This window comes from Janthinobacterium kochi, from assembly GCF_051380715.1.
Taxonomy (GTDB): domain Bacteria; phylum Pseudomonadota; class Gammaproteobacteria; order Burkholderiales; family Burkholderiaceae_D; genus Janthinobacterium.
Map to the genome: position 1 here is coordinate 1 of NZ_JBNYXO010000005.1, position 111526 is coordinate 111526.

107 protein-coding genes and 4 pseudogenes (1 of these 111 cut by a window edge) are annotated in these 111526 nt (G+C 61.8%); 56 read left to right on the top strand and 55 right to left on the bottom strand.

From position 1 onward, the window contains the following. Positions 1-294, top strand: a pseudogene (locus tag ACQ4WL_RS12645) (integrase core domain-containing protein); the annotation flags it as partial. A 28-nt stretch (positions 295-322) separates the two neighbouring features. On the opposite strand, the gene ACQ4WL_RS12650 reads toward ACQ4WL_RS12645, so the two are convergent. The 3 genes and pseudogenes from ACQ4WL_RS12650 to ACQ4WL_RS12660 form a co-directional block, all read right to left on the bottom strand. Next, the gene (locus tag ACQ4WL_RS12650; protein ID WP_436510084.1) at positions 323-1114 is read right to left on the bottom strand and encodes an alpha/beta fold hydrolase; all 792 of its coding nucleotides are present in this window, start codon (positions 1112-1114) and stop codon (positions 323-325) included. 412 nt (positions 1115-1526) lie between these two features. Then, positions 1527-1782, bottom strand: a pseudogene (locus ACQ4WL_RS12655) (cytochrome c); the annotation flags it as partial. A gap of 730 nt (positions 1783-2512) precedes the next feature. Next, on the bottom strand, positions 2513-3259 hold the full coding sequence (locus ACQ4WL_RS12660) for a hypothetical protein (protein ID WP_436510085.1): 747 nt from the start codon (positions 3257-3259) through the stop codon (positions 2513-2515). Positions 3260-3610: 351 nt separating this feature from the next. Between ACQ4WL_RS12660 and ACQ4WL_RS12665 the strand changes: the two genes are divergently transcribed. The 6 genes and pseudogenes from ACQ4WL_RS12665 to ACQ4WL_RS12685 all read left to right on the top strand — a co-directional run bounded on the left by ACQ4WL_RS12665 (position 3611) and on the right by ACQ4WL_RS12685 (position 6069). Beyond that, entirely contained in the window at positions 3611-4018 is a 408-nt protein-coding gene (locus tag ACQ4WL_RS12665) for a GNAT family N-acetyltransferase (RefSeq protein WP_436510087.1), read from the top strand. Between the two features lie 30 nt (positions 4019-4048). Next, positions 4049-4126 (top strand): annotated as a pseudogene (locus ACQ4WL_RS27620) (hypothetical protein); the annotation flags it as partial. Beyond that, a complete protein-coding gene (locus ACQ4WL_RS12670) occupies positions 4114-4494 on the top strand; it encodes an immunity protein RhsI2 family protein (protein WP_495542729.1) in 381 nt (126 codons plus the stop codon). The pseudogene ACQ4WL_RS27620 and the gene ACQ4WL_RS12670, both read left to right, overlap by 13 nt. A gap of 348 nt (positions 4495-4842) precedes the next feature. After that, positions 4843-5148 (top strand): hypothetical protein, encoded by a 306-nt coding sequence (locus ACQ4WL_RS12675; RefSeq protein ID WP_436510089.1) that lies wholly within the window; start codon positions 4843-4845, stop codon positions 5146-5148. Positions 5149-5307: 159 nt separating this feature from the next. Further along, positions 5308-5505, top strand: coding sequence for a DUF3079 domain-containing protein (locus ACQ4WL_RS12680; protein WP_096234537.1), 198 nt, complete (start codon positions 5308-5310; stop codon positions 5503-5505). 69 nt (positions 5506-5574) lie between these two features. Continuing rightward, a complete protein-coding gene (locus ACQ4WL_RS12685; RefSeq protein ID WP_436510090.1) occupies positions 5575-6069 on the top strand; it encodes a prolyl-tRNA synthetase associated domain-containing protein in 495 nt (164 codons plus the stop codon). Between the two features lie 7 nt (positions 6070-6076). On the opposite strand, the gene ACQ4WL_RS12690 is transcribed toward ACQ4WL_RS12685, so the two are convergent. Then, a complete protein-coding gene (locus ACQ4WL_RS12690; RefSeq protein WP_436510405.1) occupies positions 6077-7222 on the bottom strand; it encodes an MFS transporter in 1146 nt (381 codons plus the stop codon). Positions 7223-7468: 246 nt separating this feature from the next. On the opposite strand from ACQ4WL_RS12690, the gene ACQ4WL_RS12695 reads away from it, so the two are divergent. Further along, positions 7469-8086: a TetR/AcrR family transcriptional regulator gene (locus ACQ4WL_RS12695; protein ID WP_436510091.1), complete on the top strand. Its 618-nt coding sequence runs from the start codon at positions 7469-7471 to the stop codon at positions 8084-8086. On the opposite strand, the gene ACQ4WL_RS12700 is transcribed toward ACQ4WL_RS12695, so the two are convergent. Next, positions 8083-8553, bottom strand: a complete 471-nt coding sequence (locus tag ACQ4WL_RS12700) for a GNAT family N-acetyltransferase (protein WP_436510092.1) — start codon at positions 8551-8553, stop codon at positions 8083-8085. The two genes, ACQ4WL_RS12695 and ACQ4WL_RS12700, sit on opposite strands and share 4 nt — an antisense overlap. Before the next feature lie 41 nt (positions 8554-8594). Then, a complete protein-coding gene (locus ACQ4WL_RS12705; protein WP_436510094.1) occupies positions 8595-9254 on the bottom strand; it encodes an XAC2610-related protein in 660 nt (219 codons plus the stop codon). 163 nt (positions 9255-9417) lie between these two features. On the opposite strand from ACQ4WL_RS12705, the gene ACQ4WL_RS12710 reads away from it, so the two are divergent. After that, positions 9418-10074, top strand: coding sequence for a tetratricopeptide repeat protein (locus ACQ4WL_RS12710; RefSeq protein WP_436510095.1), 657 nt, complete (start codon positions 9418-9420; stop codon positions 10072-10074). On the opposite strand, the gene ACQ4WL_RS12715 is transcribed toward ACQ4WL_RS12710, so the two are convergent. Together ACQ4WL_RS12715 and ACQ4WL_RS12720 are read right to left on the bottom strand one after the other, a co-directional pair. After that, positions 10061-11050 carry a ribonuclease Z gene (locus ACQ4WL_RS12715; RefSeq protein WP_436510096.1) on the bottom strand — a complete coding sequence of 330 codons (990 nt, stop codon included), beginning with the start codon at positions 11048-11050 and terminating at the stop codon, positions 10061-10063. The two genes, ACQ4WL_RS12710 and ACQ4WL_RS12715, sit on opposite strands and share 14 nt — an antisense overlap. A gap of 46 nt (positions 11051-11096) precedes the next feature. After that, the gene (locus ACQ4WL_RS12720; RefSeq protein ID WP_436510097.1) at positions 11097-12173 is read right to left on the bottom strand and encodes a metal-dependent hydrolase family protein; all 1077 of its coding nucleotides are present in this window, start codon (positions 12171-12173) and stop codon (positions 11097-11099) included. 201 nt (positions 12174-12374) lie between these two features. Here ACQ4WL_RS12720 and ACQ4WL_RS12725 point away from each other — a divergent pair, with 201 nt between their 5' ends. The 6 genes from ACQ4WL_RS12725 (at position 12375) to ACQ4WL_RS12750 (ending at position 18567) form a co-directional block, all read left to right on the top strand. Continuing rightward, complete coding sequence (locus tag ACQ4WL_RS12725) at positions 12375-12758, top strand: hypothetical protein (RefSeq protein WP_436510098.1); 384 nt, start codon at positions 12375-12377, stop codon at positions 12756-12758. Between the two features lie 108 nt (positions 12759-12866). Then, positions 12867-14702: a lipid A export permease/ATP-binding protein MsbA gene (msbA, locus tag ACQ4WL_RS12730; RefSeq protein WP_436510099.1), complete on the top strand. Its 1836-nt coding sequence runs from the start codon at positions 12867-12869 to the stop codon at positions 14700-14702. A gap of 147 nt (positions 14703-14849) precedes the next feature. Then, positions 14850-15965 carry a toxin-antitoxin system YwqK family antitoxin gene (locus tag ACQ4WL_RS12735; RefSeq protein ID WP_436510100.1) on the top strand — a complete coding sequence of 372 codons (1116 nt, stop codon included), beginning with the start codon at positions 14850-14852 and terminating at the stop codon, positions 15963-15965. An 11-nt stretch (positions 15966-15976) separates the two neighbouring features. Next, complete coding sequence (locus tag ACQ4WL_RS12740; protein ID WP_436510101.1) at positions 15977-16789, top strand: toxin-antitoxin system YwqK family antitoxin; 813 nt, start codon at positions 15977-15979, stop codon at positions 16787-16789. Positions 16790-16876: 87 nt separating this feature from the next. Next, positions 16877-17371 (top strand): MarR family winged helix-turn-helix transcriptional regulator, encoded by a 495-nt coding sequence (locus tag ACQ4WL_RS12745; protein ID WP_436510102.1) that lies wholly within the window; start codon positions 16877-16879, stop codon positions 17369-17371. Between the two features lie 80 nt (positions 17372-17451). Next, positions 17452-18567, top strand: a complete 1116-nt coding sequence (locus tag ACQ4WL_RS12750) for a toxin-antitoxin system YwqK family antitoxin (protein ID WP_436510103.1) — start codon at positions 17452-17454, stop codon at positions 18565-18567. Here ACQ4WL_RS12750 and ACQ4WL_RS12755 read toward each other — a convergent pair. Continuing rightward, positions 18564-19886, bottom strand: a complete 1323-nt coding sequence (locus tag ACQ4WL_RS12755; protein WP_436510105.1) for a chloride channel protein — start codon at positions 19884-19886, stop codon at positions 18564-18566. The genes ACQ4WL_RS12750 and ACQ4WL_RS12755 overlap by 4 nt on opposite strands. A gap of 83 nt (positions 19887-19969) precedes the next feature. Further along, positions 19970-20896, bottom strand: coding sequence for a LysR family transcriptional regulator (locus tag ACQ4WL_RS12760; RefSeq protein WP_436510106.1), 927 nt, complete (start codon positions 20894-20896; stop codon positions 19970-19972). A 97-nt stretch (positions 20897-20993) separates the two neighbouring features. Here ACQ4WL_RS12760 and ACQ4WL_RS12765 point away from each other — a divergent pair, with 97 nt between their 5' ends. Then, positions 20994-22007, top strand: a complete 1014-nt coding sequence (locus ACQ4WL_RS12765; protein WP_436510108.1) for a zinc-binding alcohol dehydrogenase family protein — start codon at positions 20994-20996, stop codon at positions 22005-22007. A gap of 3 nt (positions 22008-22010) precedes the next feature. Here the strand turns inward: ACQ4WL_RS12765 and nhaR are convergent, their stop codons facing one another. Beyond that, positions 22011-22910 (bottom strand): transcriptional activator NhaR, encoded by a 900-nt coding sequence (nhaR, locus tag ACQ4WL_RS12770; protein ID WP_436510109.1) that lies wholly within the window; start codon positions 22908-22910, stop codon positions 22011-22013. Positions 22911-23068: 158 nt separating this feature from the next. Here nhaR and ACQ4WL_RS12775 point away from each other — a divergent pair, with 158 nt between their 5' ends. Then, positions 23069-24031, top strand: coding sequence for a TerC family protein (locus ACQ4WL_RS12775; protein ID WP_436510110.1), 963 nt, complete (start codon positions 23069-23071; stop codon positions 24029-24031). A gap of 70 nt (positions 24032-24101) precedes the next feature. Further along, entirely contained in the window at positions 24102-24503 is a 402-nt protein-coding gene (locus tag ACQ4WL_RS12780) for a tellurite resistance TerB family protein (protein ID WP_071078666.1), read from the top strand. Positions 24504-24509: 6 nt separating this feature from the next. Here the strand turns inward: ACQ4WL_RS12780 and ACQ4WL_RS12785 are convergent, their stop codons facing one another. Further along, positions 24510-24863, bottom strand: coding sequence for a YnfA family protein (locus tag ACQ4WL_RS12785; RefSeq protein ID WP_436510112.1), 354 nt, complete (start codon positions 24861-24863; stop codon positions 24510-24512). Positions 24864-24950: 87 nt separating this feature from the next. Between ACQ4WL_RS12785 and ACQ4WL_RS12790 the strand changes: the two genes are divergently transcribed. Continuing rightward, entirely contained in the window at positions 24951-26219 is a 1269-nt protein-coding gene (locus ACQ4WL_RS12790) for a glycerate kinase type-2 family protein (protein ID WP_436510113.1), read from the top strand. On the opposite strand, the gene ACQ4WL_RS12795 is transcribed toward ACQ4WL_RS12790, so the two are convergent. After that, positions 26220-27236: a zinc-binding alcohol dehydrogenase family protein gene (locus ACQ4WL_RS12795; RefSeq protein ID WP_436510115.1), complete on the bottom strand. Its 1017-nt coding sequence runs from the start codon at positions 27234-27236 to the stop codon at positions 26220-26222. A 95-nt stretch (positions 27237-27331) separates the two neighbouring features. Here ACQ4WL_RS12795 and ACQ4WL_RS12800 point away from each other — a divergent pair, with 95 nt between their 5' ends. After that, positions 27332-28246: a LysR family transcriptional regulator gene (locus tag ACQ4WL_RS12800; RefSeq protein ID WP_436510116.1), complete on the top strand. Its 915-nt coding sequence runs from the start codon at positions 27332-27334 to the stop codon at positions 28244-28246. A gap of 44 nt (positions 28247-28290) precedes the next feature. Here ACQ4WL_RS12800 and ACQ4WL_RS12805 read toward each other — a convergent pair whose 3' ends face one another. Beyond that, positions 28291-28668 carry a c-type cytochrome gene (locus tag ACQ4WL_RS12805; RefSeq protein ID WP_436510118.1) on the bottom strand — a complete coding sequence of 126 codons (378 nt, stop codon included), beginning with the start codon at positions 28666-28668 and terminating at the stop codon, positions 28291-28293. Positions 28669-28918: 250 nt separating this feature from the next. Between ACQ4WL_RS12805 and ACQ4WL_RS12810 the strand changes: the two genes are divergently transcribed. The 3 genes from ACQ4WL_RS12810 (at position 28919) to ACQ4WL_RS12820 (ending at position 32882) form a co-directional block, all read left to right on the top strand. Then, positions 28919-30478: a DUF1800 domain-containing protein gene (locus ACQ4WL_RS12810; RefSeq protein WP_436510120.1), complete on the top strand. Its 1560-nt coding sequence runs from the start codon at positions 28919-28921 to the stop codon at positions 30476-30478. Between the two features lie 21 nt (positions 30479-30499). Continuing rightward, complete coding sequence (locus ACQ4WL_RS12815; protein WP_436510122.1) at positions 30500-31690, top strand: DUF1501 domain-containing protein; 1191 nt, start codon at positions 30500-30502, stop codon at positions 31688-31690. A gap of 91 nt (positions 31691-31781) precedes the next feature. After that, a complete protein-coding gene (locus tag ACQ4WL_RS12820; RefSeq protein ID WP_436510123.1) occupies positions 31782-32882 on the top strand; it encodes an AI-2E family transporter in 1101 nt (366 codons plus the stop codon). 106 nt (positions 32883-32988) lie between these two features. On the opposite strand, the gene ACQ4WL_RS12825 is transcribed toward ACQ4WL_RS12820, so the two are convergent. Then, entirely contained in the window at positions 32989-33213 is a 225-nt protein-coding gene (locus ACQ4WL_RS12825; protein ID WP_010396348.1) for a hypothetical protein, read from the bottom strand. A gap of 141 nt (positions 33214-33354) precedes the next feature. Between ACQ4WL_RS12825 and ACQ4WL_RS12830 the strand changes: the two genes are divergently transcribed. The 3 genes from ACQ4WL_RS12830 to ACQ4WL_RS12840 are packed head-to-tail and all read left to right on the top strand — an operon-like array spanning position 33355 to position 35856. Beyond that, a complete protein-coding gene (locus ACQ4WL_RS12830; RefSeq protein WP_436510125.1) occupies positions 33355-34113 on the top strand; it encodes a phosphatase PAP2 family protein in 759 nt (252 codons plus the stop codon). Between the two features lie 5 nt (positions 34114-34118). Continuing rightward, complete coding sequence (locus ACQ4WL_RS12835) at positions 34119-35033, top strand: diacylglycerol/lipid kinase family protein (protein ID WP_436510127.1); 915 nt, start codon at positions 34119-34121, stop codon at positions 35031-35033. A gap of 4 nt (positions 35034-35037) precedes the next feature. After that, positions 35038-35856, top strand: coding sequence for a metallophosphoesterase family protein (locus ACQ4WL_RS12840; RefSeq protein ID WP_436510129.1), 819 nt, complete (start codon positions 35038-35040; stop codon positions 35854-35856). A gap of 243 nt (positions 35857-36099) precedes the next feature. On the opposite strand, the gene cls is transcribed toward ACQ4WL_RS12840, so the two are convergent. After that, entirely contained in the window at positions 36100-37476 is a 1377-nt protein-coding gene (gene cls, locus ACQ4WL_RS12845; RefSeq protein WP_436510130.1) for a cardiolipin synthase, read from the bottom strand. Positions 37477-37487: 11 nt separating this feature from the next. Next, positions 37488-39599 (bottom strand): site-specific recombinase, encoded by a 2112-nt coding sequence (locus tag ACQ4WL_RS12850; RefSeq protein ID WP_436510132.1) that lies wholly within the window; start codon positions 39597-39599, stop codon positions 37488-37490. Between the two features lie 316 nt (positions 39600-39915). Between ACQ4WL_RS12850 and ACQ4WL_RS12855 the strand changes: the two genes are divergently transcribed. Beyond that, entirely contained in the window at positions 39916-41025 is a 1110-nt protein-coding gene (locus ACQ4WL_RS12855) for a porin (RefSeq protein ID WP_436510133.1), read from the top strand. Here ACQ4WL_RS12855 and ACQ4WL_RS12860 read toward each other — a convergent pair. From ACQ4WL_RS12860 to ACQ4WL_RS12870, 3 genes are all read right to left on the bottom strand, one after another. Continuing rightward, positions 41013-41591 (bottom strand): DUF3617 domain-containing protein, encoded by a 579-nt coding sequence (locus ACQ4WL_RS12860; RefSeq protein ID WP_436510135.1) that lies wholly within the window; start codon positions 41589-41591, stop codon positions 41013-41015. The genes ACQ4WL_RS12855 and ACQ4WL_RS12860 overlap by 13 nt on opposite strands. Before the next feature lie 67 nt (positions 41592-41658). Further along, positions 41659-43206 (bottom strand): TerC family protein, encoded by a 1548-nt coding sequence (locus ACQ4WL_RS12865; protein WP_436510136.1) that lies wholly within the window; start codon positions 43204-43206, stop codon positions 41659-41661. An 84-nt stretch (positions 43207-43290) separates the two neighbouring features. Beyond that, complete coding sequence (locus ACQ4WL_RS12870) at positions 43291-43566, bottom strand: hypothetical protein (protein ID WP_436510137.1); 276 nt, start codon at positions 43564-43566, stop codon at positions 43291-43293. A gap of 281 nt (positions 43567-43847) precedes the next feature. On the opposite strand from ACQ4WL_RS12870, the gene ACQ4WL_RS12875 reads away from it, so the two are divergent. Continuing rightward, on the top strand, positions 43848-46694 hold the full coding sequence (locus tag ACQ4WL_RS12875; protein WP_436510139.1) for a M16 family metallopeptidase: 2847 nt from the start codon (positions 43848-43850) through the stop codon (positions 46692-46694). Positions 46695-46763: 69 nt separating this feature from the next. Here the strand turns inward: ACQ4WL_RS12875 and ACQ4WL_RS12880 are convergent, their stop codons facing one another. From ACQ4WL_RS12880 to ACQ4WL_RS12895, 4 genes are all read right to left on the bottom strand, one after another. Then, positions 46764-47399 (bottom strand): YiaD family glycine zipper/OmpA-like lipoprotein, encoded by a 636-nt coding sequence (locus tag ACQ4WL_RS12880; RefSeq protein ID WP_436510406.1) that lies wholly within the window; start codon positions 47397-47399, stop codon positions 46764-46766. 205 nt (positions 47400-47604) lie between these two features. Then, the gene (locus tag ACQ4WL_RS12885) at positions 47605-47751 is read right to left on the bottom strand and encodes a lmo0937 family membrane protein (RefSeq protein ID WP_121670992.1); all 147 of its coding nucleotides are present in this window, start codon (positions 47749-47751) and stop codon (positions 47605-47607) included. Positions 47752-47936: 185 nt separating this feature from the next. Further along, positions 47937-48182 carry a hypothetical protein gene (locus tag ACQ4WL_RS12890; protein ID WP_436510141.1) on the bottom strand — a complete coding sequence of 82 codons (246 nt, stop codon included), beginning with the start codon at positions 48180-48182 and terminating at the stop codon, positions 47937-47939. Positions 48183-48350: 168 nt separating this feature from the next. Further along, positions 48351-49001 carry an outer membrane lipoprotein gene (locus tag ACQ4WL_RS12895; protein WP_436510143.1) on the bottom strand — a complete coding sequence of 217 codons (651 nt, stop codon included), beginning with the start codon at positions 48999-49001 and terminating at the stop codon, positions 48351-48353. A gap of 177 nt (positions 49002-49178) precedes the next feature. On the opposite strand from ACQ4WL_RS12895, the gene ACQ4WL_RS12900 reads away from it, so the two are divergent. Next, complete coding sequence (locus ACQ4WL_RS12900) at positions 49179-49955, top strand: Crp/Fnr family transcriptional regulator (RefSeq protein WP_436510145.1); 777 nt, start codon at positions 49179-49181, stop codon at positions 49953-49955. Positions 49956-50033: 78 nt separating this feature from the next. On the opposite strand, the gene ACQ4WL_RS12905 is transcribed toward ACQ4WL_RS12900, so the two are convergent. Next, the gene (locus ACQ4WL_RS12905) at positions 50034-50252 is read right to left on the bottom strand and encodes a YMGG-like glycine zipper-containing protein (RefSeq protein WP_077401543.1); all 219 of its coding nucleotides are present in this window, start codon (positions 50250-50252) and stop codon (positions 50034-50036) included. 184 nt (positions 50253-50436) lie between these two features. Beyond that, the gene (locus ACQ4WL_RS12910; RefSeq protein WP_436510146.1) at positions 50437-52485 is read right to left on the bottom strand and encodes an AsmA family protein; all 2049 of its coding nucleotides are present in this window, start codon (positions 52483-52485) and stop codon (positions 50437-50439) included. Between the two features lie 269 nt (positions 52486-52754). Here ACQ4WL_RS12910 and ACQ4WL_RS12915 point away from each other — a divergent pair, with 269 nt between their 5' ends. From ACQ4WL_RS12915 to ACQ4WL_RS12945, 7 genes are all read left to right on the top strand, one after another. After that, positions 52755-53159, top strand: coding sequence for a DUF4398 domain-containing protein (locus tag ACQ4WL_RS12915; protein ID WP_436510147.1), 405 nt, complete (start codon positions 52755-52757; stop codon positions 53157-53159). A 30-nt stretch (positions 53160-53189) separates the two neighbouring features. Further along, positions 53190-54089, top strand: a complete 900-nt coding sequence (locus tag ACQ4WL_RS12920; protein WP_436510148.1) for an OmpA family protein — start codon at positions 53190-53192, stop codon at positions 54087-54089. A gap of 87 nt (positions 54090-54176) precedes the next feature. Continuing rightward, positions 54177-54713: a ferritin-like domain-containing protein gene (locus ACQ4WL_RS12925; protein ID WP_131688032.1), complete on the top strand. Its 537-nt coding sequence runs from the start codon at positions 54177-54179 to the stop codon at positions 54711-54713. A gap of 58 nt (positions 54714-54771) precedes the next feature. Continuing rightward, positions 54772-55074 carry an ElaB/YgaM/YqjD family protein gene (locus ACQ4WL_RS12930; RefSeq protein ID WP_035826246.1) on the top strand — a complete coding sequence of 101 codons (303 nt, stop codon included), beginning with the start codon at positions 54772-54774 and terminating at the stop codon, positions 55072-55074. Positions 55075-55092: 18 nt separating this feature from the next. Further along, a complete protein-coding gene (locus tag ACQ4WL_RS12935; protein ID WP_436510149.1) occupies positions 55093-55479 on the top strand; it encodes a phage holin family protein in 387 nt (128 codons plus the stop codon). A gap of 21 nt (positions 55480-55500) precedes the next feature. Continuing rightward, entirely contained in the window at positions 55501-55839 is a 339-nt protein-coding gene (locus ACQ4WL_RS12940; RefSeq protein ID WP_436510150.1) for a hypothetical protein, read from the top strand. Positions 55840-55974: 135 nt separating this feature from the next. Continuing rightward, positions 55975-57129 carry a patatin-like phospholipase family protein gene (locus ACQ4WL_RS12945; protein ID WP_436510407.1) on the top strand — a complete coding sequence of 385 codons (1155 nt, stop codon included), beginning with the start codon at positions 55975-55977 and terminating at the stop codon, positions 57127-57129. Between the two features lie 54 nt (positions 57130-57183). On the opposite strand, the gene ACQ4WL_RS12950 is transcribed toward ACQ4WL_RS12945, so the two are convergent. The 3 genes from ACQ4WL_RS12950 to ACQ4WL_RS12960 form a co-directional block, all read right to left on the bottom strand. Next, positions 57184-57495 carry a hypothetical protein gene (locus tag ACQ4WL_RS12950; RefSeq protein WP_436510151.1) on the bottom strand — a complete coding sequence of 104 codons (312 nt, stop codon included), beginning with the start codon at positions 57493-57495 and terminating at the stop codon, positions 57184-57186. A 44-nt stretch (positions 57496-57539) separates the two neighbouring features. Further along, positions 57540-57692, bottom strand: coding sequence for a DUF3309 family protein (locus ACQ4WL_RS12955; RefSeq protein ID WP_010396415.1), 153 nt, complete (start codon positions 57690-57692; stop codon positions 57540-57542). A gap of 67 nt (positions 57693-57759) precedes the next feature. Further along, positions 57760-58206, bottom strand: a complete 447-nt coding sequence (locus ACQ4WL_RS12960; protein ID WP_070278587.1) for an outer membrane lipoprotein — start codon at positions 58204-58206, stop codon at positions 57760-57762. Between the two features lie 265 nt (positions 58207-58471). Between ACQ4WL_RS12960 and ACQ4WL_RS12965 the strand changes: the two genes are divergently transcribed. The 3 genes from ACQ4WL_RS12965 (at position 58472) to ACQ4WL_RS12975 (ending at position 60692) form a co-directional block, all read left to right on the top strand. Beyond that, a complete protein-coding gene (locus ACQ4WL_RS12965) occupies positions 58472-59026 on the top strand; it encodes a hypothetical protein (protein WP_436510152.1) in 555 nt (184 codons plus the stop codon). 82 nt (positions 59027-59108) lie between these two features. Further along, positions 59109-59420 (top strand): BON domain-containing protein, encoded by a 312-nt coding sequence (locus ACQ4WL_RS12970; protein WP_071078641.1) that lies wholly within the window; start codon positions 59109-59111, stop codon positions 59418-59420. Between the two features lie 150 nt (positions 59421-59570). Further along, positions 59571-60692, top strand: a complete 1122-nt coding sequence (locus tag ACQ4WL_RS12975; protein ID WP_436510408.1) for an AI-2E family transporter — start codon at positions 59571-59573, stop codon at positions 60690-60692. Positions 60693-60750: 58 nt separating this feature from the next. Here the strand turns inward: ACQ4WL_RS12975 and ACQ4WL_RS12980 are convergent, their stop codons facing one another. Then, positions 60751-61698 carry a YihY/virulence factor BrkB family protein gene (locus tag ACQ4WL_RS12980; RefSeq protein WP_436510153.1) on the bottom strand — a complete coding sequence of 316 codons (948 nt, stop codon included), beginning with the start codon at positions 61696-61698 and terminating at the stop codon, positions 60751-60753. 70 nt (positions 61699-61768) lie between these two features. Further along, entirely contained in the window at positions 61769-62794 is a 1026-nt protein-coding gene (locus ACQ4WL_RS12985; protein ID WP_436510154.1) for an OmpA family protein, read from the bottom strand. A 471-nt stretch (positions 62795-63265) separates the two neighbouring features. Here ACQ4WL_RS12985 and ACQ4WL_RS12990 point away from each other — a divergent pair, with 471 nt between their 5' ends. Together ACQ4WL_RS12990 and pbpC are read left to right on the top strand one after the other, a co-directional pair. After that, positions 63266-69016 (top strand): alpha-2-macroglobulin family protein, encoded by a 5751-nt coding sequence (locus ACQ4WL_RS12990; protein WP_436510155.1) that lies wholly within the window; start codon positions 63266-63268, stop codon positions 69014-69016. 17 nt (positions 69017-69033) lie between these two features. Next, positions 69034-71130, top strand: a complete 2097-nt coding sequence (gene pbpC / locus ACQ4WL_RS12995; protein WP_436510409.1) for a penicillin-binding protein 1C — start codon at positions 69034-69036, stop codon at positions 71128-71130. Here the strand turns inward: pbpC and ACQ4WL_RS13000 are convergent, their stop codons facing one another. The 10 genes from ACQ4WL_RS13000 to ACQ4WL_RS13045 all read right to left on the bottom strand — a co-directional run bounded on the left by ACQ4WL_RS13000 (position 71131) and on the right by ACQ4WL_RS13045 (position 83001). After that, a complete protein-coding gene (locus tag ACQ4WL_RS13000) occupies positions 71131-72753 on the bottom strand; it encodes a type VI lipase adapter Tla3 domain-containing protein (RefSeq protein WP_436510156.1) in 1623 nt (540 codons plus the stop codon). A gap of 107 nt (positions 72754-72860) precedes the next feature. After that, positions 72861-75176: a T6SS effector phospholipase Tle3 domain-containing protein gene (locus ACQ4WL_RS13005; RefSeq protein WP_436510157.1), complete on the bottom strand. Its 2316-nt coding sequence runs from the start codon at positions 75174-75176 to the stop codon at positions 72861-72863. 99 nt (positions 75177-75275) lie between these two features. Further along, positions 75276-75935: a hypothetical protein gene (locus tag ACQ4WL_RS13010; protein WP_436510158.1), complete on the bottom strand. Its 660-nt coding sequence runs from the start codon at positions 75933-75935 to the stop codon at positions 75276-75278. A gap of 105 nt (positions 75936-76040) precedes the next feature. Beyond that, entirely contained in the window at positions 76041-76349 is a 309-nt protein-coding gene (locus ACQ4WL_RS13015) for a hypothetical protein (RefSeq protein WP_436510159.1), read from the bottom strand. Between the two features lie 105 nt (positions 76350-76454). Continuing rightward, a complete protein-coding gene (locus ACQ4WL_RS13020; protein WP_436510160.1) occupies positions 76455-77801 on the bottom strand; it encodes a sigma-54-dependent transcriptional regulator in 1347 nt (448 codons plus the stop codon). Next, positions 77801-79699: a sensor histidine kinase gene (locus ACQ4WL_RS13025; protein WP_436510161.1), complete on the bottom strand. Its 1899-nt coding sequence runs from the start codon at positions 79697-79699 to the stop codon at positions 77801-77803. Before ACQ4WL_RS13025 ends, ACQ4WL_RS13020 begins: the two co-directional genes overlap by 1 nt. 30 nt (positions 79700-79729) lie before the next feature. Continuing rightward, on the bottom strand, positions 79730-80521 hold the full coding sequence (locus ACQ4WL_RS13030; protein WP_426056983.1) for an ABC transporter ATP-binding protein: 792 nt from the start codon (positions 80519-80521) through the stop codon (positions 79730-79732). Between the two features lie 11 nt (positions 80522-80532). After that, positions 80533-81342 carry an ABC transporter permease gene (locus ACQ4WL_RS13035; protein WP_436510162.1) on the bottom strand — a complete coding sequence of 270 codons (810 nt, stop codon included), beginning with the start codon at positions 81340-81342 and terminating at the stop codon, positions 80533-80535. Positions 81343-81369: 27 nt separating this feature from the next. After that, entirely contained in the window at positions 81370-82371 is a 1002-nt protein-coding gene (locus tag ACQ4WL_RS13040) for an ABC transporter substrate-binding protein (protein ID WP_436510163.1), read from the bottom strand. A gap of 393 nt (positions 82372-82764) precedes the next feature. After that, entirely contained in the window at positions 82765-83001 is a 237-nt protein-coding gene (locus tag ACQ4WL_RS13045; protein ID WP_436510164.1) for a hypothetical protein, read from the bottom strand. 489 nt (positions 83002-83490) lie between these two features. On the opposite strand from ACQ4WL_RS13045, the gene ACQ4WL_RS13050 reads away from it, so the two are divergent. Together ACQ4WL_RS13050 and ACQ4WL_RS13055 are read left to right on the top strand one after the other, a co-directional pair. Beyond that, complete coding sequence (locus ACQ4WL_RS13050) at positions 83491-83991, top strand: winged helix-turn-helix domain-containing protein (RefSeq protein WP_010396453.1); 501 nt, start codon at positions 83491-83493, stop codon at positions 83989-83991. Positions 83992-84263: 272 nt separating this feature from the next. Continuing rightward, positions 84264-85136, top strand: coding sequence for a M90 family metallopeptidase (locus ACQ4WL_RS13055; RefSeq protein ID WP_436510165.1), 873 nt, complete (start codon positions 84264-84266; stop codon positions 85134-85136). 9 nt (positions 85137-85145) lie between these two features. On the opposite strand, the gene ACQ4WL_RS13060 is transcribed toward ACQ4WL_RS13055, so the two are convergent. Next, positions 85146-85835, bottom strand: coding sequence for a LytR/AlgR family response regulator transcription factor (locus ACQ4WL_RS13060; protein WP_436510166.1), 690 nt, complete (start codon positions 85833-85835; stop codon positions 85146-85148). Then, entirely contained in the window at positions 85832-87502 is a 1671-nt protein-coding gene (locus ACQ4WL_RS13065; protein ID WP_436510167.1) for a histidine kinase, read from the bottom strand. The genes ACQ4WL_RS13060 and ACQ4WL_RS13065 overlap by 4 nt, the downstream gene beginning before the upstream one ends. Positions 87503-87666: 164 nt before the next feature. Here ACQ4WL_RS13065 and ACQ4WL_RS13070 point away from each other — a divergent pair, with 164 nt between their 5' ends. From ACQ4WL_RS13070 to ACQ4WL_RS13080, 3 genes are all read left to right on the top strand, one after another. Next, a complete protein-coding gene (locus ACQ4WL_RS13070; protein WP_436510168.1) occupies positions 87667-89787 on the top strand; it encodes a serine hydrolase domain-containing protein in 2121 nt (706 codons plus the stop codon). Positions 89788-89956: 169 nt separating this feature from the next. Next, positions 89957-90523, top strand: a complete 567-nt coding sequence (locus ACQ4WL_RS13075) for a hypothetical protein (RefSeq protein WP_436510169.1) — start codon at positions 89957-89959, stop codon at positions 90521-90523. Positions 90524-90719: 196 nt separating this feature from the next. Beyond that, positions 90720-91079, top strand: a complete 360-nt coding sequence (locus tag ACQ4WL_RS13080; protein ID WP_436510170.1) for a hypothetical protein — start codon at positions 90720-90722, stop codon at positions 91077-91079. Positions 91080-91099: 20 nt separating this feature from the next. Here the strand turns inward: ACQ4WL_RS13080 and ACQ4WL_RS13085 are convergent, their stop codons facing one another. Further along, complete coding sequence (locus ACQ4WL_RS13085; RefSeq protein ID WP_436510171.1) at positions 91100-91966, bottom strand: universal stress protein; 867 nt, start codon at positions 91964-91966, stop codon at positions 91100-91102. A gap of 168 nt (positions 91967-92134) precedes the next feature. On the opposite strand from ACQ4WL_RS13085, the gene phbB reads away from it, so the two are divergent. Next, positions 92135-92881: an acetoacetyl-CoA reductase gene (gene phbB / locus ACQ4WL_RS13090; protein WP_436510172.1), complete on the top strand. Its 747-nt coding sequence runs from the start codon at positions 92135-92137 to the stop codon at positions 92879-92881. A 144-nt stretch (positions 92882-93025) separates the two neighbouring features. Here phbB and ACQ4WL_RS13095 read toward each other — a convergent pair whose 3' ends face one another. The 6 genes from ACQ4WL_RS13095 to ACQ4WL_RS13120 form a co-directional block, all read right to left on the bottom strand. Further along, a complete protein-coding gene (locus ACQ4WL_RS13095; RefSeq protein WP_436510173.1) occupies positions 93026-93406 on the bottom strand; it encodes a TraR/DksA family transcriptional regulator in 381 nt (126 codons plus the stop codon). A gap of 110 nt (positions 93407-93516) precedes the next feature. Beyond that, positions 93517-93936 (bottom strand): VOC family protein, encoded by a 420-nt coding sequence (locus tag ACQ4WL_RS13100; RefSeq protein ID WP_436510174.1) that lies wholly within the window; start codon positions 93934-93936, stop codon positions 93517-93519. An 83-nt stretch (positions 93937-94019) separates the two neighbouring features. Continuing rightward, entirely contained in the window at positions 94020-94493 is a 474-nt protein-coding gene (locus ACQ4WL_RS13105; protein ID WP_436510175.1) for a hypothetical protein, read from the bottom strand. Beyond that, positions 94478-95290 carry a hypothetical protein gene (locus tag ACQ4WL_RS13110; RefSeq protein ID WP_436510176.1) on the bottom strand — a complete coding sequence of 271 codons (813 nt, stop codon included), beginning with the start codon at positions 95288-95290 and terminating at the stop codon, positions 94478-94480. Before ACQ4WL_RS13110 ends, ACQ4WL_RS13105 begins: the two co-directional genes overlap by 16 nt. A gap of 88 nt (positions 95291-95378) precedes the next feature. Further along, on the bottom strand, positions 95379-96170 hold the full coding sequence (gene otnI / locus ACQ4WL_RS13115; protein ID WP_436510177.1) for a 2-oxo-tetronate isomerase: 792 nt from the start codon (positions 96168-96170) through the stop codon (positions 95379-95381). Positions 96171-96304: 134 nt separating this feature from the next. Continuing rightward, positions 96305-97675, bottom strand: coding sequence for a DEAD/DEAH box helicase (locus ACQ4WL_RS13120; protein WP_426072434.1), 1371 nt, complete (start codon positions 97673-97675; stop codon positions 96305-96307). A 289-nt stretch (positions 97676-97964) separates the two neighbouring features. On the opposite strand from ACQ4WL_RS13120, the gene ACQ4WL_RS13125 reads away from it, so the two are divergent. From ACQ4WL_RS13125 to ACQ4WL_RS13140, 4 genes are all read left to right on the top strand, one after another. Next, a complete protein-coding gene (locus tag ACQ4WL_RS13125) occupies positions 97965-99686 on the top strand; it encodes a methyl-accepting chemotaxis protein (RefSeq protein WP_436510178.1) in 1722 nt (573 codons plus the stop codon). Positions 99687-99780: 94 nt separating this feature from the next. Continuing rightward, positions 99781-100158: a BlaI/MecI/CopY family transcriptional regulator gene (locus tag ACQ4WL_RS13130; protein ID WP_230541739.1), complete on the top strand. Its 378-nt coding sequence runs from the start codon at positions 99781-99783 to the stop codon at positions 100156-100158. A gap of 3 nt (positions 100159-100161) precedes the next feature. Next, complete coding sequence (locus ACQ4WL_RS13135; protein ID WP_436510179.1) at positions 100162-101589, top strand: M56 family metallopeptidase; 1428 nt, start codon at positions 100162-100164, stop codon at positions 101587-101589. An 85-nt stretch (positions 101590-101674) separates the two neighbouring features. Then, complete coding sequence (locus ACQ4WL_RS13140) at positions 101675-103810, top strand: TonB-dependent receptor plug domain-containing protein (RefSeq protein ID WP_436510180.1); 2136 nt, start codon at positions 101675-101677, stop codon at positions 103808-103810. Positions 103811-103817: 7 nt separating this feature from the next. On the opposite strand, the gene ACQ4WL_RS13145 is transcribed toward ACQ4WL_RS13140, so the two are convergent. Beyond that, entirely contained in the window at positions 103818-104072 is a 255-nt protein-coding gene (locus tag ACQ4WL_RS13145) for a hypothetical protein (protein WP_436510181.1), read from the bottom strand. A gap of 218 nt (positions 104073-104290) precedes the next feature. Between ACQ4WL_RS13145 and ACQ4WL_RS13150 the strand changes: the two genes are divergently transcribed. Both ACQ4WL_RS13150 and ACQ4WL_RS13155 read left to right on the top strand, forming a co-directional pair. After that, positions 104291-104944 (top strand): hydrolase, encoded by a 654-nt coding sequence (locus tag ACQ4WL_RS13150; protein ID WP_436510182.1) that lies wholly within the window; start codon positions 104291-104293, stop codon positions 104942-104944. Between the two features lie 168 nt (positions 104945-105112). Continuing rightward, positions 105113-105559: a Na+/H+ antiporter NhaA gene (locus ACQ4WL_RS13155; protein WP_436510410.1), complete on the top strand. Its 447-nt coding sequence runs from the start codon at positions 105113-105115 to the stop codon at positions 105557-105559. A gap of 137 nt (positions 105560-105696) precedes the next feature. Here the strand turns inward: ACQ4WL_RS13155 and ACQ4WL_RS13160 are convergent, their stop codons facing one another. Next, complete coding sequence (locus ACQ4WL_RS13160; protein ID WP_436510183.1) at positions 105697-107658, bottom strand: acyltransferase family protein; 1962 nt, start codon at positions 107656-107658, stop codon at positions 105697-105699. A gap of 371 nt (positions 107659-108029) precedes the next feature. Between ACQ4WL_RS13160 and ACQ4WL_RS13165 the strand changes: the two are divergent. Further along, positions 108030-108113 (top strand): annotated as a pseudogene (locus tag ACQ4WL_RS13165) (hypothetical protein); the annotation flags it as partial. Positions 108114-108162: 49 nt separating this feature from the next. Next, positions 108163-108324 carry a hypothetical protein gene (locus ACQ4WL_RS13170; protein WP_436510423.1) on the top strand — a complete coding sequence of 54 codons (162 nt, stop codon included), beginning with the start codon at positions 108163-108165 and terminating at the stop codon, positions 108322-108324. A gap of 14 nt (positions 108325-108338) precedes the next feature. Here ACQ4WL_RS13170 and ACQ4WL_RS13175 read toward each other — a convergent pair whose 3' ends face one another. From ACQ4WL_RS13175 to ACQ4WL_RS13185, 3 genes are read right to left on the bottom strand one after another with little or no spacing between them, the layout of a single operon-like run. Next, entirely contained in the window at positions 108339-109709 is a 1371-nt protein-coding gene (locus tag ACQ4WL_RS13175) for a vWA domain-containing protein (RefSeq protein ID WP_436510184.1), read from the bottom strand. Continuing rightward, positions 109709-110329, bottom strand: coding sequence for a TadE/TadG family type IV pilus assembly protein (locus ACQ4WL_RS13180; RefSeq protein ID WP_436510185.1), 621 nt, complete (start codon positions 110327-110329; stop codon positions 109709-109711). Before ACQ4WL_RS13180 ends, ACQ4WL_RS13175 begins: the two co-directional genes overlap by 1 nt. Further along, positions 110329-110817 (bottom strand): TadE/TadG family type IV pilus assembly protein, encoded by a 489-nt coding sequence (locus ACQ4WL_RS13185; protein WP_436510186.1) that lies wholly within the window; start codon positions 110815-110817, stop codon positions 110329-110331. The genes ACQ4WL_RS13180 and ACQ4WL_RS13185 overlap by 1 nt, the downstream gene beginning before the upstream one ends. A 558-nt stretch (positions 110818-111375) precedes the next feature. Here ACQ4WL_RS13185 and ACQ4WL_RS13190 point away from each other — a divergent pair. After that, positions 111376-111526 carry the start of a LuxR C-terminal-related transcriptional regulator gene (locus ACQ4WL_RS13190; protein ID WP_436510187.1) on the top strand. Its footprint extends 539 nt past the window's final position, so only the first 151 of its 690 coding nucleotides appear in the window; it begins with the start codon at positions 111376-111378; the stop codon falls past the right edge of the window.

Sequence of the window (111526 nt, forward strand, 5' to 3'; positions counted from 1 at the left end):
AGTGGCCACCATGTCTTTGATCGCCTCTGCAAGCAGTGTGGCATTGAGCATCGGCTGATTCCGCCACGCCATCCACAAACGAACGGCATGGTTGAACGCTTCAACGGGCGCAGCAGCTAGATCGTCGGCCAGACGCGATTCGGGTCTGCGGCAGAACTCGCATCGACGCTGCAAAGCTATTTGAAACTCTACAACCACAACATTCCGCAGCGCGCCTTAAACCATCAAAATCCCATCCAGGCGCTCAAAGAATGGCAGGCTAAGAAGCCGGATTTATTTGTAAAGCGTGTTTAAAACCAGATGGGTCTTGATAATTAGATAACTAGCATTTCTTGGTAATCCGATTGATAAGGAAATCGTGCACCGCCTCCATGAATAAAATAGGAGAATCTTTGTATACCTCGTGCCCTGCATATGGGATGTTCAAGAAGGCAGAACCTTCTATTTGATCTCGTAGTTCAGCGCTGCACTTTAAAGAACAAATATGATCTTCGTCACCACGCACCAGCAACGTTTGTGCCGTGATCTGTTTGATCAGATTGCCAGGATAAGCACTGTGGTTGATATTTGTCCAGAGCGATACAACTGATTTGATCAACGCATCAAAGTCTGGCTCTGGATTGTTCTCTCTATAGTAGGAGACTGCGTCGGGGAACATTGTCTCCCAGAAATCAGCTGTCACGCCACTTAACATGGGAAGTGCCGGGTCGTCTGCCTCCATTTGACTTTGAGCCGCCACCGCCACAAGACCCTTAATCCGCGAAGGGGTTTCAGCTGCCATGCGCAAGGCAGTGATGCCACCGTCACTAAAGCCGAGTATGGAAAAACAATCGATGCTCAAGTGCGCGACAATAGCTTCGACATCTGCTTGATATTGTTGATAGGTCAGTCGAGATTTCCCTAGCGTCGACTTGCCATGCCCACGAAAATCAATGCCAATCAATCTAAATTCACTTGCAAGTTGACCGACAATGCCATTGAAGTCTGTGAGTTTGCCTAAGCCGCCATGCAGTAACAGCAAGGGACTCCCTATCGGGTTGCCTATGATTTCAAAGTATATTTCGGCATCATCAACTGATAAGTACTGACCTGAAGAATGAGTAAAAACAGCCATGGTGAATTTATCCTTGTAATATTTTAGTTTTTGATTCACCGATCATATATGAGTTGACTGTCAGTTTTTGTCAGTATCTAATTCATTTTCACTATTTGACCATCAGCAGCTTAAACGGCATTGCCGCCGTCGGGCGGCTTTTTATTGCCTGGTGGAAGCGAGCAGGGCGGCGCCCTGCGTGTGAGATTCGAAGGGCTGGGCCTACCGGCCCAGCTCGCTCCGAATTCTTACCCTGCTGCCGCTAGGCGGCAGCTTCGCGCACCGAGGGCGCGCGTTCGTGGTTCTAATCAGCTTTCCGACTGAGGCAGCTTTCACGGCACCCAACGCATCAGTCTGCGTGCAAAATGGCAGACCTGAACCTCGCACCCTGAATGTGACTCTTAGATTTCTGTGTCCCACTCTTATCTTAAAATCATCGATGATTTGAAATCACTCCAATCATGTATTGATTTAAATCGCGAAAATACTTAATTCCCCAAGAGTGAGGCGATAGCTTAACGCCATTCTCTCGCAAAGTTTTTTTGGATCAAGTCGCCATTTGGACGAAGTATGATTGATGATGCAATAACGCCCGGATAATATTTTAGTCGTTTTTTGAAAGAGGATATTGTAAGCTCAGGTGTGGAAGGATCGCTTTTATTAGCCAGTGGTCCTTTTCCTTTGATATCTATTCGCCCTCGCGGGGCATGGGTAATTGTATCGAGCATGACCCGGATGTGATCATTTATGCGTCATCGGACCCTTATCGATTGGTACGAACACTTCCCATTTCTTGTGTATCGTGGGCTTTACGGTCTTGTCGCAACTTACAGCAACATTCGGTCCAGACAGGCCATGGCTTTTCGGAACCCATTTCACATGCAAAGATATCGCGCATTTTGCGACCAGAATCTTCCGGTTCGGCTCCATGGCCTGCCACCTTGTTCCATTTTTTAGATTCTCTGCTGCAATAAACTTTACAGCTGCATCCCTTATCTCAAACAATCCATGTATGTCACCTCGTGTCCGATCTTCGTCAAGAGTGGTAGCGAGTGCCGATGAGACGCCCGCAACAAGAAAAAAGGAGCTAACGAGGGCGGCGTACACGCGTTTTTTCAATCGTAACGGTAACAACATATTTATAATCCTTGCCAAGTTTTCTCTTTATTAGATAAAGACACAGAGGGTTCCACATTTCCAGTTTGAGATTGTCACACAACCGTCTGACAGGACTGGTGGCGTTCGTTTGCTGGCAGGTTTACCCCTTTGTTTGACCTTTCCGCCATATCCGTGCATGCGCCGCGATCCTGTCGTAAGACTTTTGCGGAATCCGTCCTCGTGGACAGCCCGCATGACGGAACCGCTTATTGCGCCATTACCTGGCATGCGCGAGTTGTCGGGTTCCCCGCGATGACAAGGTCAAGCTTCTTCATCCCGTTTAAATACGAATTGTTGACGGCTAATACCTTGCGTGACAAAGTCTGCATCCGGCGGTATCGTTTCCCAGAAAAAATCATGTTTAAAAATTGGAATTTTGTTGAACTTTCGCGAACGAAATATCCATCTGTTTTTTGTGAAATCGCTGTAGCGGTCCCCTTTGAACTGCTGGTGTACAGCCGTGAAAGGAAGCAATCGTTCCGCAATATCAGGAAATGAAAAACTTGGATTGTCGTTTTTGAATTTTTCAAAAATTCCAAATTGATCTCTGCATATGACTTGAATGGCCGTCTCTGGAAAACGATGGCGTGGAGACCATAGAACGTTCCAGCCTGATTCTATTTCATTGATGAAATTCACCAGGCGAGGCGTCAAAATATAGGCATCCGATTCGATATGGATGATTTTATCAACACCTAATTCATTTGCCACATGAATGGAGTGGAGGAAACTCCGCCACCAACCGGGGTAGTCAACTCCGCTTTGTCGTCCCAGATTGTTGTCGAAGTGAATGATGAGATTTTTGTCGGTATTTGAAGCCAGTGGGGCTTTATGGGAAATTGTATTGATAATTTCGACAGGTGGAAGATATGGCGACCCATCATCAATCATTATTTTTTTTATTGCATTGATTGGTATGTTTTCGTAATAGTCGAGCCATCGTTGGTAGCGACTTTCCCATGACGGGGCATCTTTTATATAGCTGGTGCAGAATATAATGGCTTTCATTGGCTAAGCACATTCCTTGTATTTGAAAAATCCAGGTTATTCATGGTCTGATCATTAAAATTTCAACTATTTTAACAGATTGGAGGCGGTCTAATAACTGAACGGCCATGCCTGCGATGTGGCCGTTGGCATCATCGAGCCTCTGGCAGCGTCACGCGATGACTGCCGACATGCAGGTACTTGGCGGCGCCTCCTGCCCGCGACACAGGCGTCCAAGCATCGGCGCAAAGGCGAGACGGGGATCCGCATTTTTCACTGATGTCGTATCGTCTACATGCCTGGATCATCGCTGGTTATACTATGTGCATAGAAGAGGTTTCCCATGCGCGATCTCCTTACACCCGTGAACCAATGAAAAACATCACTGTCGAATATCGTCATCATTTTCCTCTTGATCCGTTGGATGTTGTTCGTGTCTTCGATCAATCTGGCATCAAGCGGCCGACTGATAATCTTCCGAGAATCGCGCGCATGTTTGCCGCGCCTTGCCTGTTGCTGTCGGCATGGGTGGATGGTGAGCTTGTGGGGCTGGCCCGGTCGCTGACCGACTATGCGTATTGCTGTTATCTCTCGGACCTGGCGGTCAACAGGCAATACCAGGGCCTGGGTATCGGCAAAGAGCTGGTCAAGCGTACCCAGGCCATCATCGGCGATGAAGTGTCCCTGATATTGCTCTCCGCTTCCGATGCCATGTCCTACTATCCCACGCTCGGTTTTGAACTCGCCGGCAATGCATACGTCATTCGGCGCAAACATTGAGTGAGCGCTTACAAGAACTCTTGCACCCTTATGATACCTGTCTACACCCTCACCGAAGCCCTGGCACAAGACCCCGCTCGCGTCACCAGGACGCAATCGCTCACCCTCGACAGCGCCAAGCCCCACATGGGACTGAAAGGCAGGCAGGCCTGTTTGCCTCCGACGCATGGTGGGACAGCATCAAAGCCGGCCGCATCCAGACGCAAACGGTGACGGGCAGCATCGAACGCACATATTTCGCGGGCCAGGACAGCCGCCGTGGCGATCAGGTCAACAGCGTCATCCTGCGCCTGGCTGACGGTGCGACAGTCGACGAAAGCATCAACACGCACCGCAAGCAGGATATCGCGCTGTTCGTGCCCGGCGCCATGGTGACGATGGTGTATGCGCTGGACGAACTCAAGGCACAGCCGGCTGCGGATGGCAGTGTCAATGTCGCGCGTATCGTGCTGGAAATGTCCATTTCTACGCGGTAAAGCGATTAAATGCAGTTGATACCGCTCCCCCATACCTCTTGTCTCGTGTCAAAACCATTCCCGCTAGCATGCATTAAATTGAGGATATATCATGATGGAGGCGCGAGGGACGACGAACTCAGTGGTGAAAAATGGGGGCGAAAATTTCCTGGCAGCACCAAAACCAAGGATTTATCGGGAAATTTTCGTTTGGCAGTGGAAGACTTTCTGTCTGCAATGAAAGAGGCTGGGATTACAGGCATGAACAGACAACTTATTGCAATTGCTGCAACATATGGGGTAAAGAAATACAGCGGACCTGGAAGCGACCGGCCACATTGGTCGAATAACGGCTATTAAAGGAAAATCATGCGTTTTTTTATGATGGTACCTGTTTACTTTGTTTTTCCTTTGGCCTTTTCAGCCGAGCCACTCCCCAAGGATGTCAACAGGTTTATCTATAACGCAGAAGCATGTGAGCACTTGGCGGGAGAATTTGATGGAGAGCTACCTAAACGGCAGCAGGATGAGATTCTCAAGAACATACATAAATACTGCAAGGCGGCGAAAAATCAGCTGAGAATTCTTGAGATGAAATACCAAGGCAACACCAAGATGATGAAGGTCATCAAGAGTAATGCTAATGATGCGGTGACCAGTTATGAGAGGGAATGACATTCGCTGGTCTCCTGGGTGAACGTAGGGTGCAAGCTGCCGCGACAGCAATCTTCGCAAACTTGACTTGAGCAAATTTCCAACTGAAATTCGTTTGACCGCCCCCCGCGCCAGGTCTAGAGTCGTCGAAGAGACCTCAACCGACTGCATTCCCGCGCCATGGCCAAGCCTTTTCCCTTGAACCCCAAGAACCCCGAACGCATCTGCTGGGGTTGCGACAAGTATTGCCCGCCGGACGCCATGCGCTGCGGCAATGGTTCCGAGCGCACGCAGCATCCTATCGAGCTGTTTGGGGAAGGCTGGAATGACTGGGGGCTGGCGGCCGCGGACAAGAAAGAGGACGAAAGCAAGCCTTAAGGCAAGCGCACCATGCTGCGCGCCGCTACAATTCCTCATCGCACACGCGCCCGCGCTGAGAAAATCACCATGCAAGAAACCCTATCCCGCTGGCTGGCAAGCAGTGCCGGTGATTACACCTTGGTCGAACACCCGGCCGTGCACACCATCGATGAAGCACTAAACCACGTGCCGGCCATGTCCGGCCTGATGGTGAAAAACCTGTTCGTGCGCGACGAGAAGGGCCGGCGCCATTTTCTCGTCATCGTGCCGTTCGACAAGCGCATTGACCTGGCTGCACTGGGGCGCTTGCTGACGGCCAGCAAGTTGAGCATGGCCTCGCCCGAGCGCCTGATGCAGCACCTGGGCATCAAACCCGGCTCCGTCAGCCTGTTTGCGCTGATCCACGACGGCGCACAGGCGGTGGAACTGGTGCTGGACCAGGCCGTGTGGGAAGCTGATTCTATGCAAGCCCATCCGCTGCGCAACACGGCCACCGTGGCGCTGTCGCATGCCACCTTGGCCAGTTTCCTTGCGCACACGGGGCACGTACCCCGTATCGTGACGGTGCCGGCGATTCAATAGGGTAATCTCAATGCCCGGCCACGGGCACGCTGCCGCTGCGCCGGCCCGGCCGGAAACCGTGCGCGCTGGCCGACCAGGCGACCGCGAAAGCCAGCACGAGCAAAGCCACCATGGCCCAGGGAAAGGCGCCCGCGCCCCAGGTTTCCAGCAAGGCGCCACCGACCACGCCCGCGGCTGCAATCGCCCCATTCCACGCCACCACATTCATCGACAAGGCGACGTCGGCGCCGCTGCCTGCCGTGTCGGCCAGCGCCGTCTGTAACAGCGTTGCCGCGCCGCCGAAGGACAGGCCCCAGACGGCCATGCCCAGGTAGACGACGGCTGGGAGGTGCGACGCGACGCCCAGCACCAGGGCCGTCGCGGCGAACACGGTCAGGCTGGCCAGCACGGTGGCGCGCAAATGGCGCTCGACCAACTTGCCCGTGATCCAGATGCCGGCCATGGCGGCGGCGCCGAAGACGAGCAGGACCAGGTCGATGCGCTCCGTCAATCCGGCCGGCGCCATAAACGGGGCGATGTAGGTGTAGAGAATATTGTGCGCCAGCATCCATGCGATGACGACGGCCAGTACGGGGCGCACACCCGGTGTCGTGAAGACGCGGCGCAGGGGCAGGCGCGCATGGACGGACTGGCCCGGGAAATCGGGCACCTTCGCCAGCACCCAGGCGATGAGCACCAGGGTCAGGGCGGAAATGATCCAGAACGCGGCGCGCCAACCTACGAGCGAACCGAGCAAGGTGCCCAGCGGCACGCCAAGGGACAGGGCGACGGGCGCACCCACCATGGCCAGCGCCAGGGCTCGGCCTTGCTGCTGCGGCGCCACCATGCGCCGTGCGTAGCCGGCCAGCAAACTCCACGCCAGCCCGGCCGCCATGCCGGCAAAGAAGCGGGCCGCCAGGGTCAGCCAGTAGTGCGACGACAGGGCCGTGACGGTATTGAACACGAGAAAGCCAATGATGGTCAGCAGCAGAACGTTGCGGCGGCGCCAGCCGCGCGTGGCGATGGTCAGGGGAATGGCTGCCAGCAAGGAACCGAGCGCATAGGCCGTGACCATTTGCCCGGCCAGCACGGCGCTGATGCCGAGTCCGGCGCTGATCCGCGGCAGCAAGCCAGCCGGCAAGGTTTCCGTGACGATGCAGATAAAGCCCGTCATGGCTAGGGCCAGCAGGCCGGCAACGGGGAGGCGGTCGGCCAGCGCGGGGCTGGCTCCGGTGGTGAGAGTGGCATGATTCACAGCAAACATCCTTGTAAAGAGATCAGGCGCAGGAGTGCCCCTGACCGTCGTGGCGGCACATATATATCGATCGGTATAAATATAGGCGATGGCGCGCCGCGTTGTCAATGACTTCTGTATCGAGTAGTATGTAAGTGGCAGTGAGTTGATGAGAAGGAGCGATAGATGGCGCAAATGGGACGGCCGCGCACGTTCGACCGGCAGGCAGCGGTCGAGCAGGCCATGTTTTTATTCTGGCAGCAGGGGTATGAATCGACATCCTTGAGCCAGCTCAAGGCGAGCCTGGGCGGTGGTATTTCCGCGCCCAGCTTTTATGCGGCGTTCGGGTCGAAGGAGGCGTTGTTCCGCGAGGCGGCGCAATGCTACCTGGCTACCTTTGCGTGCGTGACGGAGTGTTTGTGGGACGATGGCCTGGCGCCGCGCGCGGCCGTCGAGCTGGCCTTGCGCCAGTCGGCCAGCATGCAGTCCGAGCCGGGGCATCCGCCCGGCTGCATGGTGGCGCTCGGCTGCATGAGCGCACCGACAGCCGAGCATGCGGCCGTGGCAGCCCCGCTGACCGCTTCGCGCGCGCGCACCCGCGCCGGCTTCGTGCGCTGCGTCGAGCGGGGCATGGCCAGCGGAGAATTGCCAGCGGGTACGGACGCGAGCGCGCTGGCGTTCGTCTTCGACGGCTTTTTATCGGGCGTGGCGATCCAGGCGCGCGATGGCGTCGGTTACGCCGTGTTTGATGTGGCGATCAGTCAGTTGATGCGTGTGTGGGATGCCAACCGTTTGACCGCTTAGGCCGTAAAGCGAAACTCCAGCACATCGTCGCCATACTTGTCGGTCTTGCCCGTTGCGCTCCAGCCCAGGTAGCGGTAAAAGCCGTAGGAGCGCGAGGCGGGATCGCTGGAGCAGCCGAGGAACAGCCGTTGGTGGCCCTGCGCGCGCAGTTCCGTCATCACCAATTCCAGCAAGGTCTTGCCGATCCCCAGGCCTTCGAATTCCGGCAGCAGCGCCAGGACGATGATTTCGCCCGTGTCGCGCTCGCCAAAGCAGTAGCCGACCAGCTGGCCATCGTGATGGCAGACCTGGCCAGGCAGGCTGCCCGAGCGCATCATTTCGGCCCAGGACTCGGCCGTGATGCCCACTTCCGCCAGGCGCTCCTTGGGTATGGCGTTTTGCCGCGTCTTGCCGCGCAAGTCAATGAAGGCGGCCGTATCGTCCGCCCTGGCGGCATGGAAAGTAATCGATGCTGGATGTGTCGTCATGTGTTTTATTTATTCGATGGTGTCGGATGGCGGGATAAATATCATTCCCAGGGTTTGCGCATGATGTGCGCATGGCGCTGCCAGTCAACTACTTTGGTATTCTCGATTGCTTGCTGGCCGGGATTACCGCTATCGATGATTTCATCCTTGACGATGATCAAGTCATTTTTGTCATTCAAGCGATATTCCCGGTAGCGCTCGCAATCCTGTTCGCGCCGGGCGGTGGCGATTAATTTGTCAGCCCGCCAGGCATAGCTGTCTTCATAAAAACATTGCGCCGCGCAGCCGCAATTGGCGATGCCGCCTGCGATTGCTTGATCGGCCATGCTGATTTCCAGATTCGGAATCGCCGATAAGGGCTTGTTGAAACTGTATTGCCGCGCTGGCGCATCCCACAGCCACACATCGGAACAGCGGATGCGCCCCTGGCTATCCGTGTAGCCGGTCACCCACAGGTCGGCATGGCCGTCGAAATTCATGTCCAGCAGCAGCGCATGCAAATTGCCCGTGCCGCTGCTGCTGCAACTGCCAGGTATCCACTGCTTGCCGATTTTCAGTTGGTACGTCTGTTTTTCATCGTGAGTCGCATAACGGATATCGGCCGCTTGCCGCACTTTGCCTGTCGCCGCTTTGTCCAGGTGCAGCGTCCCGCCATAGGCCGAGGTGGAAATCAGGGATAAAAGCAAAGCAATCAGTTTCATGAAGATATTCTTGGGCATGCATATTTTCGCAACGTCCAGATTGAATCGTGCGGTGAATGATCATAACGCAGGATTTGGGCAATGCGCCACACCGTTCCTATCGTGCATTCGGCGCGGAACAGTGCTGTGTACAATGCCCAAAATCCCCGGACAAGGAATCTTCATGAGCGTATCGACAGCATCTTTGAATGAAGCGGGCATTCTCGCTTATAACGACGGCAATTACGCCGAGGCCTTTAAACAATTCGACGCGGCTGCGCGCACCGGCGATCCGGCCGGCCAGCATTTATTGGCCAGCCTGTATTACCAGGGCCATGGCGTGACGCAAGACGTGCCGAAAGCGGTGGAACTGTTCACGGCGGCGGCGCAAGCGGGCTTTCCACCGTCGCTGGCCAATCTGGCCCTGATGTATGCGAGCGGCGATGGCGTCGCGCAAGACATGGCGCAATCGCTCGCATATGGGCGCCAGGCGGCCGAGGCGGGCGATGGTCAGTCGCAATTCAACCTGGCGCAGGCGTACCGCAAGGGCGATGGCGTACCGCAAGACTATGCCGAAGCGGCGTTCTGGTACAAGCAGGCGGCCGAAGCCGGTTCCCTGTCGGCGCAGAACGAGTACGGCTTGCTGTACGCGCAAGGGCAGGGCGTGGAGCTCGACTATGTGCAGGCGTATGCGTGGATCGCCATGCCGGCAGAGGCCGGCAGCGCGCAATCGGTCAAGAACCGCGACCAGTTGCTGGAAATCCTCACGCCGTCACAGCAGCAAGCGGCGCGCGCGCTGGCGGCCGAGTATGCGGCGCAGTACGGCGTCAATCCCCACTGACGGGTTGTTGGTGGGATTTCGCCGGCAGCTTGCTGAGCACGCCGGCCGCATCGAGTTCATAGCTGTCGAAATCGCGCGCCAGGAACAGTTCACCCGAGTAATGCAGCCGCGCTTCCGCTTCCAGCTCGGCCATGCCGTCCGCATGGTGATAGCGGGCGCTGAAGTGGGTGAGGATCAGGTTCGGCAAGCGGACCACTTCGGCGAACTGCGCCACGCGCTGCACGGAACTGTGCGTGGGGCCGGGGCCCACTTTCTGCAACATCGCTTCCGTGTAGGTGGCTTCATGCACGAGCAGCTGCGCATCCGTGCAAGCGTCCGCCAGCAACGCTGGCGTGTCGTTGTCGCCGCCGATCACCACCGTGGCGCGCTGCGTTTCCACCTGGCGGAAAGCGGCGGCGGCCAGTACCGTACCATCGTCGAGCAGCGCATCCTGGCCAGCTTGCAACAGTCCCCAGGCGGGGCCGGGTAGCGCGCCGGCCGCCTGCAGGGCCGCCTTGTCCAGCTTCCACCTGCTTGTTTCCAGCGCAAAACGATAAGCGACGCTCGGTGCGCGGTGCGACAGCGCATGGCGCGAGATGGTCAAGCCCGCCTCCTCATGCACGACTTGTGCGCTGTCCACGTCGATATGGATCAGCGGATACGTCAAGAACAGTTCCGTGTGCAGCAGGGTGGCGTCGATCCAGGCCTTGATGGCGGCCGGGGCGATCAGCAGCAAGGGCTTCTTGCGCCCCGTCATGGAGGCGCTGGCGAGCAAGCCCGGCAGCCCATAGCTGTGGTCGCCATGCACGTGGGTGATGCAGATGCCCACCAGGTCGTGCACGGACAAGGGCAGCCGCTGCAGCCGGTGCTGCGTGGCTTCGCCGCAATCGATCATCCACCAGTCACGGTTGTGCGTGGTTTGCAGGGCCAGCGACGTGACGTTGCGGTGGCGCGTGGGCACGCCGGAAGACGTGCCGAGAAAAGTCAGTTTGAACATGGGCGCATTATGCGGCAAGCCATCGCCGTTGCCAACGCGCCCGCCTTCAGCCTGCCAATGGCGCGCTCAATTTGTCCTTGTAGATGCGGCCGTTCTTCATGATCAGGAACAGGCTTTCCTCCGGATGCGCGAGGAAATCGAGATTCTTCGTGGGGTCGCCCTCGGCCACCAGCAAGTCGGCCAGCGCGCCCACGGCCAGACGGCCCAAGGTGCCCTGGTATGGCGAGCGCTGTCCGGACAGGGCCAGCAGTTCGCCATTCTGTCCCGTCGCCTGCGCCAGCAAGGTCAAGGGATTGTAAAAGCGCGTGAGCTTGGCCAGCTGGCGGCCCTGCGTGGGCGTGTTTTTCGCGTTGAACAGGATATCCGTGCCCCAGCCCGTCCTGATGCCGTACTTTTGCGCCAGCGCATACGCCTTCATCGTGCCTTCCGAGACGATGGCCTGGCTGGCCTTGCGCGGCGCATCGGGATACACATTCGCATCCGCATCTTGCAGGACAGGCTGCAAGCTCCACCACGTGCCCGTGTCGCGCATCATGCGCGCCGATTCGTCGTCCGCCAGCTGGCCATGCTCGATGCTGCGCACGCCCGCGCGGATGGCCCGCTGTATGCCTTTCGGCGTGTAGACGTGGGTCATCACATAGGTGCCCCAGTCGGCGGCCGCTTCCACGCCGGCGCGCAGTTCGCGCTCCGAATACTGCGTGCTGTCGAGCGGGTCGTACATCGACGCCACGCCGCCGCCGGCCATCATCTTGATCTGTGTCGCGCCCAGCATCAGCTGCTCGCGTACGCGGCGCAGCACTTCCGCCTCGCCATCGGCGATCATGGCCATGCCCGCCGTTTCCGCCATGCTCAACGGCGCATTTGCCGCGCGCGGCACGTCCGAGCGCAAACGGAAGTCGCCGTGGCCCGAGGTTTGTGAAATCATGGCGCCCGATGGGAATATGCGCGGACCGTCGACGATGCCTTCATCGATGGCGCGTTTTAATGCAAAGGCGGGGCCGCCCGCGTCGCGCACGGAGGTAAAGCCCCGCAGCAGGGTGCGCCGCGCTTCTTGCGCCGCCACCAGGTACAGGAAAATTTTGCCATTGAAAGCCAGCGGCCGTGGCAAGTCAAGCGTGCACATGCTTTACAGAAAAAAATGAACGGCGTAGGCTATGCTGGCGTCAGCAAGACGGACAGGCTGCTGGATTTTTCCACGGCGCAGTCGTCGCCGATCTATTTTGTGCCCGGCATCGATACCTTGCTGGCCAGGGATACTCGCCGGCGTATCCCGGCCAAGGGGCGTCCCGGCAGTTCCCGCTTATTTCTTTATAAGGAGTTACCCATGCGTATACGTCCCGCCACACTGCTATCCACCCTGATACTCGGCAGCGTCGTCTTCAGCGCTTCCGCTTCCGCCGTCGGCCTGGGTTTCCTGGCCGATACGCCGATGGCCTACCTGAACAAGAACGACAAGCCCGTCTTCGTCAAGGCCGTCACCGATGTGCTCAATGATAAGAAGGATGGCGAAACCGTGCAATGGAGCAATGAAGGCTTGCGCAATTCCGTGCGCATCGCCGCCGAAATCAGGGCCAGCGACACGCAAAAGATGGATGCGCAAACCTGCCGCAAGGTGCTGGTGGGCTTAAGCGCCAAGGGCCAGGAACAGACCCTGAAGCTGAAAGTGTGCAAGGCTGGCACGGCTGCGTGGAAAGTGGCAAAGAGCTGATAGTCCGTGCTTGTCCTTGCCGGTTCTGCGCCGGCAAGGCGACGGCTTTCTCATAAGTAAGTGTTGCAGCGGTTAGAATCACGCTTTACCCTCACTTTTACCATTTGCATGCAGCAAAGTCGCCTCTTGTTTTTCCGCCTGGTCGGCCAGTTTCGCCGCTATGGCGCCATCGTTGCCGCCACCTTGCTGGCCGTGGGCGTGGCGTCCGCCACCGATGTGTTGTTAATCCGCCAGCTGCAAAACGTCGTCGACGCCATGCGCACGACGGTCAGTGCACAGGTCGCGCCCGCGTCCGGCGTGATGGGCGTGCTGCAGGGCTGGGTCGACCGTTTCCTGCCGGCACAGGCAGGACAGGTGGACTTGTGGGTGATTCCCGCCACCATCCTGGGACTGGCCGTGCTGCGCATGGTCTCCAGTTTTGCCGGCGATTACGGTTCCGTATGGTTATCGAGCCGGGTGCAGGCGGACCTGCGCGAAAAGATGTTCGCCACCATCATGCGCCTGCCCAGCCGCTTTTTCGACACCACCACCACCAGTCTGACGCAGTCGCGCGTGGCCTTCGACGCCAGCCAGGTGTCGCAGGCGGGCTTGAACGTGCTCAACGTGATGGTGCGCGATTCCGTCGCCACCATCGGCTATCTGATCTTGCTGTTCAGCATAGACGTGAAACTGGCCCTGTTCTGCATGGCCTCGATGCCCATCGTGGCCATTGTCGTGACCCTGGCGGGACGCCGCATGCGCCACTTGAGCAAGAGTTCGCAGCAAGCCGTGGGCGAGCTGACGTCCGTGCTGGACGAGAGCATAGCCGGCCAGCGCGTGGTGAAAATTTTCGGCGGGCAAGATTATGAGCAGGCGCGCTTCGTCGATGTGGTCAAGCGTAACCGCCAGCTGGCCGTCAAGCATGCGGCCACCTCGGCCATGAATTCCGGCTTCATCATGATGCTCGTCGGCATTACCCTGTCGTCCGTGATTTACTTTGCCATGCTGCGCGCGCAAAGCGGCGCCATCACGCCGGGCGCCTTCGTCGCCTTCATGGGCGCGCTGATGGCCATGCAGTCGCCGATCAAGAATTTGACCAAGATCAATGAGCCGCTGCAGCGGGGCCTGGCGGCGGCCGAGTCCGTTTTTGGTTTGATCGACACGCCGCTGGAACCGGATCCGGGCAGCATCGCCTTGGCGGCCGTGCAGGGCAATCTGTCGCTGCAAAACGTGCACTTCCGCTACAACAGCGACGACCCCGATGCGCCTACGGCCTTGAGCGATATCACGCTCGATATCCGCGCCGGAGAAACGGTGGCCCTGGTGGGTGGCTCGGGCGGCGGCAAGACCACCTTGCTGGGCCTGCTGCCGCGCTTCTACGACGTCAGCGGCGGCCAGATTTTGCTCGACGGCGTCGACCTGCGCGATTACACGCTGCTGGCCCTGCGGCGCCAGTTCGCCCTCGTCAGCCAGGATGTGATTTTGTTCAACGACACCATGGCGGCGAATATCGCGTATGGCGATCCGGCCCCGGACCAGGACCGCATCGAAGCGTCGGCGCGCGCCGCCTACGCGCACGATTTCATCATGCAGTTGCCGCAAGGCTACGCAACGCAGGCGGGGCAGAACGGTTCGCGCCTGTCGGGCGGGCAACGCCAGCGCCTGGCGATTGCGCGCGCCCTGTACAAGGACGCGCCGATTCTCTTGCTCGATGAAGCGACCAGCGCGCTGGACACGGAATCGGAGCGACAGGTGCAGGCGGCGCTGGAAGTGCTGATGCGCAACCGCACCACCATCGTCATCGCCCACCGCCTGTCGACCATCGAAAGCGCCGACCGCATCGTCGTCATGCAGGGTGGGCGCCTGGTGGAATCGGGCAGCCATGCTGCCTTGCTGCAGCAGGGCGGCGCGTATGCACGACTGCATGCGAGCCAGTTGTCTCCCGTCAAGGATGGCGTGGACTGATGCTTGGTGCGCCAGCGCACCCACCAGGCCGGAGCCGGACCATCAGGTCCGTCCCGGCCTTTTTCATGGGGGCGGCAATCGTGCCCATGGCGAACGGCGCTTGCCTTTATGATGGTGGCCGCAAAGCAACATGATCAATGGAGCAACATGAAGAATCAACAAACGATGGGCTGGCTGCTGGCCGCCGCGCTGGGTGCGGCCTTGCCGCTGGCAGCGCAGGAACAGTCGGCGGCGCCAACGCCAACCTTGCAGGAGGAAGACCACACCATGTATTTGGATATAAATTTTATGCCCAGCAACCAACGTCGCGCCGCGTATGCGCTGCGCACGCCGCCCGAGCGCGACGAGGCGCTGGGCGCCTGGCATGTGAAACTCGAGTTTCCCGACACACCGGGCGTGCTGGCCTTTGAAACCTACACCACCGACCTGGACCTGAGTCAGGTCAGGTTCGTGCGTTTTCGCAAGCATTACTACGAGAATGGCCAGTTGCTGCGCGAAACCTACTTCAATGCCCAGGGCGAGGAGCTGCTCGGCGGCTGCGTGTACTTCGAGAATGGCCAGGTCCAGCAGCGGGTGACCGCCTTGCCGAACGGGCGCGACAGCATCTCGGAAACGTATCACGAGAATGGCCAGCTGGCGCACAAGACGCTGTATCACGATGATGAGATGGCCGATGGCGAGTATGTGTCGTATGCCGCGAACGGCGCCGTCAGCCACCGCTCGTATCGACGCAATGGCAAGATGGATGGCGTGCAGGAATCGTTTTATGACGATGGCAAGCTGTTCCAACGGGGACAGTTTGTGAATGGCAAGCGCGAGGGCGAGTTTGTCACGGTTGCCCAGGATGGCAGCGTGCTGGCCAGGACCATGTGGGTGCACGACCAGCCCGACGGCTGGTCGTTTGAAAGCCATGGCAATGGCGTCGTGTCGAGTAAAACGCTGTACCGGAAAGGTGCCGTGCTCAGCTTGCAAACGTGGGAGCCGAGTGGCCGGCCCAATTTTGCGTGGCAAAAAGACGCGCAGGGGCGCGATCATGGCGACACGACTGACTGGCATGCCAACGGCGTGCGCGCCAGCGTGACCCCATTCGTCAAAGGCCAGCGCCACGGCTTGCTGCAGACCTGGTACAGCGATGGCAGCCTGCGCCAGATCGTGCCGTATGACCACGGCAAGAAGCACGGCATCGAGCGCCAGTGGGACAAGGCTGGCAAGCTGGTGCTGGAGCAGGCGTGGCAGGATGGCCAGCCGGTGGCGGCGAAGTAGGGGGGAGCAGCATGCGATATGGACATGGGGTGTGCCTGGCGCTGCTGGCAGCGCTCATGACGGCCGTGCCGCTGGCGGCGCATGGCGCTACGGCTAGGTCTTTCTATGAAAATGGCCAGCTCAAGCAGAAGGTGACCCTGCTGCCGAACGGGCGCGACAGCATCTCGGAAACGTATCACGAGAATGGCCAGCTGATGAACCGCATCCGCTACCACGGCAAGCTGATGGCCGATGGCGAGTATGTGTCGTACGGGCCGAATGGCAAGATGAGCAGCCACGCCTTCTTGAAAGGCGGCAAGATGCATGGGCTGCAGGAAGTGTTTTACGCCGATGGCAAGTTGTTCCAGCGCAGTCACTTTATCAACGACAAGCAGGATGGCGAGTTCCTCACCTATGCGCAGGATGGCAAGGTGCTCGCGCGCAAGGTCTGGGTGGATGGCGAAGCCGATGGCTGGTCGTTTGACAGCCATGACAATGGTCAACTGGCGCAAAAGGCCCTGTACCGCAAGGGCAAGCTGCTCAGCATGCAGAAGTGGGGCAGCAATGGCCTGCCGTCGATCGCCTGGCAGCAGGATGCGCAAGGGCGCGAGCAGGGCGATGTCACGGAATGGTATGACAATGGCGTGCGCGCCAAGGTCATCCCCATGCGAGATGGCCAGCGCCATGGCTTGCTGCAAGTCTGGGCCAGCGACGGCAGCCTGCTGCAGCTTGTGCCGTATGAGCACGGCAAGAAGCAGGGCATCGAGCGCCGCTGGGACAAGCGGGGCAAGCAGGTGTGGGAGAAGGCTTGGCAGGCAGGAGCGCCAGTGTCTGCCGGGCTATAGGCTATAGGGACGCGCCCGCCTTTGCAGGTATCATGTACGGATTCCGGCCCGCCAGCAGGCGCGAAGCCGGCAGGATAACTGGAGGCAATGGTGGTGGAAGCGGAAGTTTCGGCGTTGGCCAGGGCGCAAGGGATGGCCTTGCAAAACATGCGCGTCGTCATGCGCGCGGCGCAGCGCCACTCGGCGCAGATCGAGAAACAATGCGGCGTATCGGGCGCGCAATTGTGGGTGATGCAGGAATTGCTGGAGCGGCCAGGCTTGCGCATGGGCGAGCTGGCCAGCAAGATGTCCATCCACCAGACGACGGCCAGCAACCTGGTCGATGCGCTGGTGAAAAAAGCCTATGTGCGCAAGGCGCGCGACCAGCCCGACCAGCGCGTGGTCACCCTGACCCTGACGGTGGAAGGGCAGGCCGTGATCGCCGGCGCGCCGCAGCCGGCACGCGGTTTGCTGCCCAGTGCGCTGAGCCAGCTCGATGCCGACAGCCTGGCGCACCTGAACCAGGGCTTGAGCGCCTTGCTGACCGTGGTCGCCCCCGATGACAGTCAGGCGGGCATGCAACCGTTTCCGTTCACCATGTAGTCACGGGCATGCGTGCGGCTGGACCGCCGCCCCGCTTGCCATTATCATCGGCGCTGTCGCACCGTTGATGAAAGCACGCTTTGAAGATCGTCATTTCCGTTTTGCTGGCCACCGTCCTGGCCGGTTCTTCCGCCATTTGCATGGCCAATGAGTTGGCCACCCCGGCCTTGCCTTCCGGACAATTGCCGGCCACCCTCTATTTCGACGCGGATTACCAGCCCGCGGCGCCCGCTGCGGCCCTCTACGAGCAGCGCGCGCCGCTGCGCCACGACGCGGCCCGCCAGGCCTGGCATTGGCAGCTGCATTTCGCGCAGCCGCCAGGCAAGCTGCACATGGATGCCTGGCTGCGCAACACGGACCTGGAGTCGCCCAGCTACGTCTACCAGCGCAGCGTGTATTTTGCCGATGGCCAGCTGGGCTTGCTGGAAGAGCGCAATGGGGAGGGCGACTTCGATGGCGTGAACGTCGCCTACCATGCGGACGGCACGGTGAAAAGCCGCAAGGCTTACCGCGACGGCGAGTACGAGGGCTTGCATAGCCACTACCATGCGAATGGCCAGCTGAGTCGTGAAATGCGGTACCACGCGGGCCAGCCTGCCGATGGCGAATACCTGAGCTTTGACGAGCATGGCCAGGTCAGCAACCGCGCGCATTTTGCCGACGGCGTGCTGTCGGGCGAGGCGCAGGCATTTCATCCGAATGGCAAGCTGGCCGAGCGGGGACCGTATCTGGAAGGCCAGCGCAACGGCCTGCACCAGGCCTGGTGGCCGGACGGCCGTGAAATGTCGCGCCTCAATTTCCTGCATGGCAAGCCGCAGGGCTGGTCGCTGCTGTATTTCGCGAATGGCCAGCTGGAGCAGAAAAACCTGTTCGAGGATGGCGTCATGCTGAGTACGCAAAGCTGGCGCGACGATGGCACGCCGCTGCGCCAGCGCCAGCAGGATGAGCAGGGGCGCGCCCAGGGCGAGGACAGGCAATGGCATGCAAACGGCAAGCTGGCCCGGCTCGCCTCCTACCGCGACGACGTGCCGCATGGCGCCTGGCGGGAGTGGCATGTGGACGGCTCGCTCCGCCATGCCGTGGACTATGTGCATGGGCGCAAGCAGGGCCTGGAGCGGGCCTGGGCCGGCGACGGCACGCGCACCATCTGCGAGTGGCAGGATGGCCGCTTGCTGCGCGCTTGCCGCAATTTTTAGTTCGGTGGCGCCGGCAGCCGTTGCAGCTGCAGCTGCGCCAGTGCTCCGTACAGCGGTTCGCTGAGCACGCGCGACACGGTACTGGCCACCACGGCGCAGGCCATCAGGCTCAGCACCATGCCGTGGCCGTCGACCATTTCCATGACAATAATGAAGGCTGTCAGCGGCGCCTGCGTGGCGGCGGCCAGGAAGCCCACCATGCCCAGTGCGATCAGGGCGGGCGCGTGCGGGTAGTGCAGCAGTTGCGCAATGTCATGCCCGATGCCGGCACCGATGGCCAGGGACGGTGCGAAGATGCCGGCCGGCACGCCTGACCAGACGGTCAGCCACGTCGCCACATATTTGAAGGCAACAAAGGCGGGGGCCGCCTCGGACGAGCCTTCCAGCATGGCGCGCGTGGCCACCGTGCCGCTGCCAAACGTGGCGCCGTGGCTGGCGATGCCGATGGCGGCCACCAGCAAACCGCAGACGGCGGCGAACAGCACGGGCCGGCCTTTTCTCCACGCGGACAATTTTCCCAGCGGATTGCCCCGGGCGGACGCCAATAGCAGCCGCGCAAACAGGCCACCGGCCACGCCGGCCACCAGCGTTACCAGCAAGCCGGGCAAGGCCAGCGCCAGGCCGATGGGGCCGGGGTGGATGATGCCGAAGTGGGTGGCGTTGCCGTGGATCGAGACAGCCATCATGCCGGCCAGCACGATGCCTGCCACGATCAAGCCGCTGTTGCGCTGCTCGGGCGAGCGCGAGAGTTCTTCGATGGCGAACATGACGCCGGCCAGCGGCGTGTTGAAGGCGGCCGCGATGCCGGCTGCGCCACCGGCCACCAGCAGGGAATGGGCGCTCACCTGCGAGTGCCGCGGCAACCAGCGGTGCGCGGCCAGCATCACGCCGGCGGCGATCTGCACGGACGGGCCTTCGCGCCCCAGCGAGAGTCCCCCCAGCAAGCCGCCCGCCGTCAGACCGATCTTCGCGGCACTGAGTTTCAGGGAGACAAACAAGGAGCGCTGTTCTGGCGCCACGGCTGGGTCCAGCGCCGCCATCACTTGCGGGATGCCGGAACCGGCCGCCCCCATCGCGTAGCGGCGCGTCAGCCAGACCAGCAGGGCGGCGCAGGCGGGCGTCCACAGCAGGGCGAACCACCAGGCCTTGCCGTTAAAAAAGAGAAACAGGTCGAGCGCTTCCTCGGCCAGCCAGGTAAAGCCGACGACGACGAGGCCCGCGATGGCGGCCATGCCGACGACGACGGCGCGCGACCACCACAGGCGCGGGTTGGCAAATTCATGCTTGAAGGCAGAGGGGATGTCGTGCAAGTGCTTCATTGCGGCAAGTCCAGGAAGGGGCGCGCAGGGCGTCGGGGAGGAGTGCCATTATATAGATGTATTTGTTCAAATGTATTTCAATCTCATCTTCCGTGGGCTGCTGGCAACAGTATGTCTGTTTCTGCCAGGAAATCGACGAGCGCCCGCACTTTCGGCGCCAGATGCGGCCCGGACGGCCATAGCAGCCAGCAACTGTGGGCCGGATGGTCTGCGATCGCGTAGTCCATCAGCACCTCGACCAGGCGGCCGTCAGCGATGGCGCTGCGCACATGAAAGTCGGGCAGCCAGGCGATGCCCAGGCCTTGCCCGGCGAAGTGCAGGCGCGCTTCGACGTTGTTGCAGATCATGGACTGCGGCAAGTCCGGCGCCGCCTCGCCATCGTCCTGGCGCAGCTGCCACTGTTCGATCTTGCCGCTGTGGCGGAAGCGGTAGTGCAGGCAAGCATGGTGTTGCAGATCCAGAGGACGGCTGGGCGTGCCGTGGCGCGCCAGATAGACGGGCGAGGCCACCAGGCAGGAGCGGAACTGGCCCAGTTTGCGGGCGGCCAGGCGCGAATCGCGGGGCGCACCGATGCGGATGACGGCGTCGAAGCCGTCGCCGACGACATCGGCCAGCGCGTCGGAAAAGTCCAGGTCCAGCGCGATGGCGGGGTGCTTCCGGGAAAATGCGGCCAGCGCAGGCAGGAACAGGCCGCCCAATTCAGGCAAGCTCAGGCGCAGACGGCCGTGCGGCGCCAGATGGCCCGCCAGTTCCTCCTGTGCCGCCTGCATTTGCTCCAGGATTGTTTCGCTGCGCGCGAGGAAGAGCTTGCCCTCGGCCGTCAAGCTCAGCTGTCGGGTGCTGCGCTGGAACAGGCGCACGCCCAGCCGTTGCTCGAGCCGGGCCAGGCTCTTGCTGACGGCCGATGGCGAAATGCCGGCCTGGCGCGCGGCGGCGACAAAGCTGCCCGCCTGCGCCAGTTGCACGAACAGAGCCACGCCGGAAAGGTTATCGACATCTTGGTTTTGCATGATTCATGACAGTTTGGTCAGGTGTGAAACGCATTGAAGCATATTTTTCTTTATCGCGTGGCTGCTTACCATGGGCTTTTATCTGCAGGGGTAGGCAATGAAGATGATCGGTTTCAACAAGGGCAGCAGCGTGGACGAGCAAGATGGCTTGTTCGACACGACGGGAGAGATGCCCGTGCCTGGTCCGCGCGAGGTGCTGGTGCAGGTGCGCGCCGTGGGTGTCAACCCGCTCGACACCAAGGTGCGCGCAGGGCTAGTGAAGGTGCCGGAGCGTGTCGTGACCCTGGGCTGGGATGCGGCCGGCATTGTGCATGCGGCGGGTAGCGAAGTGACTCTACTGGCGCCAGGGCAAGCCGTGTATTACGCGGGCTCGTTCGACCGCACGGGCGCGAATGCCGAATACCACCTCGTCGATGAGCGCATCGCCGCGCGCATGCCGGCGACGCTGGATTTTGCGCAGGCGGCCAGCGTGCCGCTGGCGGCGCTGACGGCGTGGCAATTGCTGTTCGAGCGTTTTGCCATCACGCCCGGCGACACGCAGCTGCGGGGCAGCCTGCTGGTGCTGGGCGGCGCGGGCGGCGTCGGTTCGCTGCTGATCCAGCTGGCGCGCCAGTTGACGGGGTTGACGGTGATCGCCACGGCCTCGCGCGGCGACAGTAGGGACTGGTGCCGCGCCATGGGGGCGCATCACGTGATCGACCATACGCTGCCCATGCCGGAACAGGTGGCAGCATTGAAAGTGGCGCCCGTGCGCCACATCGCCGCCCTGTCGCAGACGGCACGCCACGTCGCGGCATTGACGCAGATCATCGCGCCGCATGGCAAGCTGGCCGTCATCGACGACCACGATGCTTTCGATGCGGCGCCGCTGAAAGGCAAGAGCGTGTCGCTGCACTGGGAAATGGTGTTTACGCGGCCTTTGTACGCCACCGACGACATGCAGGAACAGCAGCGCATCCTGGCCCGCGTGACGCGCCTGCTGGATGACGGCGTGCTGCGCCACACGCTGCGGCAGCGTTTGTCGCCGATGGACGCGGCCACCTTGTTGCGCGCGCATGCGCTGCTGGAGCGGGGCGGGCAGCCGGGCAAAATCGTCGTCAGCGCGGTGTAGCGCTTACACGAACAGCTCGTGCCGCGCGCTCTGGCTGATGGCGATGGTGGCGGGGTGGCTCAAACGGCGTTCCGTGGTGATCGCATAGACTTGCTCGACCAGGCTGTCGACCCGCCCCAGCGCCACCACGGCGTACTGTTCGCAGACCTGGGGCGCGATCACGGTGGGCGCAAAGAACAGGCCCGCGCCGGATTGGCCGAAGGCCTTCATCATGGCGCTGTCGTCGAACTCGCCCACGATGCGCGGGTGCAGATGGTTGTCGCCGAGCCACTGCAGCAAGCGCCCGTAGATGGCGAAGTCTTCGCCTGGCAGCAGCAGCGGCGCACCGTCCAGGCATTGCGGGAAGTCTCCTGCCAGCGTGGCGGCCAGGGTAGGCGTGCCAAACAGGGTCATGCCGCTTTCGCCCAGCAAATGGTTAAAGCCGCGCACGCTCAAATGGGCCGGCATGGGGCGGTCCGCCATGATCAGGTCAAGCCGGTGCACGGCCAGGTCCGCCAGCAGGCTGGCCAGCCGGCCTTCGCGGCAAATGATGCGCAGCGGTTCGGCCAGGCCCAGCGCGGGCGCGACCAGGCGGCAGGCGATCAGTTTCGAGACGGAATCGGCGCAGCCCACGCGAAAGGTCGTTGTCGAAGTGCGCGACTGGTCGCGCACGATTTCCAGCAATGCATCGCCCGTGTTGAAAATGCTTTCGGCATGGCTGAGGATGCGCCGGCCCGTGTCCGTCAATTTCAGCTGGCGCCCGCTGCGGCGGAACAATTCCACGCCCAGGGTCTCGGCAAACTCGCTGAGCTGACCGGAAATCGATTGCGGCGTCAGGTGCAGCTGCTCGGCCGCGCGCGCGATGCTGCCCGTCTTGGCCACCATCCAGAAATAGCGCAAGTGCTTGAAGTTGAGTGTTGACATGATTTTCCCGAAAAATAAATACATCGAATTTTTCGATGTATTCGTAAATTATATTCGATTTGTTCGATGTTTATATTGAGACTATGATGGCTGCTCAATTCATGCAAGGAGAGTGTCATGGGCATCAGGATACAGACAGACAGTTGCGGAGGCCACCGATGAACGGCCTGGAAAGTATTGCGACGGCACCCATGTGGGCCGGCTTCATCGTATTCGTCCTGTTCATGCTGGCGCTGGACCTATTCGTCTTCGGCGGCAACAAGGCGCACAAGGTCAGCGTCAAGGAAGCGGCGACGTGGTCGCTGGTGTGGGTCAGCCTGGCCCTCTTGTTCAACGGCGGCCTGTGGTGGTATCTGAACGGCACGGCCGGTCCCGAGATCGCCAACCAGAAGGCGCTGGAATTTTTTTCCGGCTACCTGATCGAGAAAGCCCTGTCGGTCGATAACGTGTTCGTGTTCCTGCTGATCTTCAGCGCCTTCCAGGTGCCGATCCAGTACCAGCGCCGTGTGTTGATTTATGGCGTGCTGGGCGCGATCGTCATGCGTGCCGTGATGATACTGGCCGGCGCATGGGTGGTAAGCGAATTCAGCTGGGTGCTGTACCTGTTTGGCGCCTTCCTCTTGATTACCGGCATGCGCATGCTGGTGGCGGCCGATGCGGAGCCGGACGTGGCGAACAACCCCGTGCTGCGCTTTGCCCGCCGCCACTTGCGGGTGGCCGAGGGCGACCACGGCGAGCGTTTCTTCGTGGCAAAGGGTGGCTTGCGCTATGTCACGCCGCTGTTCCTGGTGCTGATCCTGATCGAGGTGACGGACCTGATCTTCGCGGTCGATTCGATCCCGGCGATTTTCGCCATCACGACGGACCCGTTCATCGTCTTCACGTCGAACCTGTTCGCCATCATGGGCTTGCGTGCTCTGTACTTCCTGCTGGTGGACGTGGCTGACCGCTTCCACATGCTCAAGTATGGCCTGGCGATGGTACTGGTATTCATCGGCGCCAAGATGCTGGTCATGCCGTGGTACCACGTGCCGGTGGAAGCGTCCTTGCTGGTGGTGGCAGTCCTGATCGTGGCTAGCTGCGTGGCGAGCGTGTTTATCACCCGCAGCGACAAGAAATAAATAGCAATACGGCGCGCCCCGCACGGCGGTGGCGCGCTTTTTAATTAATTAACTGAGAGAGTAGAAAATCATGCGTACCTATGAAGCGAACAGTCCCCAGGCAGCGGGACGTATCCTGGCCCTGATGATGGTGGTTGACGGCAACCTGGCCAGCGCCGAGCTGCAAGCGATGCACCGCAGCAAGATCCTCGAGCATATCGACCTGGCGCCAGCCGCTTTTCAACAGCTGCTGCAAGACTTGTGCGACGACATGCTGACCTCGACCGTGCATGGCGCCGTGCAGCTGGCCAATGGCGTGATCGACAGCCTGCTCGATGAAATCGATGACCCGGACTTGCGCCGCAAGCTGCTGCAAGCCATGTGGAAGATCGCCGACGCGGACGACTGGCTGGCCGATGGCGAAGCCGTGTTGCTGGCCCGCGCCAGCGCGGTATGGTCGGCGGAAACGAACTTCCGCGCGCATGCCGCCTGATGCATATCAAGCCGCCTTGTGCCCCATGGCAATTACGGCGGCGCCGGCCAGGGCCAGGCCCACGCCCGTAAAATCCGTCCAGGCCGGCGTGACGCCGTCCACCAGCCACAGCCAGCCCAGCGCCGTGGCGATATAGATGGCGCCATACGTGGCATACACCCTGCCGCTGGCGGCCGGATGCAAGGTCAGCAGCCACACGAAGATCAAGAGGCTGATTGCGGCCGGCAACAGCAGCCAGGCGCTGCCCTTGTTGCTCAGCCACAGCATGGGCAGGTAGCAGCCCAGCAGTTCGGCCACGGCCGTGACGGTAAACAGCCCGAAAGTGCGGGCCAGACTGGTCCATTCGATGGCGTCGTTCATTGCATTCCTGTGAGTAATCTTGCTGCCATTGTAGCTGCCCGCTTGCCGCCACTGCTATGATCGGGTTCGGATACCGGAGGAAACACTATGACGACGACCCCAGTGCCACGCGCTTTGCTGCAAGCCATGTTTCAGGCCGCCATCGCAGCGGCCCAGCCATCGCACTGCATACCGCCCCACCTGCCGCCCGCGCCCAAGGGCCGCTTGATCGTCATTGGCGCCGGCAAGGCGTCGGCCGCCATGGCGCAAGCCGTGGAACAGCACTGGCCGGGACCGCTGTCTGGATTGGTCGTCACGCGTTATGGCTATGCCGTGCCGTGCGAGCGCATCGAGATCGTCGAAGCGTCGCATCCTGTGCCCGACCAGGCCGGCATGGACGCGGCCCGGCGCATGCTCGAACTGGTCGCCAACTTGCAGCCCGACGATACGGTGCTGTGTCTGATTTCGGGCGGCGGCTCGTCGCTGCTGGCCTTGCCACTGGACGGCATCAGCCTGGAAGACAAGCAAGCCTTGAACCGCGCGCTGCTGGCGTCGGGTGCCACCATCGGCGAAATGAATTGCGTGCGCCGCCATTTGTCCGCCATCAAGGGCGGGCGTCTGGCGGCCGCCTGCCATCCGGCCCAAGTCATCACCTTGGCCATTTCCGACGTTCCCGGCGACAAGCTCGGTGACATTGCCTCCGGCCCCACGGTGGGCGACGCCACCACCTGCGAGGATGCGCTGGCCATCGTGCGCCGCTATGGCATGGATTTGCCGGACAGCCTGCGCACGGTGCTGGAAAGCGGGCGCGGCGAATCGGTGAAACCCGATGACCCGCGCCTGGCACGCACGCAAACGACCCTGATCGGCACGCCGCAGATGGCGCTCGAAGCGGCCGCTGGCGTGGCGCGCGCGGCCGGCGTCACGCCGTATATCTTGGGCGACAGCCTGGAAGGCGAGGCGCGCGACGTGGGCAAGGTGATGGCTGGCATCGCGCTGCAAACGGCTTTGCGGGGCCAGCCGTTTCCCGCCCCGTGCGTGCTGCTGTCGGGCGGCGAAACGACGGTCACCGTGCGCGGCAACGGGCGCGGCGGGCGCAACGTGGAATTCCTGCTGGCGCTGGGCATCGCGCTCGATGGACACGAGGGCATCCACGCGCTGGCGGGCGACACGGATGGCGTCGACGGCCAGGAAGACATTGCCGGCGCGCTTCTGGCGCCGGACACCCTGCAGCGAGCCTGGGCGCTGGGCATCAAGCCGCGCGAGAGCCTGGACCATAACGATGGTCATGGCTTCTTTCAGGCGCTGGGAGATAGTGTGATCACTGGCCCGACATTGACCAACGTCAATGATTTCCGGGCCATTTTGATTGCCTGATTACTGGAAATTTTCCAGCACGATTTTACCTTTCGCTGTGTTACTTTCCAGTAAGGCATGCGCGCGCTTCAAATTCGCCGCGTTGATCGTGCCGAAGCGCTCGGCCAGGGTGGTCTTGATGATGCCTGCATCCACCAGTTGCGCCAGTTCCTCGAGCAGTGCATGTTGCTGGACCATGTCGGCCGTCTGGAACAGCGAACGGGTAAACATCAGCTCCCAGTGCAGGGACACGCTCTTGCCCTTGAACTTGCGCACGTCGATGTGCTCGGGGTCGTCGATCAGGGCGAACTTGCCCTGCGGCGCGATCAATTCCACGATCTGCTCGAAATGCTTGTCGGTCTGGTTCAGGCTGATCACATAGTCGACGGGCGGTAAACCCAGGCGCGTGATTTCCCCCGCCAGCGGCAGGCTGTGGTCGATCACGTGGTGGGCACCCAGTTGCTTGACCCAGTCGGCCGTTTCCGCACGCGAGGCCGTACCGATGATGGTGACCCCCGTCAATTGCCGCGCCAGCTGCACCAGCACGGAGCCGACACCGCCGGCCGCGCCGATCACCAGCAGCGACTTGCCGGTCAGACTCTTGTCGCGGCTGATCTGTAGGCGCTCAAACAGCAATTCCCAGGCCGTAATCGCCGTCAAGGGCAGGGCGGCGGCCGGGGCGAAGTCGAGGCTGGCCGGCATGTGGCCGACGATGCGCTCGTCGACCAGCTGGAATTCGCTGTTGCTGCCGGGGCGGTTGATGGCGCCCGCGTACCAGACTTTATCGCCCACCTGGAACAGGGTCACGTCGGGGCCGACGGCGGTGACGACGCCGGCCGCATCCCAGCCCAGCACTTCCGGCTGGCCCTCTTTCGGGGCGCGGTTCTTGCGCACCTTGGCGTCGACGGGGTTGACGGAGATGGCCTTGACGGCGACGAGCAGGTCGCGCCCTGTGGCGACGGGCGTGGGCAGTTCGATGTCGAGCAAGGCGTTGGCATCCGTGATGGGCAGGCTGTGGTGGTAGGCGATGGCTTTCATGTTCTTCCTCGTTGAGTGAATACCGTATGATGGTGGCAATGCCACCCTGGAAACAGGGGGCGCGCACCGAAACACTTTCAAAGGAATGCTGAAAATTGCTGCGACTCGATGACTTGCAGGTATTTGTGCGCACGGCCGACCGGGGCAGCTTGTCGGCGGCCGCGCGCGAGATCGGCATTTCGCCCGCGCTGGCCAGCGCCGCCGTCAAGCGCCTGGAAGGAGCGCTGGGCTTGCGCCTGCTGGCCCGCACGACGCGTTCGCTGAGCTTGACGGCGGAAGGTACGCAATACCTGGAACATGCGCGCGAAGCCTTGCGCCTGCTGCGCGCGGGCCATGACGCACTGCTGGCCGACAAGGACAGTTTCGGCGGAACCTTGAAAATTGCCATGCCGTCCGACCTGGGCCGCAACCTGATGCTGGGCTGGCTGGACGAATTCCAGTCGCGCCATCCGAAACTGCATTACCAGCTCAGCGTCAGCGACCGGGTGGCCGACATGGTGCGCCAGCAAGTCGATATTGCCTTGCGTTACGGCCAACAGGACGATTCGAGCCTGATCGCCATGCCGATCGCGCCCGCCAACGACCGCGTGCTGGTGGCCTCACCCGACTACCTGCGCGCGCATGATGCCTTGCTGGCGCTGGAAGACTTGCCGCAACACAATTGCCTGCGCTTTGCGCTGGAAGACGGCTTGCACGACCGCTGGACCTTTTACCGCCTGCCCCAGCGCGAGCAAGTGACGGTGTCCGTGAGCGGCAACCGCAGCGCCGACGACGCCGACCTGGTGCGGCGCTGGGCCGTGGCGGGCCTGGGCATCGCCTACAAATCGCGGCTCGACGTCGCTGGCGACCTGGCCGCCGGCCGCTTGCAAGCGCTGTTGCCCGAGGTGGCGGGCGAAGCTGCGCCACTGCACCTGGTGTGCACGCACCGGGCGCAGGTGACGCCACTGGTGCTGCAGCTGCGCGATTTCCTGCGCGACAATTGTGCGGAGCTACTAAAACAGCATGATTGACTGCGGATTGTTACTTCGTGATGTGCCCGCCGTGCATCGCCATATCAGCGGGTTTTTAAAATTACATCACTCATGTATTGATTCAAATCGCGAAAATCCTGCACCCGCCAGGCATATGGCGCGATCTTGACGCCATTCTCTTTCAAGGTTTTTGGAATCAAATCGCCATTCGGACGCAGTATGACCGAGGATACAATCACGCCCGGATAATCCTTTAGGCGTTTTTTGAAAGCGGCTGTTGTCAGGTCAGGCGTGGGAGGACTGCTTTTATTCGCCAATGGCCCTGTGCCCTTGATCTCTGCGCCGTGGCACACGGCGCATCGCTGTACATACAGCGTTTTGCCATTGAGATTATCCGCGAAGGATGACGGTGTTTGAACGAGCGATAACACGCCGAGTGCAGCGATAAATAATAATTTCATTTCATTTTAAATGTGAACTGTTGTATGGGTAATGTCTGGATTAATTGAAAATGCGGAGCTTCCATTGCAATACGTCATGCTCCCGATAATATTTTATCCGAGATTGTTTATTCGTAATGTACTCGCCACCGCGCGTGGTCGGCTGGCGAATCATCGCGCTCGATTACAACTCGTTGCAAATGGCAATCATGCGCAGCTCAAGCTGGGCGTACCCTCAAGCATTCTGCATGAAACCGCTTGAAGGACCGCCATGACACCGAACCGATTATTGCCGACGACCTTGATATCCCTGCTGTTGCTGTCCGGCTGTGCAGCAACCAAGCCTGCCGTCCAGGCCGATGATCGTGCGCAGAACAGTTCCGCGCAGACTAATCCCGCGCAAGCCGTCGCCATGCTGGAACGGGTCAGCTGGGGCGTGAACGGGGGCAGCGTGCGCCAGTTGCAGGCGCAAGGCTGGAACGCCTGGCTGCGGGCGCAATTGCACCCAGGCAAAGCCAACCTGCCGCCCGCCGTCCAGGCGCAGATCGACGCCATGACCATCAGCCAGGTGCCGCTCGATCAATTGGTGATGTCGATGGAGCAAAAGCGCAAGGAGTCGGCCGGCGTGATGGACGACATGGCGAAGCGGCAGGCGCAAAAGGACTACCAGCAGGAACTGAACCGCCTGGCGCGCGAGGCGGCCACGCGCTCGCTGTTGCTCGATGTGTATTCGCCTAACCAGTTGCAGCAGCAGCTGAGCTGGTTTTGGCTCAACCATTTCAGCGTGCACCAGGGCAAACACAACTTGCGCGCCATGGTGGGCGATTACGAGGCGAACGCCATCGCGCCGCATGCGCTGGGGAAATTTCGCGACTTGCTGGGCGCGACCGTCCACCATCCGGCCATGCTGCGCTACCTGGACAATGAAGCCAATGCCGCCAAGCGCATCAATGAAAACTATGCGCGCGAGCTGATGGAGCTGCACACGCTGGGCGTCAACGGCGGCTACAGCCAGGCGGATGTGCAGGAACTGGCGCGCATCTTGACGGGCGTGGGTGTGAACCTGGGAGGCGACACGCCGAAGGTCAAGCCGGCGCTGCAGTCACAATATGTGCGCCGGGGCTTGTTTGAATTCAATCCGAATCGCCACGATTATGGTGATAAACAATTCCTGGGACAAACGGTGAAGGGCAGGGGGCTGGCCGAGCTTGATGAAGCGCTGGACCGCCTCAGCCGTAGTCCCGCCACCGCGCATTTCATCAGCGGCAAGCTGGCCCAGTATTTCGTCGGCGACAATCCGCCCGAGGCCCTGGTGGCGCGCATGGCCGCCACCTTCCAGCACAGTGACGGCATGATCGCCGACGTGCTGCAGACCATGTTCAACAGTCCCGAATTCAGGCAATCGCTGGGCAAGAAATTCAAGGACCCCATGCACTATGTGGTGTCGGCCGTGCGCCTCAGCTATGACGACAAGCCCATCCTCAACGCGGGGCCCATGCTGAACTGGCTTTCGCGCATGGGCCAGCCCCTGTACGGACGCCAGACGCCGGACGGCTATCCTCTGACGGACGCCTCCTGGGCCAGCCCCGGCCAGATGACGACGCGCTTCGATATCGCCCGCACCATCGGTTCGGGCAGCGCCGGCCTGTTCAAGACGGATGGCTCGCAGCCGCAGGAAAAGGTCGCGTTTCCCCAGTTGGCCAGCGCCCTGTATTACCAGTCGCTGCAGCCAACCTTGAGCCCGGCCACGCGCCAAGCCCTGGAGCAGGCCGCTTCGCCGCAGGAGTGGAACACGTTTTTGCTGTCCTCGCCAGAAATGATGCACCGCTAAGTTGACACTGAAGGAATCGCCATGAACCGTCGTGACTTGTTGAAAGCCCTGGCCGCCGCGCCCCTGTTGTCGCATGCGGGCAGCTTGCTGGCCGCGCCCGCCACGAATGCCCGGCTGCTGTTCGTCTTCTTGCGCGGCGGCTATGACGCCAACAACTTGCTGGTGCCGGTCGGCAGCGATTTTTACTATGCCTCGCGGCCGAATATCGCCATTGCGAAACCGGGTGCGGACAACGGCGCGCTGGCATTGACTGCCGACTGGGCCTTGCATCCCGCCTTGCGCGAGACCATTTACCCCATGTTCAACAGCGGCGAGGCGGCCTTCATTCCATTTGCGGGCACGACGGATTTGACGCGCAGCCATTTCGAGACGCAGGACAGCATCGAACTGGGACAGGAGATCGGCGGGCGCCGCGATTTCCGCTCGGGCTTTTTGAACCGGCTGGCGCAAAGCCTGAATAGTAATCAGGGCAATCACGCCATTTCCTTCACGGACCAGCTGCCCCTGATCTTCCAGGGCGGCGTGCAAGTGCCGAACATGGGGCTGCGCTCCGTGGGCAAGTCGGGTATCGATGCGCGTCAAAGCCAGGTCATCGCCGCCATGTACAAGGGCACGCCCTTGCAGCAACCCGTCAGCGCCGGCTTTGCCGTGCGCGACGATGTGGCGAAAGAGTTGACGGGAGAAATGCAGGCGGCCAACCGCAACGCCATCAGTACCAAGGGCTTTGAACTGGAAGCGCAGCGCATCGCCCGCTTGATGAAGGACAAATACAAGCTCGGCTTCGTCGACGTGGGCGGCTGGGATACCCACGTGGGGCAGGGCGGCGCCAACGGCTACCTGGCGGGGCGCTTCGATGAGCTGGGGCGCGGCCTGGCCGCGTTTTCGCAGGAAATGGGCAGCGCATGGCGCAATACCGTGGTGGTGGTGGTCAGCGAATTTGGCCGCACCTTCCGCGAAAACGGCAACCGCGGCACGGATCACGGCCACGGCAGCGTGTTCTGGGTGCTGGGCGGTGGGATCAAGGGCAAGCAGGTGGCGGGCGAGCAGATGGCGATTTCGCAGGCGAACCTGTTCCAGAACCGCGACATGCCCGTGCTCAATGAATATCGCGCCGTGCTGGGCGGCTTGCTGCGCCGCACGTTCGGCTTGACGCCGGCGCAACTCGATCACGTGTTTGCCGGCGTCAAACCGGTGGAGCTTGGCCTCGTATAAATCGTCATGCCGCCGTGTTACGCTACGTCTGCGCAACTGGCGCGTAGCCAAGCTCGCCACGACTCACCACGGCGGGCACGAATGGAGTGGTATGAGCGATACCCAGCGCGACATCGTCAGCGCAGGCTTTTCCCTGGCCCTGATTGCCGTGACGGCCTTCGTCATGCAGCGTTTCTTTTTGCCTCTTGTGTGGGCCGGCATCCTGTGCGTGGCCACCTGGCCCCTGTACCTGCGCGTGCGCGCGGCGCTGGGCCAGCGCACCATCCTCGCGGCGGCCGTGCTGACCTTGGCGTTTGCCTGCATCTTCATCATACCCGTGCTGTTCGGCGTGGCGCAGGCGGCGCGCGAAGTGCCCGTGCTGGCCAATTTCGTCGTCCATGCGAATACCGAGGGCTTGCCCGTGCCGGACTGGGTGGCGCACATTCCCCTGGCGGGCAGTGCCATCGGCGACTGGTGGCAAGCCACCCTGAGCCAACCCCACGGTCTGGGGCACTTCTTTACGGGCAGTGCCGTGGGCGGCTTTCAATCCGCGCGCGACATGCTGAAAATCCTCGGCGCGGACGTGTTCCACCGTCTGGTCGACTTCGGCCTGGCCTTTTTGTGCCTGTTTTTCTTTTACAAGGATGGCGCAGCGTTGACGCGCCAGATCACGGCCGTCGGCAGCCATTTCCTGCGTCCAGAACGCTGGGGCCGCTATACGCAAAAGATTCCCACGGCCATCCGCGCCACCGTCAACGGCCTCGTGCTGGTGGGCCTGGCCGAAGGTGTGCTGATCGGTATCGCCTACGCCATCGTCGGCTTGCCGTCACCGGCCCTGTGGGCGTTTGCCACCGGCATCCTGGCCATCATCCCCTTCGGCGCACCGTTGGCTTACCTGTGCGCCGCCGCCTTGCTGGTCTTCCAGGGCAATGTAGGCGCCGCCATCGGCGTGGCCGCGTGGGGCACCGTCGTGCTATTCGTGGCCGACCACTTCGTGCGCCCCGGCATGATCGGCAACGCCACACGCTTGCCCTTCCTGGCCGTGCTGTTCGGCATCCTGGGTGGGGTGGAAACCCTGGGCCTCGTGGGCCTGTTCATCGGCCCTGTCGTCATGGTGCTGTTCGTTACCTTGTGGTACGAAGCGAATGTGTTTGACAAGGTGCTGCCAGTGCAAACACCTGCCAGCCCGGCCGCACAGGAGCGCGCACAGTAATGAGGGGTCGGCCAGCGTTGCCGCTGGCCGGTACTGAGGCGCTCCCGGCGTGGCCGGGCGAGCTGACTTTAAAACAATGTGCGAGCACCTTGTTTTAAAGTCATTCTTAATGCGCCTTGGATAGAATAAGCAACCAACGGCGCATCAGCAGCACTTCAACATAGCCCGGCTCGATGCCCGTACCGCACTCGATCAAGGGATTGACGGTGTAGTAGCGCTTGCGGAAGTCGCGGCAGACGAGGATTTCGCGCTTGCCCATGCGGACGAGGAAAGAGCTTGGGGCGTATTCCAGGCCGAACCGTGAGCCAAAACCGCTATTCAATGTTGCCATGACAATTCCTTTGAGGGAGATGTGTTGAACGAGTCATCAGAATAGCATAACTACTGTATGAAAACACAGCTACTGTATGAATAAACAGTATTTTTTTACTGGTGTGGTTTTTTTGATCACCGCCAGGAACATGAAAGAGAGATGAGTTTGCAAGAGAAGAATGACATGGGCATGACCACGGACTGGACCACGAAACTGCGCCGCTTCGTCGAGGCGCGCCTGTCGCCAGAGGGCGAACTGGGCCTGCACATGACGGTCGGCGTGGCCCTGATGCTGGTGGCCATCGTGGTCTTCCACGAGATCGCCGAAGCGGTGATGGGCATGGCCCAAATCACGGTGATCGACTTGCAGGTGGCGCAGTGGTTCAATCAGCATGCCGTGCCGTGGATCACCACCTGCCTGCTGGTCGTCACGCATACGCATGGCGTGCTCGGCGCCATCACCCTGGCGACCCTGCTGGGCTGGTATCTGCACCGCAAGGGCGCCAATTACTGGCTGTTTACCCTGATCATCACCATGCCGGGCGTCATGTTTTTGAACGTCCTGCTAAAGTACATTTTTGTCCGTGCGCGGCCCAGTTTTGACGAGCCCCTCCTGCAGACGGCCCTCAGCACCTACAGCTTTCCCAGTGGCCATACTGCCACCTCGACGGCCCTGTACGGCTTGCTGGCCGCCTACCTGATTTGCCAGACGGCGCCGGGCGCCTGGGGCAAGCGCATCGTCATCGCGCTGGGTGCTTTCCTGATGGCCTCACTCGTGGGTTTCAGCCGCATCTACCTGGGCGCGCACTACCTGAGCGATGTGCTGGCGGCCATGGCGGAAAGCTATGGTTGGCTGGCCATCTGCATCGCCGGCGTGTCGACCTTGCGCCGCCGCCGGCATATCCGGCAAACCAAATAAGGGGAATGATCCTGAGCAGAATTGCAGTCATCATCAACGGGGGCGCCGGCTGTGGCTATGCGCCCGACTGGGCGCAGCAGCTCGAAGCACAATTCATGGCCGTGGGGCTCGACGCCGCCATCACCCTGGCGCAAAGCGGGGCCGAGATGATTTCCACGGCCGAGCAAGCCTTGCGCGATGGCGCGCCCATCGTCGTGGCCGGTGGCGGCGACGGCACCATCAATGCCGTCGCGTCCGTCGTTGTCGGCAGCGGCACGCCGTTTGGTGTCTTGCCGCTGGGCACCTTGAACCATTTCGCCAAGGATTTGAATATTCCCTTGGCGCTCGATGCGGCGATTGCCAATGTGGCGCAGGGCGTGCTACACACAGTCGACGTGGGCGAAGTGAATGGCCGCATCTTCCTCAACAATTCCAGCCTGGGCCTGTATCCCGATATCGTGCGCGATCGCGAAAAGCAGCAGCGCCGGCTGGGACGGGGCAAGTGGCTGGCCTTCAGCTGGGCCCTGCTGGCCGCCTTGCGCCGCTATCCATTCCTTAGCGTGCAATTGAAACTCAACGATGCCGTGCATGCGCGGCGCACGCCGTTTGTGTTCATCGGCAATAATGAATACCTGATGGAAGGCTTGACTATCGGTGAGCGCGAGCGGCTCGATGGCGGCCAGCTGAGCCTGTACGTGGCGCAGCGACCGGGCCGCCTGGGCTTGCTGAAACTGGCCCTGCATGCACTGTTCGGCAAGTTGTCGCAGGCCAAGGATTTCGACGTGCTGACGGCCACCGACCTGGAGATCGCCACGCGTCACCGCCGCCTGCGCGTGGCCACCGATGGCGAAGTGACCATCATGAATACGCCGCTGCAATACCGCATCCGTCCCGCCGCGCTGGCGGTACTGGTGCCTGCGCCGGCACCTTCCGGGGAGTAAGGCCATGCGTACCATCGTGCATTTGTCCGACTTGCATTTTGGCAGGGTCGACACGGACCTGCTGGCACCCTTGCGCGCCCTGGTCGAACGGCTGGAACCGGACGTGGTGGTGGTCTCGGGCGACCTGACCCAGCGCGCCCGCAGCGCCCAGTTCCAGGCAGCGCGGCACTTTCTCGACAGCTTGCCGGGGCCGCAGATCGTGGTGCCGGGCAACCACGACGTGCCCCTGTACAACGTATTTTCCCGCTTTTTGACGCCGCTGGTGAAGTACCGGCGCCATGTGACGGACGATTTGTCGCCCGAATATGTGGACGAGGAAATTGCCTTGCTGGGCATCAATACGGCCCGCTCCCTGACCTTCAAGGATGGCCGCATCAGCCACGAGCAGATCGATGTCCTGCGTGAACGCCTGGGCCGTTTGCCGCCCGGTTTGACGCGCATCATCGTCACGCATCATCCCTTTGACTTGCCCGAGCACTTCGACAAGGATGACCTGGTCGACCGCGCGCCGTTGGCGCTGCAAATGTTTTCCGAATGCGGCGTGGACCTGTTGCTGGCCGGCCATTTTCACGCCAGCCATGCGGGCGATACCTCGGCGCGCTACAAGATCGACGGCTACGCTGCCCTGATGGTGCAGGCGGGCACGGCCACGTCCACGCGGGGCAGGGGAGAGTCGAACTCGTTCAATGTCATCCGCATCGAAGACAGCGGCATTCGCGTCGAGCGCTACAGCTGGAATGAAGATAGCGCCGACTTTGAAAAGGTCAGTACGGAAGCGTTCGAGCGCCAGGGTGGCGTGTGGGCCAGCTTGCGGCCGCTGTAGGTCTGATTGGCGCGGCGAAGCCGCGCGTAATCCGACGCTATTGTTGGCGGTGGTGGTGGTTTTCGTGATGGTGTCGGCTTACGCTGATGTCGGATTACGCTGCGCTAATCCGACCTACGCCGACCTGCACCGGTAGCAGGAGTGGCCGGCAAAATGGCCAGGGCTAGGCGCGTTGCCGAAGACAGTACGAATAGTACGGCGAGGCAATGCAACAACGCCCTGGACTTTTTGACGGCTACTCCCTTACAGCCAGTAGTTCATGAAACGCGCCGCCCACTCCTTCATGCGGTCGGAGATGGGCCGCGTTTCCCATTTCGCCCGGGTGATCTCTTCCGAGTCGCGCAAGTCTTCCTGAAAAGCGTTTTCCATTTCCCGGCCGAAGCTGTCGCCCAGCACGATCACGTTCAGTTCGCTGTTATGCAGGAAGCTGCGCATGTCGATGTTGGTCGAGCCCACCGTCGACCAGGCGCCGTCGATGACGGCCGTCTTGGCGTGCAGCACGGCCAGTTTCAAGTGGAAGATGCGGATGCCGCCGGCCAGCAACTGGTCGTACAGCGCGTGTCCCGCATGGAACACAAGGCCGCTGTCGGACACGCCGGGCAGCACCACGGTGACATCCACGCCCCGCTTGGCGGCTGCGATAAGGGCGTCGACCGTCTGCTGGTCGGGCACGAAATAGGCGGACGTGATGTGGATGGATTTCTTCGCTTCCTGGATGGCCAGGATATACGCCTTGTAGATTTCAAAGCCGCCGTCCGGCTCGCTGGCTACTACGCGCACCAGCTTGTCGCCCACTTCGTAAAGCACAGGGAAATAATTGGCGTCTGGCAAGTCGGCCTGGTCTTGCTGGGCCCAGGTGCGGATGAACAGCCACTGGAAGGCGGCCACGGCCGGGCCTTCCACTTTCACGTGCGTATCGCGCCAGCCCACGTCCTTCTTGTCGGTGGGTTTCGATTTTGAGCGGAACAGCGAGCTCTTCGCATAGGTATCGCTGATATTGATGCCGCCCGTAAACGCCATCTTGCCGTCGACGATCAGCACCTTGCGGTGGTCGCGGTTGTTGATCTTCCAGTCGTCGCCCTTGAGCTTGGCCGGATTGACGGGGTTGAAGGCCACCAGGTGCACGCCGGCCGCGCGCATGCGCTCAAAGAACGCCTGCGGCACGCCCAAGGTGCCCACGCTGTCGTAGATGACGTTGACCGTCACGCCTGCCTGCTGCTTTTCGATGAGCATGTCGGCAAATTTCAGGCCCAGCGGGTCCTGGTCGAAGATATACGTTTCCAGGTTGATGCTGTTCTTCGCTTCGCTGATGGCCTGGAACATGGCGGCCATGGTTTGCGGGCCGTCAAACAGCAGGGTCACCTTGTTACCCTTGATCAAAGGCACGCCCGTCGCGGCCTCTTCCAGCGCCGCCTGGGTATGCAAGTCCATGCCGGACTTGGCCCAGCGCTTGTTGAGCAGGGCGGCGCGGCTGTTGACGTTCAGCAAGGCTCCCTTGCCCGTGATCACCTGGGGCTTCGCCACCGGGGCCAATGTGGTGTTGAGATTCTTGACATCGGGCAGCGAGGCGCATGCAGCCAGGGTCCAGCACAGCAGTAGGGCGGTGAGGCAGGGTTGCATGCGCCTGGTGGTCATTTTTGAGCCTTGTTTGTCAGTGACAGGTTTGCCGAGTCGTCGGCCAGTGCCAGGGGGGGCGGGTTTTTCGAACCGAAGAAGAAGACGATGGGCGAGCGCAGGAAGCGCTTGCCCAGAATCTTCAACAATTGCATGCCGTGCTTGAAGCGCACCTGGCGCGAACGCAGGGCTACCCACAGGGCCAGACCGAAACTGACCAGCAGGTTGGCCGTGCCGATGGCGAAGATGCCCGACAGCGACTTGACGGCCAACTGCCAGCTCATGTTGTGATCCAGACCCACCAGGGCCGTGGCGAAGTTGGCGGCCGAGAAGGTGATGTGGCGGATATCGATCGGCAAGCCGATCAGGAAACCCAGGGTGCCGATGGAGCCCAGCAGGATACCGAAATAGAAGTTCCCCATCAGCCCGCCCAAGTTGTTTTCCAGATACAGGCCCAGCCGTTGCAAGCGCTCCTGGCCGATCACGCGGCCCAGGCCGCGCAATTGCGCGATGCGCTGCGCCCAGCGCGTGTACAGCGCCTGGTTGTCATAGTAGCCCGAAATCAGGCCGGCCACGAACAGGCACACGCCGGCAATCATGGCGTAGAAGATGGCGGGGCTGCCGATGGGGTCGATATCGTGCAGCAAATGCATGGCCTTCTCGGGCGACACCAGGTTGTGGCCCGTGATCGCCTTGTAGCCCAGCGCGATCAGCCAGGCCGTAGGAATGGCCGTGGCCAGGTTGCCCAGCACGGCCATGTTTTGCGTGCGGAAGACCTTGTTGATCAGTTCCGCCATACTGTCGAGGTCGATATTCCTGCCATCCTTGCTGTGCAGGCCGGCGGCGATGCGCGAGGCCGTCATGGCCGGCTGCTTGGTGGCCACCGTGAAGTGCAGCAAATGGATGAACATGAAGCCGATCGAGTAATTCATGCTGAACATGAACGCTTCGACCAGCGGTGCCGAGCGCAAATACGACATCAGGATCTTGAACAGGGCCATGAAGCCGATAATGATGCCCGCGCCCGCCGATGACAGGAACATGGCGCCCATCTCGCGCCGGCTTTCCGCGATGTAATGCTCGCCCGTGCGGCTGGCGTTTTCCGTCACATTGCGCGCCAGCAAGTTGATATTGTCGGAAAACAGGTCGCTGACCTTGTACTTGTGGTTATGCGCGCGTATCAGTTCCAGCGCCAGCGCGACGGCGCCTGCGCGGCGGCGGCTGACGGGCTGCGGGTGCAGCAAGTCTTGCGTGGCGTCCACCGTGATGGCGGCGATATCCACGTTAGCAGAGCTGGGCAGCTCGCCGCTCGTGTCGACCAGGAACAGCAGCTTGCGCAGGCGGTCGATGCTTTGCGCCAGCGCCACCAATAAATACGTGAGGGGAATGCTGGTGCCCTGGTACAGCGCCTTCTTGCGGATCTTGGCGATGACGGCGTCGCACTGGTCCAGCATCACCAGCAAATGGCGTGCATCCTCGATGTGCTCGATGTCGCCTTGCAGCAAATTCGTGTAGGCGTCCAGGTAGGCGTTCACTTCCGTGTTCTGCACCATGAACGGCGACTGGAACACTTCGATTTCATTGTGGAAACGCGTCAATTCCGGTTCCAGGCCCATGGCGCAGACGCGGTAGGACAGGGTGCGGATGGCGTCAAGCATGCCCGGCAGCATGATATTGCCGTCGCCGACGGCCAGTTCGATCTCTTCGCTGGTGAGCACGTCGAACAGTTCCAGCCAGTCCGTGGCGGGCACGTTGCTGATCCACAAATAATCGGTCTTCAGGTACAGCACCTGGTCGAGCGCGTCGTTCAGGTACTCGTCGCCCAAGGCGGGGGGCAGCATGCGGTAGGCGATGCGGCGTTTCAATTCGGTGAAAAAACCGCTGTTCGACAGCACGCCGATGTCCGTGTACAGGCTGGCGTGGCGGCGCGCGGCCAGCGCACGCAGCACGTATTCGTGCAGGGCGCGCGCTTGCGCGGGGTTACCTTTGAGAAGCTGGCGCAGGGTGCGCACGTTGGCGATCGCGGTAGCGCTGTCGTGGGGGTGCTTGGGACGCAGTGAATTGAATAATTCCACCAGCAAGTCGATATTGCTGGAATTGGGGTCAATGCGTTCGAGGATAGCTAGCATGCAGAAAAACGGGCGAGCCGCTGTCGGTAAAACCAGTAGTGTACCGCCTGCGTCAAATCGCGCAACGTTCGCTACCGAACATTGCTTTACGGCAGGGCCTACTTTTAACCCCATTTTGCCGCTAGTACCACAATCTTGGCCACTCTTGCGTGTTGTCAGTGCGCGACTGTTTTTCCGGGGCTAAGCTGAAGTTTCTGTTGGACAACGCACGGATGGCTGGACAAAAAGCGAGGATAAGGTAACACTGAGATGTGACACACAGCGCATGTCCTGATCAATACCGGGAAGTTTCACCCACGTCACCGAGATATTTATCATGAAGACCTCGTATGTTGCGCTCGCTGTGATAGGGATGGGGTCATTCGCGCTGGGCGCAGCGGCCCAGGCTGCCGATGGCGGGGGCAATACCGCATCTACTAACGTTGCCGTGTACGGCGTGCTTGACGCCGGCATCGTGGCCGAGCGGGGCTGTGCCGCCAATTGCGCCGGCAGCAAGGTCTCTGGCGGCGTGGCATCCGGTTCGCGCCTGGGACTGCAGGGCCGCGAAGCCCTGGGCAACGACGTGTCCGCCGTATTTACCCTGGAAGCGGGCGTGCAGAACGACACGGGGCAGCCGGAAGACGGCCATCTGTTCGGCCGCCAGGCTTACGTGGGCCTGGACAGCCGCCTGGGTGCGCTGACTCTGGGGCGCCAGTACAACCTGCAATACCTGACGCTGACCGACGTGGCCGACCCGTTCAAGGGCGGCATGGCCGGCAGTGCCAGCAACCTGGCCGGCTACAGCGTGAAACGCTACGACAATACCGTCAAATACGTGACGCCCGCCTTGCGCGGCATGTCCGCCAGCGCCATCTACAGCTTTGGCGAGTCGCCGTACAGCAGCGCCAACAATCGCGCGTATGGCGCCACGCTCGGCTATTCGACCGGCGCCGTGAATATCAGCGTGTCGCACCAGCGCAAGAACAACTTCATCCTCGCCTCCGGCACCCTGCCCGCCATCGACATGTCGGCCCGCAACACCTTGATCGCGGCAAATATCGACTTGAAAGTGGCCACCGCCTTTGCCGCCGTGGGCGTGAACAAGGGCTATGGCAGTTCTCCTTGGGACCCCAGCAATGCGTACAGCTCGCTGGCCCTGTCGATGTCGTCGTCGGATAGCCGCGACACCTTGCTGGGCGTGTCCGTGCCCGTGGGCGGCTTCAAGCTGCTGGCCTCGTACGTGCGCAAGGATGACCGCGACCTGGCCAACCGCGACGCCAGCCAGGTGGCCGTCGGCTTTACGTACTCGCTGTCAAAACGCAGCGATTTCTACGCGTCTTACGCGAAGATCCACAATAAGAACGGCGCCCGCTACACGGTGGGTAACGCCAGCGACGCGGGGCGCGGCGACGCGGCCTTCAATATGGGCTTTCGTCACGGCTTCTGAGCGGCAGCGGTTGATGGCGCAGGGCACGTTGCCCCCAGCCACTTGCCGTTGCTCGTCACATTCACTTGCTCCGGCGTGCCGCGCGCGCTGGTCGTCACCGCCAGTTGCATGCTGAAAGCCTGATCGCCACTGAAGCGTACCTGGCCTTCGCCGCTCGATTTCGGGTTCGCGCAGGCGAACGATACATTCATGCCGCCCGCGATGTCGGTGTTCTTCGATTTGCAATCGCCGGGCTGGCCCGTGGGAATCTGCTTGCGCGCGGCCATCTCCGGCGTCACGCACGCCGTCACGCGCACGGCGCCATCGGCGCCCACGGTGGGCATGGCCATGCCGCGGCTGGCGGCCATGCTTTCCAGCTGCTTGCGTTGATCGGGAGGAAGGTTGCCCAATTGTTGCAACACCATGGACATGGCGTTGTCGGTGGCGGCGTCCGGCGACGCCATCTTGCTGTCAACTTGCCACAGGCCAGGCTTGATGCTGGCGGAAGGCGCGGCGGCCATGACATTGGCTTGGCTGCCTAAGGCGGCGCAAGCCAGCAGGGTGAGGCGTAGCAGTGATCTTTTCATCGTGGGGTCTCCAGTATAGGCAGACCCCAGCATACGGCATGGCAGGCGGGGCACGCTTGCCATTGTGTTACAAACTGTGATCTGGCTCGATGCGGCGCACGTCCACGCAGGCGATGCGGCGCTCGTCGGCCTCGACGATTTCATAGCGCAAGTCATCGAGTTCCAGCACTTCGCCCACGGCCGGCATGTTTTCAAAATGCGCTAGCAGGAAGCCGGCCAGCGAGTTGTATTCGCCGTCTTCGCTGACCAGGGTTTCCGTCTCGAACACTTGCTCCAGGTAATGCAAGTCCGTGGCGCCGTCGATGCGCCAGTGGCCGGGGCCCAGCACTTCCACGTCGGGCTGCTCGTCCTCGTCGGGGAATTCGCCGGCGATGGCTTCGAGGATGTCGATCGGCGTCAACACGCCTTGCACGGTGCCGAACTCGTCGACCACCAGCACCAGCTGGCCGCGCGAGCGCTTCAGGGTTTCCATGGCTTTCAGCACGCCGGCCGCTTCCGGCACGACGACGGCTTCGCGCATGCTGGCCGGGTCGATCTTGCCGTGCGATACGAGGTCTTCGATGAGGTCCTTGCTGCGCGCGATGCCGACCACGTTGTCCAGGTCATCATTGCAGACAGGAATCATGCTGTGCGGCGTTTCACGCAGCAGTTGCAGCATCTTCTCGCTGCTGTCGTTCAGGTTGACCCACGAGACGTCGCCGCGCGGCGTCATCACGGAGCGGATCGAGCGTTCGGCCAGGGTCAGCACGCCGCTGACCATGTTGCGCTCTTCCACGCCAAAGGCGGATGGGTCGAGCGCTTCCTTGACTTCGTGCTCTTCGACGGCTTCGCGGCCTTTGCGCCCGCCCAGCAGGCTCAGGACGGCTTGCGCCGTGCGGTCGCGCAGCGGTGCATTCGATTGCAGCTTGAGGAAGTTGCGGCGCGCCAGCTGATTGAAGAACTCGATGACGATCGAGAAACCGATGGCGGCGTACAAATACCCTTTCGGAATGTGGAAGCCCAGGCCTTCAGCCACCAGCGACAGGCCGATCATCAGCAAGAAGCTCAGGCACAGCACCACGACGGTGGGGTGGGCGTTGACGAAGCGCGTCAGCACCTTTGAAGCGAGCATCATGACGACGATGGAAATGACGACGGCCGCCATCATCACGTACAGGTTGTCCACCATGCCGACGGCCGTGATGACGGCGTCGAGCGAAAAGACGGCGTCGAGCACGACGATCTGCGCCACCACCAGGCCGAAGCCGGCGTAGACTTTCGGGCCTGTCTGGGCATGCGTGATGCCTTCGAGGCGCTCGTGCAGTTCGCTGGTCGCCTTGAACAGCAGGAATAGGCCACCGAAGAGCAGGATCAGGTCGCGCCCCGAAAACGAGAATGTCCATAGGGAAAACAATGGCGTGGTCAGGGTGACCAGCCAGGAAATCAGGGAAAGCAGGCCCAGGCGCATGACGAGGGCCAGCGTCAGACCCAGCACGCGCGCCTTGTCGCGCTGGTGCGGCGGCAGTTTCTCGGCCAGGATGGCGATGAAGATCAGGTTGTCGATACCCAGTACGATTTCCAGTACGACCAGCGTCAGCAGGCCGACCCAGATTGTCGGGTCAAATAACCATTCCATGTGTGTAACCTTGTAAAGTCAATCAGTATAAAGCGTGCCCGGCGGCGGATTGCCCCGGGCTTGAATGCGATGCGTGCTGCGGTGTCAGTGGCGGACGCGCGGCGGCCGGGTGGCCTGCCGCGCGTCCGCTTCGGCAAGTGCGCCCGGTCCCGCTTGCCAAATGATGGCGCAAAACGGCGCGCCTTGGCGCGAGGTCGGGTACAGCGTGATGGGGTCGTTGTCGCATTCTTCGGCGTCGCAGCTGTCGCCGGGCTGGCCCGCATGGGCGCCGGGGTCATGGCAATCCGCTACGAAGGCAGGCGTGGCAGTAATGCCGGCCGCAACTGCATGCTGGAATGGGGAAGGGCTGGCGTAGGCCATGCTGGCGAACGCCTGGGGTAATGCGATGAAAACAAAAAGGCAGAGCAGGACGAGAGCTCGTCTCATATACAGGCAGATAGTTCTGGAACCGTGGAGTATAACACGGGCACATAACAGCTCGATGACAGTGACTTGCGTAACTGATAAGTATGCCGTAAATTGCGAGAGCAATCATTGCACCGGGCAGCGAAGACGCAGCGCTGGCCCGGCGACAATTTTTGCGTTTGTATCGTATGGCGCTTGCGCTTCTTTATATAACGTAGTGTTACCAGGACTTTGCCTTGAAACCAATTACCGCCCTCCTGCTTGCCGCCGGCATTCTTTCGCCTTCCTTCATCCTGGCCGCCACCCCGGCGGAAGTCGCGCCGACCCAGAAAACCGGCAAGGCTGCACCCAACCGCGGCGCCGCCGTCAAAGTCACGTCCGTCGAAGGCATCACCGAATACCGGCTGGCCAATGGTTTGCGCGTGCTGCTGTTCCCCGACGCCAGCAAGCCGACCCTGACCACCAACATCGTCTACCTGGTCGGATCGCGCCATGAAAACTATGGCGAAACGGGCATGGCTCACTTGCTCGAACACTTGCTGTTCAAGCCCAGCGCCAACTTCGGCGTCAAGAAGGGCACGAAAACCCCGGTCGAGATATTGAACTCGACGGGCGCGCAGTTCAACGGCACCACCTGGTACGACCGCACCAATTACTACGCCACCTTCCCCGCCAACGACGACAACCTGCGCCAGATGCTGGCGATGGAAGCGGACCGCATGGTCAACGCGGCCATCGACCAGAACGACCTGTGGAATCCGAAGACGCAGAAGGGCGAGATGACGGTCGTGCGCAATGAATTCGAGATGGGCGAGAGCGACCCGATCGGCGTGACCAGCGAACGCATCCAGGCCATCGCCTACGATTGGCACAACTATGGCAAGTCGACCATCGGCGCCCGTTCCGACATCGAGCAGGTGAACATTCCCCGTCTGCGCGCGTTTTACCATAAATATTATCAGCCCGATAACGCCGTACTGATGGTGGCGGGCCGCTTCGACGAAGCCAAGGTCTTGAAGCAGATCAATGAGCTGTTCGGCAAGATCCCGAAACCCACGCGCGTGATCGAACCGACCTACACGGCCGAACCGGTGCAGGATGGCGAGCGCGCCGTGACGGTGCGCCGCAGCGGCGGCACGCAGTTCGTCGGCGCCGGCTACCACGTGGCGCCGTCCGGCAACCCGGATGCCGTTGCCATCGAGGTGCTGGGCCACGTGCTGACGGACGCGCCGGCCGGCCGCCTGCACAAGGCGCTGGTGGAAACCAAGCTGGCCAGCAAGATCGAATACAACTCGGTGAGCAACCTGGAGCCGGGCTACAACCTGTTCGGCGCGCTGGTGCCTGTCGATGGCAACCTCGACGCGGCGCAAGCGGCCATGTTGAAAGTGCTGGAAGACTTGAAGTCGCAACCGGTCACGGAGGCCGAAGTGGCGCGCGTCAAGCAGCAATTGAGCAAGCAGATTGAACTGGCCACCTCGAACACGGCGCGCCTGACGATCGCCCTGACGGAGTCCCTGGCGGCCGGCGACTGGCGTTTGTTCTTCCTGCAGCGCGACCAGCTCGACAAGCTGACGACGGCGCAGGTACAGGCGGCGGCCGAGAAATACCTGAAGAGCTCGAACCGCACCCTGGGCCGCTTCATTCCCACCGACGCGCCGGACCGCACCGTCGTGCCGGCCTACGCCGACGTGGCGCCGCGACTGGCCGGCTACACGGGCCGCGCCGTGGTGGCGCAGGGCGAAGCGTTCGATCCGAGCCCCGACAATATCGAAGCGCGCACGCAGCGCTTCACCTTGCCGAACGGCTTGAAGGGCGCCTTGCTGCCGAAGAAAACCAAGGGCAGCACGGTCAGCGTCGTGTTGAAATTGCAGATCGGCAGCGAAGAGAACTTGCGCGGCAAGGCGCAAGTGGGCGTCTACACGGCCAATCTATTGTCGCGTGGCACGGATAAACTGTCGCGCCAGGAAGTGAAGGACAAGTTCGACCAGCTGGGCACGCAAGTGGCTATCTCCGGCGGCGCCGAAGGCGTCACCGCCATGCTGACTGGCAAGCGCGAGAACTTGCCAGCCGCCATGGACCTGCTGGCGCAAGTGCTGCAAAAGCCCGCCCTGAGCGAGACGGAATTCCTGGAATTGCAGCGCGAGCGCGTGGGCCGCGCGGAGCAGGAATTGCCTGAACCGCAGCCGCAGGCCGTGAACGCCTTCCGCCGCCTGCTCGACGCCACGCCGGAAGGCCATGTGCGCCACGTGGCTACCTTGCCGTTTGAGCTGGCGCAATGGAAAGCCATCAAGGTGGACGATGTGCAAGCCTTCCATGGCGCCTATTATGGCGCGTCGAACGCCACCTTTGCCGCCGTGGGCGACTTCGACCCGGTCGCGCTGAAGGCGCAAGTGGCCAGCCTGTACGGCAACTGGAAGGCGCAGCAGCCGTATGTGCGCATTCTTGATGCCGTCAAGCCCGTCAGCGGCGAGAAAGTCACGCTGGAAACGCCGGACAAGGCCAACAGCGTGCTGTTCGCCATCCAGCCGGTTCCCCTCAAGGATGACGCGGCCACTTTTCCGGCCTTGCTGATCGCCAATCACATGCTCGGTGGCGGCGCCTTGCGCAGCCGCCTGGCCGACCGTATCCGCCAGAAGGAAGGCCTGTCGTACGGCGTCGGCTCGCAAGTGAGCGTGCCGTCACGCGAGCCGGCGGGCTACTGGATGGCGTATGCTATTAGCGCGCCGCAAAACACGGTCAAGGTGGAAGCGGCCCTGCGCGAGGAAATCGCCAAGGCGCTGGCCGACGGCTTTACGCAAGAGGAATTGCTTGAGGCGAAGAAAGGCTGGCTGCAATCGCAGGAAGTGGGCCGCACGCAGGACAGCGGCCTGGCCCGCGAACTGGCCGGCTACCTTGCCGACGACCGTACCATGGCGTACGACAAGGACCTGGAAGCGAAAGTGGCCGCCTTGACCCTGGCGCAAGTGAACCAGAGCTTGCGCGAGTACCTGAAGCCATCGGCCATCTCGATCGTGACGGCGGGCGACTTTGCCAAGGTGGCGAAAGAGGGCGAGAGCGGCGCCAAGGCAACGACGTCGAAATAAGCTGTTTTACATGGAAAAACCCCGCCGGCATTTACCTTGCCGGCGGGGTTTTTTATGATGAGTATTAACTTAGCGCGGCGCCAATTCGGCTACATAGATCTCCACGCGGCGATTGCGTGCGCGTCCCGAAGCATCGGCGTTCGAGCCGATCGGCTCGCGGGCGCCGCGGCCTTCCGTGACGACGCGTGTCGGTGAGACACCGCGCATGGCCAGGTAGTCGCGCGTGTGGGCCGCGCGTTCCACCGACAGCGGTTCGTTGATCGAAGCGCTGCCCGTGCTGTCCGTATGGCCGATGATGCTGACCGTGGTGTTCGGATTTTCATTCAGGGTGGCGGCAAAGCGGTCGAGAATCGGGCGGAAATTGCCCTTGATGTCGGCGCGATTGGTGTCGAAGGAAATATCGCTTGGGATTTCCATTTTCAGGCGGTTATCGGCCGTCTGCGTCACTTGCACACCGGTACCCTGTGTCGCTTGTTCCATGGCGCGCTTCTGGTTTTCCATGCGGTTCGACCAGATATTGCCGATGACGGCACCCGCTGCCGCGCCGATCAGGGCGCCGCCGGCCGTGCGGCCGCTGCTGCCGCCGCCCGTCGTGCCGCCGATCAGGGCGCCCAGGCCTGCGCCGACGCCGGCGCCCGTGGCCGTGCCACGTTGTGTGGCGGACATATCCGCGCAGCCGCTAGCGGCCAATGCGATTACCAGCATGCCGATCAGGGATTTGGCGCCAGGGCCTTTTTTGAATGTTTCTTTCATGGATTTTCTCCTTGTTTTGTTATTGGGACATACCCAAGACTACCCGTACACGTTACTGCAAAATGCAACTGCTTGCCAGTGCGTGCCCACTGTCGGCAAAAGAGCGGCGCCCGTTTGCACGCGCGCCGCTCTTGTCAGGCCAGGCTAACGGCCTGGACTATAAACCGCGCCCGCTGATCAGGCGCAACAGGATCATGATGACGGCGACCACCAGCAGGATGTGGATGAAGCCGCCAATGGTATAGGAAGTTACCAGGCCCAGCAGCCAAAGAATAATGAGTACGACGGCGATTGTATACAGCATGATGTGTCCTCCGAGAGTAATGTGTGGATGACGGCGACTGCCTTGGCCTTGCGAGGCGCTGGCGTCTGGCGCCGTCATCGGTTTTTTGTCATTGCGCGGCGACTATGTCGCTGAACGCTGATGCCATGATTAAGTGTCTACTTTGTTTCGCTTGAGTTCTGTACGCTGTCGTACACAAGGATCAACTATCGGGACCGGTCAGCGTGGTCATCTGCCATGCCCGGTATCCAGGCCAGCATGCCGGCCATGCCGACGGCGCCCGCCAGGCAACTGACCATGCCGCCCGTCAGCAGTAGCATGACGCCGAACACGGGCGCGCTCGCTTGCAATGGCGCCAGGTCCAGCGCGCAGAAGCCCAGTGCGGTGGCGAATATGCCGCCGCCGATAAAGCCCAGCCAGATCCGGTTGCCGCCTGTCTTGTCGTTTTTCATTGCTGCTCCTTGAGCGGACTACCCGTTGAATTTCCCTGAATGCATCATCTCGCGCTCCTGCAAGCCCATCTGTACGCCAACGAACTTTGCTAAAAAGAAAACGCCCGGACAGGCCGGGCGTGTGGGTCGTTTGCCACGTGTTGCGGCAGCGCCGCCGTAGCGCTTCGCTTAGCCGATGGCGCGCAAGGTGCCGTTGACGACGCGCACGCGGTCGCCCTGGCGCCAGTTCGGCGCGGCGCTCTGGTGCACGGTGCGCGTCTTGCCGTTATCGAGGCGCACGACGATGTTGTAGCTGCGCGTGGCGCGCACGCTGCCTTCGATCTGGTTGCCGGCCACGGCGCCGCCAACGGCGCCCAGCACGGTGGCCAGCTGCTTGCCGTGGCCGCCGCCTACCTGGTTGCCCAGCAAGCCGCCGACGACAGCGCCGCCGGCCGCGCCGACGCCGCTGCCTTCGGCGCGCGTATTGACTTCATGGATGGCTTCGATCACGCCACAATTGCTGCACACCTGCGGCGCCGGGGCGGCTGCCGCGTATTGCTGCTGTGGTTGCTGTTGCGGCTGGCGCACGGGTTGCTGCTGTTGCTGTGGCGGCAGGGCGGCCAGCGGCTGCGCGCCGGACGATTGCAAGTTCGCTTGCGGCTGGTTCGCCTGCAAGCTGGCCAGCTGTTCGGCCGAAGTGCTGGCCGCCAGTGGCTGGGCATCGCGCTGGGACGAGGGCAGCCAGCCCATCAGGGCCGCCGTGCCCACGCCGCAAAACAGCAGGACGGCGACGGCGGCGGCAAGCACCAGCGGATGGAGGGATTTGGTGGTGGTAGTCATGGAGAGCTCCTTGGTTTTTTTGAAATAATGAAATGGGTAGTGCGTGTTATCCGTGCATGCAGCCAGTGTGCTGTGCCGTGTGCCCCGCTTCCGTGCGTCACCGTACATACAGGCACGGTAGTGCACCGTAGGCTAAGTAAAAATTATGTCGAGTTGTAACGACACCAAGGAAAAGCAATGCCACCAACGAACGCCAGCATGACCCTGTCCCGCGACGCAGGCCGATCTGGCCTGGGGTCGCCTGCGGGCGCGCTAGACGCCGGCAACCGCTTGCTGGCCAGCCTGCCCGAGCACGACTTGCGCCACCTGACGGCGCTGTTCGATACCGTCACCGTCGAGGTGGGCGAGGTGCTGTACGAGCCGGGCCAGCCTATCGGCTACATCTACTTCCCCAGCGACTGCCTGATCTCGCTGCTGGCCGTGGCGGAAGGCCGCATGACCCTGGAAGTGGGTTCCGTCGGCCGCGAAGGCGTGCTGGGCGCTTCCGTCGCGCTGGGCCATGACCTGGCGCAAGTGCGTGCCGTGGTGCAACGTTCTGGTACGGCCAGCCGCATCGGGCGGGCCGAGTTCTGCGCCGAGTTCGCCCAGCTCGATTCCCTGCAGCGTTTGCTGTACCGCTACACGGACACCTTGCTGGCGCAAGCCATCCAGATTGCCGTGTGCAGCCGCTTCCACGTGCTCGAAGCGCGTCTGGCCCGTTCCCTGCTGATCACGCGCGACCGTCTGCAGTCGGAAAAATTTCACCTGACGCATGAATTCCTCGCCCATACCCTGGGCGTGCGGCGGGTTGGCGTGACCAAGGCAGCCAGCGCGCTGCAACAGCAAAAACTCATCACCTACAGCCGCGGCAATATTGAAATCCTCGATTCCGCCGGCCTGGAAGCCGTCTCCTGCCGCTGTTATGCGCTGGTCAAGGACAGCGGCGCCATCGGCATGGCCAACGTCTTCGTCTGATTTTCCTCATCCTTGTGCTGCGGACGCAAAAAAGCGGGGTGGGTGCCTGGGCACCCACCCCGCTTTCTTGAGCAACGATTACTTCGGCTTGACCTGGTTGCCGATCACGCCGCCGACGGCAGCGCCACCGACTGCGCCGATGGCGCTGCCGCCCGTCAGCACGGAGCCGGCAACGGCGCCGACACCGGCGCCGATGGCCGTATTTTTATCCTGGCCCGACATATTGGCGCAAGCAGTCAAGCTCAGCAGCAGAGCGGCAACGGAAGTGGTAGCGGCGATTTTTTTAATGATTTGCATAATAGTTCTCCTATGAATTCGGACCTCGTGGCGCCGGCATGGTATGGGCCGGTGGGACTTCGTGTCGCCACGTGTTTCAGGCACGATCACAGAATAGGATTGTGACAAGGCAGGGTCTGTTCGGCAACGCACATAGGGGTGTAACAATTGTAATCGTGCACAGACGTCCTCTCTGCCATGTTGTTCAGCGGGGTTTGCGCTGTGCCTTGCCCGGTTTTGGCGCTACCGGCTTGATGCGCGCCTGGGCCAGCAGGGCGGCGCATTCGCTGTCCTCGCCGGGACCGGTATTGACCAGCGGCAGCAGGGCGGCGACAGGCGCCACCACGGCCAGCGCCAGGGCGCCGCCGGCGCGCAGGGCCAGCACGCCCTTGTCGACGCTGACGTCGGGCTTGCTGAAGGTGCCCTGCACATACAGGGGCGAGCGCAGCGAAAAGATGCGCAGCCCCTTGCTGTCCGGCTGCAAGGTCAGGTCCAGTTGCTCATTGGCCAGGTTCACCGTGCCGTCGATATGCAGCACCGCATCGTCCGTGTCGACGATGAACTGGCGCGTGCGCATCAGCCCCTTGGCGACGACGAAATCGGCGGCCATGCAGTTCAGCTTGACCTGCTTGTCGCCTACCAGCTTGGTCAGCACGACACTGCCGATATTCAAGCCCATTTCTTCCAGCAGCAGCTTGCTGATGCTGCCCCGGTTGATCAGCGCGCGCACTTCGCCATTCGAACTGCCCAGCAGGCTGGCGACGGAATTGCCCGTGGCCGACAGCGAAGCGTCGCCATTGATTTCGCCCACGCTGGCCTGCAGGGCCGGCAGGCGGGGAAACAGTTGCTGGATGTGCAGATGGCGGGCGCTGGCCTTGAGCTCGGCGGCGATGCCGTTGGCGATGACCTTGCCGCTGCCGTCGAGCTTGATCTGCGATGTCAGGGTGCCGCCCGCCACATTGAAGTTGAGCGGCGTCAAGGACAGCACGCCGTCCGTCAGCACCACATGCGTGTCGAGCTTGCTGATTGGCAGTTCGGCGTCGCGTGTGATTTTATCGGCCGTGTAGCGCACATCGGCGTCCAGGCTGGTCCAGCGCTCCGTTTTGAAGGTTTCCACCGGCAGCACGCGGCCGGCCGGCTGCGTCGACGGCACGCCCCGCTCCTTCTTGCTGGCGCTGGAATCGGCGCCCACCAGCGGGCCCAGGTCGGAAAATTGCAGCAGGCGCGAGTGGACTTCGCCCGTCAGGCGCTTGCGTGGCAAGCTGGCCGAAAAGGCCAGCTTGCCTTCGATATCGCTGGAGCCCACCTTGCCTCTGAACTGGTCGTACACCCATTCGCCGCCGCGCGGCGCCAGGGTGCCCGTCAAATGGCCTTCCGTACTGAAATGCGGCGTTTCCGGCAGCAGCACGCCCGTCAATGGATACAGGCGCGCCATGCTGGGCCCGGATATTTTCAGGCGCACGTCGAGCGCGGCCAGGTCCGCCGGGCGCGTCAAGGTGCCTTCGATGGCCACGCTGCTGCCGCTCGCGCGCATGTCGGCCTGGATGGGGAAGGGCGTGCCTTGCTGCTGCAGCGACAGCACGCCGCCCGCCTTGCCGCCGCCCTGGATGCTTTCGCCGCGGTATTTGCCGGACAGGGTCCACGCGATGCCGTAGCGCGCATCGTTCGCGATGGTGTCGACATCGGCGCGCATCGCCGTGTGCGTGACGTCATCGTCCAGCGTCACGGTGCCCTTGCTGAAGACCACGCTTTGCAGTTCCAGCTGCCACGGCGACGGCTGCTCCTGCTTGTCGAAGGTCCAGTTATTCTTGCCATCCTTGTTGCGCAGCAAGCGTACGTGCGGCGTATCGAAGCGCAATTGGGGGATGATGATTTTCTTGTCCAGCAGGGCCAGGGGATTGAGTGAAAACGCCAGCTGGCTCACGCTGGCCAGCTGCGCCTGATCATCCGCCGCTGCCATGGCGCTCGGGTTGCCCAGGCGCACATCCTTTGCCTGCAAGTGCGGCCACGGCAGGTAGGCGCGCCAGCTTTGTTGCCCCACAGTCGCTGGCTGCTGCCACGTCAGCGACAGGTCGCCCGCAATGGCGAAGGGCCGGCCCAGCGCTTCGCTGGCGCGCGCATTGAGCCAGGGCTTGGCGCGGTTCCAGTCCATGTTGAGCAGGACGACGGCGGCCGTGACGGGCAGGGCGACGAGCACGGCGGCGCTGGCGAGGGCGATTTTCTGGCGGCGCGAGAGGGAGATAAGGCGTGGCATAGGTGTGGGGTAAGAAGCGTTTCTTTCTGGACAGAAGCAAGATGCTACAGGAATCGCTACAAAGCCGGGTCCGTTTCAGGTTTTGCTGGCGCAGGCGTGCGCTGGCGCACTTTGCCCATGCAAGTATTGTCGATTTCTTACCCTATGTGCGGCACCGAACGGATATGCGGGGAGCCGGAGCCTATAACGTCATACATCAAACGCCGTTCCTGATTCCAGATGCACCGACGTATGAACCTTACCGCTTAACATTCTCCAGGAGAAGAAAAATGACAAACCGAGATTTCACGATGTCCCCACTGGCCGCTCTGGCCGCTTGCGCCACCGCCGTCGTCCTGATGACGGGCTGTTCCAGCCTGAAAACGCCAGCCACGGCCGATGTCGCCGTGTCGCGTGCCGCCGTCGATAACGCCGCCAGCGCCGGCGCCGCCGACCTGGCACCCGATGAAATGCGTTCGGCCCGCGAAAAAATGCGCATGGCTAACCAGGCCTTGAAAGACCGCGACTACAAACTGGCGCGCGAGCTGGCCGACCAGGCGCAAGCCGATGCCAAGCTGGCGCAAAGCAAGGCCAACTCGGCCAAGGCCACCAGCGCCGCCGACGAAATCAACGAGAACATCCGCGTCATGCGCGAAGAGCTCGACCGTGCCAACCAGCAAGCCCCGAAACAATAACTAACAATAAGAACAGAACAGGATCCCATCATGAAAAAAGCTACCTACACCACGATTCCCGGCCTGCTGGCCATGGCTGCCCTCGTCGCCGCCTGCAGCTCCGCGCCGACCACTACCAGCTTGCTCGACCAGACACGCGGCGACTACATGGCGGCGCAATCGAACCCGCTGGTGTCGACCTATGCACCACGCGAATTCCGCGAAGCGAGCGCTGCGCTGGAAGCGGCGAACGCGGCCGCCACGCGCCAGGATGACAGCGAAAAGGTCGACAAGCTGGCCTACCTGGCCAAGCAAAAAATTGCTACGGCACAAGAGATAGCCAAACAGAAAGCCGCGGAAGCCGATATCGCCAACGCCGGCAAGCAGCGTGACCAGTTGCGCCTCGATGCGCGCACGCAGCAGGCTGACCAGGCCACGGCGCGCGCCCAGTCGGCGCAAGCGGATGCGGAAGCGGCCAAGGCCCAGGCGCAATCGGCCGAAGCGTCGGCCCGTGACGCCACCGCCCGCGCCGCCGCGCTGGAAGTGCAACTGGCCGACTTGGCTGCCAAGAAAACCGAACGCGGCATGGTGATCACTTTGGGCGACGTGCTGTTTGGCACGGACAAGGCGAACCTGACCGCCGATGGCGCGAATACGGCACGCAAGCTGGCCGATGTGCTGAAAAACAACCCGCAGCGCACCGTGCTGATCGAAGGCTTTACGGATAGCACGGGCGGTTCCGCGCACAACCTGGAATTGTCGCAACGCCGCGCCGAATCCGTGCGCAATGCGCTGCTGGAGCAAGGCATCAACCGCGACCGCATCGCCACGAAAGGCTATGGCGCCGCCTATCCGGCCGCCGGCAATGACAGCGCGGCGAACCGCCAGCTGAATCGCCGGGTGGAAATCGTCTTGTCGGAAGATAACACGGCCATTCCCGCCCGCCGCTAAGCCGCGCCAGTTGACGCGGCAGTAGAAAGGCAGCACCGGCCGCAAATTGGCCGGTGGATACCCATGCAAGACTTGAAAGGAAACATCATGACCCAAACATCTGTTGAGATTCCAGCTGGCATCGATACGGCCGCCATCCGCGCTGCCGCCAGCAACCTGGACGACGGCGCCGTGACGGCCGGCTATCAGGGCGACCGCCAGGAGTTGATCACCCTGTTGAATGGGGCGCTGGCCACCGAACTGGTGTGTATTGCGCGCTACAAACGCCATTACTACACCGTGAGCGGCCGCGACAACGGCGGCATCAAGGCCGAGTTCCTTGAGCATGCGCAGCAGGAGCAGGAACACGCCGACTGGCTGGCCGAACGCATCGTGCAATTGAATGGCAAGCCAGATTTTAATCCTGCAACATTGCTTGCGCGTAGCCATGCCGAGTATGATGACTCCGAAGACGTGCAGAGTATGGTGCGTGCCAATCTGATCGCGGAACGGGTGGCGATCGAGTCGTATCGCCAGATGATCGTGAAAATCGGCGACAAAGACCCGACGACACGCCATTTGTTGATCAAAATCATGGCTGTCGAGGAAGAGCACGCCGATGATATGCGCGATCTAATGGAATAGTGTTTTTGAGTAAAGTAGGTATAGTAACTACATTCATCCACAGCTAAGGAGCTAAACCATGTTGGAAAATAATATCACCACCGTTAATAACGATGTCAAAACCCTGGTCAAGGATGCGCAAGCCCTGTTCAGCGCCGCTGCTGCCCTGACTGGCGAAAAAGCCGATGAAGTGCGCGTCAAGGGCATGAAAACCCTGGACGCCGCGCTGGCCAAGGCGCATGAAGCACAAGCGTCGGCCATCGTTGCCACCAAACAGATGGCTGCCCAGGCAGACGGTTATGTCAAGGAAAACCCATGGCGCACGGTGGCCGTCGCCGCTGGCGTCGGCGTGCTGGTCGGCTTCATCCTGGGCCGCAAGTAATCCACTGTCAGGAGCGATATGGACAAGTCTGCTTCGTCTCACCAGGGGCCGGGATTGATCGGCTCGGTCGCCGGCATGGCCAAGAACGCCGTCGGACTGATGTTGTCGCGGCTGGAACTGGCCACCATCGAACTGTCGGAAGTGCGCAATCACATGCTGCAACTGATTGTCATTTTCGCGTTGGCGACAGTGGCGGGCTTGTTTGCCATCGCTTACGGCAGCGTGCTGATCGTCTTCCTGGCCTGGGATAGCCTGGGCTGGAAGATCCTGGCGATCATGACGGTCGTGTTCGTACTGCTGGCCATCGCCCTGGTCATGTATGCGCGCGCCATGTTGCGTCAAGGAAAGCTGTCCATGCCCGCCACCATGGCGGAATTGAAGGCTGACCGCGACATGCTGATGTAAGCGGCATCACGAGGAGAATTCATGTCGGACAACGACAAACTGGCGGCGCAAGCCGCCCGCAAGCGCCTGCTGATCGCCCAGGGTGAAATGTACCGCGTGGGCATCGTGCATGCGCGCGCCAACGTGGGCTATGCGCTGCGCCCCGAATCGCTGCTGCAGGGCGTGGTCGACACGGCGGTCGGCTTTGCCGGCCACCGCGTCGAATCCCTGCTGGCGCCGGGCGGCATGCGTTTGCAAGGCGCCATGCCTTACGTGCTGACGGCGCTATCGTTTATCGGGCGCAAGAAGCTGGTCAAGCCGGCCCTGGTCCTCGTGGCCGTGGCCGCCGTCGCCGCCAGCTGGCTGCGCCGCAAGCGCTGAACGCCAGCCACGCTGAACAGGAACGCCGTCATCGACGGCGTTTTTTTTGCCCGTACCCAAGGTCCGGCGCATACAGGCGCAATCCCTTACAATGATACCCGTCGCATTCCGCGCGGCGGACAGAGGGCCATCTTGATGACGCATTCAAAGACACCGATCAATCAGTTAAATCCCTCGCGCCTGCGCATCGTGCTGGTGCTGCAGGGCGGCGGCGCGCTGGGCGCCTACCAGGCCGGCGTCTACCACGCGCTGCACGAGCATGGCCTGGCGCCCGACTGGGTGGTGGGCACCTCGATCGGCGCCATCAACGCCGCCATTCTGGCGGGCAACAAGCACGAGGACAGGCTGGTGCGTCTGAAACAGTTCTGGCAGCGCGTGGCGCACCGCGACAGCATCGACATGAACCTGGTGTCCGACCGGCAGCGCCGCTCGAACATCTGGCTGGCCACGCTCGATACGGTGCTGCGCGGCGTGCCCGGCTTCTTCAAGCCGCGTTCGTTCAGCCTGTTCCCGGCAGGAATTGCCGTCAAGCCGGAGGATGCAAGCTATTACGACACGAGCGAGCTGGCCAGCACCCTCGATGAACTGGTCGATTTCGATTACCTGAACCAGCCCGGCGGCATGCGCCTGACGGTCAACGCCCTGCGCGTCAAATGTGGCAGCCTCGTCAGTTTCGATAGCCAGCAGCAGCCGCTGACGGCGGACCATATCCGCGCCAGTGGCGCCTTGCCGCCCGGCTTTGCAGGCGTGCGCGTCGATGGCGACCTGTACTGGGATGGCGGCCTGTATTCGAATACGCCGCTGGAAACCGTGCTCGACGACATGCCCCACGTCGACACGCTGGTCTTCATGGTCGATCTATGGAGTTCGGAAGGGCCGGAACCGACCACGCTCGATGAAGTGCAGACGCGGCAAAAAGACGTCACCTTCGCGTCGCGCTCGAAGCGGCATATCGCCGATTATGTCAATACGCATACCTTGCAGCGCAAATTGCGCGAACTCTACGCCAAGCTGCCCGACAGCGCGCACAACCGGCAACAGACGGAAGAACTGGTAGCGCTGGGCTGCGACAGCACCATGCACATCGTGCGCTTGCCATATGCCGGGCGCGACTGGCACATGGCGGCCAAGGATATCAATTTCTCCAAGGGCTCCATCGAGTGGCGCTGGGAGCAGGGCTACCAGGATGGCTTGCGCGCGATCAAGGCGGCCGGCTGGCTGGCCTTCGTCACGGAAGACACGCCGCTGGTGGTGCACGAACTGCCCCCATACGAACGCGACGCCGCGTAGTGACGCCTGTCAAAACCTGCTGCTACGGTTTTGTCAGGCGTCGCAGAGAACGGCTCATGGCCGCGGATGGGCCGCTACACGCAGTTTTTCCGCATTTGCCATGTCTTGCCGGTAAGTGTCTTGCGCATCTTTCAGACAGCTGGCGCGCGTGGCGGAGGGTTCCGAACGGCAGGCTTTCTTGGCCTCGGCCAGGGCGGCGGCGATTTCCTTGCGCAAGGTGCGCAACTGGGCTTGCGCCGTGCTGTCTTCCTGGTACCAGCGGGCCGGATCGCCCGCTTGCGGGGCAGCGGTTTGTGCCTGGCTGAAAGGTGCAAGGCTGCATGCCAGCACGAGGGCCAGCGCCGGGGAAGTGAGTCGGTGTGTCATGATATTTCCTCTTTGAAATAAAAAAGGCGCCGCAGCGCCTTTTTTTACAACCTGCCCGTCAGTAATAGCAGGATCAGTATCACGACGACCAGGCCGGCGATGCCGCTGGGGCCGTAACCCCAGTTGCGGCTGTGCGGCCAGGTAGGCAGGACGCCGACCAGAGCCAGGATCAAGATGATCAGAATGATGGTGCCCATGGCAACTCCTTGTTATCGTACGACGCATGCGGGATGGCGGATGCCTGCTGGCAAAATCCGCCGAAAATTAATAGCGGTAGACGCGGCCGTCAACGACGCGCACGCGGTTGCCTGGGCGCAAGTCATTCGCGTTGTCCTGCACCACGGTGCGGTATTCGCCGTTGTCGAGGCGCACGCTGATCTGGTAGGCCTGCGCTTGCTGCCTGCGGCCCTCCACCTGGTTGCCGACCACGCCACCGGCGACGGCGCCGGCCACGGTGGCGGCCGTGCGTCCGCCGCCCGAGCCGATGGTATTGCCCAGCAAGGCGCCGGCGATGCCGCCGACCACGGCGCCGGCGCCACTGGTTTGACCGCCACCCTGGACGATCTGGATGGAATCGACGGTGCCGTACATGGCGGACTCAGGCTGGTTGGCCGGGTAGTATTGTTGTGACTGGGAAGGGCCGGTGGCACAACCGCTCAGTACGGCGGTGGCGGCGAGCATCAGTGCAGCCAAGGTGGCATTGGTTTTCATTTTATTCTCCTGACGAGGTGAGGGTGTAGTGCCATCTTAGTTACGCCCCTGTTCCCGGTCTGTACGCTGCCGCACGCACTTATTTCGTGTCGAAATGGTATTTTTGGCCAATGCGGTGCATCAAAACGTTGTTATTTCTCTCTGTCTGCCTCCTGTTTTTAAAATAAATTACTTGTGTACGGCAGCGTACAGAAGAGCGGCGACGATCCACGTAAAACGGTAGTCATGCCAAGCAGACATGCTTGTCACCACCAGGGAGAAATACATGAACAAGAATAAGCTCTTCACCGCCATCGTCGTCAGCCTGGCATGCGCCGCCTGGGGCGGCCAGGCAGTGGCGGCAACGCCGGAAGCGAAAGCAGCCTACAAGGCGGCCAACGAACAGGCTGGCCTGAATTACAAGCTGGCGCATGCGGAATGCGAAAAAATCACGGGCAACGCGAAGGATGTCTGCATCGCCGAAGCGAAGGCCGTGCGCACCTACGATGAAGCCGTTGCTCAAGCGCAATACACGAATACCCTGCGCGCCTACACCAAGGCGCGCATCAAGATTGCCGATGCCAACTACGACGTCGACCTGGCCCGCTGCAATGCGTTGACGGGCAACGACAAGGATGTCTGCGTCAAGCTGGCCAAGTCCACCAAGGTGGCGGCCCTGGCCGATGCCAAGGCAGACAAGAAAGTCATCGAAGCGCGCAGTGATGCGCGTGAAGCAAAGAGAAAAGCCGAGTACAAGGTCGCGACAGAAAAATGCGATGCATTGGCCGGCGCAGCCAAGGATGACTGTATCAAGGCTGCAAAAACCCAGTTTGGCTACTGAGCGCCATCCGGCGCGCAGTCACCACACTGGTATAAGAAGCTCATTGTGAGCACATTGATTGACCACTCCTAAGGAAAAAACCATGAAATTCACTAAATCTATCGCTACTGGCCTGTTCATCGCTTCCCTGTTCGCCGTTGCAGGTTGCGCTTCGACCCCAACCAAAGAAGGCACGGGCGAGTACATTGACGACGCGGCCATCACCACCAAAGTGAAAGCCAGCATCTTCAATGAGCCTACCCTGAAATCGACGGAAATCAACGTTGAAACCTTCAAGGGCGTGGTTCAGCTGAGCGGCTTCGTTGCCCAGCCAGCCGATGCCGCCAAAGCGGGCGAAATTGCCCGTGGCGTCAAGGGCGTGAAGTCGGTGAAAAACGACATCCGCGTCAAGTAATGGCCTGACCTGCCGCAGTGCCCAGCCCCAGGGCTGGCGCTGCGGCCCTCCACCGACCGTCGCGGGAATCGCATGCATATCCAGCCTACAGATACCCCGCCCGAGCCGGTGGCGGCTGTCTCCACCGAGCCTGCCGGGCCACCTCCCGGCATGCCCGGGGAGCACCTGGACGCATCCTTGCGTCTGCCGCTGCATGTCAATGCGCGCGGCCTGGCCTTGGGCATTATCGCCACCGTCAGCTTCATCTTTGCGCTGCAATGGGCGCAGAAATTCCTCATTCCCGTCCTTTTCGGCATTTTCATTGCCTACACCCTCAATCCCGTCGTCGCCTGGCTGGAAAAGCTGCGCCTGCCGCGCGCCATCGGCGCCAGCGTGGTGACGGCCCTGATTCTGTTCGGCTCCGTCGTCGTGATCGAGCGTGTGCAGGGCGAATTCGAATCCATCGTTGAAGAGTTGCCGGCCGCCACACAAAAACTGTCGCGGCTGATCGCCGAGAACACGGGTGGCAAGAACAGCACCTTCCAGAAGATGCAGGCCGTGGCCAATGCAATCGAGCAAGTGGCCGCCGGCGCCGAAGCGCGCCGCAACAGCCGCCGCGCCGCCCCCACGCCGGACGCGCCGAATTTCAAGATCATGGACTGGGTCTGGGCCGGCTCGCTGGGCCTGGTGGGTTTCCTCAGCCAGGCCGCCATGGTCATCTTTCTCGTGTTTTTCCTGCTGCTGTCGGGCGACACCTTCAAGCGCAAGCTCGTCAAGCTGACGGGACCGTCGCTGAGCCGCAAGAAGGTCACCGTGCACATCCTGGAGGACATCAATACCTCGATCCAGAACTATATGTTCATGCTGCTCGTCACGAATGGCTTGCTGGCGGTCCTGATGTGGATTGCCCTGCGCGTGATTGGCCTGGAAAATGCAGGCGCCTGGGCCATCGTGGCCGGCTTGCTGCACATCATGCCGTATTTCGGCCCCTTGCTCATCACCATCGCCACGGGCCTGGTCGCCTTCTTGCAGTTCGAATCGCTGGAAATGGTCTTGCTGGTGACGGGCACGTCGATGGCCATCGCCACCCTGGTCGGCACCTTTGTCACCACCTGGATGACGGGACGCATCGCCCGCATGAATCCCACAGCCGTGTTCGTCAGCCTGCTGTTCTGGGGTTGGCTGTGGGGCGTCTGGGGCTTGCTACTGGGCGTGCCCATCATCGTCATCGTGAAGGTGGTGGCTGAACGCGTGCAGGGCATGGAAGCGGTGGCCGAGTTGCTGGGTGAGTAGTTTTCTAGTGCAATAAAAACGGCGCCCGCGGGCGCCGTTTTGACATGCCGCAGCCTGCTCAGGACTGGTGGCGTTTCAATATCTTGACTTGCACATCACCATCGTCATTCTTCGGCATATCCTTCATGCTGCCCAGCTGCAGGGCGAACTGGCGCGTGAATTCGGCGCCCAGGAAGAAGATTTGCGCCGAGTAATACACCCATAGCAGCAAGGCTACCAGCGAACCGGCTGCGCCATAGCTGCTGGCCACGCCGCTATTGCCGATATACACGCCAATTGCATACTTCCCCAGTGCAAACATGAAAGCCGTGCCCACGGCACCGATCAGCACGTCGCGCCAGGACAGGCGCACGCGCGGCAGCATTTTATAGATGACGGCGAACAGGCTGGCGATGACGGCAAAGCCGATCAGGTTCGACAAAATGGTAAACAGCACGGCCGTGTCTTTCCACACGCCTTCCCAGAAGTTGGCGAGGATGGCCACGGCCGCGTTGACCACCAGCGACACCATCAGCAGGAAGGCCAGCACCAGCACCAGGCCGAAGGACAGCAAACGCGTGCGCAGCATGTCCCAGGCGCCCGCTTCCTTCAGGGGGGGCACTTGCCAGATTTCATCGAGACTGGCTTTTAGTTCGGCAAACACGCTGGTGGCGCCAAACAGCAGCAGGGCGCTGGCGATGAGGGTGGCGATGCGGCCCTGCTCATGGTTCTTCGCGCCGGCCAGCACGAGCTGGACGGCTTCGGCGCCTTGCGTGCCCAGCAAACCCTGCAGTTGCCCCATCAGCTCGCCGCGCGCGGCGGCCGGGCCATAGAAAAAGCCGGCGATGGCAATCACCAGCACGAGGATGGGGGCGATGGAAAACAGGGTGTAGTAGGCGAGGGCAGCGCCCTTGCTCGAGGCGCGGTGTTCCAGCCATTCGGTGACGGAGCAGACGATGACGCTGCGCATTTGCTTGCTGAACGGCACCAGGCCGGCCAGTCGGGGATAGCGGGTAGAAAAATTCATGCTGGCTTTCAATGCAAAAAAGGGGCGCGAGCCCCTTTTTTTATTCACAAGTGGCGTACCACTGTTGAGCTTACTGCACGCGGCGTTCGATGGTGATCTGTTCCACTTCAACGCGGCGGTTTGGTTCCAGGCACTTGATCAGGTCGGCACGCTTCTTGTTATCGCAGGTGACGACAGGATTGGTGGAGCCCTTGCCTTCGGCCGACAGGCGGTTGGCGGCGACACCGTGGGCGACCAGGTATTCCTTGACTGCATCAGCGCGCTGCTGCGACAGTTTCAGGTTGTACTTGGGCGCACCGATGCGGTCGGCATAACCACTGATGACGACGTTGCTGACGTCTGGCGCTGCGTTCAGCACGCGGGCGATTTCGTCGAGCTTGGTCTGTGTCGGGCCCAGCTTGGCGCTGTCAAAGGCGAACAGTTCCGTTGCCGCCATCGTCACTTTTTCAAAGCGTGCTGGCGGTGGTGGCGGTGGTGGCGGCACGACCACGACGACTTCTTCACGCACTGGCGGCGGTGGCGGTGGTGGCGGCGGTGCAGGCGGTTTGTCGAACGCGAAGTTCAGGCCCACGGTGACATAGTAATTGTTGGACTTGCTGCTCGGGTCAAAGGTATTGCCGCGCAGGAAGCCGTGCACATTGCGTACGTCAGCCTGGAACGACAATTGATCGTTGATCGTGGACTGGAAGCCCAGGCCCACGCTGGCGTATGGCGAACTCTTCGTGCGTTCGCCGAAGGCGAAGCTGGTGTCCTTGTCGCGCTGCATGCCGGCACCGACCAGCAGGAAGGGACGGAAGGCTTTACGCGAGAACATGTACAGGCCGTCTACGCCCAGCGTATTTTGCTGGTAGCGCTGACCGCCATCCTTGGAACGGGCGTACGTGGTGCCCAGCTGGATATCCCAGTCCGGGGAAACAGGCTTACCGAAACGCAAGCCTGCGCCATAGCCGGTTTTATCCGTGGCAAAGTCGGAATCTGGCTTGAGTGCGTTGATGCTAGGTTGAATATACCAGGAGGGATTGATTTCCTGGGCCTGTGCGCCGAGGGCGGAGCACAGGACTGCGGCGGCAACGGCGATTTTTTTTAGATTATTCACAAGTAACTCCCAACGTTGATAAGAGATTTTCTCTACTGCATCAATGCGACTACTGCCAGACATGCTATTGCTAGAGATAGACAACCATTCCAGGTGCGCTTTCTTGCGATAAATGCACTGCTGTTGGACTAGAGAATACGATGCCAGGTTCGCAACGTCCGTGCGTTGGCGCACAAAGCATTGTGGTATATCAGTGGTGTTGCAGATTCACGACAAAGACTTTAGTGTTGAAAAAAACTAATTCGCATCGGTAAACTTTTGCTATCACGGCCATTTCCTGGTGTCGCGGCAAGAGGCAATCGTACGACTTGTTACCAGCATGCCACTGTATATTAGCAACAATGATGAGCTTGATAACTACTATTACATTGATGTTGTATTCCTGCCGCGTTCTGTTGCCTTGCTGGGTTTCCTCCGGAAAACTTGTGCGTGCCGCAGGCAGCTCCGCCACTTTTCATCAAGGAGTCACCCGTGCCTGACCACCCCCGTATTTTTTCTTCTCCACTGTCTGGCAAACTGGGCCCGCTGGGTCTGCTGACTGTGTTGCTCTCGCTGGGCCTGGCTACGCCGGTCTGGGCCGATAGCGGCGTGTCCCTGTTTTCACCGAGCGGCACGGTCAAGGCCGTGCGCCAGGTGCGGGCCCAGTTCGCCACGCCGATGGTGCCGTTCGGCGACATGGGCTTGGCCGCGCCGTTCGCCATCGATTGCGGCAAGGCCGAGCCTGCCGTCGTGGCGGGCGCCGGGCGCTGGGCCGACGAGCGCAACTGGAACTTTGATTTCGAGCGTGACTTGCCCGCCGGCGTGGCCTGCAGTTTTAGCTTGAAGCCGGGGCTGAAGGATCTGGCAGGCAAGCCTTTGCAGGGGACGGCGTCGTACCGCTTTTCCACGGGTGGCCCGGCCATCGTCGAGGCCGTGCCGTATGACGGCCAGCCATATATCGATGAAAACCAGATCTTCGTGCTGGGCCTGGACGCTGCGCCGAACGAGGCCAGCGTGGCCGCGAACGCGTATTGCCGCGCCGATGGCATCAATGAAAAGATTCCCGTACGTCTGTTCAAAGGCAAGGAACTGGAGCAGGTATTGACCCTGCGCAAGAGCTTCCTCGACCGCTACCTGACTGTCTACTTCAAGAAGCGGGGCACGGTCTGGAAAGTGGGCATGCCCGTCGCCAGCAAGGGCGCGCCGCCGCTGCCCGTCACCGTGCTGCAATGCAAACGCAGCTTCCCCGCCAACGCCAAGGTGTCGCTCGTGTGGGGCGAAGGCATCGCCAGCGCCAGCGGCATCGCCACGGACAAGGCGCAAACCTTGCAGTACAAGACGCGCCCCGATTTCACGGCCAAGTTCAGCTGCGAGCGCAGCAATCCGAAGGAACAGTGCATTCCCTTCCTGCCCATGCGCGTGCAGTTTTCTGCGCCCGTGAGCGCGGCGCAGGTGCGCGCCATGACCCTGAAGGGCGGCGGCAAGACGTATGCGCCGACGATTTCAAAAGACGAAGAAAAGGCGGAATTCCTGTACGGCGCCACTTTCAATGGTCCCTTCCCCGTGCAGGGCAGTTTTGTCCTGACCCTGCCGCCGAAGCTGACGGATGACGCGGGCCGTGCCTTGCTCAACCGCGCGCGCTTCCCCATGACGGTGCGCACGGGCGAACAACCGCCGCTGCTGAAGTTCCCGGCCCCGTTCGGCATCATCGAAGCCAAGGGCGATGGCTTGCTGCCTGTGACGGTGCGCAATATCGAGCCCGTGCTATCGGGCAAGGAAGTTACCCATCCGGCCGCCGCCACGGGCGCCACCTTGCGCGTGCCCGACAATGACGACAAGTTCATCATCGAATGGATGCAGCGCCTGGCCGGCAATGGCGCCGGAGGCGAGTACTGGCAGCCCTACGCCCAGTATGCGGGCAACATGAGCAAATCTGTGCTGGCCGGCGCCGCCGGCACGCGTCCCATCAGCCTGCCCCGTCCCGATGGCAAGAAAACCTTCGAAGTGATCGGCATTCCTTTGCTGAAACCGGGCTTTTATGTGGTCGAGCTGGCCAGCCCCATCCTCGGTAAGGTGTTGCTGGGCAAGCCGACCACGGCCTACATCCGCACAGCCGCCCTGGTGACGAATCTGGCGGCCCACTTCAAGCATGGCGCGCAATCGTCGCTCGTGTGGGTGACGTCGCTGGACAAGGGCGCGCCTGTTGCGAAAGCGCAAGTGGCCGTGCGCGACTGCGCCGGCAAGCTGCTGTGGCAAGGCGCCACAGGCGCGGACGGCGTGGCGCACATCCCCGGCGAGCTGGCCAATTCCAGCTGCAAGAACAATGACCGCTACTTTATCAGTGCGCGCAGCGGCGGCGACATGACGTTCACCCTGTCGGACTGGGTGGGCGGCATCGAAGCCTGGCGTTTCAACTTGCCCACGGACGACGCGCGCGCCGACAACACCCTGCTGGCGACGGTATTCGACCGCACCCTGCTGCGCGCGGGCGAGACCGTACACATGAAGCACTTCATCCGCAAGCATACGGGCGAGGGCATGAGCCTGGTCGACAAGAACAACGGCCCCGGCAGTGCCACCTCCGTCGTCATCACGCACCAGGGCAGCGACCAGAACTACCAGCTGCCGCTGCGCTGGTCGGCCAGTGGCACGGCGGAAAGCGACTGGGTCATTCCCGCCGACGCCAAGCAGGGCGAATACAGCGTGACGATGGCGGGCCGCCCGTCCGGCAGTTTCCGCGTGGAAGCGTTCCGCGTGCCCACCATGAAAGCCGTACTGCAGGGCCCGAAAGCGCCCGCCGTGCAGGTGAAGCAGCTGGCCCTGGATGCGCAAATCACCTACCTGGCCGGTGGCGCCGCCACCAACGCACCCGTCAAGCTGCGCACGGTGCTGCAAGACAAGAGTGTGACGTTTGCCGATTATCCCGATGTCAGCTTCAGCAATGGCGACGTGAAGGAAGGTCTTGTGAAACAGGGCACGGGCTACGACGACGATGAAGGCGGGTGGCAGGAGGAAGGCCATGGCGGACCAGCCGGCCCCGGCGCGACGGCCGCGCGCACGCAAAGCTTGACCTTGGATAAGGCGGGTGGCGCGCGCATCGTCATCGACCAGCTGCCGCAGCTGTCCACGCCGCGCGACCTAGTGGCGGAAATGGCTTTCCAGGATGCAAATGGCGAGACGGCATCGGTGGCCACGCGCGTGCCGCTGTGGCCGTCAAACTATGTGATCGGCATCAAGCCCGACGCCTGGGCCTTGAGCAAGGATGCCTTCAAGTTCACGGTCGCCGTACTGGGCACCAATGGCAAGCCCGTGGCGAATGCCCCCGTTGCTGTCGACTTCTTCCAGCGCAACAGCTATTCGCACCGCCGGCGCCTGATCGGCGGCTTCTATGCGTATGAAAACAGCAGCGAAGTGGTCAAGCTGGGTCCGGCCTGCAATGGCAAGACGGACAACAAGGGCCTGTTGATATGCGACGTGAAGGCGCCCGCCAGCGGCAATCTGATTTTGCGCGCCCGCACGCAGGATGCGGCCGGCAACGCGGCCGTCGCCAACCGCGAAACCTGGGTGGCCGGCAGCGGCGACTGGTGGTTCAACGCCAGCGACAATGACCGCATCGATGTGCTGCCGGAAAAGAAACGCTATGAACCGGGCCAGGAAGCGAGCTTGCAGGTGCGCATGCCGTTCCGCTCGGGCACGGCGCTGATCACGGTCGAGCGCGAAGGCATCCTCGACACCTATGTGCGCCAGCTCAATGGGCGGGAACCGGTGGTGAATATCCCGGTCAAATCGAACTATGCGCCGAATGTATATGTGTCCGTGTTTGTCGTGCGGGGGAGGGTCGATGGCGTGCAGCCGACGGCCCTGGTTGACCTGGGCAAACCGGCGTACAAGATGGGCATCGCACCGCTGAACGTGGGGTGGCAGGCGCATGAACTGAACGTCATGGTGGTGTCTGACAAGGAAGTGTATAAAACGCGCGACAAGGCGGAGGTGTCCGTGCGCGTGCGCCGCGCCGACGGTAAAGCCTTGCCAGCCGGCGCCGAAGTGGCGCTGGCGGCCGTCGACACGGGTTTATTGGAACTGATGCCCAACGATAGCTGGAAGTTACTCGACACCATGATGGCGCAGCGCAGCCTGCAGGTGGAAACGGCGACGGCGCAAATGCAGGTGATCGGCAAGCGCCACTTTGGCCGCAAGGCTTTCCCGGCCGGCGGTGGCGGTGGCAAGGGCGCCAGCCGTGAACTGTTCGACACCCTGCTGTTCTGGAAGGGCACCGTCAAGCTCGACGCCAAGGGTGAAGCGACGGTGCAAGTGCCGCTCAACGATTCCTTGACGGCGTTTCGCATCGTTGCGATTGCCAGCGCGGGCAAGCAATTGTTTGGCACGGGCAGCACGGACATCCGCAGCTCGCAAGACTTGATCTTGCTGTCGGGCTTGCCGACCCTCGTGCGCGAAGGCGACCAGTTGCGCGCGGGCTTTACCGTGCGCAACACCTCGGCCGCAGCGCTGAACGTGGACCTCAACGCCAGCGCGGCCGGCAAGGCCTTGCCGCGCCAGAGTTTGACGTTGGCGGCGGGCGAAGCGCGCGAAACGGGCTGGGATTACCAGGTGCCGCTGGGCGCGCAAACTGTCGTGTGGGAGATCAGCGCGAAAGCGGGTAGCCATACCGATAAACTCAAAATCACGCAAAAAGTGGGCCAGGCCACGCCCGTGCGCACGTATCAAGCCACCTTGCTGCAGATCGACAAGCCCGTCAATATGTCGGTGCAAATGCCGGCCGGCGCCTTGCCGGGCCGTGGCGGCATCCAGACCAGCTTTGTCGCCAGGCTGGGCGGCGAGCTGCCCGGCGTGCGCGAGTACATGGCCGCCTACCCCTACACCTGCTTCGAGCAAAATACGTCGAAGGCCATCGCCCTGCAAGACCAGGAGGCGTGGAACAAGCTGGCCGCCAGCTTGCCCGCCTATCTGGACAGCGACGGCCTGCTGAAATATTTCCCCATCATGGAGCAGGGCAGCGACAGCCTGACGGCGTATGTGTTGTCGGCCACCCGGGAAGCGGGTTATGCGATTCCCGAGCAGACGAAAAACCGCATGGAAGCAGCCTTGACGGCCTTCGTGCAGGGCAAGATCGTGCGCCGTTCCGCGCTGGACACGACCGACCTGGCCGTGCGTAAACTCGCTGCGCTGGAAGCGCTGTCGCGTTCCGGCAAGGTGCCGCCCGACGCGCTGGAAAGCATCAGCATCAGCCCGAACCTGTGGCCCACTTCCGCCGTCATCGATTGGAGCTTGTTGCTGCAACGCACGCCAAGCCTGGCGCGCCGCGATGCGCTGCTGGCCGAGGCGCAGCAGATTTTGCGGTCGCGCCTGAACTTCCAGGGCACGACCATGGGCTTTTCCACCGAGCGCAAGGATAACTGGTGGTGGCTGATGGTCTCCGGCGACGTCAACGCCAACCGATTGCTGCTGGCCGTGATGGATGACCCGGCGTGGAAGGATGATATCGGCCGCCTGGTGCGCGGCAGCATGGGCCGCCAGAAAAAGGGCCGCTGGGATACCACGGTGGCCAACGCCTGGGGTACCCTGGCCATCAATAAGTTCTCGGCCAAGTTCGAATCCACACCCGTGACGGGCGCCAGCGCCGTCAAGCTGGGCGGCGATACGCAAGCGCTCGTGTGGAACGGCGCGGCGAAAGTCGGCCCCGTGCTGCAAGCGTGGCCGAAGGGCACGGATACCCTGGGCCTGGCGCACAGCGGCACCGGTAAACCGTGGGCTACCGTGCAAAGCCTGGCGGCCATCCCGCTCAAGGCGCCCGTGTCCAGCGGTTACACGATCAAGAAAACCATTACGCCTGTGGAACAGAAAACCACTGGCCACTGGTCGCGCGGCGATGTCTACCGCGTGCGCCTGGATCTGTCCGCGCAGGCGGACATGAGCTGGGTGGTGGTCGACGACCCGATTCCCGCCAGCGCCACGGTGCTGGGCAACGGCCTGGGGCGCGATTCGCAGCTGATGACGGCCGGTGAAAAATCCACGGGCTGGGTCTGGCCTACCTTCGAGGAGCGGGCGTTTGATGCTTTCCGCGCCTATTATGACTTCGTGCCGAAAGGCAACTGGAGCGTGGAATACACGGTGCGCCTGAACAACGCCGGGGATTTCAGCCTGCCGGCCACGCGCATCGAAGCCATGTATTCGCCCGAGATGTTTGGCGAAGCGCCGAATGCGAATGTGAAGGTGGCGCAGTGAAAGGGTTTGTTTTACTGATGGGCTGCCTGCTGGCCGGCCCGGTCTTCGCTGAAGCGATATTGACGCCGGCCCAGGTGCAGGCCGCCTACCGCAGCTCGGAAGCGCAGTTGCTGGACCGCAGCGGCGCGCCGTTGCAATCGTTGCGCGTGGACATGAAGGTGCGGCGTTTGCCGTGGGTGCCGCTGGCCGACATCTCGCCTGCCGTGCAGCAAGCCGTGCTGCTGGCGGAAGACCAGCGCTTCATGCGCCATGGCGGCGTGGATGTGTCCGCGCTGGCCACGGCTGCCTGGGACAATCTGTTTTCCAGGAAACCTCGGGGCGCCTCGACCATCACCATGCAGCTGGCGGGCCAGCTGGACGCGGACTTGCAGGCTCAAGCGGGCGGACGCAGCCTGCGCCAGAAATGGGACCAGATGCGTGCCGCCCAGGCTATCGAGGATAGCTGGAGCAAGGCGCAGATTTTTGAAGCGTATTTGAACCTGGTGTCGTTCCGTGGCGAGCTGCAAGGCATCGCCTCCGCCTCGTACAGCCTGTTCGGCAAGGCGCCGTCCGGCCTGAACCAGACGGATGGCATCATCCTGGCCAGCCTGGTGCGCGCGCCGAATGCGCCGCCGGCCACCGTCACGCGGCGCGCCTGCGCGCTGGCCAAAGAGTGGCGCATGGACAGCAGTTGCCAGCTGATCGGCCAGCGCGTGCAGACGGCCTTGCAGCGCACGGCCCTGTACGCCGACCTCGCGCCGGCGCCGCAGGTGGCGCAGCAGCTGCTCAAGCAATCGGGCGCCTCCGTACGTAGCACCCTCGATGGCCCCCTGCAGCGTTTCGCGCAGGAGAATCTGCGCCAGCAACTGGCCTCCTTGCGCGAGCGCAATGTCAACGACGGCGCCATCATCGTGCTCGACAACCGCAGCGGAGAAGTCCTTGCCTATGTGGGCAATGCGGGCGGCAGCCATGTCGATGGCGTGGCGGCCCTGCGCCAGGCCGGTTCCACCCTGAAACCGTTTTTATATGAACTGGCCATCGAACGCCGGCTGATGACGGCCGCCTCCGTCATGGACGACTCGCCGCTGGACGTCGCCACGGCGTCGGGCATGTATGCGCCGCAAAACTACGACCGCAATTTCAAGGGTTACGTCAGCGCCCGCACCAGCCTGGCCAGTTCCCTGAACATTCCCGCCGTGCGCACGGTGCTGTTGACGGGGCAGGACGGCTTTTATAACCGCCTGAAGGACGTGGGCCTGTCGAGCCTGACGGAGCCGGCCGAATACTACGGCCCTTCGCTGGCACTGGGCTCGTCCGAAGTGACCTTGCTGGAACTGGCCAACGCCTACCGCGCGCTGGCCAATGGCGGGCTGTACAGCACGTCCGGCTTGCAGCCGGGCCAGGCAGGCAAGGACCGGCGCCGCGTGATGGAGCCGGGCGCCGCCTTCATCGTGGGCGACATCCTGGCCGACCGCGCTGCGCGCAGCATGACCTTCGGCTTGCGCAACGAGCTGGGGACGAATTTCTGGAGCGCCGTCAAGACGGGCACGAGCAAGGATATGCGCGACAACTGGTGCATGGGCTACTCGGCGCGCTACACGGTGGGCGTGTGGGTAGGCAATTTCGATGGCAAGCCCATGTGGGACGTGTCGGGCGTGACGGGTGCCGCGCCCGTGTGGCGCGACGTCATGGATTACCTGCACAAGAACGTGCCCAGCCATGCACCGAAAGCGCCGCCCGGCGTGTTGCAGCAGATGGTGGCGTACCAGCCCGCGCTGGAAGCGCCGCGCCGCGAATGGTTTATCGCTGGCACGGAAAGCCCCGTCATCGCCGTCTTGGGCGATACCGTGAAGCCGGCCGCCATCATGTATCCGGCCGAGGACAGCATCCTCGCCATCGACCCCGACATCCCGCCCGCCCTGCAGCGTGTGTTCTTCCAGGCGCAGGGTAGCCGCGACTTGCGCTGGGTGCTCGACGGCAAGGATATGGGCGCGGCTCTTGATAGCATCAGCTGGCGCCCCGTGCCTGGCAAGCACGCGCTGGCCCTCGTCGATGATGCTGGCAAGACGGTGGCGCAGGTGGCGTTCCAGGTGCGGGGCAATGCCTTCGCGCAGCTTGCCGTACAGGGAAAATAATCAGTTCGATGGATAATTCGCCGGGTCGATGGCTGGCGTGGCGTAATGCCGCAGTACATCGCCGCCGTGCGGGTGTTTTTGCGTACGGCGTTTTTCGTCCGATGGCGGGCTGACCAGCACGATGGTCGCTTCGTCCGGGTTGCGCAGGTTCACCACCGCGCTGACGCCGCCATCGCGGTAGCTGCCCATCACGCCGATGGCCATCTGCACGAACAGGGTGGCTGCGCCCGTGTTGCCCAGGCGCTGGTCCGTGTCTATCCACTGCGCCGTATTGCCGCTGTCGAGTTCCGTGCCGCCATCTTCCGCATGTTTCAGCAAGGTCTTGTGCAGTGTCACCAGTTGGGCCTGATTGCCGCCCGTTGCCGCGACCAGGCGCGCCGGCGCGGCGGGCCGCTCCGCTTCCGGCAGACTGCGCAAGGCTTGCTGCCAGCCCGCCTGCAAGGCTTGCTCGCGCTGATCGCGCCGCGTCAATGGCTTGCCATCCTTGTCGATCATCCTGACGAACGTGGGCCTGTGGATGAAGCCGAAGGTGGGCAGGCGGTCCAGCTGCGCCAATTGTTCCTTGTTGAAGGGCAGGGGAAACCAGGGCGTGGGTTGCCATTCTTTCGGCGGGTGATAGGTCTTGTGTTTGAGCCTGTCGACCATGCTGAACGTGCCCGTGCCGCGGATATCGGGGCGCTGCGTGAATTGTGCGGCGACGGGCAGCCATTCGGCGATCGTGGGCTGGCGCCGGGTGGTGGCCGCCGGATCGGTTTCCAGACGTGCCTGCGGCACGGTTCCCATCAACTCATAGTAAGCCAGGTATAGCCGCCGCGCCACGCCGTAGGTGTTCAAATCGTCGACGCTGTCCTCGGGCGGCGCATCGTCATAGGCGAACTTGCGCACGGCGTCGATGCGATCGCGCCGGGCCAGCACGAACAGGGCCGAGGCGTCGGGCATTTCGGGGATGTAGTAGCCGTCCTTGAGCAGTTCAGGAGTGTTGGGAAGACGATTGGTATCGCGCGACTCCATGCCATCATGCGAATTCAGGATGATGTATGGCACGTCAGGATGGGCGTCAAAAAATGCGAAAACCTCCTCCAGAATATGCTCGGGATGTTCGTCGAAGCGTCGCGGCCCCGCCACAAACAAATGCCAGTGCATGCCAGAGGAGGAGGCACTGCCCGCCAGGCCCATGATGGGGGCATGTGGAGTATCTTGCTGCGCCGGATCTGTAATGGGACCTTCGGCGTTAAATATGGGCACGGCAAAATACATCGGCGCGTTTTGTGCGCCATTTTCCAGCGAGTCTCCTGCACGCCCTCCACTTGTGCCGGCTTTGTCCAGGCTACTCCACGGATACTTCTTCGTATCTTGTTCACGGATGCTGGCATAGGCATTCCCCGTCTGCAGCGCTTCCCACAGCTTGCCTTGTCGATACTTGTCCAGTGTAACGCCAAGACCGATGACTTCCAGCACGTACTCGCGCTTTTCCTGCTCGGTGGGCGCCGCCACCTGCACTTGCTGCTTTGCGACTGCCATGGGCTTCGACGAGTGCCGCCAGCGCGAACCGAGCAATGTGGCCGCGACGATGGGCGGGATCAGCAACAGCCATTGCAGGTAGCGCCATATTTTGCTGCTCATAGTGGACTCCGATAAGAAAGGTGATGGGCTGATCAACAACGACCCAAGCATTACCAGCACGATGACGGCTGCACCGAGTGGATATCGTAAGCGTGGAGATGCACTTTTCATTTTGGGATATCGTCGCTTGGCTTGTGGACGACTGGAGCAAGGACCGTTTCAGTGCGCCTGCCGTTGACTGTTTCACATACGACGGTGGAGGGCAGCCCAGCCTGCAGGGCAGGTAGCCAGGCGGGTAATTCACCCGAGCTGTAGTAGTCAGCATTGCCTTCGATAATCTGCCTGCGCTTCGGTGGTTCTGCAGCCAAGTAGACCGCGAATTTTTTTGCGAAGGTATCCCATTTCAATATCGATGGGCGCGGTATTTTGTCATTCCTTTTCAAACGCCAATCCGCCACAGCGCACATGTACCGGTAAAACTGCGGATCGCTGCTCGCCTTGCCTCCACCGATGGCCACGTCATATGCCGTCACGTTGCGGTGGTTTTCCGCGTTGCCGATGATGGTGCCGTGGAAGGATTTGGGACTGACCTCGTTCTGCCAGCGCTTGCGCGCCTCGTTCGGCGTTTCTTTGCGGTCGAGAATCAGCCTGTCGCCGCCGCCAGGATGGCGCGAGACGCGGTCGATCTTGCATTGATCGCCCGCTTCCTTGCCAAGATTCAGGGCTTTTTGCACCTGCTCGCGTTCGCCCGCGCCGAACATGCCGGTGCCGAACTCGGGGATGCGGTGCTGCAAGGGACGCGGGTCGGCGATGATTTCCTGCTTGCGCATGCGCAAACCTTTCTTGCTGGTCACCGCGATGGCCGCATCGATCGGATCGACCTCTTCGCACGGTCCTTGCTGGTCGCGCGGCAGCTTGGCCTGGGCGGAATCCTTGGGGAATTGCCCAGGGCGGATCTCGCCGCCGTCCAGCACGGCCGCCCTGGGCGCGCGCAGCGCTTCGCCATTGATCGTGCGCAAGCCTTCACGCCGACCTGATTCCGTTGAAAAGATATTCCATTTGCCGGGTTTGACGGGCGGCCACGGCGCCTCGTCATGCATGCCGCGATGGCCGCGGTTGGCGCCGGCCACGTGGGCGTGGTCGTCCTCGCCTTCCAGGCGCAGGGCAAAGTCGTGCGGCGGCTGGCCCACCAGCACCGGCCCTCTGTTCTTGCCAGCCGCGTCAAGGCGCTGTTTGTTGGTGAATACGCGCTGGTAAAATCCCTTGCCCAGCTCCGCCAGCGGCTGGTGGCGCTGGAGTTCCTTTTCCCAGTAGGTGGGGCCGTCACCCCAGATGCTTTTGTCCGTCTTGCCCTTGGTCTTGGACAGGCCATGGCCGTCGATGTAGTCGGGTATGCCTTGCCAGCCGATGCCCTGCATATTGTCCAGCGCTACCGTCATATCTTCGGGGCAGAAGTACAGGTAGACCTTGCCCCGGTTGTCGCGGTCCGCTTCCGCCCGCCATGTCGCGCCCGCCATGCCATGGCAGACGGCGTGATCCTTGATCTGCGCAAAGGCGGGCGTGGCATGTTTTTTTGCCACCACGCCCTGCACGATCTGCACCAGCGTTTGCAGGCGCGCATGCAAGGTCTGGCGGTTGTCGATGGCGTCGTACTGATCTTCCATCACCGCATCCCGGCCGCCGCCGAAGATGCGGCTCGATTCCGCCGCGCCGAAAAACATGGACGTGTCTTCCACCAGGCTGTAGGGTGGGTGCGTGAGGATCAAGGTGTCGGCGGGCCGCTTGCCTTCGTCGAGCAGGAAGGCCTGTGCCAGCAGCGAGATCAGACAGCCCTGGCTGTGCGCGACGATGGAAACGACGTCGTTGCTGTCGTAGTCGCGGATCATGGCGATGAGGGCCGCCAGGCGCTTGGCGGCCAGTACCATGTACATGCGGCCCGGCGCCGTCATCAGCGGGCGCACCGGATCGCCGCCCACGTCGTAGGGAGAGAACAAGCCCTTGTTCCACATGTCGGGCAGGGTATTGGTAGCATTGCCGAACGGGCCGCCGTTCTTCGACATGTCCTTGTCCAGTCGGTTGCCGTAGCGGTCGGTGTTCTGGCCGTTGACCACTTTGCTGGCGTTGCCTTGTTCGCGAAAACCCCAGTAAAACGGGATCACGGGGCTGTATGTCGTGTCATCCGGCTGGCGCTTGAAAAAGATGGCGTCCGGATCGGCCAGGGTTTCCCGCTTATCGGATTCCTGCGGCATACGGTACGCGGCCGGGGTGAACACGTGGCCGCCGCCATACATGCGCGCATCGAGTCCCTGGCATAAACCCTTTTCCACGGCGCCAAAACTGGTGCCCACGTCATTGACGCCATGGATGACGATGACGTTGCCTGGCAGCTCAGGTCGGATGCGCACGATGGCGTCCTGCATGCGGCCGCAATGGAGCAGGGCGGTGCTCTTGCCGCTGGTATAGGGAAGTTTGGGATACGCCATCGCCGCTCCATGCTGACCAGACAGGACAGTGTAGAGGGGCGCGACGGCGGATTAGTTGTGCTTGCGCAAGCTTTGCAGGAAAGAATGCGGCCTTCTGCGTTACTGCGCGCTGAGGATATTCGTCAGTGCAATGCGATACGCTGGCTGCACCTCGCCATCCCGGTCCAGCTTGTCCGTCATGATCACGCCGTAACCTTGCGCGTACCACACGTATTCGCCGCTTTTGCCCTTGCTCTTGCCACCGACGTCACGCAGTTCGAACTTGCAGGCGTCGGGGAAGCGGCGGCCTCCCAGTTCCAGGCGTTCCCAGCCGAGGAAAGTGATCGAGAAATCGCGCTTGTCCGTGCGCGTGGAGGTGGTGATCTTGTCGGACAGGCCGGCCAGCGGGTAGTGGGTGCTCGTTTGCATGTCCGTGAACTGCACGCGCACTTCCTGGCCGGGGCGCATGGTGGCGGGGATGGCGGACTGGGGCGTGTACACGTTCTTGCTGCGCACGCTGCCGTCTTCGTTGTAATGGACCATGCCGGTCAGGAAGACCTGGCCGTCGCGGATGTCCTGGTAGGACGTGGCCAGCAGCACGCCGCCGTCGAGGATCAGCTGCGTGCCCTTGAGTTTCTTGCCCTCGAAGGTTTCCTCGACGTTGACTTGCGCGTCGCCATTGTTCTTGCTGAACTTGATGCCCGTCGTCAGCTCCATGCACTCGCCCACCGTGGGCGCCGCCTGTACACTCGCGGCGGCCAGTACGCCTGACGCTACCATCGCCACCATCCCACACCATGCTGCTTTCATTGTCATCCTAGCTATCTTGTAAAGGCGCGATGATAGCGTGCCTTGAAGCAATGTGGCGCAGCGCTGGCGGCGGACTTAGCGGGCCGGTGCTGCCGGTGTCGCTGGCGGTGAGGTGGCCGGTCCGCTGGCTGCCGGGGTGTCCGGCGTGGCCACGGGCTTGCCGCGGCGGCTGCGCTTGTCCGTGCGCGTTTTGCCGGGCTTGGCGTCGTGAACCAGCTTGCCTTTGTTGTCCAGTTTGTCGGACTGGTCCGATTTCTGGCCCGGATCATTCGGATTGTTGGTGTGGTTGCCTGTCTGGTTGACATTCGTCGTAGACTGGGCTTGTACCCAGGCGCCGCCCACGGTCATCAGGGTGGCGGCCAGCAAGAGAGCGGCGGTTTTCATGGCAGTGTCCTGTGCAAGTGTTGATTCGAGCTGGCATTGTCACACAGGAGAGCGCCCGCACGGGTAGGACGCTGCCTCATGGCTGTGTCGGCTACTTGCTACTGATCAACGGAATTGTTCCGTCGAGATATCAAATCGCTTGAGTTTGTCGTACAGGGTTTTCTTCGGGATATTCAAGGCAGCAGCCGCCTCGATGACGTTGCCATTGTGGCGGCGCAAGGCTTCCTCGATGATGGAAATCTCGAAGGTGTCGACTTGCTCGGCCAGCGACGCCTCGCGGCAGCCGGCCGGGCTCAGGGTATCGTCGAGCAAGCCCAGCACGAAGCGGTCGGCCACATTGTGCAGCTCGCGCACATTGCCGGCCCAGCGCTGCGCCATCAGGGAGGCGATCAGTTCGCCGCTGACGAGGGCGGCCGGCTGGCCATAGCGCAGCGCCGCCTGCAGCACGAAAAATTCGAACAGCAGGGGGATATCCTCGCGCCGGTTGCGCAGGGCAGGCAGGGTCAGGCTGGCCACGTTCAGGCGGTAATACAGGTCGGGCCGGAACTTGCCCTGTTCCGCCAGGACATTCAAGTCTTCCTTGGCGGCGGCGATGACGCGGAAATTGACGGAAATGAGTTTATTGGAACCGAGCCGCTCGACTTGCCGTTCCTGCAGCACGCGCAGCAGCTTGACTTGCAGGGCCAGCGGCATGCTTTCGATTTCGTCGAGGAACAGGGTGCCGCCGTTGGCGTACTCGATCTTGCCGATGCGCTGGCGCTGCGCGCCCGTAAATGCCCCTTCCTCGTGGCCGAACAGTTCCGATTCGAAGATCGATTCGGGCAGGGCGCCGCAATTGATGGCCACGAAAGGGTGGTCGCGCCGCTCGCTGAAGTCGTGCAGGCAGCGCGCGATCAGTTCCTTGCCGGTGCCCGTTTCACCGAGGATGATGATGTCGGCCGACTTCGGCGCCAGGTTCAGCACCAGCTGGCGTACCTTGGCCATGGCCGCGCTGCGGCCCACGATGCGCGCCTCGATCCCGACCCGCTGCTCGAGCTGGCGGCGCAAGTCCATGTTTTCCAGCACCAGGTGGCGCTTGTCGAGAGCGCGGCGGCACACTTCCACCAGCAAGTCGGCGGAAAACGGTTTTTCGATGAAATCGTAGGCGCCACGGCGCATGGCCCCGACGGCCATCGACACGTCGCCGTGGCCCGTGACGAGGATGACGGGCAGGCTGGCGTCCTGCGCCACGGCGATGTCGAGCAGTTTCAAGCCATCCATGCCAGGCAGCTTGATGTCGCTCAATAAAATGCCGGCAAATTCGGGCACCAGGTAGGGCAGCGCCTCTTCGGCCGTGGCCACGGCCGTCACTTGCAGGCCTGCCAGTTCCAGCGATTGCCGGGCGCCCTTGCGCACGACGGCATCGTCTTCCACCAGCAGCACTTGCATGCCTTCAAAATTATTCTCGTGCATCAGATATTTCCTTCGTCTCTCTCCCCCGGGTCGCAGCTCAGGGTGATGGTGAATTGTGCGCCGCCCCCTTCCTGCGCGCTGCGGTTGCGCACGGCCAGTGCGCTGCCGGCCGCGCGCAGTATGCCTGCGCTGATCGATAATCCCAAGCCCAGTCCGTGTTCCTTGGTGGTATAGAAGGGGTCGAAGATCTTGTCGAGCGAGGCCAGCGGGATGCCGGGGCCATTATCGGTGATATGCAGTACGGCGAGCTTGCCTTCGCGGCGCACCTGGAACCATATCTGCACGGGCTCGCTTTCCGGCACGGCATCCATGGCGTTGGTGATCAGGTTGGTAAACACCTGTTCCAGGCCGATGGCGTTGCACAGCACGATGATGTCGTCCTCAAGCCAGCTTTCATGCAGGGTCAGACGCTGCGAATGCTTGCGCGTGCGGATTTGCAGCATGGTTTGCGCAAACGCCTGGCGCACGCTGACGGGTTTGCGGGCATCGTCGCCGCGCCGCGCAAAGCCTTTCAGTTGCGACGTCACGTAGCCGAGGCGCTTGACGAGGTCGGAAATGGTCGACAGATTATCGAGCGCATCGTCGATGCGCCCGCGTGCCAGAAACACCTTGGCATTGTCGGAAAAGGTTTGCAGGGCGGCCAGCGGCTGGTTCAGCTCGTGCGTGACGCCGGCCGCCATCTGGCCGATGGCTGCCAGTTTGCCGCTTTGCACCAGTTCCGCCTGAGCATAGCGCAGGGTTTGCTCGGCCCGCTCGCGCTCGGCCACTTCCGCCTGCAGGCGACCATTCGCGTGCACCAGGTCGGCCGTACGCTGCTCGACCTTGATTTCCAGCTGTTCATAGGCGCGCGCCAGGGTTTGTTGCGCATTGAGCTTGTCGGCGATGCGGCGCCGGCGCTGGCGCGCATACATCAGCGCCAGCAGCAGCAAGGCCCAGCCCAGCGCGGCGGCGATGGCCGCGTTGCGCGCCGCCTCATCGACCTGGTCGAGTTCGGCCAGCACGGTGATGCGCCATTGCAGGGGACCCAGCGCGCGGTTCACGGCCAGGTAGTTCACCTTGTCGGCGCTGCCGGACAGGGCCGGCGTGTCGCCAGCCTGCGGGCGCTCCAGGGTCATCACGCTGGCACCATCGGCGAACTGGCGCTGCACCTTGTGCGGCAAAATGGGCAGATTTTCCTGCAGGAACTGGCGCTGCTCGCTGATATCGTTCTTGGCGGCCGGCGACAGGGGCGCCAGGGTCTTGAACTTGAAGGCGGGTGTGGTGGCCAGGATGATCACGCCATTCGCATCCTTGACCCAGATCTGCTCGCCTGCGCCCGGCGTGCGCCACGATTGCTCGATCCAGTCCAGGTTGACCTTGGCGGCGACGATGCCGATGATGCGTCCGTTGCGCTGCACGGGCTGTGAAATGAAATAGCCGGCCTCGAAGGTGGAGAAGCCGATGCCGTAAAAGCGGCCGATGCCGCCCGCGAACGCATCCTTGAAGTAGGGCCGGAAACCGTAGTTGACGCCCACATACGAGCTGCGGTCTTGCCAGTTGCTCGACGCCAGGGTCGTGCCCTTGTCATCGAGCACGTAAACGGCAAAGGCACCCGCGCGGCGGTTCATGTCGACCAGGTAGGCGTTGATCTGCGTGACCTTGTCGGCGCTGGGCTGCTCCAGCAGTTGCGCCACGGCATCGCTCTGGGCCACGGCCAGGGGCAGGAATTCGTATTTATTCAGGGCGCCGCCGATGGACGCCGCATACAGTTCCGCACGCGAATCGAGCGTGCGGTGCAATTCATCGAGCTGGCGCTGCTGGACCCAGGCATACGAGGCCCACGTCAGCACGGCCAGCGACCCCACGGCCAGCAGGGGGGCGAATAGCCTTGGGGTCTGACCCGGCGGGTCAGACCCCAAATAAGTTTGCAGTCGCTTAATCAAGCGCCCTCAATCGGCGGTACTGGCCATGGTTTCGGCATTGTGATGACGCTGCTGCTCTTCCATCACCATCTCGCCCAGCATGCGCTTGAGGCGGTTGAACTCGGGGTCGCTCGGGTCCCGCGGGCGGGGCAGGTCGATGGCCACGTCGCGCTTGATGGTGCCGGGACGGTAGGTCATGACGATGGTGCGGTCGGCCAGGTAGATCGATTCCTCGATCGAGTGCGTGACGAAGACGATGGTGGTGCCGAAGACTTTCCAGATTTTCAGCAATTCATCTTGCAGGTTGCGCCGCGTCAAGGCATCCAGCGCGCCGAACGGTTCGTCCATCAGCATGATCGGCGAATCGAGGGCCAGCACGCGGGCGATGGCCACGCGCTGGCGCATGCCGCCCGACAAGTCTTTCGGGTAGCGGGCACGGAATTCCGTCAAGCCCAGCATGCTCAGCAGCATGTCGACCCGTTCGCGGATTTCGGCCGGCGTCTTGCCGGCGATTTCCAGGCCGAAAGCGATATTGCTCTCGATGCTCATCCATGGGAACAGCGCGTATTCCTGGAACACCATGCCGCGGTCGGGACCGGGCTCGGTGATCAGCTTGCCGCCGGCCAGGATCTGGCCGGAAGTCGGCTGCGAAAAGCCGGCGATGGCGTTGAGCAGGGTCGACTTGCCGCAGCCGGATGGCCCCAGCAGGCAAATGAACTCGCCGCTGGCGATTTCCAGGTTGATATCCTTCAAGGCGATGACGTCCGCGCCGCCCGTGGTGAAGATTTTATTGACTGCATTGATATTGATCGTGGTCATGGCCGTTCCTCTCAGTGTTCCAGGCCGCGGTGCCACTGCAGCAAATGATTATTCAGGGCATTCATGGCCATATCGATGGCCAGGCCGAACAGGCCGATGGTAAACATGCCGGCGATAATCTTGTCGGACCAGAAGTACTCGCGCGCTTCCAGGATGCGGAAACCGAGGCCGCTATTGACGGCGATCATTTCCGCCACGATCACGACGATGAAGGCCGTGCCCATGCCGATGCGCGCGCCGGCCAAAATGTACGGCGTGGCCGCTGGCAGGATGACACGGCGGAACATCGTCATCTGGCTGGCGCCCAGGTTGCGCGCGGCGCGGATATAGATGCCGTCGACCTGGCGCACGCCGGCAATGGTATTCATCAGCACGGGGAAGAAGGAACCGATGCTGATCAGGAAGAAGGCGGGCGGGTTGCCCAGGCCGAACCACAGGATCGCCAGGGGAATGTAGGCGATGGGCGGGATCGGGCGCAGCACCTGCACCAGCGGGTCGAACAGTTTATAGATGGTCTTGTTGGTGCCCATCAGCAGACCCAGCGGCAAGGCCAGGCCGGCGCCGATGGCGAAGCCGCCCAGCACGCGCGACAGGCTGGCCCAGGCGTCATGCGGCAGTTCGCCGGAGAACATCCACACCAGGTAGTTGCCCGCTTCGGGCGTGTACGCTTCCATGGGGATCAGGTATTCATACCACTTTACCAGCACGGCCACGGGCGAGGGCAGGATTTGCGGATTGATCCAGCCGAACGTGGACAGTGCTTGCCAGAACAGCAGCACGACCACGGGCACGATGGCACCGTGCGCGAAGCGTTTCATCATTTGAATATTCATCGTGACACTTTCAGATTAGCGTGGAGCGTAGGTTTTCTTGGCTTTTTCCAGCAGGTCGAGCTTGACCCAATCTTTGGCGGCAGGCGCTTTTGCCATGCGGCCCACGCCGAATTTCACCATGTAGTCGGTGGTCAGCTGCACGTGGCTCTGGGTGATGTCTTCCGTGAAGATGGCGTTGTCGATGGCGTCGCGGTAATCGTCGGACGTGATCTGGTTCTTGAACATCGACTCGCGCACGTATTTTTCCGCCAGTTTCGGGTCGGCCAGGAAGGCGCGCGTGGCAGCGACGAAGCAATCCATGAAGCGCTGGGCCACGGCCGGCTTTTCCTTGTACATCTTTTCCGTCATCACGAGCGCGCGTACGGGCTCGCCCAGCGGCGTGTCGTAGGGCTTGATGATGGCCGCGCCGTATTTCTTGTGGATCGCCTGGGTCGAGTAGGGCTCGGACTGGCTCATGACGTCGATATCGCGGGTCAAGAGCGCTTGATTCAGGTCCGGGTAGCCCATGTACAGGATCTGCACGTCCTTGCCCGGCTTGTCGGACCAGGTCAGTTTGGCCTTGGTGAGTTCGGCAAACAGCAGGATTTCCTGCGGGCCGCCGCGCGTGACGCCGACTTTCTTGCCTTTCAGGTCGGCGATACCCTTGATGTTCAGGTCGGGACGGCCGACGATTTGCACGCCGCCCTTGGCGAAGCCGCCCACCAGGTACACGGGCAAGCCCGTGGCGCGGCCCGTGATGGCTGCTTCCAGCGCGCTGGCCGAGACGTCGATTTCGCCAGCGATCATGGCTGGCACGATGTCGAGGCCCTTGGCGAAGATGCGCTCTTCGATTTTCAAGTCGTATTTCGGCGCGATTTCCTTCATGTAGGCGACGGCGCCGTAATGGGCGAATTTCAGGTTGCCCAGGCGGACCAGGTCGGCCGCATGGGCTGCCAGCGGGAATTGCGCTGCCAGTGCGACGGCCACGGTCAGTGCCTTGGTGTTCAGGAAGGACGAAATGCGGAAGGTGCGTGCCATGCTGTTGTCTCCAAAAGGTAGATGGTTTTATATAGTGGATCAGGCTGCCGCTCTGATGGCGGTTATGAAAATATAAAAGCATCTTCCGTGCCAGTGGAGCGCATTTTGGCGTTTATTGCAAGTGATTGTTTATAAAGGTTTAATTTGAATCTGTTGAAAATGGGAAATGGCGAGATTCCGTCTTTCCGCACGGCGAGGGGAAAGGCTGTGCGGATTGCCGCATTTTCGGTGGCCGCTTCGATGCTGGCTGGCGCTGCGCCTGTCGTTGAACCTTCAGGGCGTGGCCGACTCCAATTGTAAAAAAACGCGTTGCAAGCAGGCTGGCAACGCGTAACTCCCCCGTGGAGTGGGGATGGCGCCACGCGGGCGCCGGTCTGAGGCCGTGCGCCGGCTTTACTTTGGCGCCGTGGCGGGCGGCAGAGCGGGCGCGGTGGCCGGATCGGTCAGCGGCGCAGGCGGCGTCACGCTGCCAGGACCCGCTTCCGGCATGGCTGGTGTGACGGGGGCAGGCATCACCTGCGGGGCGGAACTGGGATTGGGTGCCATTTCTGGCAGGGGCGCGTCGGCCGGTTTTTTACAGGCGGACAGGGTGACGAGCAAGGCAGCGGCCAACAGGGCAGGCATTTTCATGATATTTCCTTTGCAAGAGTCCAAGAGTCGAAGTATCGCGATGCGGGCGGCGGGCGCCGCCCGCGAAGCTTGAATTTATTGCAATGGTGGTTCCGCTTCTGTTCGCTATTTCACTTTGCGCCATGAATGGGGGGCAGAGTGGGGGGGCGCCGCGTTTTTTAGATGCCATTTTTAGATGCCGCGAGAGAAAGAATTCAGTAGGGCAATACTTTTCACTTTCTTGTTCCTAATGTTCGTTAACGCACAGACCAAGGAAGAGCAGGGTGGCATTCTGTGCCCAGACGCTCAGGATTCGTGGTGTTCTGGTATAAAAATTGCCAAGAACTTAACAATCCGGGCTACCGGCAATCGTTTAAAAGGAGTATTCAAATGCATGCAATGACTCAGTCTCACGTGAAGAGCGAATTAAAGGCAGCGCACCAGGAACTTCGTAGCCCCGAAAAAGGCTCGCAAATGGTAGAACGCGCAGCACCCATCCCCCCGGAGCGCATGAATCCCATTTCCATGGCCCCGATCGAGCGCGTGCGTTCGACGTCGGCCACCCTGCGCCGCATCGAAAACATGCAAAAGCTGATTGGCGAATTGTCGCTGCACGAGATGCTGGCCGACGAAATCGCCTGGTTCCTCAAGTTTTCGCCATCGGGCGCCCGCAAATACATCCGCGACTTGCGCGAAGCGGGCGTGATCGAACTGGCCCGCTACATCGAAGGCACGGCCACCTACCTGGGCAAGGCAGTGTACCAGCTGACGCCAGACCCTGAGCGGGTGCGCGCCTTCCTGGCCGCCATCGTCCAGCCGAAACGCGAAGGCGCGCCACCGCGCAAGGACCGTCCCGGCCTGCGCGAGCAAAGCATGGCAGGCAGCGGCCGCCACTTCCACATCCTGGCCGATGACACGCATTACGCCATCCGCGTCAACCGCGGTCCCGTGACGCGCGATCCTTTGGTGGCTGCCTTGTTTGGTGCGCCTCAGCAAAAGGCTGCAGAGTAAAAATATTGCGCCTGAGTGGCCGCGTGGCGGCTGGCGGGCGCAACGCTTGTGGTTTTATTCTCAGATGCATGTTGAAAGCCGGGTTACGCCCCGGCTTTTGGCGTTGGAGCTAGCCCTTTGACCTTGGCGGATTGAAAAGATGTTAATCAACCCCATGTGGGCTGGACTGCCCGCCCGTCCCGATGCGGGTTCATTCGAAGGAGCTTGTCCTTGTCTGCCTACGCCGTCTCCCTTTGCCCGATTGCCCTCGTTGTTCTGAAGCGGGCCGTCGCATGAACCCGCTGCTGTGGATCGCCTTCGTCACGGCCGCCATCGTTTTTTCGCTGTGGTTCCCCCGCTGGCGTTTGAAGCGTGCCCTGGCCAAGCCCTTGCCGCCTGAAGGCCTGGCCGTGCTGGAAAAGAATATTCCCGTGTATGTGCGTATGCCGGCGCCGCTGCAGGAACAATTGCGCCATCTCGTCGTGCAATTCCTGTACCAGAAGAAATTCGTCGGCTGTGGTGGCCTGGAGATCACGGACGAGATGCGTTACACCATCGCCGGCCAGGCTTGCCTGCTGCTGCTGAATCGCCAGACGCAGGTGTATCCCGAGCTCGACACCATCCTCGTGTATCCCAACGAATTCATCGTCACGCGCGATGAAGTGGGGCCGGGCGGCGTGGTGACGCCATCGGCCAACGGCTTGTTGGGCGAATCCTGGGGCGATGGCCGCGTGGTGCTGGCCTGGGACCACGTGCAGCGCGGTGCGGCCGACTGGACCGATGGCCACAACGTGGTGCTGCATGAATTCGCCCATCAGCTCGACAGCGAATCGGGCGCCGCGAATGGCGCGCCCTACTTGTCCAGCGTGTCGAGCTACCGCAGCTGGGCCACGGTGCTGTCGCGCGACTTCGACAACCTGCGCCACGACGCCATGGTTCAGCAGCAAAGCGTGATGGACCACTACGGCGCCACGAATCCCGCCGAATTCTTTGCTGTGGCCACGGAAACCTTCTTTGAAAAGCCGTACCAGATGGCCGAGCACCACGAAGAACTGTATGCGCAATTCTTGCAGTACTACAAGGTCGACCCGCGCGACTGGATGGCGCCGCCTGTGGAAGCCGAACACATGGCCTCGCCATTCCCCAACTTTGCCCAGCACTGGTAAGCGGGGACTTTAACCGAGCAGCCGCTGTTTCAGCGCGGGATAGCTGCTGCGCGAGACGGGGATGCCCGTGCTGGTCTGCGTGTCGAGCGCGTATTTGCCGCCCGCCGCGATCTGCAGCCGCTTGAAGCCGAGGCTGTTGACGATGTAGGAGCGGTGCACGCGCAGGAAGTGGGGCGGCAGCAATGCCATGAGCTTGTCGATAGCCAGGTCGTGAAAGCACTGTTCGCCGCTGCGCAGCACGACGTTGCTGTAGTGGCCATCGGCTTGCACGTGGTCGATCTCGGCCACGGCGATCCATTCCAGCGCCCCCCGTTTCTTGACGGCCAGCGAGGCCGTTTCCGTATGCCGTCCCGTATAGCGTTGCAACGCCTTGTGCAGGCGTTCGCGGCTGAAAGGCTTGGCAACGAAGTCGAGCACGCCAAACTCGAACGCGGTGATCGAGCGTTCTGCGTGCGCCGAGACGATGATGGTCTGGAACGGGGCGCTGCCGGCCTGGCGCAGCAAGTCGTAGCCGTCCGCGCCGTGCAGGTGCAAGTCCAGCAGCAGCAAGTCATAGTCATGCTGCCGCAAGGCGGCCAGCGCCTGTTCCACATTGTCATGCAGCGCCAGCGCCGCCAGGCGCGCGCCGAAATGCGCGCGGACCTCGCGCGCCAGGCCTTGCGCAATCAGCGGTTCATCTTCCAGTATCAACACATTCATGGCGCCGCCGGCAAGGTAAAGGTGAGGCGCCAGCCCGCTGGCGGTTGTTCGCTGGCATATTCGCTGGCATAGCGGGCGGCATCGCCAAATACGGCGTGCAGGCTGGCGCGGATGTACTGTTCTCCCACGCCGCTGCCCGCGTGCGGACGTGTCTCGCCTTCGGGCAGGAGCAGGGTGAGCACGTGCGTTTGCGCATGTTGTGCGATGCGCAGGATAAAGGCCGCGCCATGGCGGTAGCGGTTGTGGCTGAACGCGTTTTCCAGCGCCGTCAGCAACAGGGCGGGCGGCACGCTGATGCCCGCCGCCTCGCCATCGAGCTGCAAACGGCACGACTGCTGCAGCCGGGTGCCCATGATGCTCAGGTAATTCTCGCACAGGGCCAGTTCCTGCGTCAGGGCGATGCTGGGTTGCTGGGCAAACTCGTTGAGCATGCGCAACTCGGCGCCCAGCGCCTCGATGAAGGTTTCGGCCGCCTGCGGCGATTGCGCGTTGAGTTCGCTGATCAGGCTGAGGGAATTCATCAGGAAATGCGGTTGCATGCTTTTGCGCAAGAGCTGGTTTTCCAGCTGCTGGGCACGCGCCGCCTTGCTGCGTACACGCAGCAGCTGGGCCAGCAGTTGCGCGCACAGGGGCAGCAGCAAAAAGCACACGACGAGGGCGAAGCCGCCTTCGGCAAACTGGTTGCCCGTCAGCAGGAATAGTGCGCACGAAGCCAGCGCGATCAGCGCGCCGCCACGGCTGCCCGGCAGGCGGCGCCACAGGGCGCCCAGGTTGAGCGCCAGGCTCGCTGCCAGGCCCGTCAAAAACATCAGCCAGCAGCGCCCGTCGAAATGCGCGGGCAGCGCGCCGGCCAGCGCAATGCACGCCAGCAGCACTGCCGCCGCCAGCGGCCAGCGTGGCAGGCGGTAGGCCGTATAGAAATACAGGGGCAGCAAGGCGGAAAACAGCCAGGTGAGGGCGCTGACGGCATACAGGCGCGGCATGTGCCAGGGGTAGGCATAGCCGGTCAAGCTGCGCCAGATTTCCACCACCAGCAGCAGCGCCGCCACCAGGCACAGCGCGGCAAACATGGCCCAGTGCCGCTGCCGCTGGTACAGCGCCGTCAAGGCCAGGAAGAGCAGGGCGACGGCGCCCAGCGCCCCGGCCAGTAGCAGCGGCGGCAGCCGGTACCAGGCCAGGCCCGCGCGGTAGTCTTGCCGGTCGACCAGGTACAGCGCATAAAATGGCGACGCCAGGTGCGCCGGCACCTGCTGCGTCGACAGCAGCAGGCGCAGGTGGTGCTTACCCATGGCCAATTGCTGTGGCGTCAGGTGGATGGCGAAATCGATGTCGCCCGCGCGTTCCCCGCTGGCCTGGCGTGCCGGTTGGCCATTGCTGCCGATCCAGACACCATCCAGCCACAGCTCGCTCGAAGCCAGCGCCGACAACACCAGCAGCTGCGTCGACGAGGGCGTGGCGGCCAGGGTGACGTTGCGTTCGAGGCACAGCAACTGGCCCGGTTGGACCAACTGGTGCAGCGAGGCGGGCGCAGACGACGTGTTGCCGCAGCTGCGCCAGCCGTCGTCCAGCCAGAGCGGATGCATGGCGCAGGCGAAGGTGGGCAAGGCCAGGCAGCAAGCGAGGCAGTACCGCAGCAGGTAGCGGAAGAAGGAGGGCATGGCGGGCATTGTAGCTGCTCATTTGCCAACCCTTTGCAACATTTTCATCCTCTTCGGTGCCGTTCATGCGGGCTATGTGCATTTCGTGCACGGCCCGCCAATGCTGTGTGAAAGACACTTACCATGCATCAGCGCCGTGCTGTGTACACGGCCCTCACCATGGAATAATGACTATGCAAAGCAGCAAATACTACGTTTTCGCCGGTGCGCTGGCGCTGTTGTGCGGCGCGGCGCAAGCCGCCTCCGTGCCCTCATCTGCTCCTTCCGCTGCGCTGGCCGCGCGCCTGGCCGACTTCGACGGCTGGGCGGCCCAGCGCATGGGTGCGGCGCGCATCCCGGGCGTGACTGTCGGTTTCAGCCAGGGCGAGGTGGAATGGGTAAAAGGCTATGGCTATGCGGACTTGGAAAACCGCGTGCCGGCCACGGCCCGCTCCAGCTACCGGTTGGCGTCCGTCACCAAGCCCATGACGGCGGTGGCCATCCTGCAACTGGTTGAACAGGGCAAGGTCGACCTGGATGCACCCGTGCAAACCTATGTGCCGTACTTCCCCGTCAAAGCGTTTCCCGTGACGGTGCGCCAGCTGCTGGGCCACCTGGGCGGCATCGATGCCTACCGCGACAGCAAGGCGGAACAGCATTTCAAGGAGCACAAGGATACGCGCCAGTCCATTGCCGTCTTCGAGCAATTCGACCTGATCGCCGAACCGGGCACGCGCTTCCGCTACACCAGTTATGGCTACAACTTGCTGGGCGCCGTCATCGAGGGCGCATCAGGCGAAAGCTATGGCGGCTACATGCGGCGCCACGTGTGGGGGCCGCTGGGCATGGACGCCACCGCGATGGATGACCCGGACACCGTGATTGCCCACCGTGTGCGTGGCTACCGGCTGGCCGGCAAGGAATGGAAGAATTCGGAATTCGTCGACATCAGCAGCCGCTTTTCGGCCGGCGGCACGCGCTCCAGCGTGCCCGACATGCTCGCTTTCGGCAGGGGCGTCCACGACGGCAAGATCTTGTCGGCGGCCAGCGTGGCTGCCATGGTGCAGCCGATGGCCACGCGCGCGGGCCGCTTGACGCACTACGGCATGGGCTGGGAAATCTTCCCGACGGGCGGGCGCTACGCCATTGCCCACAGCGGCCAGCAGCCGGAAACCGTCACTTATCTGTACAGCTTTCCCTCGCGCAAGCTCACCATTGCCGTCGCCTCCAATCTCGAGCGCATCAATCCCGAGGCCTTCGTGCAGCGCCTGTTCGAGGTGGTCACGGGCGAGCCGTGGCAGCTGAAAACGTATATCGCCGATGCGGGCGCGCAGCGCGATTACCAGGTGGCGCAAGGCTTGTTCGAGGAGGGCAGGGCGTACGCCGAGCGCACGCGCCAGCCGTATGCCGATGCAGCAGCCACGCGCGAGGCATTCCTGCAAATCAACCGCCAGGCGCTGGCGCCCGACCCCAAGGCGGCGCGCGCCTACATCGAGGCGGCCCGCCATCCCGCAGGCGGAAGAGTCTTCCTGGCCGCTGGCGCCAGTATGGCCGAGGCGCTGCGCCAGTCGGGTATCGACCTGGACACCTATTCGCGTGGCGGCGCGCTGGCGTTTGCGCGCGACTATGTCCTGTTGTCGCACGGCGCGGCGGCCGGCACCTTGCTCCGCTTCGATCCCGCTTTCGAGCAAGCCATCGTGACCCTGGCGGCCAGCTGGGACCGCACGGCCGCCATCGCCTGGCCGGCCGCCTCCGCCTATGTATCCATCGCCGCACTCGATGGCCAGCTGCGCGCGGCCTTCCGCGGCCAGCGCGCCTATCCCGATTTCGTGCCGGAACTGCTTGAATTGGCGCAAGCGTCGGGCGGGCGCGGCGAGTCGGAGGAGGCGCTGGCAGCCAGTCGCCTGGCCGTGGCACTGTATCCGCTCAGCGACCGCGCGTATGCGCTGCAAGGTTTGACCTTGCTGCGCGCCGGCAAGGGGGAAGCGGCCCTGGCCGCCCTGCGCCTGGCGCTGGCCCGCGACCCCCTGGGCGCGGCCAGTCCGGCGGCGCTGAACCAGGAAGCCTACCGCCTGAAAGGCAGCGGTGGCGTGGCGCAAGGCTTGACCGTGCTGCAGGCGGCCGTCAGCCTTCATCCGCAGGACGCGAATTTGCAGGATAGCCTGGCCGAGTTTTATGTGGAGCAAGGCATGCGCCCGCAGGCGGTGGCGGCCTACCGCCAGGCACTGCAGCTCGATCCCCGCTATCCGGGCGCCGTGGGGGCAAAAGCGGCGATCCTCCGCCTCGGCGGTACCGCACAGGCGCTGACGCCTTAGATGAATTTTTCATATCTCTGCTGATGGTGATTTTCTGGGCGTATTTCTTCCTGCCCAGCAGACATGATTGAGCGGCTATGTGCGTAAGCGAACGGTATGCTGGCGCTGTCCGGCGCACGCTATCCTGGTGGCGCATGGTGCGCCCGCAGCCGACCAGGAGGGCCGTATCATGTCACGCATCATCGCAGGTCATTTTCAGTTGCAGGAACAGATCGACGCTGCGCGCGCCGCCCTGAACCAGGCGGGCTTTCCCGACAGCCGTATCAGCGCCTTCTTTGTCAGCCAGCCGGGCCAGCATGACTTACACGCGCTCGGTGGCGACCGCGACATGTCGCCTGGCGCCAAGGAGACGCCGGAAGGCGTGGTGGAAGGCGTCGCCGTGGGGGCGGTGGTGGGCGCCGGCATCGGCGCCGCCGCCACCCTGGCGACAGGGCCGCTGGGTCCGGTAGTGGGGGCGCTGGTGGGCGCCCACGTGGGTTCGCTCTACAGTTTTAACAAGATGAAGGAGGCGGGCGAACCTGAAAAGCATGCTGAAAACAACGGCGAAAACCGTCGCCAGCCCCGGCATCCTGGCATGCTGATCGCCGTCGCGCTGGGCGGCCTCGACGAGCGCGAACGGGCACTCGAGGCGCTGCACCGGCTGGGCGCCGAGCATATCGAGGAAGCGGAAGGCACGATTGCCAATGGCGACTGGCACGACTTCGATCCGCTCAGCATTCCTGTGCTGGTGGCGTGAATCGGCGCACCCGCCGTGCAAGATGCATAAATGCCGCGCCGCACGGAATTTAGGTATGATACTTGTCAGTATTCGTAATTATTGGTAAACAATGCCGACAGGGATAGTTTCCATGCGCCCGAAGTGACACTGGACCAGGGTGACTGCCTGTAGTACTTGCCTCGCATGCTAACGAGTATGAATAGGAGGGCGCGTCATGACACAGGCATGGTTCATTCTGACACGGGCCGACGGGCGCGACATCTGCGCGCCCTCGCCGGCGCAGCTGGCCGATGCGCTGGCCGAAGTCTACCGCGGCGGTGCTGTCACGCCGGACGGCAGCCCGGCCGCCGTCTTGTTGCGTTTTGGCTACGACGATGGCTTGATGTATCAGGTCGAGGTCGCTAGCGGAGGCGAAGTCACTTTCGAAGAATGGTCGGACCGCGATTGCGAAATCGCCCTGGCCAGTCCGCGTCACATGTCGGCCCTGCCGCAGGGCGAGGCGCTGCAGCTGTGGCAGTGGCTGGCGCAGCGCCAGGTGGCGAAGATCCGCAGCCAGCCCTGGCAGGGCGCTTAGCCTGCCGCTTTCAACAGGCTCTAGTGCGCCATCAGCACGGGGATCGTCATGCTCTGCAAAATCGTGCGCGTGACGCCGCCCAGGATGGTTTCGCGCAGGCGCGAATGACCATACGCTCCCATCACCAGCAAATCGGCCGACAGGTCGGCGGCCCTTGACAGCAGCGCTTCGCCGATATCGCCGCGCCGCACGCCACCGCCATCGAGCAAATGCAGCCGCGCTTCCACGCCGTGGCGCGCCAGGTAGTGCGTCAGTTCGGCGCCCGGCTGATCGCCGTGCTCGGCGGCATGCACCTGGGCATCGAAGATGGCCACGTGGACTTGCCCGGCGCGCTGCAGCAGGGGCAGGGCGGCGGTCACGGCGCGGCTCGCTTCCTTGCTGGCGTTCCAGGAGATGAGCACATTGCGCGCGGCGGCCGGCGGCGCCAGCAGGGGCAGCGACGGCGCATACGGCACGATCAGCACGGGGCGGCCCGAATGCAGCAGCACGTAGGCGGGAAAGTCGCGCATCACGGATGGCGATTTATCCTTGGCATTGTATTGGCTGATCACCACCAGGTCCGCATAGCGGGCCAGCAGGCTGATGCCGCCCGCCGCCTCGTCGTCGAGCACGCGCTGTTCGAACGAGGCGACGCCGGCCGCGCGCACTTGCGCCTCGAAACCGTCGAGAGCACGCGTCGCCCGTTCCCGCAGGAAATTGAGGTGCAAGCTCAGGTTCGGGTCGGCATCGAGGTCGGGCTGGTTCTGGTACAGCAGGCGCGACACGCCCGTCAGCGCCACGCCCGTCAGGTGGCCGCCGCAAGCCTGGGCGATGCTGGCGGCCGCGTCGATGCGGGCGGCGCGCCCGGCGCTGTCGTCGATGTGGAGCAATACGGTTTTATATGTCATGGCCTGTCCTCTCGCTGTGCGGTATGGGCCATTCTGGCACAGTCCTAGGTGTCGGCCGCGCACGACTGCATCAGGCTGAGCACTTGATCTGGCGCAAAGCTGGTGATAAAAACTGCTCCTACACTTGATCCCACGCAGAACAACCATAACAAGCGGGGAGAGACAGCAATGAAGGAACAAAAGGTAGCGCTGGTCACGGGGGGCATGGGTGGCCTGGGCACGGCCTTGTGCCGGCGCCTGCATGCGGCGGGCTTTGCCGTCGTGGCGGCGCACACGCCGGGCAACGCCCGCGTGGGACGCTGGCTCGACGAGCAGCAGGCACAGCAGTATTATTTTCATCCGCTGGCCATCGACGTGGGTGATTTCAACGCCTGCAGCGAAGCCGTGGCACGCGTGCTGGCGCAGTTCGGCCGCATCGATGTGCTGGTCAACAACGCTGGCATCACGCGCGACCAGAGCATGCGCAAGATGGAATTGCCGCACTGGGCCGAGGTCATGCGCACCAATCTCGACAGTCTGTTCAACATGAGCAAGCAGGTGCTGGAACCCATGCTGGAAAAAAAATGGGGCCGCATCATCAACATCTCGTCCGTGAATGGCCAGAAGGGTGCGTTTGGCCAGTGCAACTACGCAGCCGCCAAGGCGGGCGTGCATGGTTTCAGCAAGGCGCTGGCGCTGGAAGTGGCGCGCCACGGCATCACCGTCAACACCGTCTCGCCCGGTTACCTGCGCACGCAGATGGTGACAGCCGTGCCGGCCGATATCCTGGAAACGAAGATCCTGCCGCAGATTCCCCTGGGCCGCCTGGGCGAGCCAGAGGAGGTCGCTGCCCTGGTGGCTTACCTGGCGTCCGACGAAGCGGCGTTCGTCACGGGCGCGAATATCGCCATCAATGGCGGGCAGCACATGAGTTAAGCAAGCGTAGAGCTTGCAGTAGGGCAATGGCAGTAGAGGAGACCCGTCCACCCAGCCGGCACACAGAGGCTGGCAGGTGGGCCGATGGCAGTAGCTGAAAACAGGGGGCAGGGCAGCGATGCCTTGCCCTTTGTCGTTGCGCAGTCATGGTGCCGGGCGCTGGGCTTTTTCCAGCCGCGTCTGGCAATCGATGCACAGGCGCGCTTCCGGGCGTGCGTTCAGGCGCGACAGGCCGATGGCTTCGCCGCAGTTGTCGCACAGGCCATAGCTGCCATCGGCAAACTTGGCCAGCGCGTGCTTGATGACGGCCAGTTGCACCAGGTTGTGCTCGGCCGCTTCGCTGACGAGGGCGTTCAAGGTGCGCACGCTGGCGTTGTCAGCCGGCGAGGCTTCGATTTCATTGAGCAGCGAGGCGCGCGCATCCGCTTCGGCCGCTTCATTCTCGATCTGTTCCAGCAACGCCAGCTTGCGTTGCTCCAGCACGCCGCGCAAGCGCTGCAGCTGGTCTTGCGGCAATCCATTCATGGTTGTCACCCGGTAGAGCTTACTTCCATTATGGTAGTCCAAGATTGGCGGCTCTGCTTGCGCTATTACCTGCGCCGCGTTTGACGCGGCGCAGGCTGGCAGCGGCCGTTCTATGCTGGCTCTTTCAGGCAGTTGACCATCCAGGCCACGCCGAACTGGTCTTTCAGCATGCCGAAGCGCTTGGCCCAGAACGTTTCTTGCAAAGGCATCTGGATGTCGCCATCGCGCGCCAGCGCGTCGAAAGCCCGTTGCGCTTCCTCTGGCGTGTCGAGGCTTAGGCAGACCGAGCAGCCACTCATGCCCTTGGCGCCATCCTCGGTGCAGCCGCCGTCCGAGCCCATCAGCATGGTGGCCCCCAGTTGCACGGAGCCATGCATGATCTTGTCGTACCAGTCTTCCTTGACTTGCTCCTGGCCTGGCGAGCCCCGGTACGGCATCAGGCACAGGTCTGTGCCATGCAGGTGCTGGCGGTAGTATTCCAGCGCTTGCGCGCAATTTCCATCGAATTGCAAATACGGTTCGATACGCATATTGGCCTCCTCTGGTCATCGCCCCGCAGGCACGATTGCCAGGTGGGGACGTCCCAGTATAGGCGCTCGTCGGCCAAATTCAATCAGTCCGGCGCCATCTCTTGCAGCCGCTCACGCACCTTGCCCAGGGTGCTGAGGATGCGCTCGGGATTGCCTGCCAGGACGGCGCTGCCCAGGTGCAACAAGCTCGTCGCCAGACTGATCCAGTGCCGCACGTCGTCGTTGCGGGCGATGCGCAGGCGCACCGTGTCGAGCAGGCCGCTGAGCTGGCGCTGCGCCGTTTCCAGGCCGTCCACCGTGTGCCCGGCCGCATCGGCATACAGCTGGTTGGCTTGCTGGCGCAAGGCCACTTCCAGGGCGAAGACGGCTTGCGCCTGGCTGTGGCTGATGCCGTTGGCGCCCTGGCTGGCGCGCTTGCGGATGGCGCGCATGACGGCGCCGTGCAGGGTGACGGCCGCCTGCGACAGGCTGTCAGCCAGTTGCTCGACGCGCATGGCGCTGCTGAGAGCCGCTTCGCGGCGTTCGCTGCTGTTGCTCCTGCCTACTGATCCGTCCATCTTGCCTCCGTGGTGGTGAGGGTGGCAGCGAGGCGGGCGTGTTCGCGCGCCAGTGCCGCCAGTTGCCGGCGCGCCAGGGTATGGCGCAGACCAAGCAGGCGGTATTCCTCGGTTTTGCTTTGTTGCATGTTTTTCGCCAGCACGGCCAGCAGGCGTTGCTGCGGCGCGTCGGCATAGGCGATTTCCACGTCGAGCAAGCCGAGCACCATGTCGCGCTCGTTATCGCCGCTCTTGTCGTACAGCACCAGCAAGCTGTCGAGCGCGGCCAGCAGGGCTTGTAGCGGCGCGTCGCCCTCGTGCAGTACTTGCGCCAGGTGCGCCTGCTGGCTGGCCGCGCCGCCCAGGCGCGAGAGTTGCTGCAGCAACAGGGTGTAGGCGCTGACATGGCGGTCATCGATGCCGCTGCCCGGCCACGCGCGGATGGCAGCGCCAGCGCTGGCCAGTTCGGGCTGCACGTCATACGCATCGGCTTGTGCCAGCCGGCCCAGCGCCTGCAGGTACAGGCGCACGGCTTGCGCCAGGCGCGCGACATCGGCCTGCGCGGCGCGGCGCTGCGCATCGAGCAGGCGTTCGCGCGCGTCTTCGGCGGGCGACAGATAGGGCCGGGCGCGCTGGTAAGTGTCCACGTGACGCTGCGACAGTTCGCTGAAGGCGTTCACAGCATCGGTGCCGGCGGCCAGGGCGCGCACTTGCGCCAGCTCGGGGCGCGCGGTGGCGCAGCCGCACAGCACGGCAGCCAGGAAGAGGCTCAGGTGCAGGCCAAGGGCGCGGCGATAGCAGGTGGGCAGGGCGGACACGTCACCTCTCGACAGGAAATACTGTATGGAAAGGTATTGTGGTGCCGGTCTGCGCCGCCCGCCTTGTGCGGGCGCAAGCGCGCTGCGATCAAGCGCCCGTGATGTCAGTCAATTGCTCGCGCCAGCCCAGTCCGGCCACGGTGTCGCTGACGGGACGGTATTCGCAGCCGACCCAGCCTGCGTAGTCGACCTGGTCCAGCAGTTTAAATATATGGCGGTAATTGATCTCGCCCGTGCCCGGTTCGTGGCGGCCCGGCGTGTCGGCGATCTGGATGTGGCGGATCAGGGGCAGCAGGGCGCGGATGGTGTTGCTCAGTTCGCCCTCCATGCGTTGCATGTGATAAATGTCGTACTGCAGGAAGATATTGCTGCGCTGGCAGTCGGCGATGATGTCGGCCGCCTGCTGGCTATGGTTCAGAAAGTAAGCGGGCATGTCGTAGTGGTTGATCGGCTCGATCAGCACGTTGATGCCATGCGGACGGCAGGCGTCGGCCGCATATTGCAGGTTGCCGATCAGGCTTTGCCGCGCCCGCTCCAGGCTCATGCCGGGCGGCACGATGCCGGCCATGCAGTGCAGCTGTTTCGCGCCGAGCGCCAGCGCGTAGTTGAGCGCCAATTGCACGTTGCTGCGAAATTCCTCGCCACGGCGCGGATCGCAGGCGATGCCCCGTTCGCCGTTTTCCCAGTCGCCGGGCGGGAAGTTGAACACGGCCAGTTGCAGATGGTGGCGTTCCAGCCGCATGGCGATCTGCTGCGCCTCGACGGCATAGGGAAACAGGAATTCGACGGCATCGAAGCCTGCCTCCCTGGCGGCGGCAAAGCGGTCCAGGAAAGGCAGTTCGGTAAACATCATGCTGAGGTTGGCAGCGAAGTTCGGCATGGCAGCACGCAGTGGAGGACGATGGACGCTATCCTAGCCCAAATCGGCAAATGGTGGCATGCATAAAAAAAACCGTTCCAGAAGCAAGTCCTGGAACGGTTTTTATTGCTGCAATACGTGCTTACCAGCGTGTATTAGCGACCACGGCCGCCAGATCTGTGGTTGGCTGCCGAACGCGGCGCATTGCCCGAACGGTTGCCACCGCCACCGCCGCCCGCCGGGCCGGCGCTGCGTGGCTTGGCGCCGCTGCCGCCGGTTTTCACGCGCACCACGGCGCCCGCTGGCGCGCGGCTGTTGTTGCGGTGGCCGCCGGTGCCGCTGCGCAATTGCACAGGCTGGGCGCGGGCGTTCAGGTCTGGCTCGAAGCCTTCGATGACTTCGCGTGGCAGGGTTTGCTTGATCAGCTTTTCGATGTCTTTCAACATTTCGTGCTCATCCACGCAGACCAGTGATACGGCTTCGCCCTTGGCGCCGGCACGGCCCGTGCGGCCGATACGGTGCACATAGTCTTCCGGAATGTTCGGCAAGTCGTAGTTGACGACGTGCGGCAACTGGTCGATATCGATACCGCGCGCGGCGATGTCGGTGGCAACCAGCACTTGCAGCGTGCCATCCTTGAACTCGGACAGCGCGCGCGTGCGCGCCGACTGGCTCTTGTTGCCGTGGATGGCCAGGGCGCCGATGCCGTCCGCGCCCAGTTGCTCGACCAGTTTATTGGCGCCATGCTTGGTGCGCGTAAACACCAGTACTTGCGTCCAGTTGTTCGACTTGATCAGGTAGGACAGCATCGGGTGCTTCTTGTCGCGGTCGACCGGATGGATTTTTTGCTGGATGACTTCCACGGTCGAATTGCGGCGCGCCACTTCGATCATGGCCGGCTTGTTCAGCAAGCCGTCGGCCAGGGCCTTGATCTCTTCCGAGAACGTGGCCGAGAACAGCAGGTTCTGGCGCTTCGGCGGCAGCACGGCCAGCACTTTCTTGATGTCGCGGATGAAACCCATGTCGAGCATGCGGTCGGCTTCGTCGAGGATCAGGATTTCCACTTTCGACAAATCAACCGTGCCCTGGCCCATGTGGTCCAGCAAGCGGCCCGGTGTGGCGACGAGCACGTCGACGCCGTGTTTCAGCTGTTTGATTTGCGGGTTGATGCCGACGCCGCCGAAGATCACGGTGGAGTTCAGCTTGGTGTACTTGCCGTAGGTGCGCACGCTTTCCTCGACCTGCGCGGCGAGTTCGCGCGTTGGTGCCAGGATCAGGGCGCGGATCGGGCGCGTGGACGTGTTGCTGGTGATGGCCGCGCCATTCGCGTCAGTCGACAGGCGGTGCAGCAAGGGCAGGGTAAAGCCGGCCGTCTTGCCGGTACCGGTTTGTGCGCCGGCCAGCAAGTCGCCGCCAGCCAGCACGGCGGGAATCGCCTGCGTCTGAATGGGGGTCGGCACGGTGTAGCCGTGTTCGGTAACGGCACGTACGATAGCGTCGGACAATCCGAGGGAGGAAAAGGACATGGTAACTTTATTGTGAGATCGGCCTGTCGCCATCGGGGGGCGCCAGTCGCAGGCAATCAGATTAGGGGTCGAAAGACAGCGGCAAGGGGACTGGTCATATGTGCCGCACACGCGAAGTATAACAGCATGGCAAAAACGCGCCTGTTTTGTTTCAGGTTTGCAAGGCCGCAAGTAAAGAAAAGTGAGGCAAGGGCGCGCTGCCTATTGTCATTACTCCCTATGATTGCTTGTAACACTCCATGCGCGGGACTCACCGTGGCGCCGGAGTGTTCATTCCTGGAGGAATATCATGCGTATCGCCGATCTTCGCATCGCCACCCGCCTGTATGGCGGTTTCGGCACCATCGTCCTGTTGCTGACCGCCTTGGTCACCGTCGCCACACTGAATGTTTCGCGCCTGGCCGACGCCAATGCCATCAATACCCACACGTACCAGGTGCTCGCTGAAAACAGCGCGATGCTGGAAAGCCTGATCAACATGGAAACAGGCCAGCGTGGCTACGTGATCACCGGCGCGGAGGCGTCGCTGGAGCCGTACAAGGCGGGGCAGGCCGGGTTTGGCACGCACCTGGCCAAGGCGCGCGCCATGACCAGCGATAACCCTGCCCAACAGGAGCGCCTGGCGAAGCTCGATGCTGCCAAGCAAGCCTGGCTGGCCGGCACGCTTGATCCCGTGATCGCCATGCGGCGCGCCGTGGAACAGGGCACGGCGGCCATCGAGCCCGTGCTGGCGCTGGTGAAGGAGGGCAGGGGCAAGCAGGGCATGGATGCCATGCGGACACTGCTGGGCGAGATTGGCCAGGCGGAAACGGCGCTGCTGGCCCAGCGCTCGGAAGCGGCGGCGGCCTTGCAGGCACGCACGCATTGGACGTTGCTGGGCGGCGGCGTGGTGGCGCTGATTCTGGCCGCCCTGATCGCCTGGTGGCTGGCGCGTAACATCAGCGTGCCGTTGCGCTCGGCGATCGAGGTGGCCAGGCAGGTGGCGCAGGGCGACTTGACGGTGCAGGTGGACGTGCGCTCGAAGGATGAGACGGGCGAGTTGCTGCAGGCATTGAAAGACATGACGGCCAGCCTGCTGCGCATCGTCACCGAAGTGCGTGGCGGCACGCAAGCCATCGCCACGGCCTCGCGCCAGATTGCCTCGGGCAATAGCGACCTGTCGGCGCGCACGGAACAGCAGGCCAGTTCGCTGGAAGAGACGGCGTCGTCGATGGAGGAACTGACCAGCACGGTACAGCAGAACGCGCAGAATGCCAGCGAGGCCAACGGCCTGGCGGCGTCGGCCTCCGCCGTGGCCGGCAAGGGCGGCAGCGTGGTGGCGCAAGTGGTGGACACCATGGGTTCGATCAACGACTCGTCGCGCAAGATCGTCGACATCATCGGCGTCATCGACGGCATCGCCTTCCAGACGAATATCCTGGCCCTGAACGCGGCCGTGGAAGCGGCTCGGGCGGGCGAGCAGGGGCGCGGCTTTGCCGTCGTCGCCACCGAGGTGCGCAACCTGGCACAACGTTCGGCCGGTGCCGCCAGGGAAATCAAGGCCCTCATCAATGACTCGGTGGCGCAGGTGGAGAGCGGCGCGCGCCTGGTCGACGAGGCGGGCCACACGATGCGCGAGATCGTCGACAGCGTGCACAAGGTCAGCAGCATCGTCGGGCATATCTCGGCCGCCAGCGACGAGCAGCGGGCCGGCATCGAGCAAGTCAACCAGGCCATCAGCGAAATGGACCAGGTGACCCAGCAAAACGCTGCGCTGGTGGAAGAGGCTGCCGCAGCGGCGGAATCCATGCAGGAGCAGGCCGCCCGGCTGGCTGACGCGGTGAGCGTGTTCAGGACCGCGCAGGTGGACGCCATTCCGGCGCTGGCGTCCAGGCCCGCCGCGCGCCGTCCAGTGCCGCTCAAGGTAGCGCGCGCTCCCGCCCGCCTGAACGGCAAGCCGGTGGTGCGCCATGCGCCGCAAGTTCCGGCCGGCAAACAGCACTCGGGGGAAGATGATTGGGAAGAATTTTAATGATGTAGTGCGTGCGACAGCTGTCGCAAGTAGTGCTTGCGTGCGTGTGACTATTGTCGCATAATTGTGTCAACAGTCACTAAAAGGAATCACCATGAGCACGCCCTCTGTCACCGAACTGTCGTTACTGAAAGCCTTGTGGAAAGACCACCCGCTGTCCGCGCGTGAATTGCATGCCAGGGTGGAAGACGAGCTGGGATGGTCGTTTTCGTCCACGCGCAAGACGGTCGAGCGCATGCTGGACAAGGGCATGCTGTTGCAGCGCAGCGTGCATGGCGTGCTTGTGTATGAGGCGAACGTGGACAAGGTAGCCACTCTGGCCGCGTTTGCCCACGATTTTGGCCGGCGCGTGATGGAAATCGACAGTCCCTTGCCGGTCAGTATGTTTACGGGCAGCAAACTGGTGGACCAGCAGGAACTGGCGGCGCTGGAGCAGCTGCTGCAGGACTGGCCGCTCGAGGGAAAGGAATAAGCGATGCTGTTGTTTTCTCTCACGCTGTTGCAGGCCAGCGCCGCCTGTCTCGTGACCGGCCCGCTGCTGTGGGCAATGCTGCGCCTGGCGCAACGGCGCTGGCCCGCGCTGGCGGCGCAGCGCAGCGTGTGGCTGGGCGCCCAGTTGGTGCTGGCCGCCGTGTTTGTGTTGCCGCTGCTGCCTGACACGCGCCAGCTGAGCGTGGTGCCCGAATTGAGCGTGCCCGTTTACCTGGCCAGCGCGGCGCCCGACGTGCCGATGGCCATGGTTGCGCCAGCTACCGGGTTGTCATCCGCCGCTTCCTGGCTGGCCCTGTTGCCATCCGCCTGGGGCCTGATCTATCTGCTGGGCGTCGCTTGCGCAGCCTGGCGCTGGCAGCGTGGCCACGCCATGTTGCGCACCTTGCTGCAACTGGCGCGGCGCCGCCGCCTGCATGGCATGGAGGTGCTGGAAGTGGACGCGCCGATCTCGCCGATGCTGGTGGGCGTGTGGCGGCCGCGTTTGCTGTTGCCGGCGCACCTGGCGCAATTTACGCCGGAACAGCGGCAGCTGGTGATCGCCCATGAGCTGACCCACGCGCGCCGGCGCGACCCCTTGCTCCTGCTGCTGGCTAACCTGCTGCAGGCGCTGATGTGGTTCAATCCGGCCGCGCGCTGGCTGGCCGGCCAGCTGGCTTGGGCGCAAGAGCTCGGTTGCGACCGCCAGGTACTGGCTGGCCGCCCTGCACGCCAGCGCCAGCAATATGCGGCGGCGCTGGTCAGGCAGCTGGGCCTGCAGCTCCAGCCGCTGCCGGGGCTGGCTTTTGGTGGCGGCAGCATGGCCGAGCGCCTGCTGCGCATGCGTGGCGGGCAGGATCGTTTGCCTCCGGCCTTGCGGGTGCTGACGGTGCTGCTGCTGTGCGCTATCGGCGCGGCCAGCCTGGCGCTGCAGCCGGCGCTGGCCTGGGCGGTGGCAGCCACGCCGGCAGCCAAGCACACTGCGCCAGCGACGGCGCCAGCTATCTGGCGCAATCCCCTGGACAGTATGCGTGTGACCGGCTTCTTTGGCGTGGTGCGCCAGATGACGCCACAAGGCCATAGCGGCATCGATCTGGGCGCCAGGCGCGGCACGCCCGTGCATGCGGCGGCCGACGGCATCGCCAGCGTCAGCGAAGATGCGCGCCTTGGCAAGGCCGTCCGCATCGACCACGGCGCTGGCGTCGAGTCGCTGTATGCCCATCTCGATCGGGTCACGCTCACGACCGGCATGGCCGTCACGGCGGGGCAGGCCATCGGCACGGTGGGCGCGACCGGCTTGGCGACGGGGCCACATTTGCATTTCCAGGTCAGCCGGGACGGGCGCTTGCAGGATCCACAACAGTGGCTGGCCGACCTCGATGCCAACGCCACCACGCGCGCCCTGCGCCTGCGCAAGGAGCAGTTCGGCCGTTAGTTTACCTGGCCGCGGGTCGGGTGAGCGCGCGAGCGCACGAACGAACAAACAAGCCGACACCACCACAGACCTTTCAGGATTCCCCATGCGATTGAGTATTGTATTGTGCAGCCTTGCGCTGCCGTTGACGGCGCACGTCCATGCCGAGGACGTTCTTCCTTCCGTGATGGTCAGCGCCGGCAAAGTCGAGCAGCGCCGCAACGACACCGTCGCCGCCATCGTTGTCGGCCACGAGGAATTGATACGCCAGGGCGACCGCGTCCTGGCCGATGCCCTGAAGCGCCTGCCCGGCATTTCCATCGGCGCGCCAGCCGGCACGGGGCAGGGAGGGCAAATCCAGCTGCGCGGGCTGGGCCAGGGTTATACCCTGGTCATGCTCGACGGCGTGCCCGTGCCGCCCGATTTTTCGCTCGACTCCCTGGACCCGGAACTGGTCGAGCGCGTGGAAATCATGCGCGCCGCCACGGCGCAATTTTCCGCCCAGGCGATCGCCGGTTCCATCAATATCGTGCTGAAAAAATCGGGCAAGCGGCGCGAGCGCACCTTCAAGCTGGGAGCGTCCGGCAGCCATGGCATGCCCGCCGGCAGCGCCACCGTGCAGTGGGCGGACAAGGACGGCCGCCTGTCTTACGCGCTGGCCGGCACGCTCGGTCACACGGGGCGCCGGGGCTTGCTCGATGAATGGAACCGCGCATACGATGCGGACGGCCGGCCCACGGTGGTGCGCCATATGCCACTGACCGAGCGCGTGACCAGCGATACGCTCGAACTGGCGCCGCGCCTGCAATGGGCGCTGGCGGGCGAAGGCAGCCTGGCCTGGCAAAGCCTGGTCAGCTTGCGCCGCCTGGCCAGCCGCCGCCAAGTCGTGGAAACGGCTTACCTGGGCGGCCATACCGACTATCCGGAAAATGACGCCACCTTCAGGCAGGATAGCAGCAGCGTGCGCAGCGATCTGCACTGGCTGCGCAAGTTCGGGCAAGGGGCCAGCCTCGATATGAAACTGGGCCTCGATGTCAACCAGCGCGGCAGCGATTATCTGTTCCAGGGCGTCGGCGCCGCGCCCGGAGCGGCGAATGTGCGCCGGGTCGATGCGGGCGTGGACGAGCTGGGCGTGCAGACCAGCGGCACCTACCGCCGCACGCTGGGAGAGGCGCATGCACTGGCGGTGGGCTGGGATGCGGGGCACCGGCGGCGCGCGGAGTTTCGCCGCGAGCATCAGCTCTCGCCGGGCGGGCCGCCCGTGCTGCCGGAGGAAGACTATGCGGCCACGGTGCGGCGCCTGGCCCTGTTTGCGCAGGATGAATGGGATATCTCCGCGCGCTGGTCGCTGTATCTGGGGCTGCGCTGGGAAACCTGGCGCACGGCCAGCGCTACCGGTGGCGCGCACCCAGTCGACGTGCGCGCGCAAGTGTGGAGTCCCGTGCTGCAAAGCCTGTGGAAGCTGGCCGGCAAGGATCAGCTGCGCCTGGCCGTCACGCGCACCTACAAGGCGCCGCAGATTTTCCAGCTGATCCCGCGCCCCTACCTCAACGACAACGGCAATAGCCCCGCGAATCCCGATAACCAGGGCAACCCGGCGCTGCGCCCGGAACTGGCGTGGGGCCTCGATGCGGCCTACGAATACTATCCTGTGGAGGGCGCCATGCTGGGCGCCAGCGCCTCGCTGCGGCGCATCAACCACGTGATGCTGGACCGGCTGTATCAGGACAACGGGCGCTGGGTGGCCACGCCCGTCAACCATGGCAGGGCGCAGGTGCGCGGCATCGAACTGGAAGCGAAGCTGCCGTTGACGGCGCTGTTGGCGGGTGCCCCGGCGCTGGACCTGCGGGCGAACGTGGCGCGCAACTGGTCGACGCTGGACGCCGTCGCCGGTCCGGGTAACCGCCTCGATGGCCAGTTGCCATGGAGCGCCAACCTGGGCGCCGATTACCGGCTGGTCAGCAAGCCGTTGACCCTGGGCGGCAATCTGCATTACCAGGGCGGTGGACTGTCGCGCGAGTCAAACCAGCTGCTGGCCTGGCAGGGCTCCCGGCGCGAACTGGACCTGTACGCGTTGTGGAAGTTCAGCGACCGGCTGCGACTGCGGCTGTCGGGCGCCAATCTGCTGCGGCAGCTTGACCGCGCGCGCAGCCAGTATGCGGATGGCGCCGGCAGCCTGCTGCGCACGGTCGATACGGGCAGCTACCGCACGCTGCGCGTCATGCTCGAAGGCTTCCTGTAGGGATTATTCAGTCGTCGATCTCCGCGACGGCGTAGTCCACGCCCTGCGCATCGAGCCAGGTGCGCACGGCGGCCAGGCCGTGCCACGGGTCCGGGCGCAGGTGCTGGCAGATATACAGGCCGGCCTCCGTCAGCCTGGCCTCGGTGTCGGGCCGGGTGGCGCCGGGTGCGCGCGGCGCCGTCGTCGCCAACTCTGGCAGCTGCGCGAGGTGCTGGCGCTGTTCCTGCGTCAGGCTGGCCGTGATCCTGAATTCAAATCCCATGTTTTCTCCTTGATGTGCAGCTTGCTGCCGCGGTTATTTTCAATCATCGAAAAAATTGCATATAGCTTGGCATTCTTTCCGTTTTTGTTTTCAAAGTATCTCGTCCATACTGCATGGCACTGGCCCGATATACACGAATTAAGCAAGGGCAGGAGCAGAAAGACCATACAACGACATCCTTTTTTTCATATTCAATTATTTTCACTAAGGAAAACATCATGCCTATCGCTACCGCCCAAGCCGCACAAAAACTGCTGACCCCGAACGATCATACCCTGATCATGATCGATCACCAGTCGCAGATGGCGTTCGCCACCCGCTCCATCGACCTGGCCCTGCTGCGTAACAATGCGGCCCTGGTGGCCAAGGCGGCGTTTGAATTCAAGGTGCCGACGATTTTGACGACGGTGGCCGCCAAATCGTTCTCTGGCCCGATCTTCGATGAAATCCAGTCCGTCTTCCCGGAACAGGCGCCGGTCGACCGCAGCACGATGAATACCTGGGAAGATGCGCGCATCGCCGACAAGGTGAATGGCTACGGCAATGGCAAGATCGTGCTGGCCGGCCTGTGGACCTCCGTCTGCATCGTCGGCCCCGCGCTGTCGGCGCTGGAGCAGGGTTTTGAAGTCTACGTGATTGCCGACGCCAGCGGCGATGTCTCCGATGAAGCCCATGCGATGGCGATGCAGCGCATGCTGCAGGCGGGCGCGCAGCCGATGACCTCCGTGCAATACTTGCTGGAACTGCAGCGCGACTGGGCCCGCGGCGAAACCTACAACGAGACGGTGGCGACGGCCGTGGCGCACGGCGGCGGCTATGGCCTGGGTTTGATCTACGCCGAATCCATGTTCAACGCCAGCGAAGGCCATTGATTATTCGTCGATGCATCGTCCAGCACCTGATTCCGGAGAGCCTGCATGGGCGCAAGCACAATCTTACTCAACGGCCGTTTCCACACGGTCGGCAGGATGCAGCCGTTGGCGTCCGCCGTCGCCATCGCCGATGGCAAATTCCTCGCCGTGGGCGACGCTGAAGATGTGATGCGTCACGTGGTGGGCGGTATCTGCGTACCTGCGCTGCTGCACTTTAGTCGCAACGTTGGTTCACCCATGCAGGGCGGCATGGGCATTCCAATGGCTACCGACATTGCGTTTGCGCTGTGTGTTCTCGCGCTCCTGGGCCACCTACCAGCTTCGCTCAATATCTCCCTCACCGCACTTGCCGTCATCGATGACCTCGGCGCCATCATCGTCATCGCTCTTTTCTATACTAACAGCATGTCGATCGGTTACCTCGCCGGCGCCTTGGTCATGTTCGGCGCGCTCCTATGTCTGAATCGCTGGACACCCGTCACAGCGCTTATCCCGCCCCCAACGCCACCTTCCAATACCGCCTTGAAGCGGCGGGCGCTGCCGGTCAAAATGGAGCAGCGCCAGTTGCCACATGTTGTACTAAACGGCAGACTTGGACAGTTTCCTCGACCGTAAGAGCGACGGCTAATCTGGCATCAGGGAAATCTGGCTGTGTTTGGATTATTTTTATGTAAGAGTGATACCCGCCCAGTGCAGAGCGGGCATGAAGCAGACTTGTGTTTGGCTAAATTGACTAGAAATTTATAATTTATTTATTTAATATATTTAATTATTTCGTTCACAAGTAATTTTGAACCTGTCTGGAAAAGATGATTTCCATCTACATAAAATAAATCATTATTATTTCCTATATAATCGCATCGTTCATTTTTGCAAAAAATAGATTTTGGTTGAATAATTTTTGCAAATTTATCTGCATTGACGATACGTAATGCTTCAGTTACTTCAAAATTTCGCAAATCGTATATTTTATTTGTGACTAATTTCTCATCAATTCCATGGCGTTTATTGTAAAAATAATTTTTAGCTGCGTATATCGGTATGGATATATTATACTCAGGTACGCTGTTAATGAAAATTATTTCTTTTTCATTCTTTTTTAGAAAATCAAAAGTTCTTAAAATTCCTCGTTGAAAAACTAAATTATTTTCATTAAGACTTTTATATGTGGATAATTTATCAGTATAATAAGTTATGTCATCATCTCCCCATCTGTACCCTTTGGTATAATTTGCCCATTCCGCAAACATAATAACAGTTTTAATGTTGGTGTTTTTTGAAATGTCGGAAAATGTTGATGTGCGATATTCCCTGCAAGTTGGATATTTAGATGGATTATCTGTAGCTAGATCCAAGATTGGTGGACACCAAGACTGAGCGTACACAATAGCAGACATGTTTTTTGAACGAAGTAATTCAGAAAAGTAATATGTAATGCTCGTGCTATGTGAGTCACCAACCAATGCAATCGTTGGCTCAACATTATCGCTGCCAATTTTGCAAGTTGATCCTTTAATTCTTTTTATTTCTTCATCGCAGTTATCTAGGCGGCCACCTTCAGGATTTTCTAAACTTTTCGTTATTTTGTCTAATCTAAAAGAAAATCCATTACTAAAATATCCAGCCAGTCCTATGGCAATAAGTACGGCACTGCATATGAAAGCCAGATTGAATATTTGGCTGCGATTGAAATTATTTTTGTTGCGGAATGGACGTTCTATATAACGCCATGTAAGATATCCAAGTATTATTGAAAACATTGAAAGTGTGAACATTAATAATTTACTTGGTTCATCCAAGCTTCTTATTCTGGCAAAGGCAAATAACGGTTGATGCCACAAATATGTACTGTAGCTTATTAACCCGGTCATAACGAAAAACTTGTTGCCAAGTAATTTTCCTACTAGTGTTTTATGTGTGGCGAAAATAATTATAAGTGCTGCTCCTAGTGTTGGAGCAAGAGCATATAAACTTGGGAATGGTGTTTGACTGTCGTATGCAAAGATTGAATAAAAAATTAGTATAAAACCTAAGATACTGAAAGACTCTGCTGCCAAATATTGATGCTTTTTAATATTGTGTTCAGTATAGTAAAAAGAAATAAAGGAGCCGATAAATAATTCCCAGGCACGCGTTGGCAATAAGAAGAATGTGAATTCAGGTTTGTTCAGCGCCCCCCACTGTGCGGCGGCAAGACTGATAATGGCGACGATAGCAAGTAATGTGACAATCCATTTTTTTCCTAAACGCCAAGTAAGCAATAGAAATAAAGGGAACAGCATGTAGTATTGTTCTTCAACGGCTAAACTCCATGTATGAATTAATGGCATTAGTTCTGTCGCAGTAGAAAAATAACCGCTCGTACGCCAAAACAGAATATTTGATGAAAATATTGATACAGCAGTTATACTTTCTGAAAAAATCTTCATATCTTTTTGCAGAAGCCAAAGCCAAGCAAAAGGGAGGCAGGCAAAAATTACAAAAAATAGGGCTGGCAGAATACGGCGTGCTCTTCGTTCGTAGAATTTAACAATGGAAAATGTTTCATCCTGTAAATCAGTTAGTAGAATTTTTGTAATCAAATATCCACTAATAACGAAAAATATATCTACGCCAACGAAGCCTCCGCTAAATAATTGAGAGCCAGCATGGAATAAAATAACCGGAATTATAGCTAATGCACGTAGGCCATCTATTTCGCTTCTATATTTCATTTTTAAAGTTATTAGTAAATGGTTTGAGAAATTATTCTTATACCTATTAATTATTTTAATTATTTAATTTTGTATGAAAAATTATTTTTATAAAAAATCATAATTTAATGTTATGCGAGTATTTAATTTTGGAGAATATGTCGCATATGGAAGAGTTTTCAATTGTACATGCATTGTTAGCATAAAGGAAATTTATTGAGCGAAGTGTCGCGCATGTTTGTTGCGGAATGGCAGGAATCTGCAACAAAAACCTGAGGCACCATGCGCGATCCGAATGATCCGGCACTCTGGACTTGATCAGCGGCCTCTTGCTGCTCGGCTATTTCCGCTTCAGTACCGAGGATTAGGGGCAGACCAATCAGCGGTCCGAGCTGCACCAGGATTTTTCAGAGAAGCTCACGGGTACCCGGCGCGACCGGGTTGAGCTAGCCAGAATGCTCGATCATCTGCGCGCTGGCGACGCGGTGACAGTCACAAGGCTGGACCGCCTGGCGCGCAGCACGTGTGACGGTAGCCAAGCCGGCGCAAACCATGCTGCCGCACCAGTGCGCGGGCGCCTGCGGCGTGCATGCGCATGCCCACGACAGGGCGCGCAAGTCGGCCGTGCCGATCAGCGATTTTCCCGGCTTCTGGGGCACCTTGGGCTGCAGCTGCTTCGCCTTCTAGCCGGCGACCAGACGCTATTTGGAAATGCGCAAAATGGCTGAGGCGAGGCGGGTGAAACAGGGGCTCAGCTCGCTTTCGGTGGCCGCGTAGCAGTACAGGCCCATGGGTTCGGCCGGTTTGCGGCAAGAAGCTTTCGCATCGGGCGCATTGGCCAGGCAGCGCAGCAAGTCTTCGCCTTTTTCCTTGTCCGGGCCCTCGGGCTTGGTCAGCGAACTGCCCATGCCCAGGGTAAAGACGAAGATGTCTTCCTGGCGCGCCTTGGCCGCCATCGCTTCGACCAGGTTGCGCGAGGCGCGGTGCACATTGGTCCATCCGCGCTGCGGCGTCGACAGTGAACTGGTGACCACGCGCGGCGCATTGGTCACGATGGGGAATTCGTGCAAGGCTGCCTCGCCGGCCGTGTCGCCGTCGTGGCTGGCGTTGTACCAGTCGGGCAGCCTGGTCACGGCGCTGGCCTTGCAGTCCTCGAACGGACTGAGTTTGTTGTTGCCGGCCGCGTCGATCCGGTACAGGCCGTCCACGCCCGTGGCCGAGCCCTGGGGCAGGTCGGTCCAGGTCGCGATCGATCCCGCCTTGCGGCAGTTGCCGCTGTCGGCAGGGAAAAAGTGCGAAGAAAACGCGGCGGGAGAGCCATCGGAAAAAAACACGATCACACGCAGGCTGGAGCGCCGCGAGGCGTCTATCTTGCGCAGCTGGTTACGGGCATGCCACATGCCTTCGGCCGAATTGGTGCCGCCGTCGAAATGGTATTGGCCGACGGCGGCGCTCGCGGCAAACCGGTCGAAACCGCGGTCGACGGTGCGGATCGGCACATCGATCTGCACGCCGCTGGAAAAATGCAGCAGGCCGACCCGGTCCACGCTGGCATTGAATTTGTCGAGGAAAGCGATGCCCGCCGCCTTCACTGCCTGGGCATTGTGCACCAGGGAGCCCGAGGTATCCATCACCAGCACCATGTCGAGGTCCTTGCGGACGGTTTGCGCGCGCGCCGACACTTCCAGCGTCTTGAAGCCGAGCACGCCCATCAGCGAGACGGGCAGCGAGGCCCTGGCCGCCACGTCGATCGTCACGGTGCCGCCGTCGAACTGCACGCCGACCGGATCGAGCGTGGGCGTGGAGAGCAGGAATTTGTCGGGGTAGTTGATGTTGAAGAACTTCTGTGCCGACAGCTGCGCATTGGCTTCCTGCGCGTCGCGGCTGTCGCCGGTGCTCACGCCGCGCGCCGCCGCCAGGCTGGCGGCGTCGACAGCCGCATTGAGCTTGGCCTTGACCAGGTAGCCCAGCGCGGAATCGAGCGCCAGTCCTACCGAGCCGATCAGCACGACGGCCGACAGCGCCACCATCACCAATACTTGTCCTGCCTGTTTTTTGTGGGGTGCGCGCATCAGAATACCGTCATTGAATACAGGTTGGGGCCCAGCAGCGGCGCCTTGCCGGCATGCGTTTCGATCGCGCCGAACAGCATGTCGAAATGGTAGAACGTCTCCACTGCATAGATCAGTTCGCCATCGGCCAGCTGGCCCTGCATCAGGTCCACGCCTGGCGCCGTGTCGTTCTTGCCGATATTGCCGCAGGCGCCGTTCGCAGTCCAGCTGGCGCACTGCCATACCTGGCTGTCCGGCTGGTAGGCGCTGCGCTGCGCGCCCGCATTCCAGCGGTATTGCTCCAGCACGATATTGCGCACGTTGCCATTCGGGCCGGCGGCGTGGCCCATGATCTTGGTGATATAGATCATGCCGCGCGCCGGCATATCCAGCGGCGGGGTGGTGGCCGCCAGCGCGTTCATGATGCCCTGGCTGGAGCCGCTCAGGTCGGACGTGGCGCGCGCGGACAGGTTGGCGCCTTCGCGGCTGATATTGAGCAGGATGGTCTTGGCCTGGATGGCGCGCGACAGGTCGACCACCATGAACAGCAGCAAGGCCAGCAAAGGCAGCACGATGGCAAATTCGATGGCGGCGATGCCACACGCGGCGCGGCGCGGAAAACGGGGGGCTGGTACGCGCATCACAGGCCGCCAAAGCTTTCATTGCGCATGGTGGCAGCCACCACGAAATGCGCCTGACCGTCGCGGAACAGGGCACGGATCATGGGCGTGGCAAATGCCCAGCGGCAATCGACGGAAATGACGACGATATCGCCGGCCTGGCCGAACATGGCGGCGCCGACCGCATCGCTGCCGTTGACGGCGATCACGGGGCTGACCTTGTCATACATGCCCATGGAACTGTCGCGTATTTTTTGTATCACGGCCTGGTAGCGCTGCTGGTTGGCGCTGTCGGGGTCGAGGTCCTTGGCCCCCGTGACGGCATAGCGCGCGCCTTCGCGCACTGCGTGCAGCATGGTCATATTGGCAAAATAGGCCATGCTCAATTCGATGATGCCGATTATCAGCATGAGAAAGACTGGTGCTATCAGGGCCAATTCAACCAGCGTGGCGCCGCCCTGTCCGCTTTGCTTGCGGAATATGTGGGAATCTACCTGTTTTAAACGCATGGGAGTAATCCGGTTAATTGCCGCGATGACGAATGTCGGGCGGCTGGCATTGCGCCATTTGACTGGCGATTATTCTATATCGATTTTCAAGGGTGTGTCCGTCATTTAAATTATTACAGGTCAAGATAATCGTAATTAACTGCGTTATTTCAAACGTGCCGGCCCTGTCCCTGCAGGGCCGGGAGTAATATGCGCGGGTATGAAAACAGGCCTGGTGTCAGGATTGTCCTGCGTGCAGGCGAGGACTTGTTTTGCAAGGTGATGCAACAAAATGCTGCAATGTAAGCAACAGCAGCGATGCCAGCAGCGATGGCGCGCCCGCGGCGCGCCCACCCTGGCCGCGCTGCCCATCCATCGGCACACGCCCGGCATGCGGCGACCGCTGGCCTGGGTCACGCACCGCGTTTGTGCGTGCCGGCCCAAGGCCTCTTCCTTCGTGCCCCCATGACTTCTTTCCCCTGCGCGCGGCAGCAGAAGGCGCGCGCGGAGGAGGAATGCATGCCGATTCGGATCAACAACATTCCCCGATGGGAGTGGGCTTCAAGAAGGAGGTAAAGCATGTCAACAAAAAATGTCATACGCGTCATGCTGGTGTCGGATCACAAGACCTGGCTGTGGGGCCTGGAGCAGTTGCTCGCCGGCGCCCAGCCGGCGATGCAGGTGGTGGCCAGCTCCACCGAGATCGACAGCGCGCTGCTGCTGGCCAGCA

Coding starts and splice junctions, on each gene's coding strand:
- ACQ4WL_RS12970 (WP_071078641.1), top strand. CDS start 59,109: ATGAAATTCACTAAATCTATCGCTACTGGCCTGTTCATCGCTTCCCTG.
- ACQ4WL_RS13175 (WP_436510184.1), bottom strand. CDS start 109,709: ATGCGCGCACCCCACAAAAAACAGGCAGGACAAGTATTGGTGATGGTG.
- ACQ4WL_RS12925 (WP_131688032.1), top strand. CDS start 54,177: ATGACCCAAACATCTGTTGAGATTCCAGCTGGCATCGATACGGCCGCC.
- ACQ4WL_RS12980 (WP_436510153.1), bottom strand. CDS start 61,698: ATGAATTTTTCTACCCGCTATCCCCGACTGGCCGGCCTGGTGCCGTTC.
- ACQ4WL_RS12765 (WP_436510108.1), top strand. CDS start 20,994: ATGAAGATGATCGGTTTCAACAAGGGCAGCAGCGTGGACGAGCAAGAT.
- ACQ4WL_RS12955 (WP_010396415.1), bottom strand. CDS start 57,692: ATGGGCACCATCATTCTGATCATCTTGATCCTGGCTCTGGTCGGCGTC.
- ACQ4WL_RS13135 (WP_436510179.1), top strand. CDS start 100,162: ATGCTGTTGTTTTCTCTCACGCTGTTGCAGGCCAGCGCCGCCTGTCTC.
- ACQ4WL_RS13060 (WP_436510166.1), bottom strand. CDS start 85,835: ATGAATGTGTTGATACTGGAAGATGAACCGCTGATTGCGCAAGGCCTG.
- ACQ4WL_RS12865 (WP_436510136.1), bottom strand. CDS start 43,206: ATGGAATGGTTATTTGACCCGACAATCTGGGTCGGCCTGCTGACGCTG.
- ACQ4WL_RS12940 (WP_436510150.1), top strand. CDS start 55,501: ATGTCGGACAACGACAAACTGGCGGCGCAAGCCGCCCGCAAGCGCCTG.
- ACQ4WL_RS13000 (WP_436510156.1), bottom strand. CDS start 72,753: ATGAGCAGCAAAATATGGCGCTACCTGCAATGGCTGTTGCTGATCCCG.
- ACQ4WL_RS13050 (WP_010396453.1), top strand. CDS start 83,491: ATGAATCCCATTTCCATGGCCCCGATCGAGCGCGTGCGTTCGACGTCG.
- ACQ4WL_RS13140 (WP_436510180.1), top strand. CDS start 101,675: ATGCGATTGAGTATTGTATTGTGCAGCCTTGCGCTGCCGTTGACGGCG.
- ACQ4WL_RS12825 (WP_010396348.1), bottom strand. CDS start 33,213: ATGGCAACATTGAATAGCGGTTTTGGCTCACGGTTCGGCCTGGAATAC.
- ACQ4WL_RS12810 (WP_436510120.1), top strand. CDS start 28,919: ATGACACCGAACCGATTATTGCCGACGACCTTGATATCCCTGCTGTTG.
- ACQ4WL_RS12945 (WP_436510407.1), top strand. CDS start 55,975: ATGACGCATTCAAAGACACCGATCAATCAGTTAAATCCCTCGCGCCTG.
- ACQ4WL_RS12930 (WP_035826246.1), top strand. CDS start 54,772: ATGTTGGAAAATAATATCACCACCGTTAATAACGATGTCAAAACCCTG.
- ACQ4WL_RS13045 (WP_436510164.1), bottom strand. CDS start 83,001: ATGAAAATGCCTGCCCTGTTGGCCGCTGCCTTGCTCGTCACCCTGTCC.
- ACQ4WL_RS13085 (WP_436510171.1), bottom strand. CDS start 91,966: ATGACATATAAAACCGTATTGCTCCACATCGACGACAGCGCCGGGCGC.
- ACQ4WL_RS13100 (WP_436510174.1), bottom strand. CDS start 93,936: ATGCGTATCGAACCGTATTTGCAATTCGATGGAAATTGCGCGCAAGCG.
- ACQ4WL_RS13035 (WP_436510162.1), bottom strand. CDS start 81,342: ATGATGAAACGCTTCGCGCACGGTGCCATCGTGCCCGTGGTCGTGCTG.
- ACQ4WL_RS12860 (WP_436510135.1), bottom strand. CDS start 41,591: ATGAAAAGATCACTGCTACGCCTCACCCTGCTGGCTTGCGCCGCCTTA.
- ACQ4WL_RS12685 (WP_436510090.1), top strand. CDS start 5,575: ATGCAAGAAACCCTATCCCGCTGGCTGGCAAGCAGTGCCGGTGATTAC.
- ACQ4WL_RS13150 (WP_436510182.1), top strand. CDS start 104,291: ATGCCTATCGCTACCGCCCAAGCCGCACAAAAACTGCTGACCCCGAAC.
- ACQ4WL_RS12740 (WP_436510101.1), top strand. CDS start 15,977: ATGCGATATGGACATGGGGTGTGCCTGGCGCTGCTGGCAGCGCTCATG.
- ACQ4WL_RS13020 (WP_436510160.1), bottom strand. CDS start 77,801: ATGCACGAGAATAATTTTGAAGGCATGCAAGTGCTGCTGGTGGAAGAC.
- ACQ4WL_RS12870 (WP_436510137.1), bottom strand. CDS start 43,566: ATGGCCTACGCCAGCCCTTCCCCATTCCAGCATGCAGTTGCGGCCGGC.
- ACQ4WL_RS12760 (WP_436510106.1), bottom strand. CDS start 20,896: ATGCAAAACCAAGATGTCGATAACCTTTCCGGCGTGGCTCTGTTCGTG.
- ACQ4WL_RS12665 (WP_436510087.1), top strand. CDS start 3,611: ATGAAAAACATCACTGTCGAATATCGTCATCATTTTCCTCTTGATCCG.
- ACQ4WL_RS12950 (WP_436510151.1), bottom strand. CDS start 57,495: ATGACACACCGACTCACTTCCCCGGCGCTGGCCCTCGTGCTGGCATGC.
- ACQ4WL_RS12855 (WP_436510133.1), top strand. CDS start 39,916: ATGAAGACCTCGTATGTTGCGCTCGCTGTGATAGGGATGGGGTCATTC.
- ACQ4WL_RS12785 (WP_436510112.1), bottom strand. CDS start 24,863: ATGAACGACGCCATCGAATGGACCAGTCTGGCCCGCACTTTCGGGCTG.
- ACQ4WL_RS12920 (WP_436510148.1), top strand. CDS start 53,190: ATGAAAAAAGCTACCTACACCACGATTCCCGGCCTGCTGGCCATGGCT.
- ACQ4WL_RS12660 (WP_436510085.1), bottom strand. CDS start 3,259: ATGAAAGCCATTATATTCTGCACCAGCTATATAAAAGATGCCCCGTCA.
- ACQ4WL_RS12795 (WP_436510115.1), bottom strand. CDS start 27,236: ATGAAAGCCATCGCCTACCACCACAGCCTGCCCATCACGGATGCCAAC.
- ACQ4WL_RS12735 (WP_436510100.1), top strand. CDS start 14,850: ATGAAGAATCAACAAACGATGGGCTGGCTGCTGGCCGCCGCGCTGGGT.
- ACQ4WL_RS12895 (WP_436510143.1), bottom strand. CDS start 49,001: ATGACTACCACCACCAAATCCCTCCATCCGCTGGTGCTTGCCGCCGCC.
- ACQ4WL_RS13075 (WP_436510169.1), top strand. CDS start 89,957: ATGTCACGCATCATCGCAGGTCATTTTCAGTTGCAGGAACAGATCGAC.
- ACQ4WL_RS13130 (WP_230541739.1), top strand. CDS start 99,781: ATGAGCACGCCCTCTGTCACCGAACTGTCGTTACTGAAAGCCTTGTGG.
- ACQ4WL_RS12780 (WP_071078666.1), top strand. CDS start 24,102: ATGCGTACCTATGAAGCGAACAGTCCCCAGGCAGCGGGACGTATCCTG.
- ACQ4WL_RS13040 (WP_436510163.1), bottom strand. CDS start 82,371: ATGGCACGCACCTTCCGCATTTCGTCCTTCCTGAACACCAAGGCACTG.
- ACQ4WL_RS13185 (WP_436510186.1), bottom strand. CDS start 110,817: ATGCGTTTAAAACAGGTAGATTCCCACATATTCCGCAAGCAAAGCGGA.
- ACQ4WL_RS13160 (WP_436510183.1), bottom strand. CDS start 107,658: ATGAAATATAGAAGCGAAATAGATGGCCTACGTGCATTAGCTATAATT.
- ACQ4WL_RS13055 (WP_436510165.1), top strand. CDS start 84,264: ATGAACCCGCTGCTGTGGATCGCCTTCGTCACGGCCGCCATCGTTTTT.
- ACQ4WL_RS12840 (WP_436510129.1), top strand. CDS start 35,038: ATGCGTACCATCGTGCATTTGTCCGACTTGCATTTTGGCAGGGTCGAC.
- cls (WP_436510130.1), bottom strand. CDS start 37,476: ATGCAACCCTGCCTCACCGCCCTACTGCTGTGCTGGACCCTGGCTGCA.
- ACQ4WL_RS13070 (WP_436510168.1), top strand. CDS start 87,667: ATGCAAAGCAGCAAATACTACGTTTTCGCCGGTGCGCTGGCGCTGTTG.
- ACQ4WL_RS13125 (WP_436510178.1), top strand. CDS start 97,965: ATGCGTATCGCCGATCTTCGCATCGCCACCCGCCTGTATGGCGGTTTC.
- ACQ4WL_RS12675 (WP_436510089.1), top strand. CDS start 4,843: ATGCGTTTTTTTATGATGGTACCTGTTTACTTTGTTTTTCCTTTGGCC.
- ACQ4WL_RS13180 (WP_436510185.1), bottom strand. CDS start 110,329: ATGCGCGTACCAGCCCCCCGTTTTCCGCGCCGCGCCGCGTGTGGCATC.
- ACQ4WL_RS12880 (WP_436510406.1), bottom strand. CDS start 47,399: ATGCTGGTAATCGCATTGGCCGCTAGCGGCTGCGCGGATATGTCCGCC.
- ACQ4WL_RS12835 (WP_436510127.1), top strand. CDS start 34,119: ATGATCCTGAGCAGAATTGCAGTCATCATCAACGGGGGCGCCGGCTGT.
- ACQ4WL_RS12720 (WP_436510097.1), bottom strand. CDS start 12,173: ATGTGCACGCTTGACTTGCCACGGCCGCTGGCTTTCAATGGCAAAATT.
- ACQ4WL_RS12700 (WP_436510092.1), bottom strand. CDS start 8,553: ATGACGACACATCCAGCATCGATTACTTTCCATGCCGCCAGGGCGGAC.
- ACQ4WL_RS12690 (WP_436510405.1), bottom strand. CDS start 7,222: ATGACGGGCTTTATCTGCATCGTCACGGAAACCTTGCCGGCTGGCTTG.
- ACQ4WL_RS12905 (WP_077401543.1), bottom strand. CDS start 50,252: ATGCAAATCATTAAAAAAATCGCCGCTACCACTTCCGTTGCCGCTCTG.
- ACQ4WL_RS12650 (WP_436510084.1), bottom strand. CDS start 1,114: ATGGCTGTTTTTACTCATTCTTCAGGTCAGTACTTATCAGTTGATGAT.
- ACQ4WL_RS12890 (WP_436510141.1), bottom strand. CDS start 48,182: ATGAAAAACGACAAGACAGGCGGCAACCGGATCTGGCTGGGCTTTATC.
- ACQ4WL_RS13105 (WP_436510175.1), bottom strand. CDS start 94,493: ATGGACGGATCAGTAGGCAGGAGCAACAGCAGCGAACGCCGCGAAGCG.
- ACQ4WL_RS12680 (WP_096234537.1), top strand. CDS start 5,308: ATGGCCAAGCCTTTTCCCTTGAACCCCAAGAACCCCGAACGCATCTGC.
- ACQ4WL_RS12710 (WP_436510095.1), top strand. CDS start 9,418: ATGAGCGTATCGACAGCATCTTTGAATGAAGCGGGCATTCTCGCTTAT.
- ACQ4WL_RS12715 (WP_436510096.1), bottom strand. CDS start 11,050: ATGTTCAAACTGACTTTTCTCGGCACGTCTTCCGGCGTGCCCACGCGC.
- ACQ4WL_RS12775 (WP_436510110.1), top strand. CDS start 23,069: ATGAACGGCCTGGAAAGTATTGCGACGGCACCCATGTGGGCCGGCTTC.
- ACQ4WL_RS12960 (WP_070278587.1), bottom strand. CDS start 58,206: ATGAAAACCAATGCCACCTTGGCTGCACTGATGCTCGCCGCCACCGCC.
- ACQ4WL_RS12910 (WP_436510146.1), bottom strand. CDS start 52,485: ATGCCACGCCTTATCTCCCTCTCGCGCCGCCAGAAAATCGCCCTCGCC.
- ACQ4WL_RS12705 (WP_436510094.1), bottom strand. CDS start 9,254: ATGAAACTGATTGCTTTGCTTTTATCCCTGATTTCCACCTCGGCCTAT.
- ACQ4WL_RS12935 (WP_436510149.1), top strand. CDS start 55,093: ATGGACAAGTCTGCTTCGTCTCACCAGGGGCCGGGATTGATCGGCTCG.
- phbB (WP_436510172.1), top strand. CDS start 92,135: ATGAAGGAACAAAAGGTAGCGCTGGTCACGGGGGGCATGGGTGGCCTG.
- ACQ4WL_RS12885 (WP_121670992.1), bottom strand. CDS start 47,751: ATGCTGTATACAATCGCCGTCGTACTCATTATTCTTTGGCTGCTGGGC.
- ACQ4WL_RS12745 (WP_436510102.1), top strand. CDS start 16,877: ATGGTGGTGGAAGCGGAAGTTTCGGCGTTGGCCAGGGCGCAAGGGATG.
- ACQ4WL_RS13155 (WP_436510410.1), top strand. CDS start 105,113: ATGCGTCACGTGGTGGGCGGTATCTGCGTACCTGCGCTGCTGCACTTT.
- otnI (WP_436510177.1), bottom strand. CDS start 96,170: ATGCCGAACTTCGCTGCCAACCTCAGCATGATGTTTACCGAACTGCCT.
- ACQ4WL_RS13010 (WP_436510158.1), bottom strand. CDS start 75,935: ATGGTAGCGTCAGGCGTACTGGCCGCCGCGAGTGTACAGGCGGCGCCC.
- pbpC (WP_436510409.1), top strand. CDS start 69,034: ATGGGCTGCCTGCTGGCCGGCCCGGTCTTCGCTGAAGCGATATTGACG.
- ACQ4WL_RS12805 (WP_436510118.1), bottom strand. CDS start 28,668: ATGAAATTATTATTTATCGCTGCACTCGGCGTGTTATCGCTCGTTCAA.
- ACQ4WL_RS13145 (WP_436510181.1), bottom strand. CDS start 104,072: ATGGGATTTGAATTCAGGATCACGGCCAGCCTGACGCAGGAACAGCGC.
- nhaR (WP_436510109.1), bottom strand. CDS start 22,910: ATGTCAACACTCAACTTCAAGCACTTGCGCTATTTCTGGATGGTGGCC.
- ACQ4WL_RS12815 (WP_436510122.1), top strand. CDS start 30,500: ATGAACCGTCGTGACTTGTTGAAAGCCCTGGCCGCCGCGCCCCTGTTG.
- ACQ4WL_RS13065 (WP_436510167.1), bottom strand. CDS start 87,502: ATGCCCGCCATGCCCTCCTTCTTCCGCTACCTGCTGCGGTACTGCCTC.
- ACQ4WL_RS12790 (WP_436510113.1), top strand. CDS start 24,951: ATGACGACGACCCCAGTGCCACGCGCTTTGCTGCAAGCCATGTTTCAG.
- ACQ4WL_RS12915 (WP_436510147.1), top strand. CDS start 52,755: ATGACAAACCGAGATTTCACGATGTCCCCACTGGCCGCTCTGGCCGCT.
- ACQ4WL_RS13095 (WP_436510173.1), bottom strand. CDS start 93,406: ATGAATGGATTGCCGCAAGACCAGCTGCAGCGCTTGCGCGGCGTGCTG.
- ACQ4WL_RS12695 (WP_436510091.1), top strand. CDS start 7,469: ATGGCGCAAATGGGACGGCCGCGCACGTTCGACCGGCAGGCAGCGGTC.
- ACQ4WL_RS12850 (WP_436510132.1), bottom strand. CDS start 39,599: ATGCTAGCTATCCTCGAACGCATTGACCCCAATTCCAGCAATATCGAC.
- ACQ4WL_RS12965 (WP_436510152.1), top strand. CDS start 58,472: ATGAACAAGAATAAGCTCTTCACCGCCATCGTCGTCAGCCTGGCATGC.
- ACQ4WL_RS12975 (WP_436510408.1), top strand. CDS start 59,571: ATGCCCGGGGAGCACCTGGACGCATCCTTGCGTCTGCCGCTGCATGTC.
- ACQ4WL_RS12820 (WP_436510123.1), top strand. CDS start 31,782: ATGAGCGATACCCAGCGCGACATCGTCAGCGCAGGCTTTTCCCTGGCC.
- ACQ4WL_RS13080 (WP_436510170.1), top strand. CDS start 90,720: ATGACACAGGCATGGTTCATTCTGACACGGGCCGACGGGCGCGACATC.
- msbA (WP_436510099.1), top strand. CDS start 12,867: ATGCAGCAAAGTCGCCTCTTGTTTTTCCGCCTGGTCGGCCAGTTTCGC.
- ACQ4WL_RS12830 (WP_436510125.1), top strand. CDS start 33,355: ATGAGTTTGCAAGAGAAGAATGACATGGGCATGACCACGGACTGGACC.
- ACQ4WL_RS12725 (WP_436510098.1), top strand. CDS start 12,375: ATGCGTATACGTCCCGCCACACTGCTATCCACCCTGATACTCGGCAGC.
- ACQ4WL_RS13005 (WP_436510157.1), bottom strand. CDS start 75,176: ATGGCGTATCCCAAACTTCCCTATACCAGCGGCAAGAGCACCGCCCTG.
- ACQ4WL_RS12900 (WP_436510145.1), top strand. CDS start 49,179: ATGCCACCAACGAACGCCAGCATGACCCTGTCCCGCGACGCAGGCCGA.
- ACQ4WL_RS12755 (WP_436510105.1), bottom strand. CDS start 19,886: ATGAAGCACTTGCACGACATCCCCTCTGCCTTCAAGCATGAATTTGCC.
- ACQ4WL_RS13015 (WP_436510159.1), bottom strand. CDS start 76,349: ATGAAAACCGCCGCTCTCTTGCTGGCCGCCACCCTGATGACCGTGGGC.
- ACQ4WL_RS13030 (WP_426056983.1), bottom strand. CDS start 80,521: ATGACCACGATCAATATCAATGCAGTCAATAAAATCTTCACCACGGGC.
- ACQ4WL_RS13120 (WP_426072434.1), bottom strand. CDS start 97,675: ATGTCCTTTTCCTCCCTCGGATTGTCCGACGCTATCGTACGTGCCGTT.